Consider the following 113,759-nt stretch of genomic DNA (forward strand, 5'->3'; position numbering starts at 1 on the left):
CCATTCAGGGTAATTTCACTGAATTCCGGCTCCGGCAGTAAGGTGCTGAGTGGCACCTGCTGCGGCTGACCAATAAAGTCGCACCAGGCTTCAAAGACCTGAGTGGTGCCACGTGCTTTGCCTTCCAGCGTGTAGCCCGCGATGTGCGGCGTGGCGATGTCGACCTTATCCAGCAGCGCCAGCGAGAGATCCGGCTCCGGTTCCCAGACATCCAGCACTACGCTCAGGTCATGGCGCATTTTCAGCACCTCCAGCAGCGCGCTATTGTCCACTACCGGGCCGCGACAGGCGTTAATCAGGATGGTGTTGGGCTTCAGCGCCATCAGCAGCGCTGCATCCGCCAGATGCCAGCTTTTGTAGGGGCCGTCTTTAAACAGCGGCGTGTGGAAGGTCAGAATATCTGCCTGCGCTGTCACCGCCTCCAGGGACAGAAAATCGCCTTCGTCACCGCGATCGGCGCGTGGCGGATCGCAAAACAGGGTTTTGATGCCCCAGGCCTCAAGACGCTTTTGCAGCCGCCCGCCGACGTTACCGACACCAACGATGCCGACTGTGCGGTCACGCAGCTCAAAACCATCGCGCTCCGCCAGCATCAGCAGCGCAGAGAAAACATATTCCACCACCGCAATAGCGTTACAGCCGGGAGCGGCTGAAAACGCAACGCCCGCCTGCTGCAGCCAGTTCTCGTCGATATGATCGGTGCCCGCCGTCGCGGTGCCGACAAACCTCACCGGTTTTCCTGCCAGCAGCGATTCATTCACCTGGGTGACGGAGCGCACCATCAGGCCATCGGCATCGGCCAGCTCAGCCACTGGCAGCGGACGCCCCGGCACCGCGACCACGACGCCGGTGCGACTGAATAACTCACGGGCATAAGGCATATTTTCATCGACCAGAATTTTCACCACGGCTTTCCTGTCTGTTACATGTGAGGCAATTATTCTGGCACAAAGCGACGCGTTAGCCTAACCGCGCACGGTAGCGATCGGGCGTGGTGCCTGCCTGTTGCTGGAACATCACAATCAGCGCCGAGGCGGAACTGTATCCCAGCTCATGGGCGATACTCTGCACGCTTTCTCCCTGCTCGAGCAGTACGATGGCGCGAAGATACCGCAGACGCTGCCGCCACTCACCAAACGTCATATGCAGATGCTGCTGGCAGCGCCGCGCCAGCGTCCGTTCGGTCGTAAAGACCCGCGCCGCCCAGCCCGCCAGCGTGGTGTTATCGCCCGGATGCGCTTCCAGCGCATGTAACACAGGCGCCAGAAATTTATCATCTGAAGTCGGCAGATAACTCTCCTGCACCTGCGCCAGCTTCAGGCGATCGCGCAGCACCTCGCACAGCCGCCACTGGGCATCCGTGGCGGGTTGCTCGATTTGCTGCTCAGCGAAATCGTCCATGATGGCGTGTGCAATGGGATCTATCAGCATCAGACAGGCGCGCCGGGGTAAGTCGGCGCAGAGCGGTGACGCCAGATTAAAGGTGCGAAACTGCGCCTGACGATGGTTATAGCTACTGTGCAGCTGACCCGGCGGGATCCAGACAGGAATATCGGCCGGCGTCAGCAAGCGCTCGCCCTCGACCTGCATCTCCAGGACGTGGCTTTTCACCATGATCAGCTGGCCCCAGGCATGCGCATGCGGCAGATATTCGGTGCGGGCATTGGCCTGTTCATAACGCATAAAGTAGCGTAACTGCGGCGCATTCACCGGCGGCTGGTAGGTCACTTTCAGGCTCATTCTGTCCGCTCATTCGCTCATTTTGTCCGATATTAACTATCTGGATAAATCCGGACAAGCGTACACTGCGCCTCATCAATGGCGTGTAATGACGTATGGAGAGTCAGCATGTTTTTCCTGTACCCGCTCTTTGCGGTGATGATCTGGTCGATCAACTCAATTGTCAGCAAACTGTCGGCCAGTGCGATCGATCCGGCAGCGATCTCATTCTATCGCTGGCTGCTGGCGCTGCTGGTACTTACTCCCTTTGTGCTGCCTGGCGTGTGGCGCTCGCGTAAGATCATCAAACCGCATCTGTGGCGGCTGGCGATCCTTGGGCTGCTCGGTATGGTGCTCTATCAGAGTCTTGCCTATTACGCGGCACATAGTGTCAGCGCACTGTTTATGGGCATTATTGGCGCGCTGATCCCGCTGCTCACCGTACTGCTGAGCGTGGTTATCCTTCGGATTGCGCCAACGCTCGGTATCCTGCTCGGCAGTATTCTCTCTTTTTGCGGACTCGTGTGGCTGGTCAGTCAGGGTGACGTGATGCAGTTGCTGAATCATGGCATGGGCAAAGGTGAACTGATGATGCTGGCCGCTTCCACCTCCTATGCGCTGTATGGCGTCCTGACGAAACGCTGGGCGCTGCCATTGCCAATCTGGCAGAGTCTCTATGTGCAGATCGTATTCGGCGTACTGCTGTTGCTGCCCGGCTTTTTACTGGCACCAGACGTGTCGCTTAACTGGCATAACCTGCCACTGGTAGCGTTTGCCGGGCTGTTCGCCTCCATCATCGCGCCTTTTTTGTGGATCCATGGCGTGCAGCGCCTTGGTGCCAGCACCACCAGCATCTTTATGAATCTGACGCCGCTGTTTACCGCATTGATCGCCGTGCTGTTTCTGCACGAGCAACTGCACAGTTACCACTGGATTGGCGGTGGTCTGACGCTGGGCGGTGTCATACTGGCGCAGCGACTGCGGACGCCACTAACCCGGCACAAACCGGTCATTCAGCCACCATCCTGAATCATACCTTCTGCCGATTAAGGAGTCTGGCTGCGGTGAGTGAAGATGCAGCTAAAGAGGGTGGTAAATAAAGGCGGCTGAGGTTCACAACTCAAGCGTAAATCTCGCGCCGAAACGCGAGTCCCCCGTGGGATTTCCCGGGGGCTTTTGCTATCATGGCCTATTCGTTTTCCGGCGCACCCCACGCTGTTCTGTTTTCCCAAGGAATCCGCCATGCAACCTCTCAGCGGCCCCGGTGCGCCGGTCGATCGTTCATCTGTCAATCCGCAAACCGGTGTGGCCCGTCACGGTTCTGTGGCGGGTGAACAGCCACTCTCTCCTGCTCAGCGCACGACGTTAGAACGCCTGATCGTGCGTATCTCATCGCTCAGCACTCTTAAAGCGCCTGAACTCTGGGCGGGCGTCCGTCATGAAGTGGGCGTAAAGAGTGAAGCGGAGTTACAGTCGCGTCATTTTCCGGCTGCGGAACAGTATCTGAATGGTCGCCTGACGCAGGCGCAGAACGGACATGGCACCCGCCAGCTGATGACTCAGCTCACCGAGCTGCTGCCGAAAGGTAATAACCGTCAGGCCGTCAGTGATTTTATCCGTCAGCAGTTTGGTCAGACCGTCCTGAGCGCGCTGAGTCAGGATCAGCTGCGCCAGGTGCTGACGATGCTGCAGAACGGGCAGATGACGATTCCCCAGCCGCAGCAGATCCGCGTCAGCGATCGCACGCTGCTGCCTGCCGAGCACCATACCCTGAATCAGCAGGTGGTGCGCCTGGCCGCCGCCACCGGCGAATCTACCGGCAAGCTGTGGTCGGCAGCGCTGAAACTGGTGAATCTGACCAGCGGCGATCCGATCCCCTCACGCCACTTTCCGCTGCTGACACAGTATCTGCAGGTACGCCAGACGCTGAGTCAGCACAGTGCACCGACGCTGCAACTGCTGGAAGCGTCCCTGAAACAGCCGCTCGATCAGCAGGAACGGCAGCAACTGGAAGATTACAGCCAGCAGCGTTTTCAGGCGACGCCGCAGATGGTTCTGACCACTGCACAGACGCAGGATCTGCTGAACTTCCTGTTCAGCCGTCGCGCTGACCGGGCAGAAAAACTTCTTGAGCAGCCGCTTGCACCCAGCGAGATTAAACCTCAGCCGATCTGGTCACCCTTTGTGGCATCGCTGCCGCCCACGATACAGCCGCTGGCGCAGCGTCCCCTGCTGGGATTTTTTGTCGCACTGGGGGTCATCACCCTTTTACTCTGGCTGGTACTCTGAGTCAGCAGCCGCAGGATGCTATGGGCGCGGCGGCAGGCCATTCGCCCGCTGCATCACCCCAGGTCAGCGGATGACCGTCACGTTTCCAGAAATCCAGCCCGCCAATTAACTCCTTCACCTGAAATCCCAGCGATGCCAGTTTCCATGCCGCTTTCGTCGAGCCGTTACAGCCAATACCGTCACAATAGGTGACATACACTTTGCTGCGGTCAAGCCGCGCCGTCGTGCTGGCATCCATCCCGCGATGCGGAAAATTTATCGCGCCGCAGATATGACCGGCGCGATAAGCCTCCGGCGCACGGGCATCGATCACCACAATTTCTGGTGCCTGACGGGCCAGATCTTCTGCCAGATCCCAGGCGTCGGTGTAATAAGCGAGTTTGGCCTGCAGATAGTCGAGGCTTTGCTGCGGCGTGGCGGCCGGAATCTGTAAAACCGATGACATAGCGATTCTCCTGTTGTGATGAAGCTGCAGTTTACGGCAAAGTGGACTGCTTACTGATACCCATTATCCAGCAGGGTTAAGACCCATATGCCTTCACCGTGGTTACAACTTTTCCAGCACCAGGCCAGTGGCGGCGTGCGTGAGCGGCTCTGCTCTACCCTGCGACTGGCGATCAACCGGCATCATCTGCACGCCGGTCAGCAGTTACCCTCCAGCCGGCAGCTGGCGCAGGATCTGCGTCTGTCACGTGTGACGGTGGAAGCGGCCTACGGACAGCTGGAAAGTGAAGGCTATCTGCGACGCGAGACCGGTCGCGGTACTTTTGTTGCCATCATCATCCCCTCCTATTCATCATCATTACCTGCCCGGCCTCAGCCCGTCCGCTTCTCGGCGCGGGGCCAGCAGGTTCTGGCAACCGGTGGCTGTCAGGATCCCCCTTTTCCGCACGCATTCGCCGCCGGTTCACCGGAGTTACGCGCTTTTCCCCACAACACCTGGCGACGCCTGAGCAGCAGCGTACAGCGTTCCCTGGGCAGCGCGGCAATGGGATATGGCGATCCCTGCGGCTACCTGCCGTTACGCAGCGCACTCGCTGATTATCTGGCGCTCTCACGAGGCGTAGCGTGCCAGCCAGAGCAGGTGATCATTCTGACAAGTTCACAGCAGGCGCTGCAGTTACTGGCGATGATGTTCGTCGATCCCGGTGATGCGGTGTGGATGGAGGAGCCTGGCTATCCTGGCGCGCGCAACGCCTTCAGGGCCACAGGCGCACAGGTGCGCGGCATTGAGGTCGATGCCGAAGGTGCTGTCCCCGCCAGCGGCAGTGCGAAGCTGATGTATCTGACACCCTCGCATCATTATCCAACTGGCGTCACGCTCAGCCTGTCGCGGCGTCTGGCGTGGCTCGACTGGGCGCAGCGCAACCAATGCTGGTTAATCGAAGATGATTACGATAGTGAGTTTCATTATGATGATCGCCCTGTTCCGGCACTGCAGGGACTGGATCGCCATCAGCGGGTGATCACGCTGGGCACCTTTTCGAAATCGCTGTTTCCCTCTCTGCGCCTGGCGTGGATGGTCGTGCCGCCCGCGCTGATTACGCCCATTGGTCAGGCACGCAGCGTGCTTGATGGGCATAGCGCCCTGCTACCGCAGGCTGTCACCGCTGCCTTCCTGCAGCAGGGACATTTCGCCAGCCATCTGCGGCTGATGCGTCAACTCTATCGCAGCCGTCGCGATCGGTTACTCGAGCAGATTGCTCAGCGGCTCTCGCCCTGGATCACGCCGATTGTCAGCAGCGGCGGATTACAGGTAACTGTCAGACTGCAACAGGATGAAGCGCGATTAAGCGCACTGGCGGCTCAACAGGGTTTGCTGCTGCCGCGTCTGAGCCCACTCTATGCCGGGCCTTCGTCTCAGCAAGGCTGGATGCTGGGCTTTGCCGCACTGACGCCTGATGAGATTGTGGCAGGATGCAATACATTGCTGCGGCTGCTGCAGCGGGAGGGCTAAAACGGAGGGTTGAACGAGGTAACGCGGATGGGCTGTAAAACGTCAGACGACTGACCAACCCCATTCAGGATGTATCTTACCGCAACACAGTAGCACAACGCGCAGGGAATAGGGGCAGAGGAGGAAAGCGTCCCGCGCCATGGACGGCGCGGGCCGAGCGGCCAGGGATTGGCTTTAGCGTCTTTCCGATCTGCCCGTGTTCCCTGAGCATACAATGCGTTGCAGCGAAGCATGTTCACCAAAAACAAAAAGGGCCGGCAAGCCGGCCCTTCAGCGTACTGACGTAATGATTACGCCTGATATTTACGCATGGTCAGGGTGGCGTTGGTGCCGCCGAAACCAAAGCTGTTAGACATCACGGTGGTCAGCTCTTTTTCCATCGGCGCAGTGACGATGTTCATACCGGTTGCAGCGGCGTCCAGCGAGGTGATGTTGATGCTTGGCGCAATAAAACCATGTTCCAGCATCAGCAGCGAGTAAATCGCTTCCTGCACGCCCGCCGCACCCAGTGAGTGGCCGGTCATCGCTTTGGTCGCTGAGATGTAAGGCGTGTTATCGCCAAACACTTCACGAATCGCACCCAGCTCTTTCACATCACCCACCGGAGTAGAGGTTCCGTGGCTGTTCAGATAGTCGATTGGTGTATCGACACCGTTCATCGCCATCTTCATGCAGCGCACTGCGCCTTCACCTGATGGTGCAACCATGTCTGCACCGTCTGACGTCGCACCGTAACCGACGATTTCGGCATAGATGTGTGCTCCGCGAGCCAGCGCATGCTCCAGCTCTTCCACCACCACCATGCCGCCGCCACCGGCGATAACAAAGCCGTCGCGCTCATTGTCATAAGTACGTGACGCTTTCTCTGGCGTGTCGTTGTAACGGGTAGAGAGCGCGCCCATGGCATCGAACTCACAGGCCATTTCCCAGCACAGCTCTTCGCCGCCACCCGCAAAAACGATATCCTGTTTGCCGAGCTGAATCTGCTCAACGGCATTACCGATACAGTGCGCTGAGGTGGCACAGGCAGAGCTAATCGAGTAGTTTACGCCATGAATTTTGAATGGCGTGGCGAGGCAGGCAGAAACGCCAGAGGCCATCGCTTTGGTGACCACATAGGGGCCAACCGCTTTCAGGCCGCGTGGGCTGCGCATAGCATCCGCACCAAACACCTGGAAGCGTGGAGAACCGCCGCCTGAACCCGCAATCAGACCCACACGTGGGTTACTCTGATACATTTCAGTGGTGAGGCCGGAATCTTTAATCGCTTCTTCCATGGAAAGATAAGCATAGATGGACGCATCACTCATAAAACGCACAACTTTGCGATCGATGAGGCCGGTGGTATCTAATTTAACGTTACCCCAGACGTGACTACGCATGCCGGAATCTTTCATCTCTTCAGAAAAGGTGATGCCAGAGCGTCCTTCACGCAGAGATGACAGCACCTCTTGCTGGTTATTACCAATACTGGAAACGATCCCTAAGCCAGTAATCACAGCACGTTTCATTCAATCTTCCTCATCCACTTCTTCTTAATTGGCATGCACTCTAGCGTACACTTGTACGCCGAACAAGTCCGATCAGCTATTTCCTTTTGTAAATTTGCGTCATGTCACGTGGGTCGTTAGAATCGCGCCACTGCCTGAAAAACGAGCCTTTACCGTGAAACTAACCCCGGTTGAACATGCACAGCTAAACTGGAATGAACAGGGTACACCTGTTTCCCGAGCGTTTGGCGACGTCTATTTCTCTAATGACAATGGTCTGGAAGAGACACGTTATGTCTTCCTTGGCGGCAACGGTTTTCCCGATCGTTTTGCAGAGCATCCGCGCGATCTGCTGATCGTGGCGGAAAGCGGTTTTGGTACCGGCCTCAACTTTCTGACGCTGTGGCAGGCGTTCGATACGTTTCAGCGTGAACAGCCCGATGCCACTTTAAAACGTCTGCATTTCATCAGCTTTGAGAAATTTCCGTTAACCCGTGAAGACCTGGCTGCTGCGCAGCAGCACTGGCCGGAACTGGCTCCCTGGGCCGAAACGCTGCAGGCGCAGTGGCCTGCGGCCCTGCCCGGCTGCCAGCGTTTGCTGTTTGACGGGGGACGGATCACGCTCGATCTCTGGCTGGGCGATATCAACCAGCTGATGGAAGAGCTGGATGAGAGCCTGCATCGTCAGGTGGATGCCTGGTTCCTGGATGGTTTCGCGCCGTCGAAGAACCCGGATATGTGGACGCCGGAACTGTTCAGCATGATGGCAAAACTGGCGCGTCCACAAGGGACCTTCGCGACCTTTACCGCCGCAGGTATTGTCCGGCGCGGCCTGCAGCAGGCAGGCTTTGACGTTATCCGCCGCAAAGGATTTGGTCCCAAGCGCGAAATGCTGTGCGGGCCGTTGCAGGATGCGCCTCCGTTACCCAGTCCGCAGCCCTGGTATCATCGTCAATCTGCGGAGCAGCGTGATGTTGCCCTGATTGGCGGCGGCGTCGCCAGTGCCACCTTAGCGCTGGCGCTGCTGCGTCGCGGCTGGCAGGTCACCCTTTACTGTGCCGACGAAGCACCCGCGCTGGGCGCGTCCGGTAATCGTCAGGGCGCGCTCTATCCGCTGCTCAACCAGCACGACCCGGCGCTCGCCACCTTTTTCCCGGCGGCCTTCAGCTTCGCCCGGCGGCTCTACGATCAGTTAACCGTCCACTATGAGCATCACTGGAGCGGTGTGCTGCAGCTCGGCTGGGATGAGAAAAGTCGTAAGAAGATTGATCAGATGCTGGCGATGGGCCTGCCTGAATCCATCGCTCGTGGCGTGGATGTCGCAGAGGCGGAGACACTGGCAAATGTTGATCATGGCTGCAGCGGCATTTTCTACCCGGAAGGTGGCTGGCTCTCACCGGCCGAACTGACCACCGCGATGCTGGCTTATGGTGAAACCCAGGGATTGCGCATTCACTGGCTACACCGGGTGAGCAGCCTTTCACGGGATGATGATCACTGGACGCTGACGTTCAGCGATCGCCCCGCGGTCCGTCATCCGACAGTGGTGCTGGCTAACGGCCATGCGATTGCCGACGTTGCGCAAAGCGCCCCGCTGCCGACCTATCCGGTGGCCGGTCAGGTGAGCCATGTTCCTTCAACCCCAGGTCTCGACGCGCTGCAGACCGTGCTCTGTTACGACGGCTACCTGACGCCCGTCAGCCCGCAGTTTGGCACCCACTGTATCGGTGCCAGCTATCATCGTGGCGAAACCGCAATAGATTACCGGGAAGAGGATCAGCAGGAGAACCGCAGCCGACTACTGGATTGCCTGCCTGACCGTCGCTGGGCAGAGAGCGTGGATGTCAGTGACGGCGAGGCGAGAATGGGTGTGCGCTGCGCCACGCGGGATCACCTGCCGATGGTGGGCGGTGCGCCGGATTATGACGCCACGCTGGTGCAATACGCTGATTTACCGGCGCAGCTGGCCGCAAGTCACGATATCGCTGATGCGCCCGATCTGGCGGGCCTGTATCTGTTTGGTGCGCTGGGATCGCGCGGCCTGTGCAGTGCACCGCTGGCAGCCGAAGTACTGGCAGCTCAGCTGACGGGCGAACCGCAGCCGCTGGACGTGAGTACACTGGCAGCGCTTAATCCGAATCGCTACTGGGTGAGAAAATTACTGAAGGGAAAAGCAGTTTAGCCGATGCTGAGGGCGGCACGCCGCCCTGCAACGTTATGCGGAGAGCTGGCGTGCCTGAACAAACAGGTTGTCCCACATTCCGACCACTAATGCCTGGTCGCGCGGTGAGAGTTCTCCGGCAGCGATAGCATTTTGCAGACTGCGGGAGACCTGAATCTGCAGCGCTTCTGGCGTATGTTCGCCCAGTTGCTCCACTTCGGCCACAGCCAGTGTCAGATGCCCGCGCAGATAACCGCTGGCGAACAGCTCATCATCGCTGGCATGCTCGACCATGTCGTCAATCAGGGCCAGAATACGCGCTTCAAATTCTGCGATCATCTCAATTCCTCTATTAATAATACCTTCCTGCATCACAGATCGTCCGGCCAGGGAAACTGCGACGCGGTGAGCGAAGGCCTGCCATAAAATTTCGCCAGAGCGGTAATAAAACGCGCGGGACGGTCGGGAATGCCCGACGTCAGATAGCTCATGACCTGAGCATGCACTTTACGCTGGAACGCAATGCGATCCGGCTCACAATCTCCGTCGAGATTGTCACAACTCACGTTGAAGGGAAAGCCTGCCGCCATACAAAACATCCACTCCAGCGCCTGCGGCTTCACTTCAACCGCTTCAAACTGACTCTGGGTCAGCGCGTCGCGGCCATCCGGGCAGTACCAGTAGCCAAAATCGACCAGTTTGCGGCGTGCTTCACCGGCAATGCACCAGTGAGAGATCTCATGCAGGGCACTGGCGTAAAAGCCGTGGGCAAACACCACACGGTTCCACGGCGACTCCGTATCAGCAGGAAGATAGATCGGTTCATCGTCGCCTTTAATTAGACGGGTCTGAAATTCATCGCTGAAGCAGCGATCAAACAGCGTGATCAGCTGTTCATAATGATGGGTCGGGTTCATGACGGTATCGCGTTTCAGGTTACGAATGCAGCGTGGTAAGCCAGGCCAGAACATCGCTGCCGTGGCTGTCCCACAGTAATTTAATGCTCATGACGGCAGAGACAATCACCACCATCGGGCGGATCAGTTTCTGTCCGCGGCTCAGCACCAGTCGTGCGCCCAGACGCGCGCCGCAGAAGGCACCGAGCATCATGATCAGACCGGTTCCCCACACCACTTTGCCGCCGAACATAAAGAACAGCAGGCTGCCCATGTTTGAGGTGAAATTCAGCACCTTGGCATGGGCGGTCGCTTTGGCCAGGTTGTAGCCGCAGAGGGTAACGAAAGCCAGCGCATAAAACGAGCCTGCGCCTGGCCCGAAAAATCCGTCGTAGAAGCCCACTGCCCCGCCGCCCACCAGCGCATAAGGCAGACCATGCAGGCGGCGTGCCTGATCCACTTCACCGAGCTTTGGCATCAGCAGGAACCACAGGCCAATCGCGATCAAAAACAGCGGCAGCATCTGACGCAGAAAATCAGCCTGCAGTCGCTGAATCAGTATCGCGCCCAGAATGGATCCCAACAGCGTCATGGCGATGTTCAGCCACTGCTCATTCAGATTGACCGCTCCACGCCGGACAAAATAGAGACTGGCGGAGAACGAGCCGCCGACCGATTGCAGTTTATTGGTCGCCAGCGCCTGCGCCGGAGAGAGGCCCGCCGCCAGCAGTGAAGGCACCGTCAGTAACCCCCCGCCACCGGCGATAGAGTCAATGAAACCGGCGAGCATGGCGATTAAAAACAGCAGCCCGACCAGCAGCGGGCTGACAACAAACCACTCCATGGAATCCCTTAAAGTAAATGTTTATCCAGCAGGGCCTGACAGGCAGGCGGTAACGGCGGCGGCTCACGTTTCACGGGCGCGCCAGAACCCGGCTGTTTCGGCAGGAACCAGCTCTGCAGCTCTGCGCCACAGCCATCGCCCGGAGGCGGTGCGGGCTGATCTTCACAGCCGATACTGCCCGCAGGGCAGCGCAGTCGCACATGCATATGAGCACGATGCGCGAACCACGGGCGCACTTTTCTCAGCCAGTCGCGATCGTTACCTGCATCCGCACAAAGCTGCTTTTTAATCGCCGGATTGACGAAGATCCGTGTAACATCATCGTCTTTTGCGGCCAGTTTAATCAGGCTGTCGATTTCCGGCTGCCAGTGGCGCGCAATGACATTCTTATCGCCCGGCCCAACCAGATCCAGCGGCTGCGGCTTCAGCAGTTGCTGCGCGCTCCAGCGTGTTTTTGGCAGTTGCAGCCAGATATCCACATCCAGGCCGGTCTGGTGACTGGCGTGACCGCTGCTGAAGCGCCCGCCAGCCGCCATGCCCATGTCGCCAATCAGCACGTTGCCCAGTTGCAGGTTATGCACCTGGGTGCTGAGCCGCTGAATAAACTGAATCAGATCGGGATGGCCAAAATAGCGCCGCTGATCCTGACGCATCACCTGATAGTGCGGTGAATTGAGCGGCAGTGCCTGCGCGCCGACGATACAGCCGTTGGCAAAGCCACCAATTGACTGCGGTGCGCCGCTGATCGGCTGCTGAATCTGTTGCCACGGCGTTGCGGCCAGGCTGGAGGCGCTGATCAGCAGCGCATTAAGAGTAAGCAGGAGCGCCTTCATGCCATCACCAGCGCGGTACAGAGCTGTTGACGTCACCATTCTGCGCCCGCTGGCGCAGCAGATGATCCATCAGGACGATCGCCATCATCGCCTCGGCGATCGGCACAGCGCGGATCCCGACGCAGGGATCGTGACGGCCTTTGGTGATCATCTCCACCTCTTCGCCGTTGCGGGTAATGGTTTTACCTGGCACGGTGATGCTGGAGGTCGGTTTCATCGCCAGATTGGCGCTGATGGTCTGGCCGCTGCTGATACCACCCAGAATGCCGCCGGCGTGATTGCTCTGAAAACCGTCGTGGCGGATCTCATCACGATGCTGACTGCCGCGCTGGTTAACCACCGCAAAGCCGTCGCCAATTTCGACGCCTTTCACCGCATTGATACTCATCAGCGCGTGCGCCAGATCGGCGTCCAGTCGGTCAAAGACCGGCTCGCCCAGGCCTGGCGGCACGTTATCTGCCATCACTGTAACTTTAGCACCGATGGAGTCGCCCTCTTTTTTCAGGCCGCGCATCAGTTCATCCAGCGCCTCGAGCTTATCGGCATCCGGACAGAAGAACGGGTTCTGCTCCACGATGCTCCAGTCTTTCAGCTCACAGGCGACATCACCAATCTGTGACAGATAGCCACGTACCACGACACCGTGTTTCATCTGCAGATATTTCTTGGCAATCGCCCCGGCCGCCACGCGCATCGCGGTTTCACGCGCCGATGAGCGGCCGCCACCACGATAGTCGCGCTGACCATACTTCTGCTCGTAGGTGTAATCAGCATGGCCCGGACGGAAGAGATCTTTGATGGCACCGTAATCCTGCGAGCGCTGATCGGTGTTCTCAATCAGCAGGCCGATCGAGGTGCCGGTGGTCACACCCTCAAAGACACCGGACAAAATTTTCACCTGATCCGGCTCGCGGCGCTGCGTGGTATAGCGCGAAGTGCCAGGACGGCGGCGATCGAGGTCATGCTGAATATCGGCTTCGGTCAGCGGGATGCCTGGCGGCACGCCGTCAACGATACAGCCCAGTGCCAGACCGTGGGACTCGCCAAAGGTCGTTACTCGAAAAAATTGCCCGATGCTGTTTCCGGCCATGCTGTTTCCTTGTCAGAGTTCGGCGGGCGAGGCTTCGCCCCACTTTTAGTCTTTATAAAAAGAGAAATGGTGTTGTGCGTCGACAATCTGCTGGCGCGTCAGCGTGAAGACGCCATCACCGCCGTTGTCGAATTCCAGCCAGGTAAAGGGCACGTCGGGATACTGCTCGATCATGTGCACCATGCTGTTGCCCACTTCGCAGACCAGTACGCCCTGCTCGCTAAGATAGTCGGGCGCGCAGGCCAGAATACGGCGCACCAGCTTCAGGCCATCGCTACCTGCTGCCAGGCCAAGCTCTGGTTCGTGGCGATATTCGTTCGGCAGATCGTCCATATCTTCCGCATCAACGTACGGCGGATTGGTGACGATCAAATCATATTTCAGCTGTGGCAGTTCGCGGAACAGGTCAGCACGAATCGGCGTCACCTGGTGGATGAGTCCATGTTCTTCAATGTTCTGTTCGGCTACCGCCAGCGCACCGGTGGAGATATCCACGGCATCCACTTCGGCTTCCGGGAAAGCATAGGCACAGGCAATCGCGATACAGCCGCTGCCGGTACACATATCCAGAATATGACGCGGCGGTGTGCTCACCAGACCGGCAAAGCGGTTTTCAATCAGTTCGCCAATCGGTGAACGCGGCACCAGCACGCGCTCATCGACAAAGAATTCGTGCCCGCAGAACCACGCTTTATTGGTGAGATAGGCAACCGGAATGCGTTCGTTAACGCGACGGATAACGCGCTCAACGATCAGAAGACGTTCGCTCGCGGTGAGACGCGCACTGCGCATATCTTCAGGAATATCCAGCGGCAGCCAGAGTGACGGCAGGACCAGTTGAACGGCTTCGTCCCAGGGATTGTCTGTGCCATGCCCGTACCAGATTCCGGCAGCGGAAAAGCGGCTTACCGCCCAGCGCAGCATGTCCTGGATAGTGTGCAGTTCGTTCACTGCCTCATCGACGAAAATTTTGTCCACGTAGCCCTCCGCAGGCCTTTTGCTAAATCGGCCAGTAGTGTGCCATGAAGCCGGGGAGAATTCAGCGCAGCAAGGTGAAAAAGCTGACATTTAATGACATTAATCGGTAAGGTATCGCCTATGCTGTGTAGCAGACTTTTCTTAGATAACTGACCCGTCATGAGTAAAAAAACACCCTTAAGCCCGGATGACCAGGCGCTGTTTCTACAGTTAATGACTGGCACGCGTCAGTTGAAACAAGATACTTTCGTGCATAAATTACCGGTTAAAACCCGCGTATTGCCGGTAAAACGACTGCTTTCAGAGCAGGCGGACAACAGCCATTACTTTTCGGATGAGTTCCAGCCGCTGCTCTCCACCGAAGGAGCCACCCGCTACGTGCGTGCCGATGTCAGCCACTTTGAGCTGAAAAAACTGCGTCGTGGCGACTATACGCCGGAGATTTTCCTCGATCTGCATGGCTTAACGCAGCAGCAGGCCAAGCAGGAACTGGGCGCACTGATCGCCGCCTGCCGCCGTGAACATCTGTTCTGCGCCAGCGTTATGACCGGTCATGGAAAGCATATTCTGAAGCAGCAGACGCCGCTGTGGCTGGCCCAGCATCCGTGGGTGATGGCTTTTCACCAGGCGCCGAAGCTGTTTGGCGGTGACGCTGCGCTGCTGGTTTTAATTGAGATTGAGGAGTGGCAACCGCCTGAGTTGCCCTGATAGGGGCCGGGAGGATCGGCTCAAAGACGTCAGATCGCTTTCGCCAACTTTTTGGGACTGACCTGCCACAGTAGTTTACCGGCATGCTGCGCGGGATCGAATTCCACGCAGGCAATAGCGGAAGTGGCAAACATGGGGGGGGCTTCCTGCGGGCACAGTTCAGAGACTAAATATCCCACCAATGGTAAATGAGAGATCACCAGCGCCGATTTCACACCTTCGTTTGCCAGGGTCTGCAGATAGCACCCGACCATTTCCGGATCGCCGCCCGGCGTTAACTCCGGCAGAACATCCTGGTTTTCCGGCAGGGGAAAAGCTTCACGCACGGTCGCGAGGGTTTGCTGCGCGCGTAAATAGGGACTCACCAGGACACGCTCAATGTCTGGCGTCTGGCTGTTGAGCCAGTTGGCCATCTGGCGTGATTCATTGCAGCCACATAAGGTTAAAGGCCTGACTGAATCACTGGCTGCTTCCAGAGCCGCATCGCCGTGACGCATGATAAAAACTTGCATAAAGCACCGCTGTTGTTTGTCGACATCGCCCGACGCCTGGCGCCTGACTCTTCACTCTGCGAATGAACGCTGTGTTTTACCCTAATGGCTTCAGTATAGTCAACCGGTTGTTTATTAAATAAGCGCTTCTCAGAATCATGCTGCGCCGCACACTCTGGCGGCGCTTTCCTAACCCGCTGAATCGGATTGGTTATTCCATTTACAGCAGAAATGTAAAATTTCGTCTATTCTCTGGCCGCCTCAACCAGCGCTTCGCAGGGCGTAAATCGATCGCCATGCTGCTGCGTAAGGCGGGTTAAGCGGTTGACCACCTCCGCCGCACCCAGTTTGTCCATGTAGTGGAACGGCCCCCCCAGGAAAGGCGGAAAGCCGATACCAAACACAGCACCGATATCGCCATCGCGGGCACAGCGAATGACCTGCTCATCAAGGCAGCGGGCCGCCTCATTCAGCATCATCATCATGCAGCGTTCTGCAATCTGCGCTTCACTCTGTCTTGCCTGCGGCGTGACTTTCAGCAACGTATACAGCGAGGTGTCCGGCTTTTTACGCTGCCAGCGCGGCTGGTCATAACGATAAAAGCCTTTGCTGTTTTTACGTCCCTTGCGGCCATCTTTGAGCACCGCGTCAAAAGCAGCGGGTGCGGCAAAGCGTTCACCATAAGCCTGATGCAGGATGGGACTGATTTTGCTGCCGACGTCGATGCCAACCTCATCGAGCAGCTGAATCGGACCGACCGGAAAACCAGCCTTCACCAGCGCCCGATCGATATGGTCAATCGGCTCGCCCTCCAGCAGGCAACGCATCGCTTCATTTATATAGGGCGTCAGGATGCGATTAACATAGAAACCCGGCTTGTCCGCTACCACTATCGGCGTTTTGCCCTGGCTGCGCGCCAGCGCCACAATGGTCACTACCGTTGCGGTGGAGGTGTTCAGATGGGGAATCACTTCCACCAGCGGCATTTTATCGACCGGGCTGAAGTAGTGCAGGCCGATGACGTTTTCCGGACGCTGTGCTTTGGCGGCAATCTCTTCAATCGGCAGCGACGAGGTGTTAGAAGCAAACAGCGTATGCGGCTGACAGTGGGCTTCCACTTCGCTGACCATCTGCTGCTTGAGTGCTAAATCTTCGAACACGGCTTCGATCACCACATCGCGCTGCGAGAACCCCTGGTAATCGATGCCGCCCGTGATACGAGCCATCTGCTGCTGACGCTGTGCCGGAGTAAGCTGGCGTCGTTTGACCTTTTTGCTCAGCAGATCCCAGCTGGTTTTCAGCGCATGGTTAACGCCTTCCAGGCTGATATCTTTGATGCGTACCGGTAATCCGGCGTTGATTGCGGTGACGCTGGCGATGCCACCGCCCATGAGACCGCCGCCGAGAATCGCGACACCCTTCACCGCAGCGGGTTCCGCCTCACCGCCCCGCTCCTTCTTCATGGCCGTGGTCGCGAAAAAGAGTCCGCGCAGCGCCGCAGATTCCGGCGTCATTGCCAGCTCACCGAAGGCACGCGCTTCAGCATCATGTCCGGCCCGGCTGCCCCTCTCCAGCCCGATGCGCACCACCTCAATAATGCGGTTTGCCGCCGGATAGTTACCCTGGGTTTTGGCTGCAGTCTGGCGGGTTGCGAGTGTAAATAGTGCCTGACGGCCAACCGGCCCGTGCAGCAGACGGTCGCGCAGCGGCAGCGTGCGTCCACTGACCTTGCCCTTTTTCACCCGCGCGATAGCCGTCTCCAGCAGAATCGCCTGCGGCACCGCATCATCAACCACCCCCAGCTTACGGGCCTGTTTCGCCCGCAACGACTTGCCGGTCAGAATCAGCGGCAGCGCCTGCTGCACGCCAATTAACCGAGGCAGTCGCTGGGTACCTCCGGAGCCGGGCAGTAAGCCGAGTTGCACCTCCGGCAAACCCAGGCGGGTTTTCTCATCCAGCGAGCAGATACGCGCATCGCAGGCCAGCGCCAGCTCCAGCCCGCCGCCCAGGCAGGCACCATGGATTGCGGCTACTACCGGGAATGGCAGCGCATCAAGCGCAGCCATCACTTCCTGACCCTGTTTTGCCAGCGCTTCGGCTTCCTGTGCGCTCTGACAGCGATCGATCATGCTGATGTCCGCGCCAGCGATAAAATTGTCCGCTTTGCCCGAAATCAGTACCAGGCCTGCCAGCTGCGGATCGCGTCGCGCCTCTGCAATGATGGCGGTGATCTGCCCGGCAAATTCTGCTTTCAGGGTGTTCATCTTCTCGCCAGGGACATCGATTGTAATGATGCCAACATGATCAAGTCGCATCTTCAGGTGAAACGCATTCTGATCCATTATTCGGCCTCCAGAACCATTGCCGCACCCAGACCGCCCGCCGCACACGCCGTGACCAGTCCTAACCCGCCACCGCGACGGCGTAATTCATTCAGCGTCTGGGTGATCATGCGCGCGCCCGTGGCGGCAAAAGGATGACCATAAGCGATTGAACCGCCCAGCACGTTAAAGCGCTCTTCATTCACTTCGCCCAGCGCATGAGCACGGTTCAGCACCTCGCGGGCAAAGCGCTCGTCGCGAAAAAGTTGCAGATTGCTCAGGGTCTGGGCCGCGAACGCTTCATGCATATCAATTAGCGTCAGATCGGCCAGCGTGATTCCGGCGCGATCCAGTGCCAGTGGTGAGGAGTACGCCGGACCCAGCAGCATATCCTGCTGTACACCAATCGCGGTAAACGCGTAGCTGCGCAGATAGCCCAGCGGCGTGACACCCAGTTCACGGGCGCGGCCTTCGCGCATCAGAATCACGGCGGCCGCGCCGTCGGTGAGAGGCGTGCTGTTGGCCGCCGTGACGCTGCCGTGCTGACGATCAAACGCCGGACGCAGCCGGGCGTAATCCTCTGCTCTGGCATTCATACGGACGTTATTGTCCTGGTCAATAGCGGTTTTCCACGGCGGCACAAAGGCTGCCATCACTTCCTGATTCAGTACCCCGGATTGCCAGGCCCTGGCGGCATGCTGATGGGATCGCAGCGCCAGCGCATCCTGTGCTTCGCGAGTGATGCCGTGACGCTTAGCCATCTGCTCCGCAGTGTCGCCCATACGCAGGCCGGTCGAATACTCCGCCACTGCAGGCGGGACCGGCAGCAGATCACGCGGACGCAGACGCCGCAGGATGTGCAGTTTTTGACCGAAGCTGCGGGCTTTATTGAGATCCACCAGCGCGCGGGCCAGCGTTTTACTGACCCCAATCGGCAACACCGACGAAGAGTCTGCGCCACCGGCAATACCGGCAGAGATGGTGCCCGCCAGCAGACTTTCTGCCACATTCGCTACCGCCTGAAAGCTGGTGGCGCAGGCACGGCTGACGCTGTAGGCATCGGTATGCACACTCAGCCCGCTGCTTAATACAATTTCACGCGCAATGTTCGGCGCTTCCGGCATCTGCACCACCTGACCAAAGACCAGTTGCTCGATCACCTCAGCCGGCAGTTCACTGCGCGCCATTAATTCGCTGACCACCATCCGTCCCAGCTCAATGGCGGGAATGCCATGGAAGCCGGTCGCCTGGCGCAAAAAAGGGGTGCGTAACCCGTGGGTTATTGCGATGCGTTCACCATCACGCGTCAGCAGCGGCTGCGCTTTGCTCATTGTTCTCACCTGTGGCTGGGACTGTGGCATCATTGCCTGAAGAGGTCTGACCTGATCAGTGTTAACCACAAGCGGGTGAGCCGCCAATACCGGAAAGGAAAAAGTGCGAAGAGAAACACGAAAATGAAAAACGCCGCATTAATGCGGCGTTATGAGACTTAACGCAAACCGAGCTGAAAAATCATCGTTTCAGCCTGGCAGCTGAAAGTAAAATCGATATCCAGCTGCACACCCTGATTCACCTCACTGAAGCGTGATTCAATCACACAGGGTTCCGATTCAACTTCACGTGCACGTTCGGTGAGGAGCGCTAATTTAGCTTCCGCATCGGCACGCTGAGCAAACCACTCCGACCAGCTGGCGGTGCAATCGGTATTATCCATTACCGTGCCCACATCAACACAACAACAGGCTGCTGTTTCGGTCGCACTGCATTTTTTAATGGCATCAGTCATTTCATTCTCCTGACCAGCGATCTGGTGGGTTGAGCGATTTTATGGCCGAAATTTTACCTGCTCGCGTAAAGATGCGCCATGTACATGGCGCTAAGTGACGAATATCACAATAAAAATTGATCCAGAACAAACTGGAATCGGTATGCTGTGCAGAATCAGGGCTGTTTTGTTATGCAGATCGAATTTTAAACGATCAAACCTGAAATATTTTAAAAACAATATTGCAACATGCACACAGGTCGGACCTATACTCTCCGCACTGGTCTGATATGTGCGTTTTACATCAGTCCCTACAATCCGCCGTCCTTTGTTACGCGACGTTATAGCGTTAAATAATAATTCACATGAGGTTGTGGTCATGAACCATAAAAACCTGTTTGCAAAGTCAGCCGTGGCGGCTGCAGTGGCGCTTGTCTCTTCACACGTTTACGCAGCTGGGTTTCAGTTAAATGAGTTTTCTACGATTGGTTTAGGTCGCGCATATTCAGGCGAAGGGGCAATGGGCGATACGGCGGCATCAGCCAGCCGTAACCCGGCGACGATGGCATTAATGGATCGTCCGGAATTTTCACTCGGTGCGGTCTATATTGCGCCAGATGTCAATATTAGTGGTCGCAGTCCCAGCGGACGCAGCCTGGATGCTAATAATATTGCCCCGAATCAGTGGGTTCCCAATATTCATTATGTCCAGCCCATCAACGATCAGTGGTGGATCGGCGCGTCTGCAACCTCTAACTATGGCTTAGCAACAGAGTTTAATAATGGCTACACCGCGGGGGGTTACGGCGGTAAAACCGATCTGGTGACCGGCAATTTTAATCTCAGCACCGCGTACCGTTTAAATGAACATTTTAGTTTTGGCGTCGGTTTTGATGCGGTTTATGCCAAAGCCAAAATTGAACGCTATGCCGGTGAGTCAGGCGCAAGACTGGGCGTTCCGGCTGATACGCAGGTTGCCCATCTGAAAGGCGATGAGTGGGGATATGGCTGGAACGCCGGTGTCCTGTATGAAGTGGATGAGAATAACCGCTTCGGCTTTACCTATCGTTCAGAAGTGAAAGTCGACTTCGATGGCGATTACAAAAGCAGCCTCTCTTCCCGACTGAATGCAGTGAATAATCCGGAAGTATCAGGTGTGCCGTTTGGCACCAATGGTACCACCGTTCCTGGCGCGTTAACCCTGAATCTGCCAGAGATGTGGGAAGTATCGGGCTGGCATAAAGTGGCACCGCAGTGGGCGGTTCACTACAGCATGGCGTACACCAGCTGGAGCCAGTTCCAGGAGCTGAAAGCCACCGGTTCTAACGGCCAGACGCTGTTCTATAAAGATGAAAGCTTCCACGATGCCTACCGCATTGCACTGGGCACAACCTATTCCTACGACAAGAACTGGACGTTCCGCACCGGTATTGCGTTTGATGACAGCCCGGTTCCGGCCGATAAGCGCTCTATCTCTATTCCGGACCAGGATCGTTTATGGCTGAGTGCGGGTACGTCTTATGCCTTTAACGATGATGCCTCGGTTGATTTAGGCATCTCTTATATGCACGGGCAGAAAGTGACGGTGAAAGAAGGGCCTTATACCTTTACCTCTGAAGGTAAGGCCTGGCTCTACGGTGCGAACTTTAATTACAAGTTCTGACTGGATGGTAAGATCATAAAGGGCGACTCTGGTGAGTCGCCCTTTTTTGTGGACGTGGATCGCTTAATGGCTCAGGGAGCATACGCCTTGCACAAAGACGCAAAACCGCCATCCCTGGCTGCTCAGCGTGGGCGATTACTCGGCGTCAATATCCTTCAGGTCATCCTGAATCGCGGCTGCGTTAGGATTATCTTCCGGCTTGAGCTTGCCGCCACGTGCCAGGAAGTCGTGACGCTGGAAGTACGCGTTACGGATAAAGGCGTACGGATCGCTCTGCTGTTTCAGGATTGCATCAGAGTCCAGCAGCTGCGCGCGGGTCTCAATCCCTTCAAGCGTCCATTTACCAATCGACATTGGCCAGGTCAGCCAGCCGAGGATCGGATAAAGCGTATCAACGTAGTCGCCGCCATCCTGACGCACCGTGAAGCTGCCGTAAGCAGGCAGCTCAACATAAGGCCCGTAGCCGACGCCATAGTGACCGAGCGTGGTACCGAAACGGTGCGGCTCTTCACGCGCCAGTTCCGGGTTCGCCTTGCCGGCAACGTCAATGAAACCGCCCAGTCCCAGCACGCTGTTCAGGAAGAAACGGGTAAAGTGAATACCCGCATCACGTCCGTTACCGACCAGAATGGCGTTGACCATACTGGCTGGCTCTTCCAGGTTGCCGAGGAAATTGCTCAGCCCGGTACGTGCCGGGACCGGCACATAATCACGCCAGGCCACAGCGACCGGACGAAGCACGTACGGATCCAGCACGTTGTAGTTAAAGTTAAACATCGTGCGGTTAAAGCCTTCAAATGGATCGCTGCGCTGCGCAGGATCGCTATTCGCCGGCTTTGAACTGGCACAACCCACCAGAAGGACGCTGGCGACAGCCAGGCTGGTCAGGCGATAATTCATTCCAATCTCCCTGTGCGGATGAAAAAGGTCAGCCCATCGTTCAGGTCACAGCCCTGTCGTATCGGCTTATCCGATGAGCATAGCTGACTTTGTGCCAGAGGCAGCAGGCAATGGCACGCATCATTTCTAACGTTATCATTTTGACGTTCAGGGTAGCTGCTTATTGATCTCCACCGCGATCGGCTGATGCCCATCCCAGGGCGTCACCGCGCTCAGACCCAGCCAGTCGCCTGGCTGCGGATTGGCGCTGCCATCGCGGGAAATCCGCACCCGAACCTCAACCTGATGCTGCGCCGAAAGCAGGCGATTCGGCATCATGGCATTGCTGTCATCCAGCGTCAGCGTCAGCGGGAAGTGGCTGAGTGGCATACGCTTAACCGCCACCGGTACCGGTGAATCCCCGTCAGAAACCGAAATATACAACACTCCGTCCTGCGGTAACATTTTTTCTGCCTCTGGGGTCAGCGTCACTGTCAGCGCCAGCTGACGACTCGGCTGCCCGGCGTCGCTTCGGGCCTTTTCAATGCTGCGGGCGATCATCGCGTGTCGCGAATCACCGGCAGGCAACAGACCCAGCAGAGTCTGCCATGCATCAATAGCCTGATCATACTGTTGCTGACCGTAAGCGTTATACGCCAGCAGGCTCAGCGTCCGCAGGTTTTGCGGATCAGCTTTAAGCAAGGATTGCAGCAGCAGTGACGCCTGACGGTTATCCTGCGGATCGGCGGATCTTGTCAGCACCTCTGCATAATCCTGCTTCAGCGCCAGATCGTTGGGGGCCAGCTGTAGTGCATGCTCAAAGGCCTGGCTGGCAATCTCCGCATTATTCAGCACCATGCCGAGCCGTCCCAGCATTGTCCAGTCGGCCAGATTATCCGGTTCGGTTTGCAACGCGGTACGCAATCCGAGCTGTAAACGCGCCAGCTCCTCCATGCTTAGCGATTTTGCGCCGGGGTCCATCAGACGGGCGCGCAGCTCAGGATACGCCTGCTGCACCTGCATCCAGCCGGTGTATTGTGCCAGTCCGCCGGTTTTCAGATAAGTCCCCAGCGAAACCGCAACCAGTACGATCAAACCTGGCAGCAGAATCCAGCGGCGGCTGCTGTGTGACCGCAGCGTCTGTGCTGGCGGAATATCCGCCAGGAGTGCCTGCTGTAGCTCCCGCTCCATTAGCGGACGCTCAGCAACGACGCCCTGCGCTTCATCCTGCGCCAGCTCATCTATACGCTGATGATAGAAACGCTGATTAAGGCGATCGCGATCGCCGGCGCTCGCCTGACGTTGCCGCCAGCCTGCCGCCAGAAACAGCGTGCAGGCTGCCAGTAGCAACAAAAAAAGGGTAATCCAGAATGCACTCATTACGGCTTCCTGTCTGACTTCAGTAGCGCATTAAGACGCTGTTGCTCATCTTCATCCAGTTCACTGCGGGTTTTGCGCTGACGACTGCGCAGAATGATCACGGCGCCACCCAGTAGCACAAACAGCGCGGGACCCGCCCACAGAATCAGGGTAGAAGGCGTGACCGGTGGCGAATAGCTGACGAAGTTGCCGTAACGCGCCACCATGTAGTCGATAATCTGCTGGCGACTCTGGCCCTGCTTCATCAATTGATAGACTTTCAGTCGCATGTCGGCGGCAATCATCGCGTTCGAGTCGGCAATGCTGTTATTCTGGCATTTCGGACAGCGCAGTGACGCGGTCAGATCGCGGTATTGCTCTTCCTGAGCCTCCGAGTCAAATTGCAGCGTGTCGATGCTTGCCCACAGGTTGATGCTGAACAGCAGGCCGCAGAGCAGAAACAGCATTTTCATGATCCCGCCTCCGCACTGTATTTTATCCACAAGGGTTTCACTTCCTGCTCCCAGACGCGCGCATTGAGATCGCCCGCGTGGCGATAACGGATGATCCCTTTACCGTCGATCAGGAAGGTCTCCGGCGCGCCATAGACCCCGAGATCCAGCCCCAGCATGCCGTTGCCGTCGTAGAGACTTAGCGCATAGGGATTGCCCAGCGTATTCAGCCAGTTAACCGCCTTCTGACGATCGTCTTTATAGTTCAACCCGACGACACGAATGCCCTGCTCCGCCAGCGTATTCAGATAGTGATGCTCAGCGCGGCAGGTCGGACACCAGGTCGCCCAGACGTTGAGCAATATCGGTTTGCCATCCGTCAGCACGCGCTGATCGTACGTTTTGCCCGGCTGATCCAGTGCTTCCAGCCGGAACAGCGGCACCGGTTTGCCAATCAGAGCCGATTCAAGACGGGTCGGATCGTCACCATCGGCATTACGCGTCAGCTGCCACAGCAGCGCGGCCGCCAGCAGCAGAAACAGCATCAGGGGAATAAACAGGATTTTCTTGTTCATGTCCGTGCCTCCGGGCCCGCTTTTTTGCGCGAACGGTAACGGGGATCAAACAGGCAGAACAGCCCACCCAGCGCCATCAGCGCACCACCGAACCAGATCCAGCGGACAAAGGGTTTGTAGTAGATGCGTACGGCCCAGCCGCCATCCTCCAGCTCCTCTCCCAGCGCCGCGTAAAGGTCGCGGCTGAAACCGCCATCAATCGCCGCTTCGGTCATCATGGTGCGGGCGGCGGTATAAAAGCGTTTTTCCGCCTGCAGCGTCGCTTCATGTTTGCCATTGCGTGTGACATCAATAATGCCCATGCCGCCACTGTAGTTAGGCCCCTGCAGATTCTGCACGCCACGGAAGACAAAGTGATAATGATGAATATCGACGCTATCACCCGCTTTCATCCGCACGTCGCGTTCCACGCTGTACTGCGTACTGAAGGCAATGCCAATCACCGTCACACCCACGCCAAGATGGCCCAGCACCATGCCCCAGTGGCTGCGTGACAGGTGACGTAAACCCACAAAGAACGGATGACGATGGGTGGCGCGCTCATGCAGTTCCAGCAGCGTCAGCACGATAATCCAGAGCGACATCAGCAGACCCACCACCGTCATCGCTTCGATGCGATCCTGCAGCCACCAGGGAACGATCATGGAACAGGCCAGAGTGACAATCAGCGCCAGCGCCAGCCGTTTTGCCAGCTTCTGCGGTTCATCGCGACGCCAGCGCACCAGCGGGCCGATCCCCATCAGCAAAGCAAACGGTGCCATCAGCCAGCTGAACATCGTGTTGAAGAAGGGTTCACCGACCGAAATGCTGCCCAGCCCCAGTTGCTTGTGCACCAGTGGCAATAGCGTGCCAAGCAGCACCACCAGCATCGCGGCAATCAGCAGCACGTTATTACCCAGCAGGAACGATTCCCGCGACCAGGTTTCATTCTGAACCCGGCCACGCACCTGCCCGCCTTTAATGGCGTAGAGCAGCAGTGAACTGCCGATAACGATCACCAGAAACGCAAGGATGAACATCCCGCGCGCCGGATCGGAGGCAAAAGAATGCACTGACACCAGCACGCCGGATCGTACCAGGAATGTCCCCAGCAGGCTAAGCGAAAACGCCGTAATCGCCAGCAGCACGGTCCAGGCTTTAAAGGTGCCGCGCTTTTCGGTGACTGCCAGCGAGTGCATCAGGGCCGTGCCCGCCAGCCACGGCATAAATGAGGCATTTTCAACCGGGTCCCAGAACCACCAGCCGCCCCAGCCCAGTTCGTAATAGGCCCAGGCCGAGCCAAGGACGATACCAATCGTCAGAAAGATCCAGGCCGCCGTCGTCCAGGGACGCGACCAGCGCGCCCACGCGGTATCGAGCCGTCCGGCCATCAGTGAGGCGATGGCAAAGGCAAACGCCACCGAGAAGCCGACGTAGCCCATATAGAGCAGCGGCGGATGGAAAATGAGACCGATATCCTGCAGCATCGGATTCAGATCATGCCCGTCTATTGGAAAGTCCGGCAGCGTGCGGCTAAACGGATTGGAGGTCAGCAGGATAAACAGCAGGAAGCCGAGGTTAATCATTCCCATGACCGCCAGCACGCGCGCAAGCGCATCCTGCGGCATCCCACGGCTGAAGATCGCCACCGCCAGTGTCCAGGTGCTGAGCAGCAGCACCCACAGCAGCAGTGAACCTTCGTGCGCGCCCCAGGTGGCGGCGATGCGGTAGTAGACCGGCAGCAGACTGTTGGAGTTCGTGACGACATAGGCAACGGTAAAGTCGTTGCTGATAAAGGCCCAGACCAGCAGCGCAAACGCCGCCGCGATGCAGACAAACAGGCCGCAGGCCAGCGGACGCGCCATTGCCATCAGGCGGGCATCCTGGCGCACCGCGCCCCACAGCGGATAACTGCTCAGCAGCAGCGAAAGCCCCAGCGCCAGGCAGAGCAGAAAGGTTCCGATTTCAGGCATCATGAGGATTTATTTCCCGCCTGATATAACGACTGCGGGCCGATGTGATTACTTTTCATGGCGTCTTCAATCTCCGGCGGCGTGTATTTCTCATCATGTTTCGCCAGCACTTCTTTGGCGATCACCTGGTTGCCCGCCGCCAGCACGCCCTGTGCGACAACGCCCTGCCCTTCCCGGAACAGATCCGGCAGGATGCCTTCAAAACTGACGCTGACCACACCGCGCGCATCATAAAGTTTGAACGATACCGCCAGGGTATTGGGATCGCGCCGGACGCTGCCGGGCATGACCATGCCACCGACGCGCAACCGCTGACCCGCTTCCGGCTTCTCGTGCGCCTCGCCTTTGCCGTAGAGGATTTCACCCGGGGTATAGAACAGATCGATGTTTGAGCGTAGCGCATACATGACCAGCGCGGTGGCCAGGCCGAGGCCGAGCAGGATCGCTACTGCCGCATAGAGACGGTTGCGTCGACGGATATTCACAATGTCTCTCCTGCCGCTTCAGCCGCGGCTTTTTTCGTTTTCGCCGCCCGGATGCGGCGTTCCCGCGCCTCGCGCTGGCGAATCTCAGCCAGCAGGCGACGTCGCAGCAACAGGGTATGCAGCGTCAGGCCGATAAGCGGAAGCAGCGTGCAGATAACCGCCAGCCAGACGAAGAAGGCGTAGCCCCCCATCGCAAAGAAGGCGTACCAGGAGGTAAATGCCGGGGTCATGCCTGCTCTCCCTGCTTCGCCACATCTATCGCCCAGGGACGATGACGTTCAGTTAACAGGATCAGGTTGCGCAGCCGCATCAGCGTCAGCGTGATAAACAGCAGCAGATAACCGAGAATCGCCCAGCGCAGCGGCGTGCGCATGACCGGCGCAATTGCCTGCTGAAGAATGCCTGATGAGCCCTGATGCAGGGTATTCCACCACTGCACCGAGAAGTGAATGATGGGCAGATTGACCACGCCGACCAGAATCAGAATTCCGGCGGCCCGGCCTGCGGTGCGGCGGTCATCAAAAGCGTGATAAAGCGCAATCACACCCATATAGAGGAACAGCAGCACCAGTTCCGAGGTCAGACGCGCATCCCAGATCCACCAGGTGCCCCACATCGGCTTGCCCCAGGCGGACCCGGTGACCAGCGCAATAAAGGTAAAAACCGCGCCCACCGGAGCCATGGCGGCAGAGACCAGATCGGCCATTTTCATCTGCCACACCAGACCAGTAAAGGCAGCGATAGCCATTGAGGCATAGATGCCCATCGACCACATCGCCGCGGGTACATGGATATACATGATGCGAAAACTGTCGCCCTGCTGATAGTCAGCAGGGGCAAATCCGAATCCCCATACCCAGCCCAGCAGCAACGACGCCAGCCCTGCAACGGCAAACCAGGGCACCAGTCGCCCCGAAAATTGATAAAGCCGTTCAGGCCTGGCCAGCTGATGTAACGCTTTCCACATATCAGATGCTCACATTAACGATAAAAGAGTATTGCCGCGTCTTTTACGCGCGGTGGATACAAGCCGGTTACTGCAAAGTAATGCGTAGCGCCGCTGCCGTGGCAAAGGGCGCGAGCGTGGCGCTGCCCAGCAGCATCGCGCCGAGAATCGCCAGATAACCACCAATCGGCAATCCCTGACTGGCTGCCTCCATCGCCGCGCTGGCGAAGATCAGGACAGGAATCGCCAGCGGCAGCACCAGCAGGCTCAGCAGCACACCGCCACGCCGTAAACCCACCGTCAGACCCACGCCAATAGCGCCGAGGAAACTCAGGGTTGGCGTGCCGAGCAGCAGCGTCAGGGCCATCGCCCTCCAGCCATTAAAATCCAGCGACAGCAGCAGCGCGGCCAGGGGCGACAGAATGATCAGCGGCACACCGGTGACCAGCCAGTGCGCCACCACTTTGCCAATAACCGTTACTGGCAGTGGCGTGGGGAGCAGTATCAATTGCTCCAGCGAGCCATCACTGAAGTCATCGCGAAACAGCCGTTCCAGCGCCAGCAGCGACGCCAGCAGTGCGGCAACCCAGGCAACGCCCGGCGCAATGCGCGCCAGCTGTTGCGGGTCAGGTCCGATTCCCAGCGGAAACAGGGTAATAATAATCAGGAAAAACCAGAGCGGATTAACCACATCCGCACCGCTGCGAAAAGCGATGCACAATTCACGCTGGATGAGGCGAAACAGCATCAGCCTGCCTCCCCGTCGCCGAGGCGAATTTTACGCACCCGCGCAGCATCCGCGGGCAAATCCTGATGGGTTGTCAGGATCACTGCGCCACCGTTATCGGCATGCCGGGCGAATTTCGCCATTAATTTTTTAACACCCGCTTTGTCGATAGCGGTCAGCGGCTCGTCGAGAATCCATATGCGGGCCTGGCTGAGCCACAACCGCGCCAGCGCTACCCGACGCTGCTGGCCCGCCGACAACCGGCTGACCGGCACCTCTTCGTCACCCGTGAGGTCGACACTTTCGAGTGCTGCAAAGATCTGCGCATCATTGCAACCGGGATGGTAAAAGCGCAGATTTTCCAGCGGTGTGAGCACGCCTTTGACACCGGGATGGTGGCCAAGATAAAGCATCGCCTGATGCCAGGCTTCGCGCTGCCGCAGGATTGGCTGCTGTTGCCAGCGTATTTCACCCTCTTCCGGACGGCTAAGACCCGCCAGCAGGCGCAATAACGAGGTCTTTCCGGCACCATTGGGGCCTTCAATCTGCACAATGTCACCAGCAGAGACACGAAAAGAGAGCCGCCGGAACAGCGCGCGTTCGTCGTATGCACAAGTGAGCGTAATGATTTCCAACATCGAGGGGAGAATCGCACCAGCTAAAAGTGGCCGGGATATTACCACAATGTTGCTGTGGGCCGAAGTGTGAGCTACCGCTCAGTTTCGATACCAGTAGCTTATTCGTGCGATATCGCAAAGAGTCTGAATAAAAATGCAGTTCCGAAAAACGTTGTTACGCTTATTCGCACTGGTCGTTACATTATCAGCAAATAAAAAACGGCTACGCTTATTACGCGACAGCACTATCACCCGGAGAAAATATGAAGCCTTCATCAGGTAATGAACAGGGTCCAAACGACGTAGAGAGTGAAGAGAAGGATAAGGGCACTGACATCGAAGTCGATGAGGAGGCTTTACCCTCCCGCGCCGCCGCCATCCATGAAGAGATCCGCCAGGATGGGGAGAAGGAGCTGGAGCGCGACGGTGTGGCGCTGCTCTGGTCAGCCATTGCGGCGGGCTTATCCATGGGTGCCTCGCTGATGGCGAAGGGGATATTTCAGGTGCATCTGGATGGCGTACCCGGCGCATTCCTGCTGGAAAACCTCGGTTATACCTTTGGTTTTGTTATCGTTATTATGGCGCGCCAGCAACTGTTTACTGAAAATACCGTTACCGCCGTGTTACCAGTGATGCACAAACCGACCTGGAGTAATGCGGGTCTGCTGTTGCGGTTATGGGGCATTGTTTTATTCGGAAATTTAATCGGTACGGCACTCGGTGCGCTGGCGTTCAATGAGATGCCGATATTTGACGATGCCACCCGTCAGGCCTTTACCAATATCAGTATGAAGGTGATGGAACACACCCCTGGCGAGATGTTTGCTAATGCGGTGATTTCCGGCTGGATTATCGCCACCATGGTCTGGATGTTCCCCTCTGCGGGCGGCGCTAAACTGCTGGTCATTGTCATGATGACCTGGCTGGTTGCGCTGGGCGATCTCGCACATATCGTTGTGGGCTCGGTCGAAGTGCTCTATCTGGTGTTTAACGGCACTATCAGCTGGCATGAATTTTTGTGGCCGTTTGCCCTGCCGACGCTGCTTGGCAACATTACCGGCGGCACCCTGATTTTTGCGCTGATCAGCCACGCACAGATCCGTAATGACATGAGTGAGGCGGCAGTAGCGAAAGCGAAGGCGGAAAAACGGAAGCAGGAGAAACGCCGTCAGCGCGAAGAGCAGGAAAAGGCGGAGTAACAGTCAGTCGATCAGAGTCATGCTGTGCAGGTTTTTCTGGCAGCATGACTCCGTGACACACTGACGGCAAAAAGATGGAAATCGTTCGCTGAGGAAAGATGAGTATGCAAGAGCAGCTATTATCGTTTGCATTTAGCGCTCATCAACCGTAAATTAATTTGACCTCTTGTCAATTTACTTCTTAATATCTTCAGAATATTCCCATCCTGGAACACAGGTTAATAGAATCTGAAAGCACCTAACAAAATCCTTTCCTTATATTAACCCTCATCAGCATTTGAATAAATATATATAACCCTCAACATATATTGCACGACCGGATTTTTTGTTACATTTACCGCCAACAGGAAAGCTTAATTCCTGACGCGATGCTGTAAAAACCGGACTGGTAACTTATTTATTTTTTCGCTTTAATTTTATTAAGGCGAGAAAAAGTTAAGTCCTGAAAAAACATTTATTTTCGCGCCTGGCCACTTCCTGTTAATTACACACAACCAGGACCGGGTAATTAATCCTGCGTCATCACGTTAAGAGCTTTTTTAATGTAGCAACGCACGCCACATTAATCAGACTCAATAATAGGATTATAAAAATGAAAAAATTAGCGTTTAATAAAATCACTGCAGGAATTGCCCTGTTAATGACCTGCCAGGTCGCTTTCGCCACCTCGACTACCGCTGACGTCGGCGGTGGCACAATCACCTTTTACGGTGCGGTGACTGATGCAACCTGTAACGTAACAACTAACAGCGGAAGTGACTTCGCCGTTGATTTAAATCCGGTCACCAGCAGCGACATGGGAACTACGGTCGGTGTCATTCCGACGAATGCAAAACAGTTTACGCTGAATGTCGATGGCTGTTCGGGTTTCAACAGCACTAGCACTACAGCGCAAACGCTGAAAATCACCTTTTCAGGCGGAAATGTTTCTGATGATAACACCTACCTGAAAAACACAACCGGTACCTCCAGCGGTGTAGGCATTGGTATTACTAAGGATGGTAGTCAGCTGGTTACCCTGAACACGGCGCTGGACACTGGCCTGAAAACCACCTCTTCAGATGGTACAAACTTTGATACCGCACCAGCTTCTGGCGCTATTAACTACTATGCCAACTACTACAACTACGGTGGCGCAGCAGTAACAGCCGGTTCAGTAGTGACCACTGCAACTTATACCTTCAATTACGATTAACTGTAAAACAGGATATTTCGCTCAGACAAGGATGTCTAAAAATGAGGACTGAAAATGAAACTCGTTTCTTTAGGCACATTGCTGTGCATTATTTCATTAAGCGCAAACGCCAGCGTGGTGATGAATAATACGCGTGTTATCTATAGTGGTGACAGGAAAAGCGTCAACGTACAGCTCGTCAATAAATCAGCAGAAGCTCATCTCGTTCAGTCATGGATAGACAACGGAAATCCTGATGCGAAGCCTGAAAACCTCCGGCTGGCACTGGCTGTCGTACCCTCGGTAGTGCGCATCGGCGCCAATGATGGCCAGATTCTGACTGTAGTAAAAAACAATCTGGCAGCCTCGCTGCCAAAAGATCGTGAAAGCCTCTTCTGGCTGAATTTCATTGATATCCCACCTAACCCGAAAGATAAAAGCGGTAGCTACCTCCAGTTCGCTGTCAGAAACCGCGTCAAAGTTTTTTATCGCCCCGCTAATCTGAGTGTCGATCAAAATAAACTACAGGATTATCTTAAGCTGACCCGCGATAATAATGGTATTTGTATTAACAATAGCTCGCCCTATTACGTCACCGTGGCAGGATTAAGCAAAGTCAGGAATGGCAGCAAAAAAGATAACCTGCTGCAGGAAACAGTGCTGGCAAAACCCTTTAGTTGCGCTTCGACAGGTAAGTCTGCGGGCTTGTCCATCCAGGGGAAATTTTATCTGACATACATTGATGATTTCGGAACCTTAAGAACAGTTGATATCAGCCGCTAATGAACACCAGACTGACTCTTTTAAAAACAACGTTACTTTTCATCAGCATCGCTGTGTGTATTCGCAGCTATGCTGAGGAAGAATTTAATCAGGGCTTTATGCTCGGTAGCGCCTCGAATGAAGCCTGGTCCGGTGAGAGAAACCCTATCTCTCCTGGCGTCTACAGCGTGGATATTTATGTTAATAAAGAGTGGAAAGGTAATCATCAGCTAAGAGTGGAAGGGAATGGCGTCTTTCTTATTCCCAGAAAAGATATCAGTGCTTTAGATATCAAAAGCGACCCTGACGCACACGATAAGATACTGACGCCGCTGAACCAGGATTGGGTTGGCCTGCAGGATATTCTCACTGGCGACGCGCTTAAGTTTCGTCAGGATATTTTCCAGCTGGATATTACCGTCCCGCAGGCTCGTATTATTGCGCACGACCGCAACTGGATGCCGCCGGAACTGTGGGATAAAGGTATCACCGGACTTTTCACTAATTACAGCGCAATCTATTCCGGAGGAAAATACAATAACAGTAATGACCAGTCGAACCTCTACCTGACCCTGAACAGCGGGTTTAATGTTGCTGACTGGCATCTGCGCGATAATAGTTACTATTATCGAAATCAGACCGATTCAAGATGGATTAACCGTTCTCGTTATCTTGAAAAATCTCTACCTTCAATAAGCTCGACGGTTAAAGTGGGTGAAGATAATACCAGTTCATCCTGGTTTGACAGTGTAAAGTTCCGTGGCGTGAGTCTGACTAAAGATCTCGGCATGCTGCCGGACAGCTACCGAACTTATATGCCAGTGATCAGCGGCATAGCACAAACCAATGCGATAGTTAAAGTGCTGCAGGATGACCGGATCGTTTTTCAGCAAAGCGTACCCGCGGGCCCTTTTGAGTTTAGTGATCTGATGCCAACCGGTTCACGTTCCGATCTCTATCTGGTGATTGAAAACGCGGATGGCAGTAAAACTACAACCGTCATTCCTTATTCGTCTGCAGGCAGCCTGCTCAGGAGCGGCTCAACCGACTGGGCAATGTATACCGGTAAATTCAAAAGTGACGCCCTGTTCAGACAGAGTAATTTTTTACAGGCAGAGTACAGCCGGGGGATCAATAATTATCTGACGCTGGTGACCGGTGCCATAGCTGCCGAAAAATATCAGTCCGGACTGATTGGTACCGGTCTGCTCGTTCCGTGGCTCGGAACACTCACCACCAGCTATCAATATACCCAGGCAAATTTAGCAGAGGATAAGCAGCAGGGTGAGAAAGTCCGGGTAGCACTGAATAAACATTTTCCAACCCGAACATCCGTCACTGTTGCGGCCTCTTACAGCGACAAAAATTTCATTACGCTGAGTCAGGCAGACACTACCGCTGAATATATCAGTGACCGTATAGGCTATCGAGCTCAGGAAAAGAACAGTCTGAACCTGGCAATTGATCAACAATTGCCAGCCGGTTTCGGCAGGTTAAACGCCAGCCTGTACGCTGTGGGTTACTGGAATACCGAAAAAGTCTCTCGCCAGTTTAGTGTGGGATGGAGCAATACTTATAATCAGATTTCCTGGTCAGTTAACGCAGGCAAAAGAATCTATACCAATGCTGAACTGTATGAAGAGAATCGCAGTAAGGCGGTTTATCGCCAGGAAGAGTACGCCAGTTTAACACTCAGCATTCCCTGGAGCCTATTTGGGCACGATGGCACAGTCAGTGCTTCATCCAGTGTTGAGGGAAGCCAGTCAAGCGCCTCGCTGGGCTGGAATGAAAAGGTTTCAGACGCGTTCAGGTATAACCTGTTAGTGAATAATCGAAGCCGTGACGGTGCCTCATCCGGCGGTTATTTCTCTTATGCCTCTCCGTGGTCGACCTTTACCGGGAATCTGACACAGGGCGAGAAATATACCCAATATGGCGCGACGGCTTCGGGAACGATTCTGCTCTCTCAGCACGGCTTGCTAACGTCACCACAGACCGGTAATCACTTCGTGATTATTGATGCGCCAGGCGTTGCGGGTGCGAAAGTTAATGGTAACGCGACAATTTATACTAACAGTCAGGGTAAGGCGCTGGTGCCCTTCGCGACGCCGTGGCGTAAAAATACGTTTTATCTTAACTCTGAATCAGCCAGTGATATTCAGGGAAATATTAAAAAAATTGCGCCGTGGAAAGGCAGTATTTCTTATGTGAAATACATTACGGATACCCGTAAAACCTTTTCTCTGCAGGCGCGCTATACAGATGGAACGCCGCTGGCGTTTGGTGCCGCTCTGTTCGACCGTAAAGGTGGCGAATTAGGGTATGTGGCGCAGGGTGGGCTTATTTACGTTAAAGCCGATACCCTGCCTGACTATATTCTGGCACGGACCGATAAACAGCAGTCCTGCGTAATTAAAAACGCGGTTCTCACCGGAGATAATCTATGCACACGTTTATAAAGAATCTGTTAATCGCCTCGGGATTATTTTTCGCACTCGCCATCGTTTCAATTAATCAGGCGCTGGCATATTGTAACCCTTATACGCTGGCTACTGATAAGGCGACTGTTGCCACTTCCACAACAAGTGATATTGATCTGGCTAATATGCTTTCACTGGCAAGCAGTTATTCCGTCACCAGTAGCTCAAATTTTTCGGCATTTAAACTGGGCTGTGCCAATGGTGGTGAAACCCTCTATTACCGTAACGGTCTTGAAGGCGGCTACACAGTAAAATTCACGACAGGCGACCAGGAAAATTACATCAAATTTACGGCATCTCTTCCGGTGACCAGTAAAAATTTTAGTGCGGGACTGTCACAGGATTATCCGGCTTCCGATTTTGATACTGACATTACAATTCATGCTGAAATAACAGACAGCACTACTTATGATACCGCCACCACTAATGGCAAGACAGAACTTCCATTGATGTATTTGATCTCATCGAACGGCAGTACTGCTTATCCTACTGCCAGTGCGCTTCGTGGTCTGGTAGCGACTAAAGCTGCAGCCGCGTCCGCTTCTTATATCGATCTAAAAGGATTTGCGTCGATCGATATCTCATTTGTGCCGGTCAGCACGACCTGCAGCATCCAGAATCAGCAGTTCACCCTGCCTTCTACAACGCTGTTTACCCTTAAATCCGGTGATTACTCGGATACGCGCTTCTCTATTCCCCTCTCCTGCAGTGGAAGCATTGACAGTAAGGCAACGAAAACGTTTAACCTGCGTGCCTACAGTAACGATATTGTTGATAGTGCTAACTACATCGTCAGGAATGCCTCTTCCACCTCTTCAGGCATCGGCTTTCAGCTGTTTAATACCCTTTCTGATCCATTGAAATTCACGACCGGTTATGACTCCGCATCCACCTCACTGGCAGCGATGACCAAAGGCAAAGATCTCGTTTCATCGCTGACGGCGATCGATATTGGTGCACGCTATAAAATTTTTGATGCAGCGAATGCATCACCTGGCACCGTGGTCGGCACCATTATTATCTATATGGAATATGAGTAAGCTTACTGGCGGCGATGCGCTTATTTTGGGTTTAGCACCTTCGCCGTCACGATCTGAATAGCAGCAGAAGGAAGACATAAAAGCAGTGTTGCTGGCGGAATGAGCAAACGCACGGCAACCTGGTGAATCTTCAGACCTCTTTCGCTATACTGCACGCCGCGGTCCTCTTAGTTAAATGGATATAACGAGCCCCTCCTAAGGGCTAGTTGCAGGTTCGATTCCTGCAGGGGACACCATATGTTAGCCCGCCTAAGTATCTTAAAGTCTAGTCAACTCTTCAATTTCAAACGCTTACCTTCTTTTCGTAGCCCACTAACGTACACCGTCATATTTCAAAATCCACGCTGTTTTGTTGGTACATATGTTGGTATTTTAAGTTCGATAATGCAGATACCATCAGAAGAGGGTTTTTAGTATGGCGCTCACTGAGTTAACAGTAAGAAATACAAAGCCTTCTGATAAACCTGTCAAATTGACAGACGGTAATGGTATGCATCTTTTGATCACCACAAGTGGTTCCAAATACTGGCGTTTCCAGTATCGCTTCGCTGGCAAACAGAAAATACTCGCACTGGGTGTCTATCCTGAGGTTTCATTGTCCGAAGCCAGACGACGAAGAGATGAAGCTCGTCAGCTCGTTGCAAACCATGTAGACCCAAGTGAGAAGCGAAAAGCGCAAAAGATTGAGAGCAAGGGCTTGCTAACATTTGAGCAAGTTGCACGACAATGGCATACCAGTAACAGAACCTGGTCAGAAAGTCATAGAACAACTGTTTTGAACAGCCTTGTTTCCCATGTGTTCCCTGTCATCGGCAAACGTAATATCAGCGAGCTAAAAACTCGTGATTTGTTGGTTCCTTTGAAAAAAGCAGAAGCTTCAGGACACCATGAACTGGCTTCCCGCTTACAACAGCGCATTACGGCGGTAATGAGGTATGCCGTTCATAATGCTTTGATTGAACAGAATCCTGCAAACGACCTCGCTGGTGCTGTTGTTTCCACTAAAAGTGTTCATCGCCCTGCCCTTTCTCTGGAACGATTGCCAGAGCTTATGAATCGTTTAGAAGCGTATAAAGGAAGAGGCATTACCCAAATTGCAGTGCAGTTAACACTCCTCACCTTTGTCCGTTCGAGTGAACTGCGATTTGCTCGCTGGTCAGAAGTCGATCTCAAAAATTCACTGTGGACTATCCCCGGAAAGCGACAACCTATGAACGGGATAAAATATTCTGCAAGAGGGGCAAAAATGAAAACGCCTCATTTGGTCCCATTAAGCTCACAAGCCAAAGCACTTATGGAAGAGCTTCATACGATCAGTGGTAACAAAGAACTTATGTTCATTGGTTTTACAGGGGACGACAAACCTATCAGTGAAAACACTGTCAACAAAGCACTCAGGACGATGGGCTATGATACGAAAGTAGAAGTCTGCGGGCATGGTTTCAGGACTATGGCATGTAGTGCCCTAATCGAATCGGGATTATGGTCGAGAGATGCTGTGGAAAGACAAATGAGCCACCAGGAACGCAACAGTGTCCGGGCTGCTTACATACATAAAGCGGAGCATTTGGAAGAACGGAGGCTCATGTTGCAATGGTGGGCTGACTATCTGGAAGCTTGTAAAGAAGAAGCACAGACACCTTTTTCCTTCTCTATTCAGCATTCAGAACAGTGAATAGCAAACGATACGTATTTAATATTTTATAATCGATAACTCAATGTGGGCTGCGAATATCTATTAAGAATTCAAAGCTCCCAAATAGTCGCCTTAATACATACATCGATTCAGCTCAATCTAAGCAAAAGTGTTGTTCGTTATTAATGGCATACCTTAAACACCAGCATGTAAAACATCCATATAAATCAATAAGTTGAATCATTTTTTCAAAATATTTTCATTTCATTCTTATCACTCCACCATCCCCTCCTCCTTTTTCATAACAATGAATCTTCAAATAATGGTGTAGTTTTGTAGCCGAAGAACAAAAAAATAAAAAAATGAATGCCAAAAAAGGTTGCAACCTGAACGAAATTGATCAATTTTTGTACAAATCAATGTTCAACAGTTGCACCAAGGCACTGCAATGGATAATAAAGTAGAACAAAAACAGAAAGTTAAAGTAGCCCAATATCTACGGATGTCTACAAATCTTCAGGAGTTTTCGTTAGATAACCAGGCTCAGTTCATAAAAAAATATGCTGACGACCACAATATGGAAATCTTGCATACTTACGATGATGCAGGAAAAAGCGGTGTATCAACGTCAGGGAGGCATGATTTTAACAAGTTAATCAATGACATACTTACCAAGGAAATCAATATAGAAGCTGTCCTTGTATATGATGTAAGTCGTTTTGGCCGCTTTAAAGATCCACAGGAAGGCATCTACTATAAATATCTATTAAAACTGAATAAGGTAGATCTTATATACTGTGCTGAAAATCTTCCTGCTAATAGTGACACTGAGACATTCATACTTTCATCACTTATGTATGCTGCGGGAGCATTTAGTAAAAACCTCTCAATAAAAGTATTTGCAGGACATGTAAATCTTGTTAAGCGAGGATACTATCAGGGTGGAGTGCCTGGATACGGACTTAAAAGAAAGTTACTTGATAATAATAACAAAGCAAAAATGATACTTAACAATGGTGAGAGAAAGAGTCTGCAAACAGATAGGATAGTCTTAATACCAGGAAGTAAAAAGGAAACGGACTTAGTAAAGAAAATATTTAACATGTTCATTTTTGAAGGACTCAATGAGTATCTCATCGCTTCGAAACTAAACCATGAAGGACATAAATACAGCGACAAATCAGATTGGACACGAAGCCGGATACATTCTGTGCTTATAAATAACCGCTATACTGGAAAGTATACATATAATCGAACATCTCAGAAACTGAAAACTAAAAGGGTTCAAAATCCTGAAGAGGATTGGATTGAGTATAATTCTTTTTTCAAACCCATAATTTCAGAAGAAAAATTCAGGTTAGCGAAAGAGATTATTGATAACCGTTCAATAAAAATGAGCAATGAAGAGATTCTTAATTTTTTAAAAAAGATCCTTTCGACTCATGGAAAAATATCAGGTTTTATCATTGATGAAGAGGATAATGGCCCATCAAGCAGTGTAGTAGCAAGCCGCTTTGGAGGACTTCTTCCAGCATATAAGCTGATAAATTACACACCCGAGCGGGATTACCGCTATTTAGAAATAAACTCAGCCTTACGAATTAAACATAACAACATTGTGAATAAAATACACCAAGAAATTAATAATAGCGAAGTATCTATATTAGATAACAAACTAATCACTATAAACAAAAGTTTAACCTTTTCCATTATACTGTCTCGATGTCGAAAAATGGGATCTGGAAAATGTAGATGGATAGTTAGATTAGACAGGAGCTTAAATCCCGAAGTTAATGTGGTTGCAAGAATGAACAGCCTTAATACCGAACCTGTTGATTATTACATCCTACCTTCGATTGAAAGTTTTGAAAGTGAGTTGTGTCTAAAAGAGAATAATAACCTTCTATTCGAAATGTATAGATTTGATAACATCAGAACATTCTTTGATATGCTTTCGACTGCGGAAATGGAGGTAGCCTAAATGAACGACGATCAAATTCACATGCTTGAAATCTCAAAAATAAAAGTTGTCATCCCTCGTTCTCGGAATAAATTTAAACATGCTGAGATAACAGATAGTATCGATACAAGTGGATTAAGAAAGCCAATAACAGTAAGAAGGATTTCGGATAGAAAATATGAATTTGCCTTAATTTGTGGTCAGGGTAGACTTGAATCGCTCACAGCTTTGGGAGAAAAGCTAATACCTGCTTTCATACTGGACATTGATGAAAACAAAGCATACATAATGAGTTTGGTTGAAAATATGGCTCGTGTAATACCAAGAGCGGGCGAGCAGTTCCAACGAATAAAAGAAATGAATGAGCAAGGTTTATCTAACAAAGAAATATCCTATTCTACTGGCCTATCATTGCACTGGATTACCAGCCTGACTATGCTAATTAGCAAAGGAGAAAACAAACTATTATCTGCTGTAGAATCAGGAAGCATTCCAATCTCGCTTGCAGTTGAAATTGCCAGAGTAGACTTCGAAGGTGGGCAAGAATTACTAATTAAAGCTTTTGATGAAGGTTTAATAAAACATAAAGATGTTGGTAAAATCAGAGATATATTGGACTCCAGAGATGAAGGTTTGAAAGGATTTCTGAATAATAGTTTCGGAGTTGCAAAGAAAAAGAAAAAACTCACTACTGATGAGCTTAAACAGATATATCAAGATAATATTTCGCAGCATAGAAAAATTAAAAACAAAGCTGAATATGTCGAGAGAAACTTACTTATAGCCAGTCAAATATTCAAAGATTTATCTGATAACGAAGAGTTTAGTAAAATCATAGACGAAGAGAATTTAAATGAAGTAGTAAAAGTTATAATGAAAAATACTTCTTGCTGAGGTCAAAATGATTAAATACTGCTTTAATGAAAAAACAGTCAGCTTTAGATTAAGTGATCTTATTTATACTAAAAAACTTCCTACCAACTACAAAAGCAGCCAAAAATACATACAAATTAAGAGCACGATATCTGCACTTGGATTAGTCGAACCTATACTGATTTACATTGATGGGGCTGATGGCACTGCTAAAATCCTTGATGGTCATCTGAGAGTTGAGGCATTAAAAGATATTGGAGAAGAAAGAGTTGCTTGTCTCGTTTCAACTGTTTACGACACTTATACTCCCAACAAAAAAGTTAATAGAATAACAATCATTCAAATTCAGAAAATGTTAAAAGAAGCTGTTCGAGTAGGAGTTCCTGAAGACATGCTCTGTTCAGCCTTGAATATTAGCTCCGATTCATTAAAAAGTAATCTATCAGTTCTTAAAGGCATATGCCCTGAGGTTATAGAATTATTTAATGATAGAGATATACCTAAGAACACATTTATGATCTTAAAAAGAATGATTCCTTTTAGGCAAATTGAATGTGCAAACATAATGATAAAATTTGATAATTATTCAAAGATTTTTGCTCAATCGCTTTATCACAGTTCATCACCTGATCTTTTAAACGACAAAGGTAAACCTAACATTGATGAGAGATCTGGTAATAGAAAAGCAATTGAAAGGCTTGAAAAAGAGATGGCTCAGGTCCATTTCGATACACAAAAGATAAAAGAAAACTACGGTTCCAATAGTTTGAAGCTAACGATTGTTATCTCTCACATTAAAAAAATACTCGAAAACCCTAAGGTTTTCCACTGGCTTCTTAGGAATAAACAAGATTATCTTAGTGAACTGACCAAGATATCTGATATTGAAAAATTAACTTAAAGATTTTTTCATAAACAGATTTTAGAATTAGAACTATTTAAGGATAATATCAAACTCGCTTAATTTAAGAAAAACCAAGCTATAGATTTAAATGACAGCGATGCCGAAGGGGTTAAAAAAGCAGAGAAAGAGCATTGAGGAGGTATGAGATTGCTAATCGTTTTAAAGTGTTCAGAGAACACTCTGACAACTTCTCTCGTGATAATTACCTGACATATGTCCTACTACTGCTTCTCGCTGTTCGCAAAAGTAAGCTGACAGAAGATCAGTGTTTGAAATTCAATGTAGTAGATAAAAAATGGTTTTACCCAAGGAAAGGAGCAAGTCTGGTGTTGGCATAGTCATTCCACTTCATCCACTCGCCATTGAGATTTTGGAAGAACTAAAGGTCAGAGCATTGGATTCACCTTATCTCTTCCCAAATCGCCGGACAAGTAAAAATAAGCATATGGGGAAAGATACTCTCAATAGCGATAGCCAAACTGTTAGGGATTGAGCTGGTAAAATGAGGCAACCGCCACATATGATGGGCGATATTGAATATTTTACTGTTCATGATCTTAGAAGAACGAGCCGGAGCCTGCTTGCTTCACTTTCTGTTCCTCTACATGTTGCAGAACGGTGTTTAAATCATAAACTCAAAGGTGTATAGAGCATCTATGACAGGTATGAATACTTTGGAGAAAGGCGAGAAGCATTAAAAAGAATTTCTATAGCATCAGCAATCCATATAAATTGAAAAAAACAGGAAAAACAACACCTTACCTTTAATCAATTGAAGGGTTAGTAGAATTTTCTTTACTAAATTAAAAATTTTTATAACACTCTTAAGAGCTACATCGTTTGACCAATTAATAAATGATTGTTACGAAACTATCAATTGCTAGAACTTATGATTTTAAATAAATTAAAGGAAAAAAAATGGCAACTGACTTAAGATATACTGTCATTAAAGTTAATCAATATCAAAGTGAGAGCGATATAAATAAAACGGATGCAAATGTCCTATATCTGGTTATCGACACTATCTCTGGTTCTGTGTTATCCCATTTTTCAGAAAAAAATCTTGCCTATGAAGATTGCTATGAATTAAATTTCCCTCAAATTATTGAATATAATGCATCGCCTAAAGAAAATGATGGTGATGTAGACTTTAAATTAGAAGAAGTCCCTCAAGAAACAATTGATTTCGATGAAAACATTAGCTTGCCCGACAAAGTTAATAAAGAAGAAATCAGTAATAATATATCTGAACTTCTCAAAAAACTAAAATCCGCCAGAAAATTAAGGCGGTGAGTAAAAGCACTCTTATTTTGCGATAGGAGTGCTAAAAACTTTGATTGTAAAATTAATCATTTAACACACCTGATAAAAACCATTCGATTTGAGGTTCTGGCCTTTCTCCATCGTATATAAGCTTCTTCCTGTATTGATAATCTATATTTGTTGAACCTACACAATTAAGCCCTCCATTACCCCCTATATAACCAAAACTTACTGGAATATTTTTAGAAATTGAAGAAATAAATCTGTATAATGCTCTACAGTTATCCTCAGGAAGTTCTATATAAACAGCCTTTCTATTTTTTATATCTGAAATCTCTATCCACCACATATTATCTCCTTAAAATATTAAATAATAAAATAGAGGGAGCTATTGCGTCTTGAAGTAGCAATAATATATTTACCCAATAAAATTAATAGGCTCCGTCTAAATACCACAACCAAATATTGATTGTTAATTAAAATCTAAAAGATTGATAAAATAAGTCAAGCATCAGGAGAATAAAAAACCTAAAGCATTTTGATATATTTAACCCATATGAAATCAATCCTTATTAATTAGAAAATCTTTTCTTTGATAAGCTGAAAATAAGACCATGATTAATTCCGCCATGATATTTATTGAGCAATCATAGTAAGCTTTGTATTCTTCATATTCTACTTTTGCTTTATCAACACCATGTGAAATATCATTTCTTTTATTCTTTAATCTCGTTAAAGGTCCAATTACTTGATCTAAAGAAGTGTGAGATAATCCAACTTGATACAATAGTTTCTGAAGTATTTCTTTACCAACATTACTTTCAGTATTTACGTATCCATCCGCGATGAAGATCTTGCCATCCATAACATCAGATAATTTCTCGAAAAACTCTTCATAACGGAAGATACGATGTAAGTGTGAGTCATCAGGTAATGTCTTTCTGAATATCCTATTCTTAATATCAGGGTTATTCATTTTTAAAAAATCTTTATAATACACAGCCGCTGCTAGAATAGGTTTTACCTCATTACACTTAAGCTCCATCTTGTTGATTCCATCAATGTATAGATTGAAAGAAAACTTAACAAACCCTTCTATATGAGCATATAGTAAACATATAACTGCCCTCCGCATCATATAAATACTCATATCATCAGACTTCTCCATAATATTGTTGAGAGACCTTATTTCTTCCTCTCTCCAAGTTCGCTCTAACTCAACTTGAGTTAAAAATTCTTCTGGGTTCATTTCAGAGCAACCTCAAGATATTGGGTAGCAATTTCAATTCTACCTCTTAGCGGACCAGGAGAGTTTTTACCACCTCCAGTTGTTTGTGCTTTAAAAACACTATCTTTTTTAAGCTGAATTATACTATTTCTGATCTCATCGATAATTGAGTCGTCATTTTCATCAATCTTGTCGATAACAGACTGAATACCGATGGTAATAGACTCGAAATGATAAATGTTAAAGTTAGACTGTAATCCATCGTCTGAATTTATTCGACCAAACACTTTTTCGCCATGTGCTTTAGAAAGAACTTTAAATACCTTTTTAAAATTACTCTCATTATCTACATAATCAAAATCAGTTGTTCCAGATGAAACATCCTCCATATATTCAGTTAGAAAATCGGCTATGTCATGTTTAAAGGCGGCTCTATTATTTTTGAAAGTAAAATATCGCAAAACTAATTCTTGATCAAATGCACCAAATTTCTGAGATTCAGATAAAAGGGAAGTACAGACTTTATAATGATAATCTTGTGATAACCTTATAATAAAATCATTAAATTTCGGGTCCAGCATTCTAATGGTGCAATTTCTAACTTGTTGTTGAGTTAATGCTTCACCACCAGTATTTAGACGTTTAAACATATGATATTTAAATTTATTATCACTTCCCTTCCTAACCACTTCAACTCGAACAAAAGATCTCTTTAATTTAATTTTCAAAGATAAAGGTAATTCATCGTATGTTAAATCATTAAGACTTTTTACTATATCGCAATCAGAGAGAACGAGTTTATCACCTTCCGCTATTTCCATATGCTCAGCCGTAAGTTTTCCCCTTAAATGCAAATAAGAGGAAAATCGCTGAAGTCCATCTATTAATTGATAGACACCATTTTCAGTTTCAACTACATATATTGGTGGAACTGGCATTTCAAGTAATAAGGATTCAATGAATCTTGATCTTGCACCTTCAGTCCATCTGAAAAGCCTTTGATAATCTGGGCTTATATCAAGTTCTTTGTTTTCATACATATCCATTAATTCATTGAAAGATAAATCAAGGCTTTGTGTATGGACTTTAGCCATTTCGGATTCAATTTCGAAAAGAATATCTTCAGTGCTCATTCAATGCTCCTAATTTGCTTGAAAAACCAGAACTGTTTCATTAGCAGTAATCTTATCCCGGTATTTTTTTACTTTACTGTTTATGTTAGCCATTACGAATTTAGACATAAAATCTTGGCGATGAATGAGGCTCAAACCGTTTTCTTCAGCCATTTCTGTAAAGATCAAAGCAAGATCGCAATAAATTTCTTTGTAATGAGAATCCTGCACAACACAAGCAAAATACCCATTTCTCTTAAGAACTTTTTTTATTTGCTTAAGAGACTCATTTATGTCTATAAAATACTGAGCGAAATTCTTATAATAATAAGACACAGAAGCATGAGATTGATGGTTAAAAATTTCAATTAGCATCTTTTTTGCAGTCAAGCCTAATGACTCTATTTGAAGAAACCTTTTGTCGATTGTGGTTCTACCGGTCAGAGTTCGTCTGATATTATCAATTTCTGCTGGATGGTTACCAAGCAAAACAGCTAACTCTGGTGATGTAGCAATACCATAATCAATACGGGTGCAATACGGCGGTGAAGTAATAACCGCATCAACACTACGCTCTTTCAACGGCAACTTAGTTGAAGATGCGCAATAAAACTCTTCTTTACCAATACTATTTACATTGTCAACAAATGTTGCACTCAGTTTTTCATGGATAATATTTCTAAGGTCTATTTTAATCTTTGTGGCTTCGATGGATATCTTTTCATTACTATCCTTGGCTTTTTTAACCCATGTTGGGTTTGAAGGAATAAACTTCCCAATATATTTCCTAACCAATTTAAATAGGGCTAAAAATATTAACGAAAAAACCTTTGAGTTTGAGATAACACTGCATTTTTTTTGAAGAAACAAAGAAATATAACGAATATATGATGCAGTTTTAAAATCAAACCAATTTAGAAGGAAATCAGACTCATCATTGAGCTTGTTAGGATAGTTTTTTACTCTTAAATATTTAACTATATCTAAAGCCGTGAGAACATCATCGGTATTAGAAAACTTCGATTTTGCTACTATGTTCATAACTGGATTTAAATCAATACCGATAACATTATATCCAGCGAGTGCACAATTTAAAGTAGTCGTTCCTCCACCGTTCCAAGGGTCAAGAATGACTGAATCCTTTGGCAGTTCGAAAGAGTTTAAAATTTCAGAAACAAAATCATCTGAAAAACCAGCATAATAGTTATACCACTCTTCACCTGTAGTTTTTTTTAAAATCCGTTTCGGATTAATTATTGTTGGTGTGATTGATATACTTTCCATACCATACCTAAACAAGTATTATTTTGACTATTTTAGCATAGCTATAATAAAATAGCATCTGTATTCAATTAGATAAGAAGCAAGGGCTAACTGAGCGATGCTCAGTTGCCTTGCTTTTTCCGCCCTTCGGTTGAAAAAGAAAATCAAAGCAAAAAAACACCAAACCCAACCCATTGACGCGATTGATCTTTGTGGTATTTATTATAGTTAGCATATGGATATGCTATTAATGAAATAATATCAAAAGGAGTTGATATGAAAGAACATAATATTATTTTTGACGATGAGTTCCCTTCTACATTTACCAATGACCCTGCCGTTAAAAAATTACCCCCTAATCGTCTTCGCAAACACTCAGTGACTGTCAGATTAAATGAGATTGAGCTGAGCAAAGTAAACCAGTCCAGAGGCCAGCTCAGCAAAAGCTGTTGGCTAAGATCTTCAGCTCTCAAGCAACTTCCCCCTTCTGTTCCCGAAATCAACAAAGAAGCCTGGCAGAAGCTTACTGGCTCCCTACAGAAACTGAACGATCTTACTTCGTTCCTGCTTCGCAGAGGCGAAGATGCTCAGCCACTATCGCAGGAAGTAAGTGCTTTAAAAGTGAAGCTGTTGCATGTAAGGGATGCTTTGCTGACTCTTGAAAAGTGATCATCGCTGATGAAGGGTATGAATAAAATAAAAAGGGGTAAGAACTTTCGAGGAGTCATCTCGTATGCGCTTGCCCCTGCTCCTCATCATATGACTATACCAATGGTGATTGGTGGCAATCTTGTGGGCATCACTGTAGACGAGCTGACCGCTGAGTTCGCAAACACTCAGAAGCTAAGAGAGGATGTTACTAAACCAGTTTGGCATAACTCCCTTCGTCTCCCAGTCGGTGAATCACTCACAAAACAACAATGGAAGAACATTGCTGACGATTACATGAAACGGATGGGCTTCTGTGACACCCACCTCCGTTGTTATGTCCTACATAATGATGAAGCTGGTCAGCACATACACATCATTGCTTCCCGTATAAACGTTTTAGTAGATGGCCAACTTTACTTGGGTAAGAACGAAAACCTGATAAGCACCCGTGTGATCCAAGATCTTGAGCAAGACCACAAACTCACTCGAACGAAAGGTCCTTCTCCTGCTAAACCGCCTCAGAAGCAAAGAAAGCTTACTCGTAACGAAAAGATGATGCAGGACAGAACCGGAGAGAAACCTTCAAAAAAAGTGATACAGGAAGCTGTAGATGCGATCCTTACCTTCTTCAATACCATCACCATCGAAGACTTCATACATGAAATGCAAAAGCAAAATATATCAGCGACAGCAAACATCGCATCTACTGGCAAGATGAACGGTTTTTCATTTGAGCATCAGGGAGTCGCTTTTAAGGCATCACAGCTCGGTAAAGCATACAGTTGGTCAAACATGAGTAAGCGAATCACCGTGACTCAACCTATAGAGGCTGTTGCTCCTGAATCACTTTCCGACAAAGAAAACGTTTCGAAGCCCATTGAAGTTCATCTCACAGCTACACCCCTCACGGCAAATCACAGAGAACATATCCGGTCTCGCTGGTTGCAGTGGATACCTTACCTTGAAGAGCTTGTTGCCAGTTTAAAAGCTGTTGGCTCAACGATTCTCAACCCGCTCAAAAGAAATGTCATCTATACAGCAATACGAACCGGCAACTCTGAAGCAACAGTGATTTCTGAAGTAAATTTTGAAAATTCAGCGTTAAAAAACGTTTTCAAACGACCCTAAAGGACTATTTTTCAGTGAGTTAAAAGCACTCCCTAAGTCAAACCCCATGAATATTTTCATTCTTTTCATATTGATAGGCAAAAACGATCGATCGTTATTACTGATCAATTAAATACACATGATAGTCATGAGCTATCAAAAGAAAGCAATCGATCGGTACAAATGATTTGCTAGACCCCATTTCCAAGCCGTAATGTAACTTCAAACGGACACACATAGCACACTGATTTATCAGCAGAATAAGCTGATGCATACGTGCGCCTTCAATTCAGTGAAACTAACTTTGGAAGAATCTATGACAGCAATTACTGAAGTAAAACAGCCAAACTTCTTTATGATGAAACGGGTATGGATTGCTATTGCACTTCCGATTGTCATTTTCTATTTCTCAGGTGTTCAGGGGTTGGTTCAGCTTGCAATCGTATGGGTTTTTGCAAGCATCATGCTTTTGATGTTTGCTTATAAAAAATTCCGCATTAAGAAGTGGAATGCCAGCACCAGAGATGTATTCGGAGAGTCTGACGGCATGTGGAGCCATGAGTTCGGTCCTACTGCTATGAAGCTCGATGAAAAACGGGGACTGATCCATCTCAAGGAAGAGAACAAACAAAAGACCTATCCGTTCTCAGCAATCAAAGAATGGCGATACAACTTGTCTACCACAAGACAAAGAACAGGCTTGGATAGAGAACTTGACCGCACCCACGACTTCAGAGAATCGGGCTTTTACATCGCAGTAGACGATGTTCAGTATCCAGAATGGCGAGTAATGTTCTTTCCCCAAAAGGGTGACTTCAACTCACAAGAAGGCATCAGAGATACGGAACTGCAACTTAAGCGCTGGATGCATATTTTTGACAACGCAATTAACAGATAAATTTTAATATATTACTTATCAGTAACTTAAAGAAACCAATCGGCTGATTGGTTTTTTTTTATTTCTCAACTGTAAAGATAAACTTAACCATTCCGATAAGTTCTATGTTTTCATAAAATTTCAATAGGGACTTAGAATGGCTGAAGCGTTAAACGAAGGTAAAATCATGCAGGCTCTGAACTGGGCCTACGATAAGGCTCTGGATGGAAGCATACCGGGAACTGACTCGGCCTATGAAATGGCGGAAAGCTACCTAAAAGGCGATGACACTTTAATTGAAAAAGTAAACTCTCTCATTCGCTGGCAAAATACCAAATCCGCAACAACAGGATTCGTCTCTGGCCTTGGGGGAATCATAACCCTCCCTGTAGCAATCCCCGCAAGCATAGCTACAGTCATTTACGTTCAAATCCGCATGATCACGGCTATCGCTCTCATGGGCGGATATGATGTAAGAGATGATCGCGTAAAAACCATTGTTTATAGTTGCCTTGCAGGGAATGCCGCGAAAGACATACTCAAAAGCACGGGCATCATCATCGGTTCCAAAATGTCCACTCAGTTGATCAAAAGTATTTCAAAAGAAACCATTTTTGCCATTAACAAGCAAGTCGGTTTTAGGCTACTGACCAAGTTTGGTGAAAAAGGAGCTATAAATTTGGGCAAGATGATACCTGTTGTAGGTGGGATCATAGGTGGAACTTTTGATGGTATATCTACAAACATTGTTGGGAATGTTGCTCGAAAAACATTTATTGAAAAAAGCATATTGTCATGAAGTAAATCGATAAAGGACATAAGTCTTAAAGATAAAATGACGAACTTAAGAAAATTTGCTTATACATTCAATATGCGAGAAAAACATGAGATTAGATAAACTGACAATTAAAAATTTCAGGAAGCTTAAAAACTGCACTGTAAATTTTAGGGATACGACTTTCTTAATTGGTTCGAATAACGCGGGTAAATCGAGTGTTTTTAAGGCATTAGATTATCTCCATAAGAACACAAATGTTTCATCTGAAGACTATGCAAAACATTATAATGAAGAACGAGATGACTTCATAAAGGCCAACGAAATAGAGATCATTGGAGAATATCATAACCTACCTGATATTGCTAAAGAGTGGGTAGGATTCAAAGGTCGTGTTATCAAGAATAGCGCTCCTGCTGAAGGTGAGTCAGATAACATGATAGTTTATAGGAAAGTATGGAAGCTCGATGCAGCAAAGCCTGAGGTTTATTTAAAGGAATATACTAAAACCAGAGCAGAAAAATATGCTCATGCTTCTAAGCCAATGGATCTTATCGGCGAAGACTTTGATATTGATAGATTAACTAAACACTTCGGCATCGACAATTTAGAGTTACTATTCACACATAAGAACAACAAAGAAAACTTTAATGACTTACCTGAAGTCTGGGATGTAAATACAGATAGCGCTGTAACATGGGTAAAAAACCCAGGCGGAATACCTGGGAATGTATTATCTAAACTCCCCAAAGTTATTATTATTCCTGCTGAATCATGCATAGCTGAACTAACAAGTCAAAATGGTGCTTTACTGAGTTTGTTAGTAGACCTATTCAGTGATGTCAGAAAGAATTCACAAAATTATGCTCTGGCGCAAACATACCTCTCCGCTCTTGCAAGAGAAATGAATCCTCAAGATGAGAATACTCAATTTGGCCAGTTGATGGACAATCTTAATTCGATGTCGCACAACATTTTCCCTAATACCTTTATACATGTATCTCCGAATCTTGATGATGCAGATAAAAGTATTAAACCACTTTTTAGTATAGAGATGGAAAGCAATGTTAAAACAGCTGTAAACTATCAGGGACATGGGATGATAAGGACAACAGTATTTCAGTTGTTAAGATTCATTCAGGACTTCCTGAACAGAGCATCCGAATTTCCAAGAAGAACTATTCTATGTTTTGAAGAACCAGAACTATTTTTACACCCTGCCGCATCTAATCAACTCAGAGATGCTCTTTACGATTTTTCCGGTAATAATCATCAAATTGTAGCCACCACCCACTCACCATATATGATTAACTTAGGATCTGATAAAAAAATAAGCCTTACAAAATTTTCAATTAGCGAAAATGGATTCTCAGCCACCAAAACGTTTAATATTGAAAAAGCTTTTAAAGAATTAAAGGCCGATGAAAAGCAAAATTTAAAGATGCTTTTAAAATTAGATGATTATATATCAAGGTTGTTTTTCACAAATAAATGCATATTTGTTGAGGGCGATACAGAGGAAATAATTGTTCGAGAAACAATAAAAAGATTATCGCCAAGAGATAAAGCGATAGTAATAGGAAACTGCGAACTATTAAGAGCGAGAGGGAAAGCTGTTCTAATTTCCTTGGCAAAATATTTAAATGCTTTGGATGTAAATTACATTATCATGCATGACAGGGATGGAGGAACTGAAAGGGCTGAAGCAATGAACCCTTTAATACTATCAGTGACTGGTGCAGAACGCAGAATCATGGTTGAAGAATGCATTGAAGATATACTGGGCTATGATGCTCCAAGCAGCGAAAAGCCATACAAAGCGCATAAACACATAGAAGATAATTGGTCAGAGGCATTTGAAGACTTACCAACAAACTGGCAAGAAATTTTTATTAATCTTCACTCACCTCATCTCGATCATTTAGCTCTCTAAGCTTAAATACAAAAAGCTAAAATCCAGTGCGGGATTTTAGCTTTCCATTTTTAATACACATGAAAATATAGTTTAGCCTTATCATTTTAATTTACCTTCACATTATTTAAATGTGTCATGAATTGTATTGATCAAAAACAGCAGAACAAAAGTGTGCAATCCATGCTTCATAACTTGCCATATGTGAGCATAGTGAATTAATATCATTGGTATCAAAAACAACATAAGAAATAGAACCATGCGGCATTTTTTCGCCAAAAATTTTCTTATAGTCATTAGAGTCACCAGTAAGAAATATAATACCGTTTTCATCAGGAATTTTTTTTGCCGCCCAATGAGCAAAGATATTTCGATAATCTCTTCGAAATTTTATTTCATCAAGCTTCTCAATAACATCTTTTATGTCTGAAGGAGAATGAACATAATCATGGACTGAAAAAATAAGTTTCTTAATAATAAATGGGATGCTGACTCTATCATTGGAACTTACCTTTATCACTCCAGCATTTTTAAGAGTATTGAACAGTCTATTTATATTCAACTCAATATAACTATATGTTTGTATGTATTTACCTAAAACTATAAAATCATCGTCTGCCAAGCTTTCAAAATTATCTGGAAAACAAATTTCAGCTTTTCTTTTCAAATATTCTAATCGTTCAGTTTTGAATTCAGTTGGTAATCCCATACCTCACCCCCTATTTTGCAGAAAGAGTTAAAATAAAACCCTAAATCTAAATTATTAATCTAAAAAATTACAATAAATATTTTCGATGCATTAATTGCAATTAAGATATGTCGATGAAAAGTAAGATGCCACACAATCTATTTGCAGAACACAAATCATCCAGTTTAAGTTTAAAGATCGTGTGGCAAACACATTATATATCATTTTGACAATGAATATAAAATCCTTATGCTTTTTTCTTAACCTTAAAACCATCTGATTTAAGCTCTGGTGAAGGCGTAAAGCTCTGTTTTTGAGTAGTAAATATTCTTTCAACTTCATACTCATTCCAGATAATGTATTCGATAATAAACTTGTAGAAATACAGCACTCGTTCAAGACTGACAGTTGACGGTATTGTATAGAAATTTGGACTGAGTAAAGCCGAACTCAAAACTGCAATAATGTTGCTTGGCCCCTTGAGATAGGGATTCTGATAGTCTTGCTGATACTTCAAAAAGTATCCTACACAAAACAAGTAGGCATCTTTTACGATTTTTTCTTTATTGCAGTCTGATTCATCGTATCTAAGAATGAAGCGATTAAGGAGTATCAAAAACTTCTGATCTGGCAAATATCTGTTTAATTTATTCATAGTAGCATCCTTGCTGTTGTGAATGTCATCCTGACACTTAAAGAAATATCATAATATTTAATCATGTCAATAGTTAAAACCTATCAATTTATATTTTAATATCTTTTTTAGGTAAAGGACGATTAAGCTCTTCGGCTGTAATTTGTTTTAAATGAGAATTATATAGCCATATCTTAAATTGCTCTAAATATCTGTTATTTAATGCTATCAAAGCTTCGTTTTCAGTTTCGAGCCTTTTTATTCTCTGACAAGCAATTTTTAAATTAGCAGGTTTAACCTCACATATTTCTTTCACACCAGACTTGAAAAGCTTCTTTTTTGAATTATAACAATCCGCGATTTTAACATGACTACTTAAAGATTGCCTCGAAGGTCTCTTCCCAATGATCTTTATCAACTCGTCGCATAAAGCTTCCCAGGTAAGCTTCTTATCGTCATTCCAGGTATTAATAACTTTCATTATCAATTTTTCATCATATCCAGTAATATGTTTAGCCATTTATTCTCCTTTTATTATTTTAGTTTGAAACGCATACCATTTTTCAGCATTGATATTCCCATCATTTTTATCATCATGAGTTTTTTCAATAATTTTATTATGCATTACCATTAGTCGTTCATCATCCTTTCCAGAGTCTTGCATTGGATAATAACCACATGGGTCAAAAGCATATGAGTGCTTGCAGTAACCATGCTTAGTGACAAGCACAGCTCCATTCTTCAATGAATCGAAATCAGTTATGTCCATAACAGCTATTTCTTTTTTCCTATGACTATTACCGGCCCCGATTGAAGTTTTATCTTTAATGAGGTTGATCATTTGTAAGTGTGATCGGTGATCATAGGAAACATTTTGTGAGACCAACTTCCTTCCAGACCATCTGGCGATGCTAAACTCGTCCATACCATTGATTTGAGAAAACGTATTAAGTAGATGTCTTAATTGATGGGTCCTAAGCGAATACGGGCTACCATCTTCGTTAATATAACCGTGTCTTTTAAACAAGTTTGTAGTGCCTTTGATACTTGCAAAGGCATCAATATCCGATCTAAAAAACTGAGCAGTGGGTCTGAACAAAGGTGCCAAATGATTGCTCGTTTTCTTACATAATTGTCCCTCAAATAACAGACACAAAGCATTTGAATATTTGATTTTTTTCTCTTCATCATACCAGGGGAAATTTTGAGGTTTTTTACTAAAGAGTCCATATCTGTATGACTCAGGAACCTTCCCTTCCATCGTTTTTGCAACAAACCTTGGATGGGTGGACAACTTTTTCAATCGGGCTATGGCCTTTTTAGCTACAGGGACCATTACTGAAGGAATCCATTTGATGTCTCCAGCATACCCCTTCGCTGAAAAAAACCTTAAACCATATCGTTCAATGCCGTTCTCATCATGCTCTGTAATCGCACAATCCGCAGGAAGGCTTAAAATTTCCGAGATTCGTCCTGGTGCACACATTAGCAGTGCAAGAACAGACGTTGTGAAGATGTCCCTCACAGACAGTTGGCTTTCATCTTTTGAGAAAATCTCCGCAATGGCTATGACAGACTTTATATCTGGTAATTTTGAGTGCCCTTCCAAAGAAGGTTCATAACCTTGCCAACTTTGAGTTACTTTATGCCTTAACGGATTTACCCAAAAAAAGTATGATGAGCTTGTCATTCTGTTTTCACTCAAAAATAAACATAGTTTCTCAAGTTCCTTACCAATGCCAATTGCTGTTAATTTCGTATATTTAGCCGTTGCTACTCTTACACACTCATCAAAAATGTTATTATTACACTTGACCACATTAGCTTCACCGTATGATTTCAATAACACAAACTCAACGATCTTCAACATTGCCAAGGCATTCTGGTTTAACTTTGACTTGTTAAACGAGTGAATATGAAACATATAAGCTTTAGCAAAATCAATAAAACTATCATCTAATCTATCTTTACTATTTCGATTATTGTTGATATCAAACTTATTGAATCTATAACATCCTTTCCATACATTGCTTTCCCATGAACTGGCTAACTTGGAGTTAAAAATATTACTCTTACAAAATTCAATAAAATCATTAACATTTAAATTTGGATTATTAGCATTGATTGGCTCGAATAAAATCACATTGGTCATTCAGAACTCCAAGCTGTAAAGTTTTTGCAGGTAAAACACTCTATGTGTTCGTGTTTAAAATCAGTGAACCCAAAAGAATTTAAAACATATTCTCTAAACAACTTCTTGTTCTGAATGCTATCGCCACCCAGAAAGATCTTTGATAGCGGTTCAAAAAATGAATGAAGTTTCATATCAATATCGTAAACATTGTCTGGGCTATTTTTTACGTATATCCCTGATGAGTTAATAGATTTATGGTCCAATGCTTTAGCGATCACTTCAACTGAGGCTCCTTCCTTTGCTAAACGAGATCCAAGCGTATACCTGAATCGTCTTGCATTAAGCCGTATAGCCTCGTCATTCCTTGATGATTTAATATTAAATTTAGTAGTAAAGTTATTTAGTTTGTTTGAAATAAATGAATTCTTCATATGTAAAAAATCAGTTGCAATAATGGTATCTAAACTTTGACCAGACTGAATTGATACCGATTTTTTGGAGTCCATGAATATAGGTAATTCTTTTTTTATATTACCAATACTCCGATTAATACTATCTTCGATATATTTTTGATTCATATCAATCAAGGTTGTTAGTTTTTCATAAAGGCAGTCATCAATACCTACCAAGCTAAACTCACTTCTAAAGTCCTTCCTCTGTTTTACTTTCGGTATGTTTAGAAAGCAACCTTCTCCCGTTCTGATGAGATCTTTTGCTTTTAAGGAAGTTAACTGTAATGGCCTCCTTCCCGTGGTTGCTAAAAGAATGACATAGCAATAAAGATACATAGGAATTTTGTCTTCTTTTAACAAATTGCTGATACTCTCAAGAACGATTTCCAGTTCTTCTCCAGTTAGAGGTCCACTATTTGGATCTCTTCGTTTGACCGCTTCACCTGTCAAATTAGTCTTAACCTTTATTTTTTCCAGCATTGTTAAAGCTGAGGTTTCAACTCCTACATAACCGAGCTTTTTCCACTTCGTTAGAAACTTCTTTAAAGAGTTTAGTTTGTAGTTTTTCTCAGGACCTAAATTAACATTAAATTGATAAACCGCTTTAGCATCTATCGTCTTAATGTCTATCATCCCTAGCCATTGACTAAATATCTGGTTTATGTTTTTTGTGTAACCTGCACTGTATTCAGCCGAAAAGTAAGCCAAGGTAGTAAGGTAACCAATACGCATCGACTCTGGCATTTTGTCGGCAATTTTATATGGAAAAATACAAGTCTCTTTATCTAATTGCCATCTGATATCAGAAAGCTTGAAGCTATACCCCTGCATCTTTGCAAAAACCAGACTCTCTTTTCTTAGTTTACATGTTTCCATTATATTGACCCTCAGTTATCTTTTTCAAAGATTCATAAACTCTTCCAATAACTTCCTTTTCTTTAATTGATATGTGTTTGAAGTTATAATTCTCTGACATCTTTGAATCTTTGGACCAACCCATTAGATAGCATCTCAATCCTGATTTTCGGCTGACATCTAAATTTGAATTATCAATTTCATTTGAATAAAAATAGTTCCAAGAGTGTCTCAATCTATGTCCTGATAAGTTCTTTAATTCTGGGCTTGATTTTTTAATAGTAGAAATTATTTTTTCATATGCTGAAACAGATAAAGGTTCCCCTACTGTTTTACCTGCACTGTGAGTTACAAATAGAACGTCATGTTTTTTCTTTTTAGTGTATTTATCCCTAAAATTATTTATGTAATCGAAGATCTCTATCACTAACTCGTCTGATAATGGGATTATCCTTTCGCCAGTTTTGACTAATGGCTGATTCAGCCTTCGGTCTTCAATGCAGTCATGTCTTCTAACAATACTCAGTGTGTTATTTCTAGGATTTAGATCATTTACCCTAAGATTTAGTAATTCACCTGCCCTCAACCCACAATTCAGTAGTAAGGTAAAAATGAGCCTGTTCCTCACTTGAACCTCCTTCTGAAAGGGGTTTTGGCTCCCTTCGACTTCCAACAGCCTAAACAGAGTTTTTATTTGTTCTTCACTTATCGATTTATCTGTTCTGTGATTGATGCTGAGTGAGCGATTTCGCGGAAAGTGCGCCCTTATGCTTTCAATAAAACTTTCGACTTCGTATCTGGCATGGATTCCCTTCATAGAATGAATCAATCCGCACAACCATTTTAGGTAATTTGAAAAAACGTGTATCCTGTAACTAAAAGTTCTAGTAGCAATCTGCTTTCCTTTGAGTAATCTTACATTCGTAATTTTTTGTTGATCGAATCTTTGCTTTGCATACCGTATCAGGTCATCTACTTCGGCTACATTTAGGAACCGCTTGCTTTCAATCCTATCAATGATGTTTATTTTTCTAATTTTCATAAAATTGCTAAGGATAAGTAGATTCGTTGCGACTATCTCCATCGTTGATGCAGTCGCACTTCTGTTCCTGACATTAGTTGTGAGATAAAGGTTCTGATAGTAAACTGGTAGTAGTGTTTCTTTGTTGAGAATCAAGCAGCCTCGTTCTCCATTACTCATGACAAATTTTTTTATTTTAAACGACATTATAATAACCCTCCAAAAACTTTACATTTAGTTATCACTACGGCTTATCATTATTTTATCGATTTAAATTTTGCAATTTTATTTTGTTATTTTTGTATTTATTTATAATCCATTTAGATACTTAAAAAAATTTCTTTCACGTGAAAGAAACCAGTACGGCTAGTGTTGAGTAGTCATACCCGATTCAAGAAGAAAAACTAATAAAGCCTTATTGCATAAGTAATACAGCGGCGCCAAAAAAATAATTTGGAAAGTATTCTGTTAAATTTCACTATTTTTGACATTAAAACTTTACAATTTTTAAATTATGAGATTTAAAATAAATATTCACCTTGCCGCTTTCCTATAGTAAATATCTTCTACCTCATTACAGTATTCATCTTGAATAACTTTAGCTTTACTGCGGAGTTCATCTCCCATATGAATTACCAATGCTCCTCTTTCCAACATGTCACATAGCAAAATTTTATTTATATCTTCAGTGCTTAGCTTGAGAAGATTTATGTCATCTGTCATAAATGAATCTTCATCTGGGAGAAGACACGGCATTGTTTTCACATAATAGTCCAGCATCCCTTTTTGCACACTTAAGCTACAGAGCAATACATGGTCTTCGCCCTTTTCGGTCTCTTTTACAGCAATATGAATTTCGTTCTGTGTGATTTTCTTCGTTAACTTTCTGAGTAGCTCATTACATTTAATCACTGACAATATGGTTTCATAGACATAGTTTCTACCCTCTTCTTTTAACTCAGCTAAAATTAGGAATGGATTGTATTCGCTATCTTCGAGGTAATAGCTTAAACAGGCCACGGATTTCTTACTCAATGTATTTACAGGTAATAACCTGATAGCTTCAGCATCGAAAATATTATCGAAGGTTTTTTGATTCACAAGCCTTGAAAGGTTTCCAATTTTCAGGAATTCTTTAATTTCCACATTGTCCTCACTTTGTCGATGTTGTTCGTCTGGAGCCTAACTATGAAGCTGTTCTCGAATTGCTAATGGTGTCAGAAATCCACTCATCGACTTCAATCTCAATGAAAGCTACTGACCTTGCGCCCAGTTTGATAGGTTTAGGGAATTTATTTTCAGAAATCAATCGGTAAATCCATGCTTTCTTGTAACCTGTTTTATGCATGACTTCTGGTAAGCGGATGAGTCGTGTGGTTTGTTTAATAGATGTGTTCATGATTGTATCTCCTCGTCTTGTCGATGAGTTGATACTAAGTAGACGGGAACAGGCTTTGAAGGGATGTAGTGGACATTGTTTCTTGTGGGTGATAGTTAAAGAACTATTGTGGGGGAGAATAATAATCCTTCACACTCTCTTGACATCGAGAGCATTTTATGGAAACAGATAAATTTAGATTCTGAAAACCAGTTCTCTTCCACCCTTGTGATGTTGGACATCGAACATTTGCGGTGTAAACCACTGTATTTAATTTTTTTCACAGCCTGAGATCATTTTTTATTTCATCACAGGCTTTTATTTTTCAATTTATAGGATCATTTAGGATGGTCGGATCAAAGGGGCACCGATGTTCAGGATTCCTTGTACAACATAGAAACATTTTTTTATTATTTTTAGGTCCCAAATGCCTAAGTTTCAATTCTCCATCACAAAGAGCACAATTACCTGATAGTTTTGTAATATAGACATACCCAGACCTATCGGATTCGGCATTTCTTTGAAAAATCAAAGGCATAAAACGGAATCGCTTCAGTAAAAAACCCAAAACAAATAGAAAACCACTGAAACTACATAGCAACCACAATATCATATTGTAATTATTAGGAGTTCCAATTGATGTGAAAATTGTTGCTACATTGGCGAAGAACCCAACAAATCCGACCACCATTAGCCATGCTGTTTTTATATGCTTCCCCATTAACTTAACTGGCTTTACACTTTCCCTGTCAATGAATGCTTTTGGCTTTTCATCTCTCATACCTAAATTAATGTTATTGCCTGTAAAAACATTGTGCTGTCCGGCGCTAAATCCATTATCACCTGCTATAGATTGATTCACTCCGCCTTTTGTAACTCTTAAATCCTCTCCGCACTGCCCACAATAATTAACAGTCTCAGATATTGATGAACCACATTTATTACAAAGCATTGCAGCCCCTTTTTTTAGTTTGGAAATTTATTCAGTTTGAGCATCTAATTCTTACCACTACTTTTAATATATGATGTTATTACTACAAGGATTTTTTTATGATTAGGTAAGTTTCCTCAATTGTGATAGTGACAAATCGCTAAGATGGCGATTCTTGTTAATAAAACTCTCAATGTTTTTACTGGTTTCTCCTGACATAGCTCTCTCAGCTATTGGACGATCAGTGTCTTTGAGTTGCTCATCTCCTCGAACCTCATCTGTGAGCTTAGGATAAAGCAGTCTGGAAAGGATAGTGTTTGAAAGAGAAACATCTTTCAACTTAGCCCACATAAGCAGATCAATCATTGGAAGGATACGGTAGTCAACCAACTTTAGAATCTTTCCCAGACCGAAAGCCTCTTGCTTCCTGCTCTTGATTCCATACTCTTTCCTCCATACCGGAAGTAGTGCACGAAGCGAGCCTATGATTTCTTCATCTGATGAGTTTTTCAAGTCAAAGTGTGTATACACACGGCTTTCATTGGTTCTCATAAAAACGGTTCTCATACTTTGAGTTAGTGTCTGCTCTTTGACCTCTTTCGTAAGTTGATCACTCCCTTTGACAAACGATTCTTGCGAGAACATTTCAAGAGATCTTTTGAGGCTCTCAATATGACCAAAAGTGACTTGTCGTATGTGCGTTTGGCTTTCTGCCAGATGAGTGTCGAGGTCAATTGTTTTACTTATTAATGGGTTACCCGCAAGGATTTGGTTAAAATAATCATTTCCTTCCCCAAAAAACTCAATTGAATCGAGGATGTTTTTTCTTACCAGTAACTCTTTATGCAAACCTTTCAAAGTGCAAGACTCAACATCAACATAGTTGTCGTAGTCAAACCAAGCTTGTAGCTCTTTGTAGATCTGAACAGTATCCATACCGAGGCCTTACATTTGTGTTTTTATAGCTCAATGTAGAAGTCAGCTCATCATCACCTTGAACCAGCTCTTCAATCAACAAGCTGTGAAACAGTAACAACGGCTGATAAAATTGAGTATAATTAAGACGCTTTTTTCAGTGTCTCACAACAGTTTTTAAGGTTATTTTTGAGTGTTGGTATCTATGATGGTATAAAAACCTTAACTCCAATAAAAACCTTTCAAATCAGCATTTTAACCACCAGTTCGATTTCTGCAGGGGACACCAGACTTCTCCTCTTTTGAAAACGCCCCCATCATTTAAAACCCTTAAAAATCAACATTATGCTATTAATGACGGCTACCCCCCTTTGCCTTTTCTCTGCTCACTTACCATTGATTGCTTAACGGCTATGGCTATGCTCTTCAGACAAATGAATGAACACCTGCGAATGCGTTGTAATCATGACCGGCCGGGTATGGGTAATTGGCTGCATCGAATGCTTCAGATATTTTTTATTTAGATGCATTCTGTTTTATTTCTGCATAACGGGCAATCAGTTGCTTCAGGTGCATCTCCAGCTGAGCTTTGGCAGCAGCAGGCAGAGGTTCGCCTGCGGGATTTTGTGACAATGCCCTTAGCTGCTCTTCAGCCGGTATCGATTGGCTGAAAGACTGCATGGCTGAAAAAACGACTGACTTCAGCTCACTGACCGTTACGTATTTACCTTTCTGCTCATCAAGCCCGTTAAGTCTGTCGCTGAGTTTTTGTAGCGTTGTCATTCCCTGATACCAGTCAGCAAGATGTTCTGTCGGTAATGCAATCGCCTTGAGTTGCTGCTGCCAGTTTTGTGCCAGAGGTTTAGCCTGCTCTGGCGAAAGCACCTGCGCCTGTTTTACAAGCTGTCGACTGAAGTCCATATTCCAGCCAGGCGGCAACTTATCCAGTCGGGCAAGCTGCCGCTGTGTCTGTGCGATAAGATCCTGCGGTAACGGAGTCTGCTGACGCAACATCCCCAACTGTTCAGACGTGAGAGGTGCAGGGAACGGAGCCAGTGAAGCAGCAAGCTGATTCTGTAGAGGGTCTGGCCGGTGAAGAAAATGCCAGCTCCACACTGAAACTATGCTTATTACCAGCATGGTACACATCCCGGCGGAGAAGGATTTCCATTTTTTTATCGGAGTGGGCATAGTTGCCAGCACTTCCACATTTGGCTGCTGTTCCGACTGCGCAACGTAAGCCCTCTTCACTGCACTCTCTGGCGTATCTTCATCCGGATCACCAGCAAAGTCTCTGGTGGATGCTGTCGCATCATTCATCACGGTGGCAGCCAACACGATACCTGGCTGAATGTTCGACCCGCTGCTGGTTATCCCATCGCTGTTTTCCAGCCGGACAGCACTGTTGTGCATCAGGGTACGCAACGTATCGAGCTGACTCAGATGCTTAAGTTCCAGACGCTGCAGTACCTCTCCGAGTCCGGTAAGCAGTTGCTCCGCCCGATACAGGTGGCTGAGGTCGCTGTAATTCAGCGGCAGCGAGCGCATCCGTTGCTGCAGGCGCTGACTCAGGCTGCTGAGGATTTCCATGCGCGCATGGACTGGCTGCGGCCACAGCGCCCCCCACTGATGGCTTATCAGGGCCTCGAGTATCGCCAGCCCTTTATTGAGCCCGGGTAAGCCGGTCAGTTGTGTATGCGCAAGCGTATACCAGGCTGCTGTTTGCAATTCCACACCGTTCTGCTCAAACAGTGAGAGACAGAGTTTTTCGACATAATGCCAGTTCACATCCGGGCGAGCCGGATGTGTCAGCTTACTCAGTTCATGACGCAGGGTGGCATAGTCCGGTAGCGTGCGCGGGTCGCCGCCGGTTTTGATTTTACGCGGGGTGATGTCATTCATGACCAGTTGTCCATTTGACGTACCAGGGACTATTAAAGGTTATTGCTTATGCGGCCTGGCTTTCTGCATATTCGAGACTCTGCAGATACTGTAGCGCCACCGGGTCAGCAATATATTCAACCTGCCCATGATGACGTTCAACCTCATCGATTATCCGGCTGAGCTCGACCCGGAAAAACGCCTTACGCTGCTTAAATCGCCCATTAATATTGATTAATGCTCTTACCGCGACATAAATACCCCAGGCAATGACGCCAATAATAACCAGAAAAATACCCGCAGCATTGTCATCTTTTTTTCTTCTTGTCATGTTTTATGTCTCTCCTTTCTTATTTTTATCCTGACGATTTAATTTGAATAACGAGAAGAGAATCTCTGCCCTATCCGACTAATACTGATTCCCTGAGCAAATCGGTAAATGAGTGTATCCGGGCTTACTGGCCATATAGAGGGGAGCGCATGTGGGCTGTCGGGGTTGGGTACTGACCGGTTCGTCATTTTCTGCAACACGTTGCGGCTCCTGCTTTTTCGCAGTTGTCACTTTTTTCGTTTTAGCTTTGCGAGTGGAAGTAGACTGTTTAACCGGATTGCTGGTTGCTGAAGAACTATATCCGGAGCAGAATCGCTTCGACTGGCTCAGGCTCCCGTCATTACAGACAAAACGTCCATCCGATGTGCAGTGCGCTATACCGCCTTTTGAACCTGAGCAGGGTTGCCTTCCACGCGCAGCATCGGCTTGTGCCGTAAACAGTATCCCTGAGACCAGAATAAAGATTAATTTTCTCATTTCCATATCCGTTATTTATTTCGTTATTTTGTGGCTAAGTAATCCGAAAGCTATTAACCGCTTCGTCAGGAAAACGAGCAATGATTTAAAGCATTAAAATAATGATTCATTTTCAGCTCCAGCTATGGCAGAAGCGCTAAAATCAGGTCAAAGAAAATGCTTTCATCAAAATGCTGCCCAGGGCGGGATAAAGTACCTGGCGGACTAAAGGTCCAGTTGTTCACCATTCCTGACCGCATGAATAAACGTCCCAGTGAAGTCGTATGTCTCCCATCACGGAAGGTCGCCTCCACGCACCCGGTCACACCCTGACCATAAAGGAACGCCGGCACAAATTTTACAGACCGGTCGTCGATACGCAGAACGAGGGCGGTAATCTCAAAAGTCCCGTTCTCCACCAGCAGATCCGTAACGGATGTACTGTACGCCTCCACATTCAGTCCGGTACCTTCCAGCCACACGTCCATCTGCTCCTGAAGTTGCGTCATTCGCAGGCGAAACTCTGCAATATCGGCCTGACTCTTACTGACAGATGAAACCGGAGCAGGTTGTCGGGCCTGCAATTTATCGAGAAACTGTGATTTTACTGACATGATGCTCTCTGGCCTTACAGATAGGTTGCGGTATCAATATACTGCTGTTGCTTCAGGTGTCTCAGCATCACTCGTCCCTCGGGCATAAACTCGGTGCCGTAACGCACGAGGCCAATCCCCTTAAGCTCAGCATCAATGGCATAACGCAACTCGCCGGGGACGTTCTGCTCCAGCAGGACGACCGTAATTTTTTTCAGGCGTGGCTCATATTTGAGCAGGACAGCAGACAGGGTGCCCATCAGCTCATGGGCGGTAAGCGCCTCACGGGCGGTGAAATCCAGGTGCAGCACCTTAATTTTTTTGTAGAACACGGCGTTAAATGCTGATTTGGTGCCATCGGTGATGCTTTGCGTCGCCCCGCAGCCTGCAAGGCTGAATGCCAGCAGCGGTAACAGCCAGCGCATGGTTTTAGTTAAACTTGTACGTAACACGTCGGTTTCCTTGTTGTAGTGTCGCGGGCTGCAGGCCGGTGTAATAGCCCAGTTCGGTCGTATAGGTCTGCGGGATATCGTCCAGGAGACCTTCGTCTTCCGCGCCCAGCACGCCATTCATCCCCAGCCAGAATGGGCCTTCGCCAAGGGGCGGCGCGGCCAGCAGACGGGTGGCGGTAGTCAGGGTGATTTTTGCCTTAAAGCGCCAGCCCAGATAGACACGCAGCATCACGAGAAAGTCCTGATACAGCAGACCATCCGGTTTCCAGCCCTGTGATTCCTGTTCGTTATCGGTGGACAGGGCAATCAGCAGCTGACTGTTAGCATCCATCGCTTCTTCACCCAGCGGCGTGTTGCCATCCAGAAGAAAATCGTCATCGCCGTAAAAGCCCAGCGGCTGACTGACCTCCACCGGCCTCAGGCAGTACGGGCTCACCTGCACCGTCGTGTCAGGTGCCAGCAGGCTCACCAGCGCCTGCATCCCTTCCTGGGTTTTACCTGGCTGCTGCAGTACGCCCAGCAGCGACAGAAAGCGCGATACCGGGGTAGCGATGTGCTCTGCGGTGCCCGGAATGCCCAGCCCCACCAGACCCAGCAACGACTGCGAAATGCTGTCTGTGCCGCCGGGCTCAAACGTGGCCGGGTAAGAGTATTTACGCCAGATGCGGTAAAACTGTGTCAGGATGCGGTGGCTGAAGATATCCAGAAAGCCCTGAAGCGCCTCGTGCCCTTCGCGACGCTGGGTGATGTCATCCAGGTAGGCCGTTGGTAAGGGGGAATCGACACCGTACATCCCCATAAAGGTCGTACGGATGAGCGGTGGCCTGCGGTCATCATCCTCGTCATATTCGACAGCTTTCAGTTCACTGGCAGGGAAACCCATCCCCGGATGCGGCGCAAACCGCACCGGGTCATCTGCCGGATGGCTGGTCGAGCCCATCAGTGGCCTGCCCGGATTACGTTTCTCCAGCAGTTGGCATAAACGGTAAAAGTTAATGCGGTGAAGGTCAGACTCCAGCCGCGGGGTCAGCCGGGAATGCGGCGGTTGTGCTTCTCTTCCCATTCCAGGCGCTCTCCGGTCGGTTGCAGAATAATAATCAGGCGGTTAAACAGGTAGATGTCGGTGTACAGCGCGAAGAAGCGGCTCAGCATCTCGCCGAACAGACAGATATCACCGCGCCCGGCAAAGCCGTGGCTGTCCAGCGTCACCTCAATTTGCACACCGCGTACCAGGTAGCCCTGCTCAAACCGCTCGGTTTCGCTGTGCTTCACGTCAATGATGGCTTCCAGTCGGCGGCGGTTCATCTCGCTGTCGGTCCATTCGTATAGCGCCAGGGTACCGCGCAGCACATCGGCATTATCCATCATCGACAGGAATCCGCTGCCGAGGTGACTCAGCACGCGCCAGTGAAAACGATCCTGCGCCGGCGGATAACAGGGCAGTGTCGGCGCACACAGGTTACGCACGCCGATACTGGCCGAGGTGGTTTTCATCACCGTATCCAGCACCGTGCTCTGCAGTGCTCGTCGTGGCAGCTGGCCGTTGGTGCCGGTAAGCGTCAGCGACAGGCTTTCGTCTTCCGGTACGGTGTGGTTATCAAAGGCCTCACCGCCAAGGATAAGCCAGGTATTATGCAGGCCCGATGGGCCACGGCGCACGCGGGTGTGGTAGTAATATTCCGGCGCTTCATGACGCATCATTCCGCCTTTGTGGCGGAAGCTCGAAAACGGCACGTAGGTATGCTGGCTCGATGACATCACCGAATCCACCGCGTAAATCTCGGTATGGCCATCCTGCACGCGCATCGGGCGCAGCATGTATTCTGTCTGCAGGGAGTTGAGCGTCAGCGGGTCGGATTCCAGCGGGAACAGGTTAATCACCGCCACACAGTTCAGGCGCAGATGCTTTTCGGTAAAGCTGAAATCATGCTCCCAGCGCTCCGCCAGCACCACGTCAATTTCAAACCATGGGAGCTCAGCCGGAAAGACCACGGTCTCCAGCCCACGCAGCCCTGTGAACATGAATTTTTCACGGAAGGTGAAGTACTCCAGCAGCAGCTGATAGCCGCTAAAGCTGCTGCTTCCCTTCGGCCACAGGTCATCGTCGTCGCCGAAACCCAGCGCGGTGAAATACCCGTCGAGCGGTCTTCTGTCCATGTCTCCGGGCATCCGCAACCATAGGCGGGCCGTGTTCATGGTAAAGGCCTCATGCATGGCGCAGGCCAACGGTGCATCAGCGTTGAAGTAGAACGGGAGCTGGCTGAGATCGACACGGCTCCAGTCGGCGAGATGACTGCAGTTAAAGCGCAGAGTGATGACCGAACGGCCATCTGGATCGGTCGCCAGTCGGGCACTCTCAAGCGACAATGGCTGAAGGGTAATCTCTTTGGTGGTGGTGTACCGGCAACGCGTGCCTTTCTCACCGATCGGCCGCGAGTTCACCTCAAAGCCTTTGACGATGCGCATCGCCTGCGCGTCCTGCCAGATATCCAGCGCACTCAGCTCAGAGACCGGATTCAGGGTGATTTTTTCAAACAGAGAGGCATAAACCCCGCCCGCAGCAGGACGTTCCAGCACCACACTCTCGCTACCTGCGGCATTCTCATTTTTTACAGACATCAGCATCTTCCTTTTAAATCCGTTAAATCATCGTGACCGTTATGGCTGCTTAGGTGCCAGGGCTGAAAGTTCGGCTCTGAGTTCTGCGCTTAACGCCGGGTCGAGCAGAATTTTTTCCAGCTCCTTTCGGAAAGCCTGATTGTCCAGCAGGTTTGCCTTTAAATCGCGCAGCAGGTTGCGCATGGAAAGCATCGCCTTCAGCTGAGGGATTTGTCGGGAAACCTGCTCCGGGGTGAAATCTTTCATGCTCTTGAAGGTCAGGCTGATGTTGTCTTCGCTACCGTCACCGGAAAGCGTGTTTTTAACGGTCAGATTGACTTTTGGGGAATATTCGGAAAGAACAGAATCAAAATTATTTTTGTTCAAGCTAATTTTTTTGCGCTCAGACAGGGGTGTAGACTCCTGACCATTACTGAATTCGCCCGCCACCAGTAATTTCAGGGGAAGCTCGGTTTTCTTGCTCGCGCCACCCGTATGCAAATCGAGTTTGAGATTAATGCGTGCTTTAGGGATTTCTGACTGAAAGGAAGAGTTAGACATGGCTGTCCCTGTTCTATGGAGTGATAGAAACCGCCACAGCCAGTGTCAAATATTAAGAACGGCTTACCCTGCCATAAAACATTCCTGCCATTAAACATTCAGTGAAAAGCAGAACCTGCAGTCAGAAGCGAGTACATTCCATTTACTGGCGATATGACGTGATGAAAGAGCGTAAATCCGAAATTCATTTTTCAGATAAACACTCATGGCGCGAGTTTAAAAATAGTGGGTCAGCCAAAGGAAATGATAATATGTAACCACATGTAACAGGATAAAGTTGCCAGCAAAAATCTTATACTGATTTGATATATAAGATTTTTCTTAAGATTATGCTTGTGAGGCGCATGATAGCTGGGAATAAAAAATGTTTCAGTAAGTAGTTCATTGCGGGATTAAGCAGAAAAATGACCCATAGCTAAAAGTGCGGTTAATGCTTTTTTTACAGGATCACGGCAGAAAGTGAAAACGGGAACCCACCCAAAAAGGTTAGTTTTTATAGTAAGAAATGTTAATGATTTGTGGCGCTATTATGCGCTGCTAATATTTCTGTTACCGCTAAGAAGTTCATCGACTTTCCCGACGACACGCCGAGGGCGTCATGCCATAAACCTGCCGGAAACGGTGGCTGAAGTGGGCTGAAGAGTGGTAACCACACTGAAGGGCAATATCGGTCAGCGTCAGCTCGGGCCGCTCAAGCAACATCCTTGCACGATCCATACGACGGCGCATCACGAACTGGTGTGGTGCCTCGCTAGTGGTATGACGAAACATGCGGGCAAAGTGAAACTCACTCAATGCCGCTTCCTGCGCCAGCACCGCCAGGGTTAAAGGCTGATCGAGATGGGTTTCAATAAATTCCAGAACCCGCCGTAATACCACTGGAGCGAGTCCACCCCGCACCTGGGGCAGTCGCCATTTAACTTCACTGTAGTGCTGCAGCAGATGGGTCAGCAGGAGTGTTGATGCGCTGCTCAGCGTCAGCTGGCTGGCGGGCTGTTGCCAGTCGCTGCTCAGCAGAAAGTGTCGATAGAGCTGGGTAATGCGGTCATCAACAGAAAAGATTTTCTCATGCAGGTTTAACTGCGCCGGATTACGGTCCCAGACCCTTTCGGCCAGTTGCCGCAGCTGGTTCTCGCTGCAATAGAGATGAACAAAGGCGAGATCCGCACGCAGATCCCAGGTCGATTCCGTGCCAGCCGGCATCAGACAGAAGCGGTCCGGTGCGCCACCGTTACGCCAGCCATGCGGGGTTTTATGCCAGGTATCGTAGCCGCCCGCTACGTAAAGGCTCAGCGTGTGATGATCGCTGAGGTTTGTCACGCGATCGCCACTATTGAACCAGGCTGCCAGCTGAATGCCGCTGTGAAGCTGCACCTGATCACGCAGTTGTGCTTTGTGGCGTTGCAGCATTTCAAAGGTTTGATAGGTACGCATTGGAGCATCAGTTCAGATAAACAGAAGGCCAGTTTACGGATTGCAGGGGACAGAAAACAGGCCATATCGGGACGGGCGGCAAAAATGCGCAAGATTTTGCAAACCTTGCGCAATCCGCTGCAAGACCAGGGAGCGTTGCGGGTGCAGACTCGGCGTTTTAGGGTGGAGAATCTGGCAATGAACCTGTTTTTGTATCTCTCAGTCGTGCTGATCTGGGGCACGACCTGGATTGCGATTTATGCGCAACAGTCTGCGGGCATAGGGGCCGTAACTGTCGCTGTCTTCTGGCGTTTTTTGCTGGCCTCGCTGGTCATGTTATTGCTGCTTAAGCTGATAAAGCGTCTGCACAGGCTGACGCTGCGCGATCATCTCTTCTGCATGCTCCAGGGCTGCAGCGTCTTTGGCTTCAACTTTGTCTGCTTTTATTACGCTTCCGGCTATATCAGCAGCGGACTGGAGTCGGTCATTTTCTCGATGGCCGTGATGTATAACGCCATTAACAGCTGGATATTTTTCCGTCAGCGCCCTTCCGCACGTCTGATTCCGGCCATCGTGCTGGGCATGGCAGGCATTGTGGCGTTGTTCTGGCACGATCTGCGCAGCACGCAGGCCTCTGCCGGGCTGATGTGGGGCATTGGGTTAAGTGCGCTGGGCACACTGGGATTTTCATTCGGCAATATGATCAGTCAGCGGCATCAGCGTCTGCAACGTGACGTGCTGACAACTAACAGTTACGGCATGTTATACGGTGCGCTGATCATGGCACTGGTCTCGCTGCTGCAGGGTGTTTCGCTGCAGCCGACATGGAATACACAGTGGTTTGGGGCATTGCTCTATCTGGCTATCGTGGGATCGGTGATGGGTTTCGGCGCTTACTTCACACTGGCGGGACGCATCGGCGCCAGTCGGGCTGCCTATACAACGGTCCTGTTTCCGCTGGTTGCGCTGGCACTCTCTACGCGCTTTGAGGGGTATGAGTGGCATGTCAGCGCCATCCCTGGCCTTGTCATGATTCTGCTGGGCAATATCGTGATGTTTGCCCGCTGGCCGGCAAGCCATTGCCGGGTCACTACCTGACACGGAGCGGGCTCAGACCCGCGTCCGGATGGGCATTACGCCCACTGCTGCTGAAGAAGTTTCTGTGGTTGATTGATCGCTTTACGCGCAATCCAGTAAAGCAGAACACGCTCATCGTCACTATCACGATCGGCCATCGACAGCAGTTTTAATGCCAGCGTCGATTTGGTCACAGGCTGTTGTTCTGTACTGAGTTCAATCACCGCCTGACCGATGATGCAGCAAACGTCATCCTCACTGGTACTGGATTCATATGTCCGGTCTTTCATATTTCCTCCTGTTAAGTGAACTGTAAGCATGGCAAATAATCTGTAAACCTGCTCACAGAAAGAGCTATCTGAAACATTATCTTACGGCTAATTACGCTTAATCATTAACATGCCACTTTGCTTACTAGTGACGCAGTGTCGCGCCCCCTTTTGATGTCATTCATACCGCCTGAATGGCATTTCATTCCCTGATACGTTCCGTTCATACCTTTGCTGCTCACGCGCGCGAATCACTGTTTTATTCTGACCGCAGTTTCCAGATTCCCGGACGGGAGAGATAAATTATGAACCAGACTCAACAGGCGTCTTACCAGCGTTCCCGCTGGCTTACATTGTTCGGAACGGTTATTACTCAGTTTGCGCTGGGGTCAGTTTATACATGGAGTTTGTTTAACGGCCAGCTGTCACAGAAGCTGGATGCACCGATCAGTCAGGTCGCATTTTCCTTTGGCCTGCTGAGCCTGGGTCTGGCTATCGCCTCTTCACTGGCCGGAAAATTACAGGAACGTTTTGGCGTACGCCGCGTCACTATTGGCGCGGGTGTACTGATGGCGCTGGGCTTCTGGCTCACCGCGCAGGCTAATAACCTGATGATGCTCTACTTCAGTGCCGGACTGTTGGTTGGTCTGGCCGATGGCGCCGGTTATCTGATGACGCTCTCAAACTGTGTGAAATGGTTCCCGGAGCGTAAGGGGATGATCTCGGCCTGTGCAATTGGCGCTTACGGCCTTGGCAGTCTGGGATTCAAGTTTATCTGCGGAACACTGCTGGCGACGGTCGGTCTGGAGCAAACCTTTATGATCTGGGGCGTGCTGGCCATGTCGATGATTATTCTCGGTGCGCTGCTGATGCGTGAAGCGCCACTGCAACAGACCGGAACCACCGCTAAAGGTCAGCAACATGCGCGGGATTACACGCTGGCCCAGTCAGTGCGTCTGCCGCAGTACTGGATGCTGGCGCTGATGTTCCTGACCGCCTGTATGAGTGGACTCTATGTGATAGGGGTTGCCAAAGATATCGGCGAAGGTCTGGTGCATCTCTCCACGCAGACTGCTGCCAGCGCGGTAACGGTGATTGCGATTGCCAACCTGAGTGGCCGTCTGGTGCTGGGTGTGCTCTCTGACAAAATGCTGCGCATCCGGGTCATTTCGCTGGCGCAAATTGTGTCGCTGATTGGTATGAGTGTGCTGCTGTTCACCCGGATGAATGAGGTCACCTTCTTCCTGTCACTCGCCTGTGTGGCCTTCAGCTTTGGCGGGACCATTACGGTGTTCCCGTCGCTGGTCAGTGACTTCTTTGGACTCAACAACCTGACAAAAAACTATGGCCTGCTCTACCTGGGCTTTGGTATCGGAAGCGTGCTGGGATCGCTGGTCGCCTCGCTGTTTGGTGGTTTCACCGTTACCTTTAGCCTGATTATGACGCTACTGGTCATCTCCCTGTTTCTGTCGCTTACCATTCGCCTGCCGCAAAGTCCCGTCACAACAGAACCTGTGTTGCAACGTCACTAATCACGGGCAACGACCACGGGCCGCCATTACGCGGCCCGTTAACGTTTAGCCGCGGAATCGCGGCTCTGCTATTCCTGCCACCGCGACGTCCACGGCAAAGATATCGCCGGACTGCGGATAGCGCGCCAGTTCCTCTTTGGTGCGATCTTCACGTGAACTGGTAATAAACAGCGTTTTAAGATCGGCCCCGCCAAAGGCCACCATGGTTGGCCACTTCACCGGCAGCAGAATCTCATCGACAATGTCACTGCTCTGCGGATCGATACGCACCACGCGTCCGCCATCAAACTGTGCTGACCAGTAGAAACCTTCGCTATCCACCGCGGCACCATCCGGTAATCCACCTTTCGCGTCGAAACGGCGGAACAGGGTGCGTTCGCCCGGTTCGCCCTGCGCGTTTAATGGATAGCGATAGAGCGATTCATTCGGCGTGTCACTGTGATACATCCAGCGCCGGTCGGGAGAGAAGGCCAGCCCATTGGAAATTTTAATATCACGCGCTTTGACCTCCAGTTTCAGGTCAGGCGTCACGCGGCACAGCAGCCCGCCATTTTTATCCTGCGGTTCCCACAGGCTGCCGCACCAGAAGTTACCCCACGGATCCACACGGCCATCATTAAATCGACTCTTAGCGGCCACACCGGGATTCTCTGCAATCTTTTTCTCGGGTTTACCCTGCGCATCCAGCAGCCAGACACCGTTGCGCAATGCGGCTATCAGCCCGCCCTGCTCACGCAGACCGATGCATCCCACCTCTTCCGCCTGCGGGAAGGTTTGCAGTTCACCGCTGACCGGATCAAAACGGTGAATGGCGGATGCCAGAATATCGACACAGTACAGCACCTGTTCTTCCACTGACCAGAGCGGGCATTCGCCCAGTTCAGCCTGTAAAGCCAGAATATTTTTTACGCTATGCGCCATGTTTCTCTCCCATTGAAATGACATGCTAATAATGTAGTGGTAAAAACTTTCAAATGAGAATTATTTTCGCTTGATTTTAAGACTATTCTCTTTGATAGTATTTATTATTCAGTTGATTCCGATTTTTTTATTTCCTGCCGCTGAAGAACAGAGCGATCTGAAATATTCCGTCATATCTTCTTAAATAACTCTACAAAGCCTGCATCTTCACTCCACTTTTCCAGCGTAGTGTCATAGTCATTGGAAAAGAGGAGAAGCTTCCGATGAAGAGATTAATTAAAGTCGCTTCGGTGGTTGCGCTGATGACCTTATTAAGTGGTTGTATCATCAGCCCCAGACACGACAATGGCTGGCATCGCGGGGGTGGCGGCGGATATCATGGAGGCTACTATGGAGGTTATCACGGTGGGTATCATGGCGGTCACCATCGCCGCTAACGGGCAAAGATGTCACACAGCATAAAATAAAAGCAGTAACTTTAAGGGCGGGATAATTATCCCGCCCGTTTTATTTAGCTTTTCACAGCATAATTACACTGGAACCACGCTTTCTGCAGTCCCGGAATATGACTCTCCTGCGCAGGTAACGCCTCGACTTTATCAAAGCCTTTATTGCTGCAGTAATTCGCCAGATCAATATCCATTGCATCACGATTGACCTTTACCGGGTCATAACGGTACTGCACGGTATTTGAGCCTGGATCTTCATCAACGCGTTCAAATGCCCCGGGTTTGCTGGCGGTACATCCACTCAGCAGAATCAGCGCCAGTGCGCCGGTAATTAATTTTTTCATTTAGTTATCCTCACGTTGTCACGCAGTGTATGACGCAGCATGCCACGCATCCATAGGATTAATGCGCGAAAAATCAAAAATTGAGAAGCTTTAGCCGATTAATTCAATACGATTAAACGGCTATTACTATCAGTCCAAAAGTGACAGGATATATTCAGACCAAACGAAGACTGCACCACACCAGGAAATGCCAAAAATAAAAATCTGTTCCTCTCTCTTCCCTGCCCGCGTTTAGCGGGCTTTTTTTCGCCCGCTAAACGCGAGTTTACTGGCCGGTCAGTGCCACCATTTTACGTAACAGGTTAGCGGCGCGCTTATCAGGTAATGCCAGAACGGCGCTGTAGAGGTCAATTGACATGGCACATAGCGAAGAGCGATCCACCGCCGTGTCGGCAGGCATATTCAGTTGCTGCAGTTTGTCGCCCCACTTCAGATAAAGCCGGCCGACAATCTTTTGCAGATCATCCTGCGCCTGAGCCTTATCAAGGGGCTGCTCGGGTGGCGGACTATTGAGCAGCAGCAGCTCCATGGCATCGGCCTCTTTCTGATTCAGCGAGGCTGGAAGTGTGGTCTGCAAATTGATGCCACCACTGACCTGCGGATAGAGATAACGGAAGCAGAGGCCCGGATCGATCTGGTTCAACGCGCGCATTTCTTCTACCGAGACGCTGATATAGTTAACGACCGCCGCATCTGTTCCGCGCATCAGTCGCTGATTAATCACCTCAATCAGCCAGCCACGCAGTTCACCTGTCGCCCTTTCAGGCTGCTCGCCCGCACGGATCCGCCGGGTCAGCTCCTGAGTCAGCAACAACCATAATGCTGGTTCCTGCGTCTGCAATACCCGATAGCCCGGCATCTTTGCCAGCTGATTCACCGCCTGCTCATGCTGAGCAGTCTGCTGCTGATGCGGCGCGACCCAGCTGAACCAGAGCAGATTTGCCAGTATCAGTGGCAGCAGAAAGAGGATCAGCCCCTGCCACAAACGCAGCCGGGTGGTTCTGATCAGCACAATGATAATCAGCGCCAGCAGCGTAAACGCGGCCAGCGTAATAAAAAACAGAGAGTTCATGCTGCGCGATTAATCCTTACGCACATCGATCAGCACAGGACAGTGAGCACGCTCAATAACTGATGCGCTGACCGAGCCTTTTAACAGCCGATTAAAAGAGGAGAGATGGCGACGTCCCATGATAATCATGCTGGCTTTAAGCTGTTGCGACTGGGCAACGATGGTATCTGCTGCGTCACCCGCCAGAATCATGCCACGCGCATTAATGCCCGCGCGCAATAACGGTGCCAGCGCATGGCGCACCACCATTTCCGCCGTATTCTGCTCATCCTGCGCCGCCACAAAATCGGCGGGATCTTCACCTGCATCGATTTCCATTGGCTGATTGCAGGAGGAGTAAGCAGGATCAACACAGCACAGCACCACCACATCGGCGCGATGCGCCAGCGCTTCTTCAATGGTTAAGGCAACCACTTTCTCCGCGACCGGAGAGTGATCAATAGCCATCAGCAGGGTTTTCATCAGATGCTTATCCTTCTATCGCGGCGACTTTGCCGATTTCACGCACCAGAGCCTCTTTGCACTTCAGCATCTCGTCACGGAAACGGGCTTCGTGACGCAGAAAACGTGCAGAGGGCACCAGCAAAGAGACAGAAAAGCGACCAAACAGTGTATCCAGTGCAAACGCCATGGTAGAGATACCTTCCAGCGTTTCACCGCGATCCACAGCGATACCGGTTTCGCGCACTTCCCTGATAAGTTGCAGCAACTGCGGCAGCGTTTTCACCGTCATATCGGTTAATTCCTGCCAGCCCTCACCGACAATCGTCCGCACATCTTTTTCACACTCCAGCGCCAGCAGCGCCCGTCCACCGGAGGTGCTGTAGAGCGGCAGATTGAGTCCCATATGCGGAACCACCCGCAACTCCCGCGACGCCACCACGTGGTGAATAATCGCCAGCTGGCTGCCGCTGGCGCGCGCCAGTGAAACCGTCTCATTGGTGTCGGAAGAGAGTTTTTCCAGTAGCGGACTGACCAGATCGACCACGTCGGTGTGGACGCTGGAGATCAGTTTTAACAGTGCCGGACCCAGTCGCAGTCCACCCGCCCCGCTGCTGCGCACCAGCTCGGCGCTGTCAAGTGCGGCGACAATGCGCTGCACCGTTGAACGGGGGAGTTCTACCGCCTGAGCAATTTCGCCAAGGCTCATGCCGCCCGGCTGTTCGCCCAGCGCATTTAGAATTTTTGCCGCACGTGCGATGACCTGAATGCCGCCCGTTTTTTCATCCTCACGGCTGGAGGGTTGATGTGCCATAGCGTCGTCCTGTTTGAGCTGCCTTACTGTAGCGCGAATGCCGCACTTTTTACAGTCTGTACCACATTGCAATACAGCATACCGGGATGTAATATTACGCCCTGTATCACATCGCAGTACACTGCATCATAATAATGAGATCGCCTGCAATGAACGCTAAGCCAGCCGCCGCGCCGGCCCCTCATCCTTTTACTTTTCGACTGGCGTTTGGCCTGGTCGGCGTGCTCATTGCTGCGCTGACCTCCGGGCTGAACGATCGCGTCAGTGATATCGCGCTGGCAGATATCCGGGCTGCCATTGGCATCGGTTACGATCAGGGTAGCTGGATTATTTCCGGTTATCAGGCCGCAGAAGTCGCTGCCATGATGATCGCGCCCTGGTTTGCCGTCACTCTGTCGCTGCGGCGTTTCACCCTTGGCGTTTCGTCGGGATTTATGCTGACCGGCATTCTGCTGCCGCTGGTGCCTGACCCAACGCTGTTTATCAGCCTGCGCGTGCTGCAGGGCCTGTTTGGTGGCGCACTGCCGCCGATGCTGATGACCGTCGCCCTGCGCTTTCTGCCGCCGCCCTTTAAGCTGTTTGGTCTGGCGGGCTATGCCCTGACCGCGACGTTTGGCCCCAATATGGCGGCCTCACTGGCGTCGTTATGGACCGATCATGTCAGCTGGATGATGGTGTTCTGGCAGGTCGTGCCATTAATGCTCATTGCTATGGTGCTGATTAGCTGGGGGATACCGCAGGACCCGCTGCGTCCTGAACGCTTCCAGCAGATCGACCTGTTCGGCATGGTGACCGGCTGCAGTGCAGTCTCGCTGCTGGTTCTGGTGCTGACCCAGGGTGAGCGCCTGGACTGGCTGAACTCCCCACTGATCGTCGGTATGTTACTGACCGCGCTGCCGCTGCTGCTGGTTTTCCTGATTAATGAGTGGTTTCACCCGCTGCCCCTGTTTAAATTGCAGATGCTCCGCCGGCCAAATCTGGCGCATGGCTTACTGGGGCTGGCCTGCGTGCTCATCCTTGGGCTTTCTGGTTCCGCGCTGCCGTCGGCCTATTTTGCGCAGGTCAGCGGCTTTCGCACCCTGGAGTTTGCCCCGCTGGCGCTGGCAGTGGGCCTGCCGCAACTGCTGATCGCACCGCTGATTGCGGCCCTGCTGAATATCCGCTGGATCGACTGCCGCTGGATGCTGACGGCGGGCGTCGGCCTGCTGGTGACCTCCTGTCTGCTGGGCACACAGATCACCAGTGAGTGGGCGCGCCAGAATTTCTGGCTGCTGCAGATTCTGCAGGCGTTCGGACAACCGATGATTATTCTGCCGATACTGATGAGCGCCACCAGCGTGGTGGCTCCACCGGAAGGCCCGTTTGCCTCGGCGATGTTTAATACGGTGCGCGGCTTCTCCAGCATCGCCGCCTCTACGCTGGTTGAGGTTTTCCTCTCCCATCGCGAGCAGTTTCACTCCAGTATCCTGATTAATCAGGCCGCCAGTCGCAGCTGGCTGATGACAACGCCGACGGCCAGTCAGGCCAGCAGCAGCTTGCCGCTGTTGCCGGATGGCAGCATCAGCGCCAGCGAAAATCTCAGCGGATTCGCCACGCTGGTCCGGCATCAGGCCACGGTACTGAGTCTGAGCGACAGCTGGCTGATGCTGACCGGTTTTGCCGCGTGCCTGTTACTGCTTACCGCCATCCTGCCAAAACGGGTCTGGCCGCCTCAAACTTTGCTTCAAAACCCTTCCCGGAATAACTGAATATGCGTGCTTTCGAAATGAGAAGAACTCTGGTGCTCACACTGCTGCTGCTGGTGTTACTGGCCATCGCTTTTGCAGTCTGGTCAATGATGAGCGGCAACGATCACCGTACCAACGACGCTTACGTCAATGCGGACTACACCCTGGTGGCACCGAAAGTCTCCGGCTACATCAGCAATGTGCAGGTGCAGGATAATCAGCAGGTCAAAGCCGGCCAGTTGCTGGCAACGCTGGACGATCGTGACTATCGGGTGGCGCTGGAGAGTGCCGAGGCTGACCTGCAGGTGAGTCAGGCGAAACTGCTGAGCAGCCAGGCACAGCTGGAACAGCAGCAGTCGGTGATTGATCAGCAGAAAGCCAGCGTCGCGGCCAGCCAGGCGTCCGCGCAGTATGCCGGACAGAGCGCCGATCGCTACAACCGACTCTATAAAAGCGGCACTGTGGCCGCCGACGATCAGCAGAAAGCCAGCTCGAACCAGCGTTCAGCACTGGCAGCCGTGCATCAGAGTCAGGCTGCGCTGACGTCGGCAGTGAAACAGGTCGGCGTGTTACAGGCTGCGGTGCGTTCAGCGGAAGCGGATGTCGCCGCAGCTAAAGCCAGCGTCGATCAGGCCAGGCTGAACCTCTCCTACACGCGTATTACGGCGCCCGTTGACGGCATGGTGGGTCAGCGCTCGGTGCGGACTGGCGCTTACGTGTCAGCCGGAACCCGTCTGCTGGCGGTAGTACCCCTGCAGCAAACCTACATTACCGCTAACTACCTTGAAACGCAGCTAAGCGATGTGCGTCCGGGTCAGCGGGTACAGATTCGTGTCGATGCCCTGCCAGGCAAGACCTTCACCGGCCACGTGGACAGCATTGCGCCGGCCACCGGGGCAACTTTTTCCGCGATCGCCCCCGATAACGCCACCGGCAACTACACTAAAGTCGTTCAACGTCTGCCGGTTAAAATTGTGCTGGATAGTGACCAACAGCATCTGGCTCAGTTACGTGTCGGCATGTCGGCGATCCCGGACATTCAGGTGCCGTAAAATTGTGAGCAATATCTCAGAACGGACCTATTTCATTTAGGCAGGATTACGCGTAAATTAGCGCCTGATCCTGTTCTGAGTTATTCAGATCGACCCGGAAATGAGCAGACCATGACTGAAATGGTGATCTCTTTTCCACAGCTGTTCGCGTTGCACTGGTTTGGGATCGCCATCATCGTAACCGCTCAGAGGAGTTGCTTTGTGAAATATGCCTTGATGGGAATATCTTTTTTCGCGTTACTTTGGTTCGGAACCTTTGTTCTGCTGCTGAAGTAATGGCGTGACAGTGCCGCCACGGGGCGACCATTGCGTCGCCCCTGCTGGCTGTCAGTTCTCTTCTTCTGTTTTCATGCTGCCTGGCAAAACGCCATCGGCACGAAACATCGCTTTAATTCCCCGTACTGCCTGACGAATGCGATCGCTGTTTTCAATCAGTGCAAAACGCACGTGCGTATCACCATAGTCGCCAAACCCGATACCGGGTGAAACACAGACTTTCGCCTCCTGCAGCATATGTTTGGCAAACTCCAGGGACCCCAGATGCGCATAGTGGTCCGGAATTTTTGCCCAGACATACATTGAGGCTTTCGGGTTATCTACCATCCAGCCCGCTTCATGCAATCCCTTGACCAGCACATCTCGACGCCGTTTATACTGCTCTGCGATGTCGCGAACACACTGTTGATCCCCTTCCAGCGCTGCAATCGCCGCCACCTGCAGCGGCGTAAAGGTGCCGTAGTCATGGTAACTTTTGATGCGTGCCAGCGCGGCGACCAGCTCTTTGTTGCCCACCATAAAACCGATGCGCCAGCCCGCCATGTTGTAGCTTTTTGACAGGGTAAAGAATTCGACGGCGACATCACGCGCGCCCGGCACCTGCATAATCGATGGCGCTTTCCAGCCATCGTAGACGATATCGGCATAGGCCAGATCGTGGATCACCAGCACGTTGTATTGTTTTGCCAGCGCAATTACCCGCTCGAAAAAGTCGAGCTCCACACACTGTGCGGTGGGATTAGACGGGAAGCCAAGGATCATCATTTTTGGCTTGGGGTAACTCTCGCGAATGGCGCGTTCCAGCTCATTGAAGAAGTCGACACCCGCCACCAGCGGCACTGAGCGTACCTGCGCGCCAGCAATCACCGCACCGTAGATATGAATCGGATAGCTAGGGTTTGGTACCAGCACGGTATCACCGTGGTCCAGCGTCGCCAGCATCAGGTGTGCCAGCCCCTCTTTGGAACCGATAGTAACAATTGCCTCAGATTCAGGATCGATTTCAACCTGGTAGCGATCGGCGTACCAGCGCGAAATCGCCCGGCGCAGACGCGGAATACCGCGTGAGGTGGAATAACCGTGGGTGTCGTCGCGCTGCGCTACCTGACATAACTTTTCGACGATGTGCGGCGGGGTCGGACCATCAGGGTTGCCCATTGAAAAGTCGATGATATCTTCGCCGCGCCGGCGCGCAGCCATCTTCAGTTCAGCGGTGATGTTGAAAACGTAAGGGGGTAAACGTTCAATACGTGAGAAGCGACGGGGTGTGCTGTTATCAGCCATGATGACCTCTGGATTACGTAAGCGCCCGGACCATCCGAGCGACGCGGGTCACTGCGGTGACCCGTTACGAACATAACGCGGTGAGGATCATTTTGTCGAGGGGCAGAAAATATTTTTATTTTTGTGAATTCAGGCGTCCCAGCAGCCAATCGTTCACCCAGCAGCCGTTCAGTAGATAATTATCCCGTAGCGTGCCCTCCATCTGGAAACCGTTTTTCTCCAGAATCCGGCGTGACGCCCAGTTACCTTCAACCACCATCGCCTTGAGTTTATGGAAATCGGCTTCAAGCAGAAACTGACACAGCGCCGCCAGCGCCTCGCTGCCATAGCCCTGTCCGCAGTGGCGATGCAGCAGCATATAACCCACCTCGGCCTGACGGTGTGGCTCCCACTCGGGGCTGCAGCCAAACAGGCCAATTGGCTCACCGCTATCGCGTCGCCGTGCCACCAGACAAAGCATATGAAAACTGCCTGGCTGCCATGGAGCCAGACGCGCGGTGAAGCGCTGGCGAATATCCGCTTCATCGGGGATCTCGCTCACCCACGTCATCGTGTCGCGATCTTCATGGACAGCACGAAACAGTTGCCAGTCTTCTGGCTGTAATTTATTCAGGGTTAATCTGGCGGTGACAAGTTGCATCTGCTGCTCCCGATGGGCCAGTTTTCCAGCTGTCGCTGGCACGCGTCATCGCGCAACATAGCAAAACGACACCGCAGCGACCAGCGTTCGCAGGCTGAAAAACTGTTCCCCTTTATTGCACTCAACCTTTCCTCTTTTTATGCACAGGCCTCAAAAATTGATCTGAAACATGAAGTCCCGGCGTGATGGTGCGGGGCGCTAGCGGTTCGCGATCACATTTTTTATCATAGGCACACTTTCCATTGCTGACGAGCCGCCTGTGTCCTCCCACTTCACGATGTTACTGGCAGTATTTGACCGCGCCGCCCTGATGTTGATCTGCCTGTTCTTCCTGACGCGCACCCGCCCGTTTCGTCAGCTGCTTCAAAAAGATGAACACACGCGCGCAGAGAAAATGGCGGTAACCGCCATCTTTTCCCTGTTTGCGCTGTTCAGTACCTGGTCTGGGGTCAATGTCGACGGTTCGCTGCTGAATGTGCGTGTCATTGCCGTGATGGCGGGTGGCATTCTGTTTGGTCCCTGGGTCGGCATCGCCACCGGTATTATTGCGGGGCTGCACCGTTTTCTGATCGATATTCACGGCGTGACCTCCGTGCCCTGTCTGATTACCAGCATCATTGCCGGTATCGTCGCGGGCGGCATTAATCGCCGGGTGCTGAAAGAGCATCGCTGGCGCGCCGGTATTGTCGGCGGCATGCTGTGTGAAGCCCTGACGATGTTGCTGATCGTCCTGTGGGCGCGCCCAACCTCACTCGGGCTGGCGATTGTGTCAGAAATTGCCCTGCCGATGATCCTCGGTGCCTCCAGTATCGGTATCATTGTGTTGCTGGTGCAGAGCGTTGAGGGAGAGAAAGAGGCGATTGCCGCCCGTCAGGCCAAGCTGGCGCTGGAGATCGCCAACAAAACCCTGCCGCTGTTTCGTCAGGTGAACAGCGACTCACTTCGCAATATCTGTGACATTATCCGGCGGGAGATCAAAGCCGATGCGGTGGCGATGACCGACAAGAAACAGATTCTGGCTTACGTCGGCTATGGCGAAAATAACTATCAGCATGGGGATGATGGCATCAGTCCCACCACCGCGCAGTCGATCGCCAGCGGTAAAATTATCATTAAGAACAACGATGAAGCGCACCGCACCAAAGATATCCATTCGATGATCGTCATCCCGCTGTGGGAAAAAGGCAAAGTCACCGGCACGCTGAAAATCTACTATCGCCGCGCGCACCGTATTACCGGCTCGCTGAAGGAGATGGCCATAGGCCTGTCGCAAATCATCTCTACACAGCTTGAAGTGTCACGTGCCGAGCAGCTGCGAGAGATGGCCAATAAAGCGGAACTGCGGGCGCTGCAAAGTAAAATAAATCCCCATTTCCTGTTCAATGCCCTGAATGCCATCTCCTCTTCTATCCGGCTTAATCCCGATACTGCCCGCCAGCTGGTGATTAACCTGTCACGCTACCTGCGCTACAACCTGGAGCTGAACGATGATGAGTTGATCGATATCCGTAAGGAGCTGTGGCAGGTCAAAGATTACATCGCCATTGAGCAGGCGCGGTTTGGCGATAAGCTGACGATGATCTATGACGTAGACGAAGATCTGCATTTTCTGCTGCCAAGTCTGCTGATCCAGCCGCTGGTGGAGAATGCGATTGTGCATGGCATCCAGCCCTGTAAAGGCAAAGGCGTGGTAACGCTGAGCGTTCGGGATCGGGGCGATAAGGTGCAGATCTCGGTGCGGGACACCGGCCAGGGCATCAGTGACGAAGTCATGGCAAGAGTGGCGCGCAATGAGATGCCCGGTAATAAAATCGGCCTGCTCAATGTGCATCATCGGGTAAAACTCCTGTCAGGTCAGGGACTGAACATCGTGCGACACCAGCCGGGCACCGAGATTTCCTTTACGCTGAGTAAGAATGGCCAGCGGCTGGCGGAGAATCTGTTATGAAAGCCATTATTGTGGAAGATGAATTCCTGGCGCAGCAGGAGTTGAGCTGGATGATTCAGCATCACAGCAAAATCGAGATTGAAGCCTGCTTTGATGATGGCCTCGACGTGCTGAAGTATCTGCAACAGCATCGGGTTGATGTGATTTTTCTCGACATCAATATTCCTTCGCTGGATGGCATGCTGCTGGCACAGAATATCCATCAGTTTGCGCACAAGCCGCTGATTGTCTTTATCACCGCATGGAAAGAGCATGCGGTGGAGGCGTTTGAGCTGGAGGCGTTTGACTACATTCTCAAGCCTTATCAGGAGTCGCGGATTGTCACCATGCTGAACAAGCTGGAAGCCACTGCACAGGCGCAGCAGGCGGTCAGCCATCTCAGCGCCACGCCAGCACCGCAGACGGTCAACCTGATCAAAGATGAGCGTATTATCGTCACGGACGTGAACGACATTTACTATGTAGAAGCCCATGAAAAGCTGACGTTTGTGTACACGCGGCGTGAGTCTTACGTGATGTCGATGAATATTACCGAATTCTGTTCACGTCTGCCGGAACAACAGTTCTTCCGCTGCCACCGCTCTTACTGCGTCAGCCTCAGCAAGATTCGTGAAATCGAGCCGTGGTTTAACAACACTTATCTGTTGAAGCTGCGCGATCTGGAGTTTCAGGTACCGGTGAGCCGCAGCAAGGTGAAGCAGTTTCGGCAGCTGATGCGCCTGTAGCAAAGGAGAGAGGGGAATGTCTCAGGAGAGCGAGTACTGAAACTGAGAGTGATTTCCCGATCCTGTCCTGCTGAAGCAGTCAGGTCGGGAAAATCGATCGCGCGCAAAGTGGCCGTGCGCGCGAGGTGAAACTGAATCAGATAATGCGACCCAGCGTCTGGCGCAGATGCGCGCCCGCGCCCAGCAGGCCAGGCTGATCGTGCGTGATCATATAGACCGGGATACTGGCAACATAGTCGCGGAAGCGGCCTTTATCTTCGAAAGCAGCACGGAAACCTGACGCCTTAAAGAACTCCAGGAAACGTGGCACGATGCCACCCGCAATGTAGACGCCACCAAAGGTGCCGAGGTTCAATGCCAGATTGCCGCCGAAACGGCCCATAATGACGCAGAACATCGACAGCGCCCGACGGCAGTCGATGCAGCTGTCATCCAGCGCACGCTGGCTGACATCTTTAGGCTTCAGGTTTTCCGGCACACGATTATCAACTTTAACAATCGCACGATAGAGGTTGACCAGACCGGCACCGGACAGGATACGTTCTGCTGAAACATGGCCCAGCTCTTCACGCAGCACTTCCAGAATTTGATCTTCTTCTTCGCTGTTGGCGGCGAAATCGACATGACCGCCCTCGCCAGGCAGGCTGACCCAGCGTTTGTCCACATGCACCAGATGGCTGACGCCTAATCCGGTACCGGCACCATAAATCGCAATAGGCTTGTCTTTAACCGGGGCTGTGCCGCCAAACTGAATTACGTTGTCGGCGGTCAGCATCGGAATCGCCATGGATACCGCAGTGAAGTCGTTAATGATTTCCAGGTGTTCAAAACCGATGTTCTCTTTGAGCTTGCGCGTAGAAAACGCCCAGTCATGGTTGGTCATTTCAACCCAGTCATCGGTAATCGGGCAGGCGATAGCGATACAGCCATCTTTAACATCCTGCTGTTGTTCATCAAGATAGTGGCGGATGACGGCTTCGAGGCTGTCATATTCTGATGTTGAGAATGTTTTGGCCTGGGTGATGCTGCCGCTTTCCACCTCACACAGGGCGAGGCGTGCGTTAGTACCGCCGACATCGCCGACCAAGGCATAGGTTGTCATTCTTCTGTTGCTCCGCTTGGGGTCTTAAGAGTTGGAGGACACTATAAATTTCTGCCCATAAAACAACAACGCTCACCGGTGCGATTGGTGAGCGTCTTACTCAGGTGTGCTACAGCCTAACCGCGATAGTCCACCCTGCACAGCGGCAACTATCTGAATCTTAGCCGCCGTTGCGTTGATTCAGGCAGGCGGTGACTTTTCGTAACAGTGGCGGCAAATCCTCTTTCTGCATGACCACCTCAACCAGCGACAGCCTTTGAGGCGCGGAAAGTCGCGCCATCACCTCGTCTAACTGTACGGTTTCACTGATGCGCCAGCTCTGCGCCTGGCCCTGCAGACTCAGTGCGTGCGGTAAGGCCGTCCAGTTCCACGGGGCAATATCATTATAACGCTGTGTTGCGCCATGAATGGCCCGTTCGACGGTATAGCCTTCATTATTCAGCAAAAAGAGTATCAGTCGCTGCTCATCACGCAGCATGGAACCCAGTTCCTGAATCGTCAGCTGCGCCGAACCGTCTCCGATAATCAGGATAACCCGGCGATCGGGGTCAGCGGTTTGCGCGCCAAACGCTGCCGGAAGAGTATAGCCGATTGATCCCCATAATGGCTGAACCACCAGCTGCGCCTGCGAGGGCAGTCGTAACGCGGCGGCACCAAAAGCGGCTGTCCCCTGCTCTGCCAGAATCAGGTCGCCGGGTTGCAGAAATTTCTGCATCGCCTGCCAGAAAGCCTGCTGACTGATCACGGCTGCCGGTTCATCCGGTTGCACGGCAGACGGTGCTATGGCGGGCTGCCACTGCTGGCCGTAGTGTTCAAACAGCGGTTGCAGTTCGCTAAGCGCATCCGCCATCGACAACGGCGCAAAATGTTCCTCGCCCACGCTGGCGCTGAAGGGTTGCAGATCGATCAGTCGCTCAGGCGCAAACTGCTGCGTGAAGCCTGCAGTAATGGTGTCGGTGAAACGCACCCCGACGCAGATCGCCACATCCACCTGCTCAATTTGCCCGCACACCTGACCTGCGCTGGCTTCACCGGCATAGGTTCCGACGTAACCTGGCTGCTGCTCATCCAGTACACCTTTGCCCATCAGCAGGCTGGCGCAGGGAATTGCGCTCTTTTCACGCAGCGCGGCCAGCGCAGACTGCTGCTGCCAGCGCAGTGCCAGAAAATCGGCCAGCAGTGAAACGCGCTCTGCTGGTGCCAGCAACCGCTCCGCCGCGTCGCGGAAAGCACGACGCGCCTCGGGCGAAGAGGATTGATGGGGGTTCAGGGGCTGAACAGGGGGCTGCACCTCTATAGCCGCCACGTCGACGGCCAGCGACAGATAGCCGGGACGACGGGCCTGTAACGCGTGCTCTATCACCCTGTCAATTTCAGCAGTGGCATTATCGGCAGTAAGTTGTGCCGTTGCGGCACTGACTTCGGCGGCCATGCGTATGAAATGCCGGAAATCGCCATCGCCCAGCGAATGGTGGACACAGTCACCCTGTAACTGTGCTGAAGTCGCTGGTGCGCCAACGATATGGATCACCGGCAGATACTCAGCATAACTGCCTGCAATGCCGTTAATCGCGCTGAGTTCGCCAACACCAAAGGTGGTTAATAGCGCCCCAGCACCGTTGCAGCGTGCATAGCCGTCCGCCGCATAGGCGGCATTAAGCTCGTTGGCACAGCCTACCCAACGGATGTCCGGATGGTCGATGACCCGATCAAGAAACTGCAGGTTATAGTCGCCCGGTACGCCAAACAGATGCTTTATACCCATCTCCTGCAGACGGGTCAGCAGGTAATCTCCAATAGTGAATGTGGACATTGCACAATCCTTTCAGGGAAGAGTTGGGTTAAGTATCTGACAGCCGATGAAATTAGCGAGGAGGGCCACGATTTTCGCCAGCCGCATTGGCTGGAAAGGCGGCGTTACGCTGGCGGATTATTCTGTAAAAATGCGAACTGCTGCGCGCTGTCACTGAGTGTAACCGTATACACTGATAGACTTTTGGCACATATGCCCGTTTTTACTCAGGAGCGCTGAATGTCCTCTTTCCCCCATCCCGATCGCTATCAACAGATGCAATACCGTCGCAGCGGCCGCAGCGGCATTAAACTGCCCGCCATTTCGCTGGGGCTGTGGCATAACTTTGGTGACAGTACCCGGGTCGATAACAGCCGTGAGCTGCTGCGTCATGCGTTTGACCTCGGCATCACCCACTTCGACTTAGCCAATAACTACGGTCCGCCGCCGGGCTCAGCCGAAGAGAACTTCGGGCGTATTCTGCGGGAAGATTTTCGTGCCCATCGTGATGAGCTGATCATCTCCACTAAAGCGGGCTATACCATGTGGCAGGGACCTTATGGGGATTGGGGTTCGCGTAAATATCTGGTCGCCAGTCTGGATCAGAGCCTGAAGCGAATGGGGCTGGACTATGTGGATATTTTCTATCATCACCGTCCCGATCCGGAAACCCCGCTGGAAGAGACAATGCGCGCGCTGGATCATGTCGTGCGCCAGGGCAAAGCGCTTTACGCTGCCCTCTCTAACTATCCGGCCGATCTCGCCGCCGAAGCGATAGCTATCCTGCGCGATCTCGGCACCCCTTGTCTGATCCACCAGCCGCGCTATTCGATGTTTGAACGAACGCCTGAACAGGGATTGATTCAGACGCTGGGCGATGCGGGCGTCGGCTGTATCGCCTTCTCGCCGCTGGCAGGCGGCGTGCTCACCGATCGCTACCTGCAGGGCATCCCGGAAGATTCGCGTGCGGCCAGCGGCAGCAAGTTCCTGAGTGAAAGTCAGTTGACGGATGAGAAGATGGAGAAGGTCCGCAGGCTGAATGTGATTGCGCAGCAGCGCGAGCAGAAGCTGGCGCAGATGGCGCTGGCGTGGGTATTGCGCGACGATCGTGTCACCTCGGTGCTGATTGGTGCCAGTAAAACGGCTCAGATTGATGACGCGGTGGCAATGCTCGCCCGACGTCAGTTCAGCGACACGGAGTTAGCGGCGATTGACGCGGCCCTGCTGTAATTTTTCCCCGCCCGGCGCAGGCCGGGTGTTTTCTCACCAGAATAGTCTCAATCCCCTTTCTCTCCCCAATTTCCTCACAATCTTCCGACACAATGATGCGGTAACGACAGCATTACGCAGGCATAATCACTGCGCCGCAACAGCATCAGACTGTTGATGAGGAGAATATAATGAAAAGAGCACTTATTTTTGCTGCCCTGCTGGCGGTGTTGTCGCCGCTGGCAAATCACACAGCTGAGGCCTCCAGTGCCTCTATTACTCTGGCCCCCGGCGTTACGCTGAATCTGGGCGATCGCGACAATCGTGGTTATTACTGGGATGGCGGTCGCTGGCGTGAACCACGCTGGTGGAATGATCGTTATTCCTATAAAGAACGCCGCTGGTGGCGACACGAAGAGTGGCGTCGTCAGCAGCAGTGGGAGCGTGAACGTCGCTGGCATGAGCGCGACCGTGAGCGCCGCTGGGATCATCAGCATCGCCGCGATCGTGACTGGGATCGTCATGACCGTGGTGGTCCTGGCCCGCGTGGTTTTGGGCCTGGTGGTCCCGATCATCACGGACACGATCGCCACTAATAAAAAACGCCCGGCAAATGCCGGGCGTTTTTTTGTTTCCAGAAACCCTTATAGCCCCAGCGCTTCACCCACCAGCAGGTAAAGATTCAGCGTAATCACCAGCAGCACGATCAGTCGCCCGGTGTTCTGCATCAGACGCGAGTTAACCATATCATCGCCCATCAGCTCGCGGTTGCCGGTAAAGGAGAGCAGCGGAATCAACGCCAGCGCAATACCGAAACTCAGCAGCACCTGACTCATCACCAGCACCTTTGTTGGATCCCAGCCAGCCCAGATAACAATAAAGGAAGGCAGCATGGTTACCGTACGCCGCACCCAGAGCGGAATATGGAAACGGATAAAGCCCTGCATCACCACCTGTCCCGCCAGCGTTCCGACCACCGTTGAGGAAAGTCCGGCAGCCACCAGGCTCAGCCCAAATACTGTTGCCGCCGCCTGACCTAACAACGGTTGCAGCGTGAGATAGGCCTGGTCAAGCTCAGCGATTTTGCTGTGGCCGCTGAAGTGGAAGGCCGCTGCCGCGGTCGCCATCATCGCCAGGTTAACAAATCCGGCGATGGTCATGGCAATCGCCACATCCAGTTTAGTTGAGGAGTACCGCTGACCTTTGCTGTCCTCACTTTTGCCCTGCGTCAGCGCGGAGTGCAGATAAATCACGTGCGGCATAATGGTCGCACCCAGCACACCCGCCGCCAGGAATACAGCATCCGACGTGGGTAACGCGGGCAGCGCCATGCCGATCACCAGCTCTTTGACACTGGGCTGAGAGAAGAAGAGTTCGACGATATAGGCCGCCGCCACAAACAGCAGCAGTCCGCCAATCACCCGCTCCAGCGGTTTCTGACCGCGGCTCTGTAACATCAATATCAGGAACGTGGCGATGCCGGTCAGTACCGCGCCCTGCATCAGTGAGATGCCGAGCAGCAGTTTGAAGCCCAGCGCCGCGCCGATAAATTCCGCCAGGTCGGTGGCCATCGCAATAATTTCCGCCTGCACCCAGTAAAACCAGACGGCGGGACGAGGAAAGCGATCGCGGATATGCTCGGCGAGATTTTTGCCGGTGGCGATCCCCAGCTTGGCAGACATCAGCTGGATAAGCATGGCCATGATATTGGCCCACACCACCACCCACAGCAATTTGTAGCCGTAAGCAGCGCCCGCCTGGATGTTGGTCGCAAAGTTGCCCGGATCGATATAGCCGATAGCGGCGATAAAGGCGGGGCCCAGCAGTGCGAGTTTGACTTTTCTGACTCCGCGAGCGGCGCGCTCGGCGGTACGACTTTCAAACATATCCGGTACCCTGTCTGAACATTTGCCTGCCCCGGCAGCTTAGGGGTTGGCATGTGCAAGTAAAATTCGTTTATTGTTATCGATGTAATAGATGCTGCTATAAAGTATAGCCATTGCTATACATTACAGTAAAGGAGGTGATTGCTAAAAATGTGAGCAATAGTGTCACTCTACGCCCCGTGTAAAATATAGACAATAATTATGTGGTTATCTGAAGTGAATGGTTTGTAAAGAGGACGTGATCTCTGGAACTTTTCTGGAAAATATAGCGATAGCGAATACTTATATTGTGGTTCAGATCTCGTTTTTAAGTAACGCGTTACATAGAATACGCAACAAAATACAACCCTCCTCAAATTTGGAGCAACCATGTCCCATATTTTGCAATTTCTTTTAGCACTGGTGGTGGTCGGGATACTCTCCTTGCTGGTCAGTCACGATCGTAAAAGCATTCGCATTCGCTACATTATACAGCTACTGGTGATTGAAATTGTGCTCGCCTGGTTCTTCCTGAACTCAGAAGCGGGACTGGGTTTCGTCAAAGGCTTCGCGGGCTTCTTTGACCATCTGTTGAAGTATGCGGCTCAGGGAACCAATTTTGTCTTCGGCAACATGAGCGATAAAGGCCTCGCCTTCTTCTTCCTTAACGTACTGTGCCCAATCGTCTTTATCTCTGCACTGATCGGTATTCTGCAGCATTTCCGTATCCTGCCGTGGGTTATCCGCGGTATCGGTACCGTGCTGTCGAAAGTCAATGGCATGGGAAAACTGGAATCATTCAACGCCGTGAGTTCTCTGATACTGGGACAGTCAGAAAACTTCATCGCCTATAAAGATATTCTGGGCAAGATGTCACAGCGCCGCATGTACACCATGGCTGCGACCGCAATGTCGACGGTATCAATGTCCATCGTCGGAGCCTACATGACGATGCTGCAGCCAAAATATGTGGTCGCTGCACTGGTGCTCAACATGTTCAGTACCTTTATCGTGCTGTCGCTGATCAACCCTTACCGTGTTGAGAACGAAGAAGACCTGCAGTTGCAGGATCTGCATAAAGGTCAGAGCTTCTTTGAGATGCTGGGCGAATATATCCTGGCCGGTTTCCGCGTCGCGATTATCGTTGCGGCCATGCTGATTGGCTTTATCGCGCTGATTTCAGGTCTGAATGCGCTGTTTGATCTGATTTTCGGTATCAGCTTCCAGGGCGTTCTCGGCTTTGTCTTCTATCCGTTTGCCTGGATGATGGGTGTGCCTTCTGGCGAAGCGCTGCAGGTCGGCAGCATTATGGCGACCAAGCTGGTGTCGAATGAGTTTGTAGCCATGATGGATCTGCAGAAAATCGCGGGTCAGCTGTCGCCAAATTCAGAAGGTATTCTGTCCGTGTTCCTGGTGTCGTTCGCCAACTTCTCTTCAATCGGCATCGTGGCCGGCGCGATTAAAGGTCTGAACGAAGAGCAGGGTAACGTGGTTTCGCGCTTTGGCCTGAAGCTGCTGTACGGTTCTACGCTGGTCAGCGTGCTCTCCGCCGCTATCGCCGGTCTGGTTCTGGCGTTCTGATAAGTTTCTAAGCAATAAAGGGCGAGTGTCTCTCGCCCTCTTCTTTCTGCGCCATTCCTGCTCTGCTCCCCGCTGGTTCGCCCACAGGCGTCACTTCTCACGTCGCACAACAAAGTCACATCTGCAGTTAAACCATGCGCGAGAGACAGCACCGCGTCCCGGAAGGTCATGCCCGTTGAAACGCCTGAGCGTATGCAGCAGCGTGGCGTGAATATTAAAGCAATAAGGTTTTTATCCGCACGAGAAGGCGAATGAAAGAGATAGCAGAAAGGATGTTGACAACGACGTGTCAGAAAATGGTGGAGATAAGCGGGATCGAACCGCTGACCTCTTGCATGCCATGCAAGCGCTCTCCCAGCTGAGCTATACCCCCACATCTGGACTCGTTTTTCAGTGCCAAACTTTTGGGAAGAAGTTTGGTGGAGCTAAGCGGGATCGAACCGCTGACCTCCTGCATGCCATGCAGGCGCTCTCCCAGCTGAGCTATAGCCCCGAACCGAAAAACTGTCGCGTTAAGCGACGGACGGCATAATATGAAACCGCCTCCAGGGTGTCAACGGCAAAATGACATTCTCTGTTTGATCGCTGAAAAAGGCGGCAACCTGCGAAGTTTCAGCAGCATGCTGCAGGTGAAAATCGTGTCTGGTCAGGCAGGACCGTTTTTTAACTGTTATTCAGTCTGCCGTCAGGTTAATTCCCGGTTAAATATGTTATAGGAATTTTCTTGTCTTCGTCTTTTTCGCGTGCAAAACTTAGCCCGCTAATTTAGTGGTCACCGGGACCCTCTCCCGCACACCACGCGTCCACCAGGCGTTATCGTCCCATTAATCATAAAAAACTATTGAGATACTATGTCGCTGCATACACCTAAAGAAATCGCACAACTGGCGATCCAGTCAGGCGTGGCCAAAAGCCGTGCGCCTGTCAGCATCCTCCTGATTCTCGGCTTTATGGCGGGCGCATTTATTGCGACCGGCTTCCTGCTGGATCTTCACGTGATTAACACCCTGCCGGCTGAGTGGGGCTCATTTGGTGGCCTGTTAGGCGCGGCTGTCTTCCCGGTGGGTATCATCATGACCGTGCTGGCGGGTGGTGAGCTGCTGACCGGCAATATGATGACCCTGCCGGTAGCCTGGTTTGCCCGCCGTATCAGCTTTATGAGCGTGGCGCGAAACTGGTTCTGGGTGACCCTGGCGAACTTCCTCGGCAGCGTGGCGGTCGCCTGGTTCTTTGGCCATATGCTGGGCATGACAGAAGGCGATTACCTGAAAAAGACCGTTGCGATTGCCTCTGCAAAAGTCCATGCCGATTTCCTGCACGCCTTTATTTCCGGCATTGGCTGTAACTGGCTGGTGTGTCTGGCGGTGTGGCTGGCGTTTGCCAGTAAAGATGTGGTCGGCAAGATCTTCGGCATGTGGTTCCCGGTTATGGCGTTTGTTGCCATTGGCTTCCAGCACGTTGTCGCCAACATGTTTATCATTCCGGCCGCCATTTTTGCCGGTCAGATGAGCTGGGCAGAGTATCTCCCTAACTTTGTTGCCGTCTTCCTGGGCAATGCTGTGGGCGGTGCCGTCTTCGTTGGCCTGGCTTACTTCCTTGCCTTCCGCCCTGCCGCAGAACCTGCCAGCAACCCGCAGTAATCCTGCTTTGCCTTTTGTCAAAAGACAAAAGGCAATTTCAGCTTCAGTTACTTTCCCCCGTTACGTTTTGCTGTAATATGTACCGCTAATGTATTTAACAGGGACAGCATCGTGAAAAAGGAATGGCTTACTCCCGAAGAGCTGGCTGCAGAAACGGGTTACAGTCGGCAAACGGTGAACAAATGGATCAAGCGAGAGAACTGGACAACCACGCCAAAGCCCGGTGTACAAGGCGGTAAGGCACGTCTGATTCATATTGATGAACGCGTAAAAAGTTTTATTCAGTCAACACGCAATCTCAACGAGCCCCCAGCGACCTATGGTGCAGTGGCTAATTCTTTACCTGCGTTATTGATAAGTTCCATCCAGCAAATGAGTCAGGATGAACAGGATCAGTTCACCGCATTAATCTTACGTGAAGGGATTAAGGGCGTTATGCAGCGTCTGGGAATTGGTGAAGAGTAAAGAAACCGGAAGCGTGATGCTTCCGGCTGTGTTTATTAAGCCTGTGCTTCACGCTCACTGATAAAGGCCAGAGCCTGCTCAATACGTGCCACACTGCGGCTGCGGCCAATCGCTGCAACAGTGACGTCCAGACCCGGTGACTGACCGGCGCCGGTTACCGCCACACGCAGCGGCATGCCGACTTTACCCATCCCCACGTCCAGCTCATCTGCGGTGCTCTGAATCGCCTGATGGACGTTTTCAGCGTTCCATTCAGTGATTGCGGCCAGCTTATCGCGCACGACTTCCAGCGGCTGACGCGCCACCGGACGAAGATGTTTCTTCGCGGCATCGGCATCAAACTCTGCAAAGTCTTCATAGAAGTAGCGACAGGACGCCGCCATCTCCTTCAGCGTTTTGCAGCGCTCGCCCAGCAGGCTAACCAGTTTCGCCAGTTCCGGCCCGGTACGGGTATCAATTTTCTGCTCTTCAATATGCCACTGCAGATGCGTCGCCACATATTCTGGCGGCAGCGTATTGATGTAGTGATGATTCAGCCACTGCAGTTTCTCAGTGTTGAACGCACTGGCAGACTTACTGACGGCGTCCAGAGTAAACAGCTCAGTCATTTCAGGCACGCTGAAAATTTCCTGATCGCCATGCGACCAGCCCAGACGAACCAGATAGTTGAGCAGCGCTTCCGGCAGGTAGCCATCATCCCGATACTGCATCACCCCTACTGCGCCATGACGCTTGGAGAGCTTTTTGCCATCGTCGCCCAGGATCATTGAGACGTGGGCATAGACCGGAACCTGCGCGCCAATCGCTTTAAGGATATTGATCTGACGTGGTGTGTTGTTGATGTGGTCTTCACCGCGAATAACATGCGTGATGCCCATATCCCAGTCATCTACCACGACGCAGAAGTTATAGGTGGGGGAACCATCGGTGCGGCGGATAATCAGATCATCGAGTTCCTGGTTGCTGAACTCGATCGGGCCGCGAATCTGGTCGTCAAAGATGACCGAACCGTCCTGTGGATTGCGGAAACGTACCACGCACGGCTCATCATCGGCATGATGTTCATGGCTGTCACGGCAGCGGCCGTCGTAACGCGGCTTTTCGTTGTTGGCCATCTGCTCTTCACGCAGGGCTTCCAGACGCTCTTTAGAACAGTAGCATTTGTATGCCGTGCCCGCTTCCAGCATTTCATCAATGACCGCGTTGTAGCGATCAAAACGCTTAGTCTGGTAGTAAGGGCCTTCATTCCAGTCCAGGCTGAGCCAGTTCATGCCATCCATGATGGCTTCGATAGCTTCCGGCGTGGAGCGCTCCAGATCGGTATCTTCAATGCGCAGCACGAACTCGCCCTGGTTATGACGCGCAAAGAGCCAGGAATAAAGTGCGGTACGGGCGCCACCAACATGCAGGTAGCCGGTCGGGCTGGGCGCGAAGCGTGTTTTGATTTTCATTGAGTATTGCCTTAGATGCGCGGGTTCTCTGTCTGGATGACAAAAAACAGGTTAGACGCGAAAAAACAGTGGGCACATTCTAGCATCTGACGGTGAATCCTCAATGCGTGGCCGCAGGTTCCCTTCCGGGAAAAGGGGCTTTTCTGCCAGTAAAACCAGCACATTGATTAAAAGCGCGACAGGATGTTTAAAAATAAACCGAACGCACATTTATGTTTTAAAAAGCGTTGACTCAAAATCAACTATCCCTATAATGCGACTCCACACAGCGGGGGTGATTAGCTCAGTTGGTAGAGCATCTCCCTTACAAGGAGGGGGTCGGCGGTTCGAACCCGTCATCACCCACCACTCTTAACAGGGTGCCCGCAGTGAACAGGTATGAAGATATGGGTGATTAGCTCAGTTGGTAGAGCATCTCCCTTACAAGGAGGGGGTCGGCGGTTCGAACCCGTCATCACCCACCACTCTTAACAGGGTGCCCGCAGTGAACAGGTATGAAGATATGGGTGATTAGCTCAGTTGGTAGAGCATCTCCCTTACAAGGAGGGGGTCGGCGGTTCGAACCCGTCATCACCCACCACTTCGGGTCGTTAGCTCAGTTGGTAGAGCAGTTGACTTTTAATCAATTGGTCGCAGGTTCGAATCCTGCACGACCCACCAATTCAGAATAAAGCGCCTTTCAGGCGCTTTTTTCGTTTCCGGAGCACGGACTTCACCGTGCAGGATGAGAACCTGCTGCAGGTTCGACTGAATCGCTATGCGATTCAGGCTGATGCGACAGCATCACCCGGAGGGCGAGGCCCGGATGGGCCGAGGCTATCCTGCACGACCCACCAATTCAGAATAAAGCGCCTTTAAGGCGCTTTTTTCGTTTCCGGAGCACGGACTTCACCGTGCAGGATGAGAACCTGCTGCAGGTTCGACTGAATCGCTATGCGATTCAGGCTGATGCGACAGCATCACCCGGAGGGCGAGGCCCGGATGGGCCGAGGCTATCCTGCACGACCCACCAATTCAGAATAAAGCGCCTTTAAGGCGCTTTTTTCGTTTCCGGAGCACGGACTTCACCGTGCAGGATGAGAACCTGCTGCAGGTTCGACTGAATCGCTATGCGATTCAGGCTGATGCGACAGCATCACCCGGAGGGCGAGGCCCGGATGGGCCGAGGCTATCCTGCACGACCCACCAATTCAGAATAAAGCGCCTTTCAGGCGCTTTTTTCGTTTCTGCTGCACTGACTTAAGCATGACTTAAATCTGAGCTGCCATTTTCTGCGACTTCAGTCTTTAAAAAAGCGTGCTGGCTCAGGGAGCACAGGCCTTTCGCAAAGACGCAAAAACGCCATCCATGGCAGGCTCAGCGCGGGCGATTACGCACCTCATCCCTGAGGTGCGCCCGCAGACGGGCCAACGCTTTGCGTTGTTCAAAAACGCTCCCGGCGTTTTGTCCCTGTCCCGCGATGCTTCGCTACAGGCCTGCGCTCCCCCTCGCTTTAAACTTATCTGCTGTCTGTTAGCCCTTTCTGCTGCCTGTTTTTTTCTGCTGCACTGACATTGGCGTAACCGATAAGCTCTCACCTTTTCGCAACCTTAACAATTTCAGCTCTCAAGTCGTTTCGCAGCGTGCCGATAACGTATGTGACGACTTACAGGGAGAAAATGATGTCTTCAATTTCCGGAATTTTAAGCGGTGCGGTCAGTAATGGTGACAGCGGCAACGGCAGTGTGGCCTCGCAGGTCGCTGCGCTGAATAAACAGATTCAGGGTGTGTTAACGCAGGTTAAGGAGCTGGCTGACAATAAAGAGCTGACTGACGAACAGAAGTCTGAGATGCAGCAGATGTACCAGTCACAAATCACCATGCTGCAGGCACAGATTGCGCAGCTGGAACAGAAACAGGCTGAGCAGGATCAGCCAAAAAGTGACAGTGCTCCCGCCAGTGAGATCAAAGCGGACGGGATTAACCGCCCTACCGATACTAACAAAGTTGATGTTTATATTTAAAATGCCGGTTTAACCGCGCGTTGTTGCGCCAGCAGCGCCGCCTGCTGGCGCACTTCCTGCCATATGGCTTCTGCGGCAGGCGTCAGCGAACGGTTTTTCCGTTTGATTAGCGTCAGGCTACGATTGATTTCCGGATAGAGACGCCGCACCGTGAGTGCGCGATCCGCCGGTAAGGGTAACGCCAGCGCGGGCAGAATACTGATGCCGATTCCCACCTGTACCATCGGGAACAGCGTGGCGGGATGACCAATCTCCTGCACGACTTCAGCCCTGATATTCTGCTGCTGCATTGCCGCATCAATCAAAACCCGACTGCCGGACGCGTAATCCTGCAATACCATGGTGCGGCCATCCAGCATCGCCCATTCAGCCCTTTCCACCTTCGCCAGCGGATCATCCTCACGACATAACAGCAGGAAAGGCTCATCCAGAATCGCAATGCTATCGAAATCGCTGTCGCTGAGTGGCCCAATCACGATTCCGAAATCGACTTCGGCGTTACGCACACTTTGCAGCACCCATTGCTGGGCGCGATCGTGCAGGATGACTTTGATATCGGGGAAATGGTGCTGACTGGCGGCAAGACATTGCGGCATCAGGTGCGCGGAAATAGTCTGGCTGGCGGCGACTCTGACGGTGCCACTGCGCTGCTCGCCAAAACTGCGGATATCCAGCAATGTGGTATGAACCTCCTCCAGCAGGCGCTCCATGCGTGATGCCAGCTGTTTGCCCGCCTCCGTCAGCATCACCTCACGCGTGGTGCGATCCAGCAACCGCACGCCGGTTTCCGCCTCCAGCTCTTTAATACTGTGGCTCACCGCCGACTGACTCAGACCTATCGCCTGCCCTGCCTGACTGAAACCACCGTAGTGGGCCACCGCAATAAAGGTACGAAGCTGACGCAGGGTGTAATTCATCAATTTCGCTCATAGATTAATTCAATAAATCAATTTTATTTCTAAAACTACTTGTCGCACAATCGCGCTATTGAAAAATTTACCGGATTTTAACAATGGGCTTTTTAAAACTCGATCCGATGATGATTAAACTCATCATCACCGTGCTGCTGGCCTCCTTCCTGCCAGCGAAAGGAATCTACGTCGATATCTTCAGCTACCTTGCGACGGCAGCGATAGCGCTGTTGTTCTTTATGCACGGTGCCAAACTTTCGCGTGAAAAGATCATCGCAGGCAGCAGTCACTGGCAACTGCATCTGTGGATTATGTTCAGCACCTTCGTGCTGTTTCCGGCGCTGGGTCTGCTGCTGGTGTGGTGGCATCCGGTTGATGTCGGTCCGGAAATTTATACCGGCTTTATCTACCTTTGTATCCTGCCGGCTACCGTCCAGTCTGCCATCGCATTTACCTCAATGGCGGGCGGTAACGTCGCAGCAGCGGTATGTAGCGCCTCGGCGTCGAGCCTGCTGGGTGTGTTTATTTCGCCGTTGCTGGTGAACCTGGTGATGGATATTCACAGCAGCGCCCCGAGTGATGGTCTGGAGCAGATCGGCAAGATTATGTTGCAACTGATGGTGCCTTTCATTCTGGGTCACCTCTCCCGTCGCTGGATTGGTGGCTGGATTGAGAAACACCGCAGCCTGATTGGTAAAACTGACCAGACTTCGATTCTGCTGGTAGTCTATTCCGCCTTCAGTGAAGCCGTGGTGAACGGCATCTGGCATCGCGTTGGCCTGATTACGCTGCTGTGGATTGTGGCGGGGTCCATCATCCTGCTGACTGCCGTGCTGATTATCAACCTGCTGGCCTCGCGCCTGTTCCGCTTTAAACGCGCCGATGAGATTGTGGTGCTGTTTTGTGGTTCGAAGAAGAGTCTGGCGAATGGCGTGCCGATGGCGAACATTTTGTTCCCGGCCAGTACCGTGGGAATTATTGTGCTGCCGCTGATGATTTTCCATCAGGTACAGCTGATGGTCTGCTCGTTTATCGCCGGACGCTACAAGAGGACCAATGAGAAACAGCAGGTTCTGAAGGTTAAGGATTCGGTGATGGAGTCACAGAAGTAAAACCATTGCCCGCCTGCGCGGGCACGATTACTTACGGATCTGGAGCGGTTTAACTAATCCCTCCAGACCTTCTATTTTTATCGTCAGGGTCAGTTGCATCAAATCCCCCAGCAACCCGGACGGGAAGTCGCCACTGCGGGCAAACCACAGCAGGTAAGGCTCAGGCAGATCGATCAGCATCCGCCCTTTATATTTGCCAAACGGCATAGGCGTATTGGCTATCGCCACCAGCTGATGTTCATCCATCTCAGGCACCCAGCAGACGGATCATTTCCGCTTCATCAATCACTTCAATGCCCAGCTCCTGTGCTTTCGCCAGCTTTGAACCGGCCGCTTCACCGGCAATCAGCAGATCGGTTTTCTTCGATACGCTGCCGCTGACTTTTGCACCCAGCGCGATAAGCTGCGCTTTGGCATCATCGCGGTTCATCTGCGACAGCGAACCGGTCAGCACCACGGTTTTTCCGGCGAACGGACTGTCGATCTCTTCGGCTTTCACCACCACCACCTGCGGCCAGTGAATGCCAATCTCTTCGGTCAGCTGACGGATAACCTCACGGTTGCTCTCCTCTTCCATGAAGTTACGCACGTGTGCGGCAACGACTTTGCCGACATCCGGCACGGCAATCAGCGCCTCAAGGTCGGCATCCATCACTTTTTGCAGCTCACCAAAATGGTTAGCCAGATTGGCGGCGGTGGCTTCACCCACTTCGCGAATGCCCAGCGCATAGAGAAAACGAGCCAGCGTGGTCGACTTCGCTTTCTCCAGCGCATCGACAACGTTTTGCGCCGATTTCGGCCCCATGCGATCCAGTCCGGTCAGCTTGCCCGCCGTAAGACGGAACAGATCGGCGGGCGTATTGACGTACTCTTTCTCCACCAGCTGGTCGATAATCTTATCGCCCATACCGTCAACATCCAGCGCCCGACGCGAGACAAAATGCTTCAGTGCCTCTTTGCGTTGCGCACCGCAGATCAGACCGCCGGTGCAGCGCGTGACCGACTCCCCTTCGACCCGCTCCACCTCGGAACCACAGACCGGGCAATGGGCAGGAAAGACCACTTCACGCGTCTCTTCAGGGCGCTCAGCAATCACCACGTTGACCACCTGCGGGATTACATCACCGGCGCGGCGAATCACGACCCGATCTCCGATGCGTAATCCCAGCCGCTCAATTTCATCCGCATTATGCAGCGTGGCATTGCTGACGATAACGCCTGCGACTTGCACCGGCTCAAGGCGAGCCACCGGTGTGATCGCACCCGTGCGGCCAACCTGAAATTCGACGTCACGTACCCAGGTCAGCTGTTCCTGTGCCGGGAATTTAAAAGCAATCGCCCAGCGCGGCGCGCGCGCAACAAACCCCAACTGCTCCTGCAGAGCCTGTGAATCTACTTTGATTACGACACCATCAATATCAAAACCCAGGTTCGGACGCTGTTGCTCAATATCTCGATAGAAGGCCAGGGCCTCTTCGGCGTTATGCACCAGCTTAATGCGGTCGCTAACCGGCAGGCCCCAGGATTTGAACTGTTGCAGACGCCCCATGTGACTGTGCGGCATCTCCCCGCCTTCCAGCAGGCCAAAACCGTAGCAGAAGAAGGTCAGTGGACGTTTAGCGGTAATGCGCGGATCAAGCTGACGCAGAGAACCTGCTGCTGCGTTACGCGGGTTAGCAAAGACTTTGCCGTCAGTGCGTCGCGCTTCCTCATTCAGCTTTTCGAAGCCGCGCTGCGTCATAAATATTTCGCCGCGTACTTCCAGCCGGGCCGGAATGTTGTCGCCTTTTAGCCGTAGCGGGATAGCGCGAATGGTACGAACATTGGCGGTAATGTTCTCGCCGGTCGTGCCGTCACCGCGCGTCGCAGCCCGAACCAGCAGGCCATTTTCATACATCAGGCTGACTGCAGCGCCATCAAGCTTGAGTTCGCAGCAGTAAGTAATGTCGTCACTGCTTTTCAGCCGATCCTGCACCCGCTTGTTGAAGGCCATGAACGTGGCTTCATCAAAGGCGTTATCCAGCGACAGCATCGGCACCTCATGGCGGACCTGCTCGAATACCGTCAGCGGCGCAGCGCCCACACGTTGCGTTGGCGAGTCCGGGGTGATGAGATCGGGATGGTCCTCTTCCAGTTGACGCAGTTCGCGCATCAGACGATCGTATTCAGCATCCGGTACTTCCGGCGCATCCATGACGTGATAGAGATATTCGTGATGGCGCAACGTGGTGCGCAGTTCGGTGATGTGATCCTGGACGGATTTCATATAGCCCCATCAGATAAAAAACCCCCGACAGGCGGGGGTTTGTTTTAACAATTCAGATAGCGGTTAGCGCAGAGCTCAGACACCAACCACATCGCGAATACGCGCTTTGTAGGTTTCCAGCTTCTGCGGCGTCATCATACGACGCTCATCATCCAGCACGACACCGCCAACGTCGTCAGCGATACGCTGTGCCGACTGCAGCATCAGCTTGAAGTTCTGATTCGCATCACCATAAGAAGGCACCATCATAAAGATAGAGATGCCTGGCGTGCTGAAATCGGTCATCAGGTCAGGGTTGAACGAGCCCGGCTTAACCATGTTAGCCAGACTGAACAGAACCGGCCCGCTGCCTGCCGGACTCAGATGACGATGGAAAATGTTCATTTCACCAAACTGGAAGCCCGCCTGCAGGATACCCTGCAGTAATGCCTCACCGTTCAGCTCACCGCCCGAATGGGCTGCAACATGCAGTACCAGTACCGCTTCTTTCGGTTTTTCCGCTGGCGCTTTCGCTGCAGGCTGTGCAGGCGCGGGAGCCGGTGTCACTTCAGGCTGTGGCTCAGGTTCAGCCTGGTACTGCGGAGCGGGCTGGACAGATTCCAGCGGATCGAGATCCAGCAGCGGGTCAGCCTGGACTGGCGGCGCGACAAAAGTCGGCGCTGGCTGCTGACGAGCAGGTTCAGAGCGCGGCTGCGGAGCAGGCTGCGGTGCCGTGTTGAAAAGCGGATCGCTTTCTGGTTCAGGTTGCGGTGCGGGTCGTGACGCAGGCTGACGCACAGGCTCAGCAGGCGCTTGCTTACGCGGCGCTTCTGGCTGTGGCTCACGAATCTCATCGAATCGCGGTTCCTGATGTGTGCTGCGATCAGAACGAACGCGAACCTCGCCGACGCCGTCGTCTTCGTCGTCAATCAGGTCCTGCTCATCATGTTCTTCACGTTGTTTCAGACGTTTGTGCGGGCGATCGCGGAACACTGACGAACGCTCTTTACGGCTGGTCCACAGCCCGTGAAGAAGGAGCGCTATAATGGCGATCGCGCCAACAACGATTAATATCAGACGCAAATCCTGCATCATTGTATTCTCTGTTGTTCCAATACCTTGCCACCGCGGCAAACTTTATCCTCTAACTGTATTTGCCCTGCTACACAAGTGCAAGTCTGTGCACTATTTTCTGACAAATAAGATAGGCAACACACGCTTTTTCGCTGTTTTTTTACCCAAACGGCACCTGGACTGGAAAAAAAGCCAGGTTATAGTGGGCGCGCCTCAACACTTTCAGGAGAAATGGCTTTATGGCCCTTGAGAATTCGGTCTCAGATTTTAACGGCATGCACTACTTTAGCCAGGGCTGGAAACTGGTCCGTCTGCCTGGCATTCGCCGCTTTGTAGTGATGCCACTGCTGATTAACATGATCATGCTCGGTGGCGCATTCGTCTGGCTGTTTTATCGTCTCGGTGACTGGATCCCGCGCCTGATGGCCCATATTCCGGATTGGCTGCAGTGGCTGAGCTATCTGTTGTGGCCGCTGTCGGTGATTGCGATTGTGTTGGTGTTCAGCTACTTCTTCTCGACGCTGGCAAACCTGATTGCCGCCCCTTTCTGCGGTCTGCTGGCCGAGCAGCTCGAAGGACGCCTGACCGGTAAGCCTCTGCCCGACAGCGGCTGGGCAGGAATGCTTAAAGATGTGCCGCGCATCATGAAGCGCGAGATGCAAAAACTGGGCTATTACCTGCCCCGCGCGCTGGGACTGTTGCTGCTCTACTTTATTCCTGGCTTTGGTCAGACGGTTGCCCCGGTGCTGTGGTTCCTGTTCAGTGCCTGGATGTTATCCATCCAGTATTGCGACTATCCGTTTGACAACCACAAAGTGCCGTTTCAGCAAATGCGAAACGCCCTGCGTCGGCACAAAACAGCCAATATGCAGTTTGGCGCACTCACCAGCCTGTTCACGATGATTCCGATTCTGAACCTCGTGATTATGCCGGTTGCCGTTTGCGGTGCCACCGCCATGTGGGTCGATCGCTACCGACCGCAGCTGGCGCGCAGTGAGGTGCGTTAAACTTATCAGCGCGCCTTATGCTCTTTTTTGCAGGGCTTATTGCCGGGGGACATATAGATATACGATTTCTTTCCTTCCGCCCCCTGGCAGAACAGGTATGCTCATAGGGTTCCCAATAATTCATACAGTTAAGGGCAGGCTATGAGTAAGATCTATGAAGACAACTCTTTGACAATTGGTCATACGCCGCTGGTTCGACTGAACCGCATCGGTAACGGCCGCATTCTTGCGAAAGTTGAATCCCGTAACCCGAGCTTCAGCATCAAATGTCGTATCGGTGCCAATATGATTTGGGACGCAGAGAAACGCGGTATTCTGAAACCCGGCATTGAGCTGGTTGAACCGACCAGCGGTAACACCGGTATCGCCCTGGCCTACGTTGCCGCTGCGCGCGGTTATAAACTCACGCTGACCATGCCCGAAACCATGTCGGTGGAACGTCGTAAACTGCTGAAAGCGCTGGGCGCGAAGCTGGTTCTGACCGAAGGTGCTAAAGGCATGAAAGGTGCCATCGGCAAAGCGGAAGAGATTGTCGCCAGCGACCCGGACAAATATGTGCTGCTGCAGCAGTTCAGCAACCCGGCTAACCCGGAAATCCATGAAAAGACCACCGGCCCGGAAATCTGGGAAGATACCGATGGCGAAGTGGATGTCTTTATTGCGGGTGTCGGCACAGGCGGAACGCTGACCGGCGTGAGTCGCTACATCAAAAACACCAAAGGCAAAAAAGATCTGATTACTGTCGCGGTTGAGCCGACCGATTCGCCAGTGATTGCGCAGGCGCTGGCGGGTGAAGAGATCAAACCCGGCCCGCATAAAATTCAGGGTATTGGTGCCGGCTTTATTCCGGGCAATCTGGAACTGAACCTGGTTGACCGCGTGGTGGCCATTACCAATGAAGAAGCGATCAGCACGGCGCGCAGGCTGATGGAAGAAGAAGGTATCCTGGCCGGTATCTCATCCGGTGCTGCTGTCGCCGCCGCGCTGAAGCTGCAGGAAGACGAAACCTTCGCCAACAAAAACATCGTGGTGATTCTGCCCTCCTCTGGCGAACGCTATCTGAGTACCGCGCTGTTCGCTGATCTCTTCACTGAAAAAGAGCTGCAGTAGCCGGAGCCGATAGTCTGAAAATGTCGAAAAAAGCACCCATCCGGGTGCTTTTTTGTGGTGCAGATCTCACTTTCATCACCCGGCAGATTGATTTCAGTGATGCCGATCTGGTATTCAGACTGCCAATTATTTCGATGCCTGAAATTAATCCGCGCTTGAAGTGGATCAAGCTGAATCGATTTACGGATTCAGTGAAACGGCGAATCACGGCATAATTAACCGGTGACGTGTAGAATCGGTTTTGAGACGCAACGGATTGTAGATTTGACGCATGCGCGTCTTTGGTCAGCATGAAGCTATACCCGCGCACCTACACAGGCTAAAGTGAAGGCTCCAGGCTAGACTTTAGATCCATAACACTCATCCTGATAACGTTGGGGAAATAGAATGTTCCAGCAAGAAGTTACCATTACTGCACCAAACGGTCTGCATACTCGCCCAGCTGCGCAATTCGTTAAAGAAGCCAAAGCTTTCCAGTCAGAAATCACCGTGACCTCTAACGGCAAATCAGCGAGCGCGAAAAGCCTGTTCAAACTGCAGACGCTGGGTTTAACCCAGGGAACGGTTGTGACTCTTTCCGCGGAAGGTGAAGACGAACAGAAAGCAGTTGAGCATCTGGTCAAACTGATGGCTGAACTGGAGTAATCTCCGCTCAGCTCGCCAGCCAATCGACTCCTCTGCGCCATTGAGTGCAAACATCTTGATCGCGGACAACCTGTCCGCGTTATTGCTTTCGTAGAGTACGTGTCCCGCGACAATGGCACCGCAAAGAGTCCCATCAGCCATCGTGATTAAAAGGTAGCGTTATGATTTCAGGCATTTTAGCATCACCAGGTATCGCTTTCGGCAAAGCACTGCTGCTGAAAGAAGACGAGATCGTCATCAACCGCAAGAAAATTTCTGATGATCAGGTTGAGCAGGAAGTTCAGCGCTTCCTCGATGGCCGCAGCAAAGCGGCATTACAACTGGAAGCGATTCGCGTCAAAGCGGGTGAAACCCTCGGTGAAGAGAAAGCAGCCATCTTCGAAGGCCACATCATGTTGCTGGAAGATGAAGAGCTGGAGCAGGAAATCATCGACCTGATCAAAAAAGATCACGCGACTGCTGATGCTGCTGCTTACTCGGTCATTGATGGCCAGGCGAAAGCACTGGAAGAATTAGATGACGAATATCTGAAAGAACGTGCGGCTGACGTGCGTGACATCGGTAAGCGTCTGCTGCAAAACATCCTCGGTCTGCACATCGTCGACCTGAGCGCTATTCCGGACGAATCTATTCTGGTGGCCAAAGATTTAACGCCGTCAGAAACCGCACAGCTGAACCTGAAAAAGGTGCTGGGCTTTATCACTGATCTGGGCGGCCGTACCTCACATACCTCAATCATGGCGCGCTCGCTGGAAATCCCGGCCATTGTCGGCACCGGCAATGTAACCGTCACGGTTAAAAACGGCGATTTCCTGATCCTGGATGGCGTTAACAATGCGATTCACGTCAATCCTTCCGAAGCGATTCAGGAAGAACTGAAAGCCGTACAGAATCAGTATCTGTCCGAAAAACATGAATTAGCCAAGCTGAAAGATCTGCCAGCCGTGACGCTGGATGGCCATCAGGTTGAAGTCTGTGCCAACATCGGTACTGTGCGCGATATCGCCGGTGCGGAGCGTAACGGCGCGGAAGGCGTAGGTCTCTACCGCACCGAATTCCTGTTCATGGATCGCGACTCTCTCCCAAGTGAAGAAGAGCAGTTCCAGGCGTATAAAGCCGTTGCTGAAGCGATGGGCTCACAGGCGGTTATCGTGCGCACCATGGATATCGGCGGTGACAAAGATCTGCCTTACATGAACCTGCCAAAAGAAGAGAACCCGTTCCTCGGCTGGCGTGCTATCCGTATCGCGATGGACCGCAAAGAGATTCTGCATGCACAGCTGCGTGCCATCCTGCGCGCCTCCTCCTTCGGTAAACTGCGCATCATGTTCCCGATGATCATTTCGGTTGAAGAAGTACGCAGCCTGAAAGCGGAACTGGAACTGCTGAAAGCGCAGTTGCGTGATGAAGGTAAAGCCTTTGATGAAAGCATTGAAGTCGGCATCATGGTAGAGACCCCGGCTTCAGCCGTCATTGCCCATCATCTGGCGAAAGAAGTCGACTTCTTCAGTATTGGGACAAACGATCTGACGCAGTATACTCTGGCGGTCGATCGTGGTAATGATTTGATCTCGCACCTGTACAACCCAATGACGCCGTCTGTGCTTAACTTAATCAAGCAAGTCATTGATGCATCTCACGCTGAAGGTAAATGGACCGGCATGTGTGGTGAGCTGGCAGGTGATGAACGTGCTACACTACTGTTACTGGGAATGGGGCTGGACGAGTTCAGCATGAGTGCCATTTCTATCCCTGGCATCAAAAAAATCATTCGTAATACTAATTTTGAAGATGCGAAGGCATTGGCAGAGCAGGCACTGGCTCAACCGACAGCGGAAGACTTAATGAACCTGGTTAACAAGTTCATTAAGGAAAAAACGCTCTGCTAACCTGCATGATGCTGGCCCCAAATTACTGCTTAGGAGAAGATCATGGGTTTGTTTTCTAAACTTTTTGGCGAAAAAACGGATAGCGCTGGGACAATCGACATCGTAGCGCCTCTGTCGGGCGAAATCGTGAACATTGAAGACGTACCAGATGTGGTGTTTGCAGAAAAAATCGTGGGCGACGGTATTGCGATCAAACCCAGCGGCAACAAAATGGTTGCGCCTGTTGATGGCACTATCGGCAAGATTTTTGAAACCAATCACGCTTTTTCGATCGAATCAGACAACGGCATTGAGCTGTTCGTCCATTTTGGTATCGATACGGTTGAACTGAAAGGTGAAGGCTTCAAACGCATCGCTGAAGAAGGCCAGAAGGTCAAAAAAGGCGACGTGGTTATTGAGTTCGATCTGCCGTTGCTGGAAGAGAAAGCAAAATCAACCCTGACACCGGTTGTCATCTCCAACATGGATGAAATCAAGGAATTGATTAAGCTGTCTGGTCAGGTCACCGTCGGCGAAACGCCGGTGATTCGCATCAAAAAGTAAGCATTCGTATATAACATAACGGCACCTGCGGGTGCCGTTATCGTTTCTGCGGTACAGGTTTTCAGGGCTGCCAGTGCGGCAGACGCAGCGTCAGTTCAAGTCCGCCCTCTGGCCGGTTCCGCGCCTCAACTTCACCATGATGCGCCAGCACCACTTTACGCACAATAGCCAGTCCCAGACCATAACCTTTACCCATCAGCGGCGAATTTACCCGCACAAACGGGTCAAAAATGCTGGAGAGTTTCTCCTCATCGACACCTGGCCCCTGATCGCGTACCTGAATCGCCAGCCACTGCTGTTCAGCGCGTAAGTCGACCTCAATCCGCTGCCCTGGCAAAGAGAAGCGCAGCGCGTTGCGTAAGACGTTCTCGATCCCGCGCCGTATCAGCTCCGCATTGCCCCGCACGGTGTAGTCGCCCCGCTCGTCAACCTTTAACTCCACCTGTACACCAGGGATCTGTGCTTCATAGCGGACATCGGTGATGACCGCCTCCAGCAAACCGGTCAGGTCAAAATATTGCTCATCCGGGATGCTTTCATGTTCAGCTCGCGACAGCGTCAGCAGTTCACCGATCATTTTGTCCAGCCGCCGCGCCTCTTCATCAATGCGATCAAGCGAACTGTTTACGCTTTCTGGCGTCTGTCTGGCGAGTCCGGTCGCCAGTTGCAGCCGCGCCAGTGGTGAACGAAGCTCATGTGAGATATCGTGCAGCAGCTCTTCACGGGCGCGCACCAGGGTATCAAGCCGCTCAACCATGGCATCAAACGCTTCAGCGACATTTGAAATCTCGTCGTGCCGCTTTCGCATAATCGGGAACAGACGCACGCTTAAATCACCCTCGGCGACGCGGGAAAATCCCTCCCTCAACTGACGCATGGGCCGCGTCAGATTCCAGGCCAGCAGCAGACTGAACAGCAACCCCACCGACCCGGCGAAGACAAACATCGGCTCGGGGATATTCAGAAATTTCCGCGGCATCATGTTCTGTTTGCTGTTCATGCGCATGCCATCCAGGTCGTAGCGCAGCTGATATTCTTTTCCATCCGCGCCGTGTACCCGGCGCACCACCTCTTCAGGAAGACGGCCTCTGAAATCCAGGTTGCCGCTGTCCTGTGATTGTAGCGGTTTAGTCTGCTGCGTGACGTGAAAGAACTGACGGTCAGTTTCATCCCAGTCCGACAGCATCGCATTCAGCTCATCAGGCCCGCCCCGCTCCAGTACCGATGCAGCAGAGGTCATCTGCAGATCCACAATGCGACGGATAGCCATAATTTCAGGCGGTTCATGCCGTTTACCGGAGAGCGAAAAACCGAGCCAGATAAGCTGGCTCATGATGATAAAAACGAGCCAGAAGCCGATAAAGATCTTCCAGAACATGCGTCCGCGGTAACTCTGTTTCATCGAATACGGTAACCGATGCTGCGAACAGTTTCGATATTGATGCTGTCAGCGGTCAGTGCGCTGAGTTTCTGACGGATGTTGCTGATGTGCACATCAACGCTGCGGTCATAGGCTTCACGCGGACGGCCCAGCCCCTTTTCAGAGAGCTCATCTTTTGACACAACCCTGTCCGGCGCGCGCAGCAGCAAATCCAGCAGATTAAATTCTGATGCTGTCAGATCAAATGTTTTACCCTGCCATTCACTCATGCGGGTGGCAGGATTAAGCGTCAGGCCTCCCCAGCGCAGCGGCTCTTTGGCATCCGGCTGCGGTACCTGCTCCTCGAAACGGCGCAATACCGCGCGCAGGCGGGCGACCAGTTCACGGGGATAACAGGGTTTAGGCATATAGTCATCCGCCCCCATCTCAAGGCCGATCACGCGATCAATATTATCGCCTTTGGCAGTCAGCATGATCACCGGTATCCGGCTGTTCTGGCGCACCTGACGCAACACATCGATGCCACTCATGTCGGGCAGCATAATATCCAGAATCATGGCAGTGAAATCGCCAGAGAGCGCGCCCTGAATTCCGGCGCTGCCGGTCAGCACCAGCTGGGCATCGAACCCTTCAGCGATCAGGTACTGGCTTAGCATCGTGCCCAATTCGACATCATCATCAACAAGCAAAATTTTCATGGTTATCTCTCACTGGAATTGGCGCTATTTTGTCCTGTGCCGGGCATTCGCGCAGCCTGATTTACGCGATCCTTACAGATTCAGTCTATCCGGCACGGGAAATCCTGGCTAAAAAAAAGCCTGTGGGCAGCAAACGCGCGCACAGGCTTGATTTCCGCATCAGCAGAGGTTACTGATGATAGAGTCCGGTCGAGAGATAACGATCGCCGCGATCGCAGGCGATCGCTACCACGACGCTGCCCGGGTTCGCCTGCGCAATACGCAGTGCACCCGCCACCGCACCGCCTGAGCTGACACCGCAGAAAATGCCTTCACGGCGCGCCAGCGCCCGCATGGTCTCTTCCGCTTCTTTCTGCGTCATATCCATCACATCATCCACTAAGTCGGGCCGGTAGATCCCCGGAAGATAGGCCAGCGGCCAGCGACGAATGCCCGGAATACTGCTGCCTTCACTCGGCTGTAAACCGATCACCTGCACGCCCGTGTTGTGCTCTTTCAGGTAACGTCCCACGCCGGTGATCGTGCCGGTGGTACCCATGCTGGAGATAAAATGGGTCATGCGCTGGTTCGACTGCTGCCACAACTCCGGCCCGGTAGTCTGATAGTGACCCAGCGGGTTATCGGGATTATTAAACTGATCCAGCACCCGGCCTTCACCACGCGCCGCCATCGCCAGTGCCAGATCGCGTGCACCCTCCATGCCCTGCTGTCGCGGCACCAGAATCAGCTCTGCGCCATAAGCACGCATCGCATCCTGTCGCTCCTGACTCATGTTGTCCGGCATCAGCAGGCGAAGTCGGTAGCCTTTCATCGCCGCGATCATCGCCAGCGCAATGCCGGTATTCCCACTGGTTGCTTCAATCAGCTGATCGCCGGGTGAAAGTTCACCGCGCAGCTCCGCCTGATTAATCATCGACCAGGCCGCGCGATCTTTTACCGAGCCCGCCGGATTATTGCCTTCCAGCTTGAGCCAGACCTCACTGCCGTTAGCTGGCGTCAGGCGCTGCAGCTTAATCAGCGGGGTATTGCCGATGGTGTGTTCAAGAGTCGTCACGGTGCGGTTCCTGGCATCTTACAAACGAGAGGCGAAAAAAAGGCGGGAGTCACACTCCCGCCCGCTGTTGATGAGAAAATATCAGGCGCTCTGTGCGAAGGCAACTGCACGCAGCGGCGTATCGCCTTTATAGAGGCGCGCCTGCTGCAACCCGACGAACAGGCGCTCGCCGCGAATCGGGGCTGTCTGCTCACCTTCAAACACCACTGAAACCGGCTCGCTCTGCCAGCCGACAGGCTGAACCACCAGCTGCCAGAAGTGACCACGCGGGCTGACTTCAAGCACCTGCACCGGCAGCGGCGTTTCCAGGCTGCTGCGACGTGATACATCGATTTCCCACGGACGCAGGAATAGCTCAACCGCGCCCTGATGAGCTGAGGTATAACCCAGCGGCCAGTGATGCGCGCCGACGTGGAACTGCGATCCCTGAATTTCGCCATCAAAGCGATTCACTTCACCCAGGAACTCCAGCACAAAGCGGGTCGCCGGATCGCGCCATACATCATCTGGCGTGCCAACCTGTTCAATATTTCCCTGACTCATCACCACGACGCGATCCGCGACCTCCATCGCCTCTTCCTGATCGTGGGTCACGAACACGCTGGTGAATTTAATCTCTTCATGCAGTTGACGCAGCCAGCGGCGCAGCTCTTTACGCACCTGAGCATCCAGCGCGCCAAAAGGTTCATCCAGCAGCAGAATCTGCGGTTCAACCGCTAATGCACGCGCCAGCGCCACACGCTGCTTCTGACCGCCCGACAGCTGTGCAGGAAAGCGGTTTGCCAGATGGGCCAGCTGCACCATCTCCAGCAGACGGGTTACACGCTGCTTGATCTCCGCCGCTGAAGGACGTTCGCGACGCGGCAGCACGGTCAGGCCAAAGGCGATGTTGTCGAACACCGTCATGTGACGGAACAGCGCATAGTGCTGGAAGACGAAACCAACCTGACGATCGCGCGCATGCAGGCGGCTGACGTCGTTGCCATGAAAACGGATCTGACCGCTGTTCTGATGCTCCAGCCCGGCAATAATGCGCAGCAGCGTGGTTTTACCCGAGCCTGATGGGCCAAGCAGCGCCACCATTTCACCTGAGGCAATATCCAGAGAGATATCGTTCAGCACCGAGGTGCGACCAAAGGACTTGTTGATCTTGTTAATCTCAATGCTCATGATTTCCCTCCTGTTGCAGGCGTTTGTGCTGTTGCTCTAAACGCCACTGCACAATGCTTTTCAGAAACAGCGTCACAATTGCCATCAGGGTTAACAGGGCGGCCGCGGTGAACGCGCCAACGGTGTTGTAGTCCTGATGCAACAATTCAACCTGAAGCGGTAATGTGTAGGTTTCACCGCGAATCGATCCCGATACCACCGAAACCGCACCAAATTCACCAATCGCACGGGCGTTGGTCAGGACGATGCCATACAGCAGCGCCCAGCGAATGTTCGGCAGCGTCACACGACGGAACATCTGCCAGCCTGACGCGCCTAACAGCACCGCCGCTTCATCTTCATGACTGCCCTGACTCAGCATCACCGGGACCAGTTCGCGCACCACAAACGGACAGGTCACAAACACCGTCGCCAGCACCATACCAGGCCAGGCAAACATAATCTGGATGTTATGCGCATCCAGCCAGCCGCCTGCCGGGCCATTCACGCCCCAGAACAGCAGATACATCAGACCGGCTACGACGGGCGACACGGCAAAAGGAATATCAAACAGGGTCAGCAGCAACTGCCGGCCCGGAAAGGTAAAGCGCGTCACCAGCCAGGCGAGCAGCGTGCCGAACACAAGGTTAACCGGTACGGTGATCAGCGCCACCATCACGGTCAGCCAGATGGCGTGCAGCATGTCCGGATCCGCCAGATTGCTGAGAGCGACAATGAGCCCCTGATTCAGCGCTTCCCAGAAGATGGAGGCCATCGGCACCACCAGCAGCAGAATCGAGATCAGCGTGCCGATACTAATCAGCAGCCACTTGCCCCAGTTTACAGGCTGACGCGCAGCATGATTAATTTGTGAAACCTCAGCCATTAGTGACCTCCCAGACGACGGCCAAAGCGGCTCTGCAATGTATTAATCGCGAATAGCAGAATCAGCGATGCCGCCAGGATCACCGAGGCGATAGCGCTGGCTGCCGGATAGTCGAACTCCTGCAGCCGGACAAAAATCATCAGCGAGGTGACTTCCGTTTTCCAGGCGATGTTACCGGCAATAAAGATCACCGCACCAAACTCACCCAGGCTGCGGGTAAAGGAGAGCGCCGTACCGGCCAGCAGCGCCGGTGCCACTTCCGGCAGCACGACGCGGCGGAAGCTCTGCCACGGCGTGGCACCCAGCGTTTCGGCGGCTTCTTCATACTCCGGACCTAACTCTTCCAGCACCGGCTGCACGGTACGCACCACAAACGGAATGCTGGTAAAGGCCATGGCAATGGCGATACCAATCCAGGTGTAAGAAATTTTGATGTCGAACTGAGCGAACCACTGTCCGTACCAGCCGTTAACCGAAAAGAGTCCGGCCAGGGTCAGGCCCGCCACCGCCGTAGGCAATGCAAACGGCAGATCCATCAGGCCATCCAGCAGTGTCCGGCCTGGAAAACGATAGCGGGTCAGGATCCATGCCATCAGCATGCCGAACACCGCGTTAAACAGGGAGGCGACACCGGCAGAAAGCAGCGTCACTTTATAGGCGGCCACCAGCTGAGGGTTGGTCACGACATCCCAGTACTGTTGCAGCGTCATCTGCGACAGCTGCATAATCACCGCGCTGATCGGCAGCAGCAGGATCAGACAGGTAAAGAGCAGGCTGGTGCCGAGGCTGAGACCAAAGCCGGGCAACACGCGTTTCTGGCTGGCAGCAAACATTATCCACGCCCCGCCGATAACAATTTATCCAGCTCACCGCCGCTGACGAAATGCGTCTGCATCACCTTATCCCAGTCGCCAAAGGCATCTTCGACCCGGAACAGGCTGGTCTGCGGGAAGCGATCTTTCTGCTCCGCCATCAGCTGTGGGTTGTTCACACGATAATAGTAGTGAGTAATAATATTCTGCGCTTCTGGCGTGTAGAGATAGTTCAGGTAGGCGCTGGCCGCATCAGCGGTTTTATTTGTCGCGACGTTCTTATCCACCCATGCCACCGGAAACTCCGCCAGAATGTTGGTTTTCGGCACCACCACTTCGTATTCATCTTTACCATACTGGTTGCGGATGTTATTCACTTCGGACTCAAAGCTAATCAGTACGTCGCCCAGGCCGCGCTCAGCAAAGGTGGTGGTCGCGCCGCGACCGCCGGTATCAAATACTTCCACGTTTTTCAGGAACTGCGTCATAAAGGCACGGGTTTTAGCCTGATCGCCGCCGTCCGCTTTGTCTGTTGCGCCCCAGGCGGCCAGGTAGGTATAGCGGCCATTACCCGAGGTTTTCGGGTTCGGGAAAATCAGCTTCACATCGCTGCGGGTCAAATCTGACCAGTCGTGAATCTGCTTTGGGTTCCCTTTGCGCACCAGAAACGCCATGGTGGAATAGAAAGGCGAGCTGTTGTTCGGCAGGCGGCCTTTCCAGTCTGCCGCAATGAGATTGCCTTTATCGTGCAGCACCTGCACATCTGTTACCTGGTTGTACGTGACCACATCTGCGCGCAGGCCCTGCAGGATAGCCAGCGCCTGCTTCGATGAACCGGCGTGCGACATCTTAATGGTC

General features: G+C 50.8%; 109 protein-coding genes, 7 tRNA genes, 3 other RNA genes and 2 pseudogenes (2 of these 121 only partly in view). 49 read left to right on the forward strand and 72 right to left on the reverse strand.

All coding sequences use genetic code 11. The annotated features are described in order from the left end of the window. Together pdxB and NIM72_RS06425 are read right to left on the reverse strand one after the other, a co-directional pair. A protein-coding gene (pdxB, locus tag NIM72_RS06420) for a 4-phosphoerythronate dehydrogenase PdxB (protein WP_253419458.1) crosses the window boundary here: on the reverse strand, positions 1–905 show its 5' portion. It extends 229 nt beyond the left edge of the window; only the first 905 of its 1,134 coding nucleotides appear in the window; the start codon lies at positions 903–905; its stop codon lies beyond the left edge, outside the window. 55 nt (positions 906–960) lie between these two features. After that, entirely contained in the window at positions 961–1,740 is a 780-nt protein-coding gene (locus tag NIM72_RS06425; RefSeq protein ID WP_161733405.1) for an AraC family transcriptional regulator, read from the reverse strand. Between the two features lie 108 nt (positions 1,741–1,848). On the opposite strand from NIM72_RS06425, the gene NIM72_RS06430 reads away from it, so the two are divergent. Both NIM72_RS06430 and flk read left to right on the forward strand, forming a co-directional pair. After that, a complete protein-coding gene (locus tag NIM72_RS06430) occupies positions 1,849–2,748 on the forward strand; it encodes a DMT family transporter (protein WP_222925183.1) in 900 nt (299 codons plus the stop codon). A 213-nt stretch (positions 2,749–2,961) separates the two neighbouring features. Continuing rightward, positions 2,962–4,008 (forward strand): flagella biosynthesis regulator Flk, encoded by a 1,047-nt coding sequence (gene flk, locus NIM72_RS06435; RefSeq protein ID WP_253419461.1) that lies wholly within the window; start codon positions 2,962–2,964, stop codon positions 4,006–4,008. Position 4,009: 1 nt separating this feature from the next. Here the strand turns inward: flk and NIM72_RS06440 are convergent, their stop codons facing one another. Beyond that, the gene (locus NIM72_RS06440; RefSeq protein WP_161733411.1) at positions 4,010–4,453 is read right to left on the reverse strand and encodes a rhodanese-like domain-containing protein; all 444 of its coding nucleotides are present in this window, start codon (positions 4,451–4,453) and stop codon (positions 4,010–4,012) included. 87 nt (positions 4,454–4,540) lie between these two features. Between NIM72_RS06440 and NIM72_RS06445 the strand changes: the two genes are divergently transcribed. Continuing rightward, positions 4,541–5,965, forward strand: coding sequence for a PLP-dependent aminotransferase family protein (locus NIM72_RS06445; protein ID WP_253419478.1), 1,425 nt, complete (start codon positions 4,541–4,543; stop codon positions 5,963–5,965). 290 nt (positions 5,966–6,255) lie between these two features. Here NIM72_RS06445 and fabB read toward each other — a convergent pair whose 3' ends face one another. After that, entirely contained in the window at positions 6,256–7,476 is a 1,221-nt protein-coding gene (gene fabB / locus NIM72_RS06450) for a beta-ketoacyl-ACP synthase I (RefSeq protein WP_033783746.1), read from the reverse strand. A gap of 154 nt (positions 7,477–7,630) precedes the next feature. On the opposite strand from fabB, the gene mnmC reads away from it, so the two are divergent. Continuing rightward, entirely contained in the window at positions 7,631–9,637 is a 2,007-nt protein-coding gene (mnmC, locus tag NIM72_RS06455; protein WP_161733416.1) for a bifunctional tRNA (5-methylaminomethyl-2-thiouridine)(34)-methyltransferase MnmD/FAD-dependent 5-carboxymethylaminomethyl-2-thiouridine(34) oxidoreductase MnmC, read from the forward strand. A gap of 33 nt (positions 9,638–9,670) precedes the next feature. Here the strand turns inward: mnmC and NIM72_RS06460 are convergent, their stop codons facing one another. Genes NIM72_RS06460 through prmB form a run of 6 tightly spaced genes read right to left on the reverse strand, consistent with a single transcriptional unit; the run spans position 9,671 to position 14,257 of the window. Then, complete coding sequence (locus NIM72_RS06460; RefSeq protein ID WP_003854283.1) at positions 9,671–9,955, reverse strand: YfcL family protein; 285 nt, start codon at positions 9,953–9,955, stop codon at positions 9,671–9,673. Positions 9,956–9,987: 32 nt separating this feature from the next. Beyond that, positions 9,988–10,533 carry an elongation factor P hydroxylase gene (locus tag NIM72_RS06465; RefSeq protein WP_161733418.1) on the reverse strand — a complete coding sequence of 182 codons (546 nt, stop codon included), beginning with the start codon at positions 10,531–10,533 and terminating at the stop codon, positions 9,988–9,990. A 19-nt stretch (positions 10,534–10,552) separates the two neighbouring features. Next, positions 10,553–11,356 carry a sulfite exporter TauE/SafE family protein gene (locus NIM72_RS06470; RefSeq protein WP_253419483.1) on the reverse strand — a complete coding sequence of 268 codons (804 nt, stop codon included), beginning with the start codon at positions 11,354–11,356 and terminating at the stop codon, positions 10,553–10,555. Between the two features lie 8 nt (positions 11,357–11,364). After that, positions 11,365–12,189 carry a penicillin-insensitive murein endopeptidase gene (mepA, locus tag NIM72_RS06475; protein ID WP_161733422.1) on the reverse strand — a complete coding sequence of 275 codons (825 nt, stop codon included), beginning with the start codon at positions 12,187–12,189 and terminating at the stop codon, positions 11,365–11,367. Positions 12,190–12,193: 4 nt separating this feature from the next. Continuing rightward, positions 12,194–13,279: a chorismate synthase gene (gene aroC / locus NIM72_RS06480; protein ID WP_161733424.1), complete on the reverse strand. Its 1,086-nt coding sequence runs from the start codon at positions 13,277–13,279 to the stop codon at positions 12,194–12,196. Positions 13,280–13,324: 45 nt separating this feature from the next. Next, positions 13,325–14,257 carry a 50S ribosomal protein L3 N(5)-glutamine methyltransferase gene (prmB, locus tag NIM72_RS06485; protein ID WP_033783751.1) on the reverse strand — a complete coding sequence of 311 codons (933 nt, stop codon included), beginning with the start codon at positions 14,255–14,257 and terminating at the stop codon, positions 13,325–13,327. Between the two features lie 159 nt (positions 14,258–14,416). Between prmB and smrB the strand changes: the two genes are divergently transcribed. Next, entirely contained in the window at positions 14,417–14,965 is a 549-nt protein-coding gene (gene smrB / locus NIM72_RS06490) for an endonuclease SmrB (protein ID WP_253419486.1), read from the forward strand. Between the two features lie 29 nt (positions 14,966–14,994). Here the strand turns inward: smrB and sixA are convergent, their stop codons facing one another. The 4 genes from sixA to NIM72_RS06510 all read right to left on the reverse strand — a co-directional run bounded on the left by sixA (position 14,995) and on the right by NIM72_RS06510 (position 19,563). After that, a complete protein-coding gene (sixA, locus tag NIM72_RS06495) occupies positions 14,995–15,477 on the reverse strand; it encodes a phosphohistidine phosphatase SixA (protein WP_013358611.1) in 483 nt (160 codons plus the stop codon). 224 nt (positions 15,478–15,701) lie between these two features. Next, positions 15,702–17,798 (reverse strand): fatty acid oxidation complex subunit alpha FadJ, encoded by a 2,097-nt coding sequence (gene fadJ, locus NIM72_RS06500; RefSeq protein WP_253419491.1) that lies wholly within the window; start codon positions 17,796–17,798, stop codon positions 15,702–15,704. Next, a complete protein-coding gene (gene fadI, locus NIM72_RS06505) occupies positions 17,798–19,108 on the reverse strand; it encodes an acetyl-CoA C-acyltransferase FadI (RefSeq protein WP_161733430.1) in 1,311 nt (436 codons plus the stop codon). The genes fadJ and fadI overlap by 1 nt, the downstream gene beginning before the upstream one ends. Before the next feature lie 158 nt (positions 19,109–19,266). Further along, positions 19,267–19,563: a YfcZ/YiiS family protein gene (locus NIM72_RS06510; protein ID WP_161733432.1), complete on the reverse strand. Its 297-nt coding sequence runs from the start codon at positions 19,561–19,563 to the stop codon at positions 19,267–19,269. Between the two features lie 358 nt (positions 19,564–19,921). On the opposite strand from NIM72_RS06510, the gene fadL reads away from it, so the two are divergent. Next, entirely contained in the window at positions 19,922–21,205 is a 1,284-nt protein-coding gene (gene fadL / locus NIM72_RS06515; protein WP_161733434.1) for a long-chain fatty acid transporter FadL, read from the forward strand. Between the two features lie 135 nt (positions 21,206–21,340). On the opposite strand, the gene mlaA is transcribed toward fadL, so the two are convergent. From mlaA to ccmA, 10 genes are all read right to left on the reverse strand, one after another. After that, positions 21,341–22,105 (reverse strand): phospholipid-binding lipoprotein MlaA, encoded by a 765-nt coding sequence (mlaA, locus tag NIM72_RS06520; protein ID WP_137229673.1) that lies wholly within the window; start codon positions 22,103–22,105, stop codon positions 21,341–21,343. Positions 22,106–22,252: 147 nt separating this feature from the next. Then, positions 22,253–23,464 (reverse strand): c-type cytochrome biogenesis protein CcmI, encoded by a 1,212-nt coding sequence (gene ccmI, locus NIM72_RS06525; protein WP_253419494.1) that lies wholly within the window; start codon positions 23,462–23,464, stop codon positions 22,253–22,255. Then, on the reverse strand, positions 23,464–23,916 hold the full coding sequence (locus tag NIM72_RS06530) for a cytochrome c-type biogenesis protein (RefSeq protein ID WP_222925176.1): 453 nt from the start codon (positions 23,914–23,916) through the stop codon (positions 23,464–23,466). Before NIM72_RS06530 ends, ccmI begins: the two co-directional genes overlap by 1 nt. Then, positions 23,913–24,470, reverse strand: a complete 558-nt coding sequence (locus NIM72_RS06535) for a DsbE family thiol:disulfide interchange protein (RefSeq protein WP_161733438.1) — start codon at positions 24,468–24,470, stop codon at positions 23,913–23,915. The genes NIM72_RS06530 and NIM72_RS06535 overlap by 4 nt, the downstream gene beginning before the upstream one ends. Continuing rightward, complete coding sequence (locus tag NIM72_RS06540) at positions 24,467–26,425, reverse strand: heme lyase CcmF/NrfE family subunit (RefSeq protein ID WP_161733440.1); 1,959 nt, start codon at positions 26,423–26,425, stop codon at positions 24,467–24,469. Before NIM72_RS06540 ends, NIM72_RS06535 begins: the two co-directional genes overlap by 4 nt. After that, complete coding sequence (ccmE, locus tag NIM72_RS06545; RefSeq protein ID WP_161733442.1) at positions 26,422–26,907, reverse strand: cytochrome c maturation protein CcmE; 486 nt, start codon at positions 26,905–26,907, stop codon at positions 26,422–26,424. Before ccmE ends, NIM72_RS06540 begins: the two co-directional genes overlap by 4 nt. Next, a complete protein-coding gene (gene ccmD, locus NIM72_RS06550; protein WP_161733444.1) occupies positions 26,904–27,137 on the reverse strand; it encodes a heme exporter protein CcmD in 234 nt (77 codons plus the stop codon). The genes ccmE and ccmD overlap by 4 nt, the downstream gene beginning before the upstream one ends. Beyond that, positions 27,134–27,874, reverse strand: coding sequence for a heme ABC transporter permease (locus tag NIM72_RS06555; protein WP_161733446.1), 741 nt, complete (start codon positions 27,872–27,874; stop codon positions 27,134–27,136). Before NIM72_RS06555 ends, ccmD begins: the two co-directional genes overlap by 4 nt. Before the next feature lie 67 nt (positions 27,875–27,941). After that, complete coding sequence (gene ccmB / locus NIM72_RS06560) at positions 27,942–28,601, reverse strand: heme exporter protein CcmB (protein WP_161733448.1); 660 nt, start codon at positions 28,599–28,601, stop codon at positions 27,942–27,944. After that, positions 28,601–29,218 carry a cytochrome c biogenesis heme-transporting ATPase CcmA gene (ccmA, locus tag NIM72_RS06565; protein WP_253419497.1) on the reverse strand — a complete coding sequence of 206 codons (618 nt, stop codon included), beginning with the start codon at positions 29,216–29,218 and terminating at the stop codon, positions 28,601–28,603. Before ccmA ends, ccmB begins: the two co-directional genes overlap by 1 nt. 242 nt (positions 29,219–29,460) lie before the next feature. Here ccmA and NIM72_RS06570 point away from each other — a divergent pair, with 242 nt between their 5' ends. From NIM72_RS06570 to NIM72_RS06620, 11 genes are all read left to right on the forward strand, one after another. Further along, entirely contained in the window at positions 29,461–30,396 is a 936-nt protein-coding gene (locus tag NIM72_RS06570; protein ID WP_161733452.1) for a formate/nitrite transporter family protein, read from the forward strand. 592 nt (positions 30,397–30,988) lie between these two features. Beyond that, a complete protein-coding gene (locus tag NIM72_RS06575; protein ID WP_161733454.1) occupies positions 30,989–31,591 on the forward strand; it encodes a fimbrial protein in 603 nt (200 codons plus the stop codon). 54 nt (positions 31,592–31,645) lie between these two features. Beyond that, a complete protein-coding gene (locus NIM72_RS06580; RefSeq protein WP_253419500.1) occupies positions 31,646–32,353 on the forward strand; it encodes a molecular chaperone in 708 nt (235 codons plus the stop codon). Positions 32,354–32,406: 53 nt separating this feature from the next. Then, complete coding sequence (locus tag NIM72_RS06585) at positions 32,407–34,791, forward strand: fimbria/pilus outer membrane usher protein (RefSeq protein WP_253419503.1); 2,385 nt, start codon at positions 32,407–32,409, stop codon at positions 34,789–34,791. Then, the gene (locus NIM72_RS06590) at positions 34,776–35,852 is read left to right on the forward strand and encodes a fimbrial protein (protein WP_161733460.1); all 1,077 of its coding nucleotides are present in this window, start codon (positions 34,776–34,778) and stop codon (positions 35,850–35,852) included. Before NIM72_RS06585 ends, NIM72_RS06590 begins: the two co-directional genes overlap by 16 nt. A gap of 161 nt (positions 35,853–36,013) precedes the next feature. Further along, positions 36,014–36,088: transfer RNA gene (locus NIM72_RS06595), tRNA-Arg, on the forward strand. 179 nt (positions 36,089–36,267) lie between these two features. Further along, on the forward strand, positions 36,268–37,527 hold the full coding sequence (locus tag NIM72_RS06600) for an integrase arm-type DNA-binding domain-containing protein (protein WP_167431334.1): 1,260 nt from the start codon (positions 36,268–36,270) through the stop codon (positions 37,525–37,527). A gap of 409 nt (positions 37,528–37,936) precedes the next feature. Beyond that, positions 37,937–39,469, forward strand: coding sequence for a recombinase family protein (locus NIM72_RS06605; RefSeq protein WP_187515072.1), 1,533 nt, complete (start codon positions 37,937–37,939; stop codon positions 39,467–39,469). After that, the gene (locus NIM72_RS06610) at positions 39,470–40,342 is read left to right on the forward strand and encodes a ParB/RepB/Spo0J family partition protein (RefSeq protein WP_253419506.1); all 873 of its coding nucleotides are present in this window, start codon (positions 39,470–39,472) and stop codon (positions 40,340–40,342) included. It begins immediately after the preceding gene. 7 nt (positions 40,343–40,349) lie between these two features. Next, entirely contained in the window at positions 40,350–41,222 is an 873-nt protein-coding gene (locus tag NIM72_RS06615) for a plasmid partitioning protein RepB C-terminal domain-containing protein (RefSeq protein WP_253419510.1), read from the forward strand. 921 nt (positions 41,223–42,143) lie between these two features. Then, positions 42,144–42,518, forward strand: a complete 375-nt coding sequence (locus NIM72_RS06620; protein ID WP_187515069.1) for a hypothetical protein — start codon at positions 42,144–42,146, stop codon at positions 42,516–42,518. 52 nt (positions 42,519–42,570) lie between these two features. On the opposite strand, the gene NIM72_RS06625 is transcribed toward NIM72_RS06620, so the two are convergent. The 4 genes from NIM72_RS06625 to NIM72_RS06640 form a co-directional block, all read right to left on the reverse strand. Further along, on the reverse strand, positions 42,571–42,837 hold the full coding sequence (locus NIM72_RS06625) for a hypothetical protein (RefSeq protein WP_187515068.1): 267 nt from the start codon (positions 42,835–42,837) through the stop codon (positions 42,571–42,573). Positions 42,838–43,050: 213 nt separating this feature from the next. Further along, entirely contained in the window at positions 43,051–43,737 is a 687-nt protein-coding gene (locus tag NIM72_RS06630; RefSeq protein WP_159227082.1) for an MAE_28990/MAE_18760 family HEPN-like nuclease, read from the reverse strand. After that, the gene (locus tag NIM72_RS06635) at positions 43,734–44,849 is read right to left on the reverse strand and encodes a DUF262 domain-containing protein (protein ID WP_187515067.1); all 1,116 of its coding nucleotides are present in this window, start codon (positions 44,847–44,849) and stop codon (positions 43,734–43,736) included. Before NIM72_RS06635 ends, NIM72_RS06630 begins: the two co-directional genes overlap by 4 nt. 9 nt (positions 44,850–44,858) lie before the next feature. Beyond that, positions 44,859–46,112: a hypothetical protein gene (locus tag NIM72_RS06640; protein ID WP_187515066.1), complete on the reverse strand. Its 1,254-nt coding sequence runs from the start codon at positions 46,110–46,112 to the stop codon at positions 44,859–44,861. A gap of 255 nt (positions 46,113–46,367) precedes the next feature. On the opposite strand from NIM72_RS06640, the gene NIM72_RS06645 reads away from it, so the two are divergent. The 5 genes from NIM72_RS06645 (at position 46,368) to NIM72_RS06665 (ending at position 51,434) form a co-directional block, all read left to right on the forward strand. Beyond that, positions 46,368–46,760 carry a hypothetical protein gene (locus NIM72_RS06645; RefSeq protein WP_187515065.1) on the forward strand — a complete coding sequence of 131 codons (393 nt, stop codon included), beginning with the start codon at positions 46,368–46,370 and terminating at the stop codon, positions 46,758–46,760. Positions 46,761–46,778: 18 nt separating this feature from the next. Next, positions 46,779–47,870, forward strand: a complete 1,092-nt coding sequence (locus NIM72_RS06650) for a relaxase/mobilization nuclease domain-containing protein (RefSeq protein ID WP_187515064.1) — start codon at positions 46,779–46,781, stop codon at positions 47,868–47,870. Positions 47,871–48,165: 295 nt separating this feature from the next. Continuing rightward, complete coding sequence (locus tag NIM72_RS06655) at positions 48,166–48,747, forward strand: DUF4755 domain-containing protein (protein WP_253419525.1); 582 nt, start codon at positions 48,166–48,168, stop codon at positions 48,745–48,747. 136 nt (positions 48,748–48,883) lie between these two features. After that, positions 48,884–49,525, forward strand: coding sequence for an EcsC family protein (locus tag NIM72_RS06660; protein WP_187515062.1), 642 nt, complete (start codon positions 48,884–48,886; stop codon positions 49,523–49,525). A gap of 85 nt (positions 49,526–49,610) precedes the next feature. After that, positions 49,611–51,434 (forward strand): ATP-dependent endonuclease, encoded by a 1,824-nt coding sequence (locus NIM72_RS06665; RefSeq protein WP_253419528.1) that lies wholly within the window; start codon positions 49,611–49,613, stop codon positions 51,432–51,434. A 115-nt stretch (positions 51,435–51,549) separates the two neighbouring features. On the opposite strand, the gene NIM72_RS06670 is transcribed toward NIM72_RS06665, so the two are convergent. From NIM72_RS06670 to NIM72_RS06755, 19 genes and pseudogenes are all read right to left on the reverse strand, one after another. Beyond that, entirely contained in the window at positions 51,550–52,122 is a 573-nt protein-coding gene (locus tag NIM72_RS06670; RefSeq protein ID WP_253419531.1) for a hypothetical protein, read from the reverse strand. A 226-nt stretch (positions 52,123–52,348) separates the two neighbouring features. Further along, positions 52,349–52,756 (reverse strand): hypothetical protein, encoded by a 408-nt coding sequence (locus tag NIM72_RS06675; RefSeq protein WP_187515059.1) that lies wholly within the window; start codon positions 52,754–52,756, stop codon positions 52,349–52,351. 88 nt (positions 52,757–52,844) lie between these two features. Then, positions 52,845–53,255 (reverse strand): hypothetical protein, encoded by a 411-nt coding sequence (locus NIM72_RS06680; protein WP_253419533.1) that lies wholly within the window; start codon positions 53,253–53,255, stop codon positions 52,845–52,847. After that, a complete protein-coding gene (locus tag NIM72_RS06685) occupies positions 53,256–54,887 on the reverse strand; it encodes a DNA-binding protein (RefSeq protein WP_253419536.1) in 1,632 nt (543 codons plus the stop codon). Beyond that, a complete protein-coding gene (locus NIM72_RS06690; protein ID WP_253419539.1) occupies positions 54,884–56,197 on the reverse strand; it encodes a site-specific integrase in 1,314 nt (437 codons plus the stop codon). Before NIM72_RS06690 ends, NIM72_RS06685 begins: the two co-directional genes overlap by 4 nt. Beyond that, positions 56,184–57,404, reverse strand: coding sequence for a tyrosine-type recombinase/integrase (locus NIM72_RS06695; RefSeq protein ID WP_253419541.1), 1,221 nt, complete (start codon positions 57,402–57,404; stop codon positions 56,184–56,186). Before NIM72_RS06695 ends, NIM72_RS06690 begins: the two co-directional genes overlap by 14 nt. Before the next feature lie 327 nt (positions 57,405–57,731). Further along, positions 57,732–58,343: a hypothetical protein gene (locus tag NIM72_RS06700; protein WP_253419544.1), complete on the reverse strand. Its 612-nt coding sequence runs from the start codon at positions 58,341–58,343 to the stop codon at positions 57,732–57,734. Positions 58,344–58,383: 40 nt separating this feature from the next. Then, positions 58,384–58,596: an AlpA family transcriptional regulator gene (locus NIM72_RS06705; RefSeq protein WP_116197327.1), complete on the reverse strand. Its 213-nt coding sequence runs from the start codon at positions 58,594–58,596 to the stop codon at positions 58,384–58,386. A gap of 304 nt (positions 58,597–58,900) precedes the next feature. Further along, complete coding sequence (locus NIM72_RS06710; RefSeq protein WP_253419547.1) at positions 58,901–59,527, reverse strand: zinc-ribbon domain-containing protein; 627 nt, start codon at positions 59,525–59,527, stop codon at positions 58,901–58,903. Positions 59,528–59,629: 102 nt separating this feature from the next. Then, positions 59,630–60,442, reverse strand: a complete 813-nt coding sequence (locus NIM72_RS06715; RefSeq protein ID WP_253419550.1) for a DUF6387 family protein — start codon at positions 60,440–60,442, stop codon at positions 59,630–59,632. Positions 60,443–60,937: 495 nt separating this feature from the next. Continuing rightward, on the reverse strand, positions 60,938–62,323 hold the full coding sequence (locus tag NIM72_RS06720; protein WP_253419553.1) for a VasL domain-containing protein: 1,386 nt from the start codon (positions 62,321–62,323) through the stop codon (positions 60,938–60,940). A gap of 46 nt (positions 62,324–62,369) precedes the next feature. Continuing rightward, a pseudogene (locus tag NIM72_RS06725) lies at positions 62,370–62,522 on the reverse strand (GIY-YIG nuclease family protein); the annotation flags it as partial. Positions 62,523–62,711: 189 nt separating this feature from the next. Next, positions 62,712–63,110, reverse strand: coding sequence for a hypothetical protein (locus NIM72_RS21555; RefSeq protein ID WP_371876275.1), 399 nt, complete (start codon positions 63,108–63,110; stop codon positions 62,712–62,714). Between the two features lie 122 nt (positions 63,111–63,232). Further along, positions 63,233–63,703 carry a hypothetical protein gene (locus tag NIM72_RS06730; protein WP_253419556.1) on the reverse strand — a complete coding sequence of 157 codons (471 nt, stop codon included), beginning with the start codon at positions 63,701–63,703 and terminating at the stop codon, positions 63,233–63,235. Between the two features lie 14 nt (positions 63,704–63,717). After that, entirely contained in the window at positions 63,718–64,134 is a 417-nt protein-coding gene (locus NIM72_RS06735; RefSeq protein WP_253419559.1) for a hypothetical protein, read from the reverse strand. Further along, positions 64,112–65,197, reverse strand: a complete 1,086-nt coding sequence (gene tssG / locus NIM72_RS06740; RefSeq protein ID WP_253419561.1) for a type VI secretion system baseplate subunit TssG — start codon at positions 65,195–65,197, stop codon at positions 64,112–64,114. Before tssG ends, NIM72_RS06735 begins: the two co-directional genes overlap by 23 nt. Further along, positions 65,161–66,594: pseudogene (tssF, locus tag NIM72_RS06745) on the reverse strand (type VI secretion system baseplate subunit TssF); the annotation flags it as partial. The gene tssG and the pseudogene tssF, both read right to left, overlap by 37 nt. A gap of 198 nt (positions 66,595–66,792) precedes the next feature. Continuing rightward, positions 66,793–67,293 (reverse strand): type VI secretion system contractile sheath small subunit, encoded by a 501-nt coding sequence (gene tssB / locus NIM72_RS06750; protein ID WP_253419564.1) that lies wholly within the window; start codon positions 67,291–67,293, stop codon positions 66,793–66,795. A 564-nt stretch (positions 67,294–67,857) separates the two neighbouring features. Next, the gene (locus NIM72_RS06755) at positions 67,858–68,727 is read right to left on the reverse strand and encodes a helix-turn-helix domain-containing protein (RefSeq protein ID WP_161735049.1); all 870 of its coding nucleotides are present in this window, start codon (positions 68,725–68,727) and stop codon (positions 67,858–67,860) included. A 177-nt stretch (positions 68,728–68,904) separates the two neighbouring features. Between NIM72_RS06755 and NIM72_RS06760 the strand changes: the two genes are divergently transcribed. Next, positions 68,905–69,804, forward strand: a complete 900-nt coding sequence (locus NIM72_RS06760; RefSeq protein WP_222925170.1) for a DMT family transporter — start codon at positions 68,905–68,907, stop codon at positions 69,802–69,804. A gap of 35 nt (positions 69,805–69,839) precedes the next feature. On the opposite strand, the gene NIM72_RS06765 is transcribed toward NIM72_RS06760, so the two are convergent. Further along, positions 69,840–70,073 carry a hypothetical protein gene (locus NIM72_RS06765; RefSeq protein ID WP_090958994.1) on the reverse strand — a complete coding sequence of 78 codons (234 nt, stop codon included), beginning with the start codon at positions 70,071–70,073 and terminating at the stop codon, positions 69,840–69,842. Between the two features lie 284 nt (positions 70,074–70,357). Here NIM72_RS06765 and NIM72_RS06770 point away from each other — a divergent pair, with 284 nt between their 5' ends. Further along, positions 70,358–71,584: an MFS transporter gene (locus tag NIM72_RS06770; protein WP_253419569.1), complete on the forward strand. Its 1,227-nt coding sequence runs from the start codon at positions 70,358–70,360 to the stop codon at positions 71,582–71,584. Positions 71,585–71,629: 45 nt separating this feature from the next. Here the strand turns inward: NIM72_RS06770 and NIM72_RS06775 are convergent, their stop codons facing one another. The 5 genes from NIM72_RS06775 to NIM72_RS06795 all read right to left on the reverse strand — a co-directional run bounded on the left by NIM72_RS06775 (position 71,630) and on the right by NIM72_RS06795 (position 75,625). Continuing rightward, positions 71,630–72,505, reverse strand: a complete 876-nt coding sequence (locus tag NIM72_RS06775; RefSeq protein WP_161735057.1) for an SMP-30/gluconolactonase/LRE family protein — start codon at positions 72,503–72,505, stop codon at positions 71,630–71,632. 511 nt (positions 72,506–73,016) lie between these two features. Continuing rightward, a complete protein-coding gene (locus NIM72_RS06780; RefSeq protein ID WP_222925167.1) occupies positions 73,017–73,298 on the reverse strand; it encodes a lipoprotein in 282 nt (93 codons plus the stop codon). A 265-nt stretch (positions 73,299–73,563) separates the two neighbouring features. Further along, the gene (locus NIM72_RS06785) at positions 73,564–74,370 is read right to left on the reverse strand and encodes a hypothetical protein (protein WP_161735063.1); all 807 of its coding nucleotides are present in this window, start codon (positions 74,368–74,370) and stop codon (positions 73,564–73,566) included. Between the two features lie 9 nt (positions 74,371–74,379). Continuing rightward, entirely contained in the window at positions 74,380–74,832 is a 453-nt protein-coding gene (locus NIM72_RS06790) for a universal stress protein (protein ID WP_013358635.1), read from the reverse strand. A 7-nt stretch (positions 74,833–74,839) separates the two neighbouring features. Next, entirely contained in the window at positions 74,840–75,625 is a 786-nt protein-coding gene (locus NIM72_RS06795) for an IclR family transcriptional regulator (protein ID WP_222925166.1), read from the reverse strand. Positions 75,626–75,774: 149 nt separating this feature from the next. On the opposite strand from NIM72_RS06795, the gene NIM72_RS06800 reads away from it, so the two are divergent. From NIM72_RS06800 to ypdK, 3 genes are all read left to right on the forward strand, one after another. Then, on the forward strand, positions 75,775–77,373 hold the full coding sequence (locus NIM72_RS06800) for an MFS transporter (RefSeq protein ID WP_253419572.1): 1,599 nt from the start codon (positions 75,775–75,777) through the stop codon (positions 77,371–77,373). A 2-nt stretch (positions 77,374–77,375) separates the two neighbouring features. Continuing rightward, positions 77,376–78,404: an HlyD family secretion protein gene (locus NIM72_RS06805; protein ID WP_222925164.1), complete on the forward strand. Its 1,029-nt coding sequence runs from the start codon at positions 77,376–77,378 to the stop codon at positions 78,402–78,404. A gap of 201 nt (positions 78,405–78,605) precedes the next feature. Further along, entirely contained in the window at positions 78,606–78,680 is a 75-nt protein-coding gene (ypdK, locus tag NIM72_RS06810) for a membrane protein YpdK (protein WP_099257831.1), read from the forward strand. A gap of 51 nt (positions 78,681–78,731) precedes the next feature. On the opposite strand, the gene alaC is transcribed toward ypdK, so the two are convergent. Beyond that, positions 78,732–79,964, reverse strand: coding sequence for an alanine transaminase (alaC, locus tag NIM72_RS06815; protein WP_161735074.1), 1,233 nt, complete (start codon positions 79,962–79,964; stop codon positions 78,732–78,734). A gap of 115 nt (positions 79,965–80,079) precedes the next feature. After that, positions 80,080–80,604 (reverse strand): GNAT family N-acetyltransferase, encoded by a 525-nt coding sequence (locus tag NIM72_RS06820; protein ID WP_161735077.1) that lies wholly within the window; start codon positions 80,602–80,604, stop codon positions 80,080–80,082. 277 nt (positions 80,605–80,881) lie between these two features. On the opposite strand from NIM72_RS06820, the gene NIM72_RS06825 reads away from it, so the two are divergent. Together NIM72_RS06825 and NIM72_RS06830 are read left to right on the forward strand one after the other, a co-directional pair. Beyond that, positions 80,882–82,552, forward strand: a complete 1,671-nt coding sequence (locus tag NIM72_RS06825) for a sensor histidine kinase (RefSeq protein ID WP_161735149.1) — start codon at positions 80,882–80,884, stop codon at positions 82,550–82,552. Then, positions 82,549–83,277: a LytTR family DNA-binding domain-containing protein gene (locus tag NIM72_RS06830; RefSeq protein WP_003848909.1), complete on the forward strand. Its 729-nt coding sequence runs from the start codon at positions 82,549–82,551 to the stop codon at positions 83,275–83,277. The genes NIM72_RS06825 and NIM72_RS06830 overlap by 4 nt, the downstream gene beginning before the upstream one ends. A 136-nt stretch (positions 83,278–83,413) precedes the next feature. Here the strand turns inward: NIM72_RS06830 and glk are convergent, their stop codons facing one another. Together glk and ipdC are read right to left on the reverse strand one after the other, a co-directional pair. Next, positions 83,414–84,379, reverse strand: a complete 966-nt coding sequence (gene glk, locus NIM72_RS06835; RefSeq protein ID WP_013358641.1) for a glucokinase — start codon at positions 84,377–84,379, stop codon at positions 83,414–83,416. Positions 84,380–84,539: 160 nt separating this feature from the next. Further along, positions 84,540–86,192 carry an indolepyruvate decarboxylase gene (ipdC, locus tag NIM72_RS06840; RefSeq protein WP_253419575.1) on the reverse strand — a complete coding sequence of 551 codons (1,653 nt, stop codon included), beginning with the start codon at positions 86,190–86,192 and terminating at the stop codon, positions 84,540–84,542. Between the two features lie 219 nt (positions 86,193–86,411). On the opposite strand from ipdC, the gene mgrA reads away from it, so the two are divergent. After that, positions 86,412–87,401: an L-glyceraldehyde 3-phosphate reductase gene (gene mgrA, locus NIM72_RS06845; protein ID WP_161735082.1), complete on the forward strand. Its 990-nt coding sequence runs from the start codon at positions 86,412–86,414 to the stop codon at positions 87,399–87,401. A 170-nt stretch (positions 87,402–87,571) separates the two neighbouring features. After that, complete coding sequence (locus NIM72_RS06850; RefSeq protein WP_253419579.1) at positions 87,572–87,976, forward strand: DUF2502 domain-containing protein; 405 nt, start codon at positions 87,572–87,574, stop codon at positions 87,974–87,976. A 48-nt stretch (positions 87,977–88,024) separates the two neighbouring features. Here NIM72_RS06850 and NIM72_RS06855 read toward each other — a convergent pair whose 3' ends face one another. After that, positions 88,025–89,266 carry an Nramp family divalent metal transporter gene (locus NIM72_RS06855; RefSeq protein WP_161735088.1) on the reverse strand — a complete coding sequence of 414 codons (1,242 nt, stop codon included), beginning with the start codon at positions 89,264–89,266 and terminating at the stop codon, positions 88,025–88,027. Between the two features lie 369 nt (positions 89,267–89,635). Between NIM72_RS06855 and NIM72_RS06860 the strand changes: the two genes are divergently transcribed. After that, entirely contained in the window at positions 89,636–90,826 is a 1,191-nt protein-coding gene (locus tag NIM72_RS06860; protein ID WP_013358646.1) for a NupC/NupG family nucleoside CNT transporter, read from the forward strand. A 297-nt stretch (positions 90,827–91,123) separates the two neighbouring features. Here NIM72_RS06860 and NIM72_RS06865 read toward each other — a convergent pair. Both NIM72_RS06865 and NIM72_RS06870 read right to left on the reverse strand, forming a co-directional pair. After that, positions 91,124–91,199 (reverse strand) — tRNA-Ala (locus NIM72_RS06865). Positions 91,200–91,243: 44 nt separating this feature from the next. Further along, positions 91,244–91,319: transfer RNA gene (locus tag NIM72_RS06870), tRNA-Ala, on the reverse strand. A 358-nt stretch (positions 91,320–91,677) separates the two neighbouring features. Between NIM72_RS06870 and NIM72_RS06875 the strand changes: the two genes are divergently transcribed. Both NIM72_RS06875 and NIM72_RS06880 read left to right on the forward strand, forming a co-directional pair. Then, entirely contained in the window at positions 91,678–92,466 is a 789-nt protein-coding gene (locus tag NIM72_RS06875) for a formate/nitrite transporter family protein (protein ID WP_013358647.1), read from the forward strand. Between the two features lie 111 nt (positions 92,467–92,577). Further along, positions 92,578–92,931: a YfeC-like transcriptional regulator gene (locus tag NIM72_RS06880; RefSeq protein WP_161735090.1), complete on the forward strand. Its 354-nt coding sequence runs from the start codon at positions 92,578–92,580 to the stop codon at positions 92,929–92,931. Positions 92,932–92,966: 35 nt separating this feature from the next. On the opposite strand, the gene gltX is transcribed toward NIM72_RS06880, so the two are convergent. Beyond that, positions 92,967–94,382 carry a glutamate--tRNA ligase gene (gene gltX, locus NIM72_RS06885; protein WP_161735093.1) on the reverse strand — a complete coding sequence of 472 codons (1,416 nt, stop codon included), beginning with the start codon at positions 94,380–94,382 and terminating at the stop codon, positions 92,967–92,969. A 272-nt stretch (positions 94,383–94,654) separates the two neighbouring features. Here gltX and NIM72_RS06890 point away from each other — a divergent pair. The 8 genes from NIM72_RS06890 to NIM72_RS06925 all read left to right on the forward strand — a co-directional run bounded on the left by NIM72_RS06890 (position 94,655) and on the right by NIM72_RS06925 (position 96,385). Further along, positions 94,655–94,730: transfer RNA gene (locus NIM72_RS06890), tRNA-Val, on the forward strand. Positions 94,731–94,770: 40 nt separating this feature from the next. Beyond that, positions 94,771–94,846 (forward strand) — tRNA-Val (locus tag NIM72_RS06895). 40 nt (positions 94,847–94,886) lie between these two features. Then, positions 94,887–94,962 (forward strand) — tRNA-Val (locus NIM72_RS06900). Positions 94,963–94,966: 4 nt separating this feature from the next. Continuing rightward, positions 94,967–95,042, forward strand: a tRNA-Lys gene (locus tag NIM72_RS06905). 43 nt (positions 95,043–95,085) lie between these two features. Next, positions 95,086–95,218: non-coding RNA, RtT sRNA (locus tag NIM72_RS06910), on the forward strand. 43 nt (positions 95,219–95,261) lie between these two features. Next, a non-coding RNA gene (locus tag NIM72_RS06915) (RtT sRNA) lies at positions 95,262–95,394 on the forward strand. A 43-nt stretch (positions 95,395–95,437) separates the two neighbouring features. Beyond that, a non-coding RNA gene (locus NIM72_RS06920) (RtT sRNA) lies at positions 95,438–95,570 on the forward strand. A gap of 473 nt (positions 95,571–96,043) precedes the next feature. Beyond that, positions 96,044–96,385, forward strand: coding sequence for a FlxA-like family protein (locus NIM72_RS06925; RefSeq protein WP_222925460.1), 342 nt, complete (start codon positions 96,044–96,046; stop codon positions 96,383–96,385). Here the strand turns inward: NIM72_RS06925 and NIM72_RS06930 are convergent. Next, positions 96,382–97,302, reverse strand: coding sequence for a LysR family transcriptional regulator (locus NIM72_RS06930; protein WP_253419582.1), 921 nt, complete (start codon positions 97,300–97,302; stop codon positions 96,382–96,384). The two genes, NIM72_RS06925 and NIM72_RS06930, sit on opposite strands and share 4 nt — an antisense overlap. Positions 97,303–97,397: 95 nt before the next feature. On the opposite strand from NIM72_RS06930, the gene NIM72_RS06935 reads away from it, so the two are divergent. Beyond that, positions 97,398–98,408: a bile acid:sodium symporter family protein gene (locus NIM72_RS06935; protein WP_161735099.1), complete on the forward strand. Its 1,011-nt coding sequence runs from the start codon at positions 97,398–97,400 to the stop codon at positions 98,406–98,408. A gap of 27 nt (positions 98,409–98,435) precedes the next feature. Here NIM72_RS06935 and NIM72_RS06940 read toward each other — a convergent pair whose 3' ends face one another. From NIM72_RS06940 to zipA, 3 genes are all read right to left on the reverse strand, one after another. Beyond that, positions 98,436–98,654: a DUF3820 family protein gene (locus NIM72_RS06940; protein ID WP_253419584.1), complete on the reverse strand. Its 219-nt coding sequence runs from the start codon at positions 98,652–98,654 to the stop codon at positions 98,436–98,438. Between the two features lies 1 nt (position 98,655). Further along, positions 98,656–100,674, reverse strand: a complete 2,019-nt coding sequence (gene ligA, locus NIM72_RS06945; protein ID WP_161735102.1) for an NAD-dependent DNA ligase LigA — start codon at positions 100,672–100,674, stop codon at positions 98,656–98,658. A 75-nt stretch (positions 100,675–100,749) separates the two neighbouring features. Then, the gene (gene zipA / locus NIM72_RS06950; protein ID WP_253419587.1) at positions 100,750–101,748 is read right to left on the reverse strand and encodes a cell division protein ZipA; all 999 of its coding nucleotides are present in this window, start codon (positions 101,746–101,748) and stop codon (positions 100,750–100,752) included. A gap of 218 nt (positions 101,749–101,966) precedes the next feature. Here zipA and cysZ point away from each other — a divergent pair, with 218 nt between their 5' ends. The 6 genes from cysZ to crr all read left to right on the forward strand — a co-directional run bounded on the left by cysZ (position 101,967) and on the right by crr (position 106,921). Beyond that, complete coding sequence (gene cysZ / locus NIM72_RS06955) at positions 101,967–102,734, forward strand: sulfate transporter CysZ (RefSeq protein WP_161735108.1); 768 nt, start codon at positions 101,967–101,969, stop codon at positions 102,732–102,734. A 141-nt stretch (positions 102,735–102,875) separates the two neighbouring features. Continuing rightward, on the forward strand, positions 102,876–103,844 hold the full coding sequence (cysK, locus tag NIM72_RS06960) for a cysteine synthase A (RefSeq protein ID WP_033733457.1): 969 nt from the start codon (positions 102,876–102,878) through the stop codon (positions 103,842–103,844). Positions 103,845–103,864: 20 nt separating this feature from the next. Further along, positions 103,865–104,059: a hypothetical protein gene (locus tag NIM72_RS06965; RefSeq protein WP_150012489.1), complete on the forward strand. Its 195-nt coding sequence runs from the start codon at positions 103,865–103,867 to the stop codon at positions 104,057–104,059. Between the two features lie 172 nt (positions 104,060–104,231). After that, a complete protein-coding gene (gene ptsH, locus NIM72_RS06970) occupies positions 104,232–104,489 on the forward strand; it encodes a phosphocarrier protein Hpr (protein WP_003848868.1) in 258 nt (85 codons plus the stop codon). 161 nt (positions 104,490–104,650) lie between these two features. Next, positions 104,651–106,378, forward strand: a complete 1,728-nt coding sequence (gene ptsI, locus NIM72_RS06975; RefSeq protein WP_161735111.1) for a phosphoenolpyruvate-protein phosphotransferase PtsI — start codon at positions 104,651–104,653, stop codon at positions 106,376–106,378. 42 nt (positions 106,379–106,420) lie between these two features. Next, positions 106,421–106,921: a PTS glucose transporter subunit IIA gene (gene crr, locus NIM72_RS06980; RefSeq protein WP_069728735.1), complete on the forward strand. Its 501-nt coding sequence runs from the start codon at positions 106,421–106,423 to the stop codon at positions 106,919–106,921. Between the two features lie 61 nt (positions 106,922–106,982). Here the strand turns inward: crr and NIM72_RS06985 are convergent, their stop codons facing one another. From NIM72_RS06985 to NIM72_RS07015, 7 genes are all read right to left on the reverse strand, one after another. Continuing rightward, positions 106,983–108,323: an ATP-binding protein gene (locus tag NIM72_RS06985; protein WP_161735114.1), complete on the reverse strand. Its 1,341-nt coding sequence runs from the start codon at positions 108,321–108,323 to the stop codon at positions 106,983–106,985. After that, positions 108,320–109,000 carry a response regulator transcription factor gene (locus NIM72_RS06990; protein ID WP_161735117.1) on the reverse strand — a complete coding sequence of 227 codons (681 nt, stop codon included), beginning with the start codon at positions 108,998–109,000 and terminating at the stop codon, positions 108,320–108,322. Before NIM72_RS06990 ends, NIM72_RS06985 begins: the two co-directional genes overlap by 4 nt. A gap of 169 nt (positions 109,001–109,169) precedes the next feature. Next, complete coding sequence (gene cysM / locus NIM72_RS06995) at positions 109,170–110,054, reverse strand: cysteine synthase CysM (RefSeq protein WP_161735120.1); 885 nt, start codon at positions 110,052–110,054, stop codon at positions 109,170–109,172. Between the two features lie 81 nt (positions 110,055–110,135). Beyond that, complete coding sequence (gene cysA / locus NIM72_RS07000; RefSeq protein ID WP_161735123.1) at positions 110,136–111,224, reverse strand: sulfate/thiosulfate ABC transporter ATP-binding protein CysA; 1,089 nt, start codon at positions 111,222–111,224, stop codon at positions 110,136–110,138. Next, entirely contained in the window at positions 111,214–112,089 is an 876-nt protein-coding gene (gene cysW, locus NIM72_RS07005) for a sulfate/thiosulfate ABC transporter permease CysW (protein WP_161735126.1), read from the reverse strand. The genes cysA and cysW overlap by 11 nt, the downstream gene beginning before the upstream one ends. Next, positions 112,089–112,922 (reverse strand): sulfate/thiosulfate ABC transporter permease CysT, encoded by an 834-nt coding sequence (cysT, locus tag NIM72_RS07010; RefSeq protein ID WP_161735129.1) that lies wholly within the window; start codon positions 112,920–112,922, stop codon positions 112,089–112,091. Before cysT ends, cysW begins: the two co-directional genes overlap by 1 nt. Next, positions 112,922–113,759, reverse strand: the 3' portion of a protein-coding gene (locus NIM72_RS07015; protein ID WP_253419591.1) for a sulfate ABC transporter substrate-binding protein. The gene runs 179 nt beyond the window's last position; only the last 838 of its 1,017 coding nucleotides appear in the window; the start codon falls outside the window, past its right edge; it ends in the stop codon at positions 112,922–112,924. The genes cysT and NIM72_RS07015 overlap by 1 nt, the downstream gene beginning before the upstream one ends.

The sequence above is a fragment of the Pantoea sp. B550 genome (assembly GCF_024158165.1).
GTDB lineage: Bacteria > Pseudomonadota > Gammaproteobacteria > Enterobacterales > Enterobacteriaceae > Pantoea > Pantoea alfalfae.

Bases quoted from the DNA above. Each gene is read 5' to 3' on its own strand.
- NIM72_RS06765 (WP_090958994.1), bottom strand. From the start codon at position 70,073: ATGAAAGACCGGACATATGAATCCAGTACCAGTGAGGATGACGTTTGC.
- gltX (WP_161735093.1), bottom strand. From the start codon at position 94,382: ATGAAAATCAAAACACGCTTCGCGCCCAGCCCGACCGGCTACCTGCAT.
- mlaA (WP_137229673.1), bottom strand. From the start codon at position 22,105: ATGAATTATCGCCTGACCAGCCTGGCTGTCGCCAGCGTCCTTCTGGTG.
- NIM72_RS06965 (WP_150012489.1), top strand. From the start codon at position 103,865: ATGTCGAAAAAAGCACCCATCCGGGTGCTTTTTTGTGGTGCAGATCTC.
- ccmI (WP_253419494.1), bottom strand. From the start codon at position 23,464: ATGAGTGCATTCTGGATTACCCTTTTTTTGTTGCTACTGGCAGCCTGC.
- NIM72_RS06730 (WP_253419556.1), bottom strand. From the start codon at position 63,703: ATGTCAGTAAAATCACAGTTTCTCGATAAATTGCAGGCCCGACAACCT.
- fadL (WP_161733434.1), top strand. From the start codon at position 19,922: ATGAACCATAAAAACCTGTTTGCAAAGTCAGCCGTGGCGGCTGCAGTG.
- ptsI (WP_161735111.1), top strand. From the start codon at position 104,651: ATGATTTCAGGCATTTTAGCATCACCAGGTATCGCTTTCGGCAAAGCA.
- NIM72_RS06785 (WP_161735063.1), bottom strand. From the start codon at position 74,370: ATGAACTCTCTGTTTTTTATTACGCTGGCCGCGTTTACGCTGCTGGCG.
- NIM72_RS21555 (WP_371876275.1), bottom strand. From the start codon at position 63,110: ATGAGAAAATTAATCTTTATTCTGGTCTCAGGGATACTGTTTACGGCA.
- sixA (WP_013358611.1), bottom strand. From the start codon at position 15,477: ATGCAAGTTTTTATCATGCGTCACGGCGATGCGGCTCTGGAAGCAGCC.
- mgrA (WP_161735082.1), top strand. From the start codon at position 86,412: ATGTCCTCTTTCCCCCATCCCGATCGCTATCAACAGATGCAATACCGT.
- ccmA (WP_253419497.1), bottom strand. From the start codon at position 29,218: ATGTTGGAAATCATTACGCTCACTTGTGCATACGACGAACGCGCGCTG.
- NIM72_RS06510 (WP_161733432.1), bottom strand. From the start codon at position 19,563: ATGACTGATGCCATTAAAAAATGCAGTGCGACCGAAACAGCAGCCTGT.
- ccmD (WP_161733444.1), bottom strand. From the start codon at position 27,137: ATGACCCCGGCATTTACCTCCTGGTACGCCTTCTTTGCGATGGGGGGC.
- NIM72_RS06635 (WP_187515067.1), bottom strand. From the start codon at position 44,849: ATGAGCACTGAAGATATTCTTTTCGAAATTGAATCCGAAATGGCTAAA.
- NIM72_RS06875 (WP_013358647.1), top strand. From the start codon at position 91,678: ATGTCGCTGCATACACCTAAAGAAATCGCACAACTGGCGATCCAGTCA.
- ipdC (WP_253419575.1), bottom strand. From the start codon at position 86,192: ATGTCCACATTCACTATTGGAGATTACCTGCTGACCCGTCTGCAGGAG.
- NIM72_RS06660 (WP_187515062.1), top strand. From the start codon at position 48,884: ATGGCTGAAGCGTTAAACGAAGGTAAAATCATGCAGGCTCTGAACTGG.
- NIM72_RS06470 (WP_253419483.1), bottom strand. From the start codon at position 11,356: ATGGAGTGGTTTGTTGTCAGCCCGCTGCTGGTCGGGCTGCTGTTTTTA.
- NIM72_RS06855 (WP_161735088.1), bottom strand. From the start codon at position 89,266: ATGTTTGAAAGTCGTACCGCCGAGCGCGCCGCTCGCGGAGTCAGAAAA.
- NIM72_RS06640 (WP_187515066.1), bottom strand. From the start codon at position 46,112: ATGGAAAGTATATCAATCACACCAACAATAATTAATCCGAAACGGATT.
- NIM72_RS06555 (WP_161733446.1), bottom strand. From the start codon at position 27,874: ATGTGGAAAGCGTTACATCAGCTGGCCAGGCCTGAACGGCTTTATCAA.
- mepA (WP_161733422.1), bottom strand. From the start codon at position 12,189: ATGAAGGCGCTCCTGCTTACTCTTAATGCGCTGCTGATCAGCGCCTCC.
- NIM72_RS06990 (WP_161735117.1), bottom strand. From the start codon at position 109,000: ATGAAAATTTTGCTTGTTGATGATGATGTCGAATTGGGCACGATGCTA.
- NIM72_RS06825 (WP_161735149.1), top strand. From the start codon at position 80,882: ATGTTACTGGCAGTATTTGACCGCGCCGCCCTGATGTTGATCTGCCTG.
- NIM72_RS06425 (WP_161733405.1), bottom strand. From the start codon at position 1,740: ATGAGCCTGAAAGTGACCTACCAGCCGCCGGTGAATGCGCCGCAGTTA.
- NIM72_RS06795 (WP_222925166.1), bottom strand. From the start codon at position 75,625: ATGGCACATCAACCCTCCAGCCGTGAGGATGAAAAAACGGGCGGCATT.
- NIM72_RS06800 (WP_253419572.1), top strand. From the start codon at position 75,775: ATGAACGCTAAGCCAGCCGCCGCGCCGGCCCCTCATCCTTTTACTTTT.
- NIM72_RS06445 (WP_253419478.1), top strand. From the start codon at position 4,541: ATGCCTTCACCGTGGTTACAACTTTTCCAGCACCAGGCCAGTGGCGGC.
- fadJ (WP_253419491.1), bottom strand. From the start codon at position 17,798: ATGGATCAGAATGCGTTTCACCTGAAGATGCGACTTGATCATGTTGGC.
- NIM72_RS06625 (WP_187515068.1), bottom strand. From the start codon at position 42,837: ATGTGGTGGATAGAGATTTCAGATATAAAAAATAGAAAGGCTGTTTAT.
- NIM72_RS06540 (WP_161733440.1), bottom strand. From the start codon at position 26,425: ATGATGCCTGAAATCGGAACCTTTCTGCTCTGCCTGGCGCTGGGGCTT.
- NIM72_RS06925 (WP_222925460.1), top strand. From the start codon at position 96,044: ATGTCTTCAATTTCCGGAATTTTAAGCGGTGCGGTCAGTAATGGTGAC.
- alaC (WP_161735074.1), bottom strand. From the start codon at position 79,964: ATGGCTGATAACAGCACACCCCGTCGCTTCTCACGTATTGAACGTTTA.
- crr (WP_069728735.1), top strand. From the start codon at position 106,421: ATGGGTTTGTTTTCTAAACTTTTTGGCGAAAAAACGGATAGCGCTGGG.
- NIM72_RS06940 (WP_253419584.1), bottom strand. From the start codon at position 98,654: ATGGATGAACATCAGCTGGTGGCGATAGCCAATACGCCTATGCCGTTT.
- NIM72_RS06530 (WP_222925176.1), bottom strand. From the start codon at position 23,916: ATGAAAATGCTGTTTCTGCTCTGCGGCCTGCTGTTCAGCATCAACCTG.
- NIM72_RS06605 (WP_187515072.1), top strand. From the start codon at position 37,937: ATGGATAATAAAGTAGAACAAAAACAGAAAGTTAAAGTAGCCCAATAT.
- NIM72_RS06780 (WP_222925167.1), bottom strand. From the start codon at position 73,298: ATGAAAAAATTAATTACCGGCGCACTGGCGCTGATTCTGCTGAGTGGA.
- NIM72_RS06695 (WP_253419541.1), bottom strand. From the start codon at position 57,404: ATGTCGTTTAAAATAAAAAAATTTGTCATGAGTAATGGAGAACGAGGC.
- tssB (WP_253419564.1), bottom strand. From the start codon at position 67,293: ATGTCTAACTCTTCCTTTCAGTCAGAAATCCCTAAAGCACGCATTAAT.
- NIM72_RS06675 (WP_187515059.1), bottom strand. From the start codon at position 52,756: ATGAATAAATTAAACAGATATTTGCCAGATCAGAAGTTTTTGATACTC.
- NIM72_RS06680 (WP_253419533.1), bottom strand. From the start codon at position 53,255: ATGGCTAAACATATTACTGGATATGATGAAAAATTGATAATGAAAGTT.
- NIM72_RS06930 (WP_253419582.1), bottom strand. From the start codon at position 97,302: ATGAATTACACCCTGCGTCAGCTTCGTACCTTTATTGCGGTGGCCCAC.
- tssG (WP_253419561.1), bottom strand. From the start codon at position 65,197: ATGGGAAGAGAAGCACAACCGCCGCATTCCCGGCTGACCCCGCGGCTG.
- NIM72_RS06720 (WP_253419553.1), bottom strand. From the start codon at position 62,323: ATGAATGACATCACCCCGCGTAAAATCAAAACCGGCGGCGACCCGCGC.
- cysA (WP_161735123.1), bottom strand. From the start codon at position 111,224: ATGAGCATTGAGATTAACAAGATCAACAAGTCCTTTGGTCGCACCTCG.
- NIM72_RS06820 (WP_161735077.1), bottom strand. From the start codon at position 80,604: ATGCAACTTGTCACCGCCAGATTAACCCTGAATAAATTACAGCCAGAA.
- NIM72_RS06760 (WP_222925170.1), top strand. From the start codon at position 68,905: ATGAACCTGTTTTTGTATCTCTCAGTCGTGCTGATCTGGGGCACGACC.
- NIM72_RS06655 (WP_253419525.1), top strand. From the start codon at position 48,166: ATGACAGCAATTACTGAAGTAAAACAGCCAAACTTCTTTATGATGAAA.
- NIM72_RS06790 (WP_013358635.1), bottom strand. From the start codon at position 74,832: ATGAAAACCCTGCTGATGGCTATTGATCACTCTCCGGTCGCGGAGAAA.
- NIM72_RS06850 (WP_253419579.1), top strand. From the start codon at position 87,572: ATGAAAAGAGCACTTATTTTTGCTGCCCTGCTGGCGGTGTTGTCGCCG.
- NIM72_RS06860 (WP_013358646.1), top strand. From the start codon at position 89,636: ATGTCCCATATTTTGCAATTTCTTTTAGCACTGGTGGTGGTCGGGATA.
- NIM72_RS06620 (WP_187515069.1), top strand. From the start codon at position 42,144: ATGGCAACTGACTTAAGATATACTGTCATTAAAGTTAATCAATATCAA.
- cysW (WP_161735126.1), bottom strand. From the start codon at position 112,089: ATGGCTGAGGTTTCACAAATTAATCATGCTGCGCGTCAGCCTGTAAAC.
- NIM72_RS06645 (WP_187515065.1), top strand. From the start codon at position 46,368: ATGAAAGAACATAATATTATTTTTGACGATGAGTTCCCTTCTACATTT.
- NIM72_RS06590 (WP_161733460.1), top strand. From the start codon at position 34,776: ATGCACACGTTTATAAAGAATCTGTTAATCGCCTCGGGATTATTTTTC.
- fabB (WP_033783746.1), bottom strand. From the start codon at position 7,476: ATGAAACGTGCTGTGATTACTGGCTTAGGGATCGTTTCCAGTATTGGT.
- NIM72_RS06830 (WP_003848909.1), top strand. From the start codon at position 82,549: ATGAAAGCCATTATTGTGGAAGATGAATTCCTGGCGCAGCAGGAGTTG.
- NIM72_RS06685 (WP_253419536.1), bottom strand. From the start codon at position 54,887: ATGACCAATGTGATTTTATTCGAGCCAATCAATGCTAATAATCCAAAT.
- NIM72_RS06985 (WP_161735114.1), bottom strand. From the start codon at position 108,323: ATGAAACAGAGTTACCGCGGACGCATGTTCTGGAAGATCTTTATCGGC.
- NIM72_RS06430 (WP_222925183.1), top strand. From the start codon at position 1,849: ATGTTTTTCCTGTACCCGCTCTTTGCGGTGATGATCTGGTCGATCAAC.
- NIM72_RS06630 (WP_159227082.1), bottom strand. From the start codon at position 43,737: ATGAACCCAGAAGAATTTTTAACTCAAGTTGAGTTAGAGCGAACTTGG.
- NIM72_RS06575 (WP_161733454.1), top strand. From the start codon at position 30,989: ATGAAAAAATTAGCGTTTAATAAAATCACTGCAGGAATTGCCCTGTTA.
- NIM72_RS06665 (WP_253419528.1), top strand. From the start codon at position 49,611: ATGAGATTAGATAAACTGACAATTAAAAATTTCAGGAAGCTTAAAAAC.
- NIM72_RS06755 (WP_161735049.1), bottom strand. From the start codon at position 68,727: ATGCGTACCTATCAAACCTTTGAAATGCTGCAACGCCACAAAGCACAA.
- NIM72_RS06935 (WP_161735099.1), top strand. From the start codon at position 97,398: ATGGGCTTTTTAAAACTCGATCCGATGATGATTAAACTCATCATCACC.
- NIM72_RS06600 (WP_167431334.1), top strand. From the start codon at position 36,268: ATGGCGCTCACTGAGTTAACAGTAAGAAATACAAAGCCTTCTGATAAA.
- cysT (WP_161735129.1), bottom strand. From the start codon at position 112,922: ATGTTTGCTGCCAGCCAGAAACGCGTGTTGCCCGGCTTTGGTCTCAGC.
- NIM72_RS06610 (WP_253419506.1), top strand. From the start codon at position 39,470: ATGAACGACGATCAAATTCACATGCTTGAAATCTCAAAAATAAAAGTT.
- NIM72_RS06535 (WP_161733438.1), bottom strand. From the start codon at position 24,470: ATGAACAAGAAAATCCTGTTTATTCCCCTGATGCTGTTTCTGCTGCTG.
- NIM72_RS06570 (WP_161733452.1), top strand. From the start codon at position 29,461: ATGAAGCCTTCATCAGGTAATGAACAGGGTCCAAACGACGTAGAGAGT.
- NIM72_RS06465 (WP_161733418.1), bottom strand. From the start codon at position 10,533: ATGAACCCGACCCATCATTATGAACAGCTGATCACGCTGTTTGATCGC.
- NIM72_RS06690 (WP_253419539.1), bottom strand. From the start codon at position 56,197: ATGGAAACATGTAAACTAAGAAAAGAGAGTCTGGTTTTTGCAAAGATG.
- glk (WP_013358641.1), bottom strand. From the start codon at position 84,379: ATGACAACCTATGCCTTGGTCGGCGATGTCGGCGGTACTAACGCACGC.
- NIM72_RS06710 (WP_253419547.1), bottom strand. From the start codon at position 59,527: ATGCTTTGTAATAAATGTGGTTCATCAATATCTGAGACTGTTAATTAT.
- ccmB (WP_161733448.1), bottom strand. From the start codon at position 28,601: ATGCTGTTTCGCCTCATCCAGCGTGAATTGTGCATCGCTTTTCGCAGC.
- NIM72_RS06705 (WP_116197327.1), bottom strand. From the start codon at position 58,596: ATGAACACATCTATTAAACAAACCACACGACTCATCCGCTTACCAGAA.
- fadI (WP_161733430.1), bottom strand. From the start codon at position 19,108: ATGAGCAAAGCGCAGCCGCTGCTGACGCGTGATGGTGAACGCATCGCA.
- ptsH (WP_003848868.1), top strand. From the start codon at position 104,232: ATGTTCCAGCAAGAAGTTACCATTACTGCACCAAACGGTCTGCATACT.
- NIM72_RS06440 (WP_161733411.1), bottom strand. From the start codon at position 4,453: ATGTCATCGGTTTTACAGATTCCGGCCGCCACGCCGCAGCAAAGCCTC.
- NIM72_RS06650 (WP_187515064.1), top strand. From the start codon at position 46,779: ATGAATAAAATAAAAAGGGGTAAGAACTTTCGAGGAGTCATCTCGTAT.
- NIM72_RS06775 (WP_161735057.1), bottom strand. From the start codon at position 72,505: ATGGCGCATAGCGTAAAAAATATTCTGGCTTTACAGGCTGAACTGGGC.
- zipA (WP_253419587.1), bottom strand. From the start codon at position 101,748: ATGATGCAGGATTTGCGTCTGATATTAATCGTTGTTGGCGCGATCGCC.
- ligA (WP_161735102.1), bottom strand. From the start codon at position 100,674: ATGAAATCCGTCCAGGATCACATCACCGAACTGCGCACCACGTTGCGC.
- NIM72_RS06715 (WP_253419550.1), bottom strand. From the start codon at position 60,442: ATGGATACTGTTCAGATCTACAAAGAGCTACAAGCTTGGTTTGACTAC.
- cysZ (WP_161735108.1), top strand. From the start codon at position 101,967: ATGGCCCTTGAGAATTCGGTCTCAGATTTTAACGGCATGCACTACTTT.
- smrB (WP_253419486.1), top strand. From the start codon at position 14,417: ATGAGTAAAAAAACACCCTTAAGCCCGGATGACCAGGCGCTGTTTCTA.
- NIM72_RS06670 (WP_253419531.1), bottom strand. From the start codon at position 52,122: ATGGGATTACCAACTGAATTCAAAACTGAACGATTAGAATATTTGAAA.
- flk (WP_253419461.1), top strand. From the start codon at position 2,962: ATGCAACCTCTCAGCGGCCCCGGTGCGCCGGTCGATCGTTCATCTGTC.
- NIM72_RS06460 (WP_003854283.1), bottom strand. From the start codon at position 9,955: ATGATCGCAGAATTTGAAGCGCGTATTCTGGCCCTGATTGACGACATG.
- NIM72_RS06580 (WP_253419500.1), top strand. From the start codon at position 31,646: ATGAAACTCGTTTCTTTAGGCACATTGCTGTGCATTATTTCATTAAGC.
- aroC (WP_161733424.1), bottom strand. From the start codon at position 13,279: ATGGCCGGAAACAGCATCGGGCAATTTTTTCGAGTAACGACCTTTGGC.
- cysK (WP_033733457.1), top strand. From the start codon at position 102,876: ATGAGTAAGATCTATGAAGACAACTCTTTGACAATTGGTCATACGCCG.
- NIM72_RS06805 (WP_222925164.1), top strand. From the start codon at position 77,376: ATGCGTGCTTTCGAAATGAGAAGAACTCTGGTGCTCACACTGCTGCTG.
- NIM72_RS06615 (WP_253419510.1), top strand. From the start codon at position 40,350: ATGATTAAATACTGCTTTAATGAAAAAACAGTCAGCTTTAGATTAAGT.
- NIM72_RS06770 (WP_253419569.1), top strand. From the start codon at position 70,358: ATGAACCAGACTCAACAGGCGTCTTACCAGCGTTCCCGCTGGCTTACA.